Source organism: Sphaerisporangium rhizosphaerae (assembly GCF_042665155.1).
GTDB classification, from domain to species: Bacteria; Actinomycetota; Actinomycetes; order Streptosporangiales; family Streptosporangiaceae; genus Sphaerisporangium; species Sphaerisporangium rhizosphaerae.
Genome location: NZ_JBHTCG010000004.1, coordinates 57672 through 173014, shown reverse-complemented (window position 1 = coordinate 173014; position 115343 = coordinate 57672). Strand labels below are relative to the sequence as shown.

Here is a 115343-nt window from a genome sequence, read left to right as displayed (position 1 = left end):
CGACGCCGATGCCGCGGTCGGACAGGACCTCTTCGGTGCGCAGGGGGCGGATCTCGCTGATCGCCCCGACCAGCGTGGTCTTCCCCACGCCGAAGCCGCCCGCCACCAGTATCTTGAGGGCGACGGGCTCCTCAGAGTGCTCGTAGGCCATTGATCACTTCCTTGAGAATGCGCTCGTTCGGACGCGGTCCCGCGTGGGCGGGCGGCCGAACGCTGATCATGCCGTGATCGTGGAGATCGCCGAGGAGGACCCGGACCACGCCGAGCGGCAGGTCGATCTCGGAGGCGATGTCCGCGACCGACATCGGCCGGTCGGTGAGCTCGAGGATGCGGAGCTCCTCCGGGCCCAGACCGGCCTCGCCAGTGTAGGGAGACCCGGTCGCCGTGACCATAGCGATCAGGTCGAGATCGTCGGCCGATGAGCGGGTGCGGCCGCGGATGAGGGCGTAGGGCCGCACGATGGGCCCCGCCTCCTCGTCGATCCACTGCTCTCCGCGCGTCTTCATGACAATGTCCGCCGGGGGTTGGTCGAGATGTGCTGGCCGACGCGCTTGACGAGCATCGCCATCTCGTAGGCGATGTGGCCCACGTCCGCGTCCGAACTGCTGAGCACCGCCAGGCAGGTCCCGGTGCCGGCGGCGGTCACGAAGAGGAAGGCCGACTCCATCTCGACGATGGTCTGGCGCACCTCGCCGCCGCCGAAGTGACGGCCCGCGCCGCGGGCGAGGCTCTGGAAGCCCGACGCCACGGCCGACAGGTGTTCGGCGTCCTCCCGGCTGAACCCCTTGGACGCGCCGACGACCAGTCCGTCGGTCGAGAGGATGACCGCCTGCCGCACGGCCGCGACCCTGCTGATGAGATCGTCGAGGAGCCAGTTCAGTTCGCCGTTCGACGAGACATTGCCGGTCATTCGTCACCCTTCTCGCCACTCGTCTGCTGTACGTAACCCTCACTATGGTTGCGCAGCTCGTGCGTTTGGTCACCCTCGTCAGGCCGGTCGGTGGCGCTCCGACCGGGCCCCGATGTCCGCCGGGGCAGGGGGTTGTCGACGTCGCCCCTGCTGGAGGGCGCCGCGGGCCGGGGTTCGCCCGTCGCGGAACTCTCCGGCACTTCTCGCTCGGCTTCCAGCCGCCCGCGCCGGCCGCCGTGCTGGAAGGCGGAGAACATCGCGCGCGCCTCGTCCGGCGAGCGCTCGGCGGCTCCCGGGGCTCCGGCCGCCTGTCCCGCCTCGCCGGTCGGGGCGGGCAGAGGGGTCGGCGCGGCCAGCGGGCCGGTGTTCTCGCGAAGCTGCGGGGCCATGTTCGCCTGACGCACCCGCCGCGGCAGGCCCCGGTGCGTGCCGTTCGGCGCGCTGGTGCGCGAGGACGGCGTGCCGTTCGAGGCGCCCGGACGCGGTGGCCGGGTGGACGCCTCGCCCCCGTCGCGTGGGGAGGCCTCCCCGGCGCCCTGGGACGACGCCTCGCGCGCGTCGCGAGGAGAGGCCGATCCGGCGATCCCGGCGGAGGGCGCGCCCGCCTCCGGGACCGGCGGGGCGCCGGCGTCCGCGGCCCTGCCGCCGTTCAGGGCGATCGGGCCGGTGTCGGCGATGCCGGGGATCACGGTCAGCGCGGGCGGGGCCGGGTCACCGGACCGCTCGTGCGAGGGTGTGAAGAACGGAGATCCGCCGGCCGCGGGCTCGGGGACGGCGGGCCCGGTCACGGGCCTGGACGTCCGGCCGTGCCGCGGCTCGCCGGCGTGCCCGGCGCCGGTCTCGGCCGGGGCCGCGGAACCGCCCGCCGACGGGTCGGCCATCAGGTGCTTCGGGACCAGCACGATGGCCGTCGTGCCGCCGTAGGGGGAGCCGCGCAGCACCACGCTCACGCCGTTGCGCGCGGCGAGCTGGCCGACGACGAACAGCCCGAGCCGGTCGCTGTCGGCCAGGTCGAACTCCGGCGGCTCGGCCAGCCGCTCGTTGACCGCCTTGTACTCCTCCGGGGACAGGCCGAGGCCGCGGTCCTCGATCTCGACGACGAAGCCGTTGCCCACCACGTCACCGCGCACCTGCACCGTGGTCTGCGGCGGCGAGAACATCGTCGCGTTCTCGATCAGCTCGGCGATCAGGTGGATGACGTCGGCGACGACGGCCCCGTTGATGTGCGCGTCCGGCAGGGGATACAGGTTGACCCGGGTGTAGTCCTCCACCTCGGCCACGGCGGCGCGCACGATGTCGACCACGGGCACCGGCTTGCGCCAGGCCCGGCCGGGCGCGGCGCCGGACAGGATGATCAGGCTCTCGGCGTGGCGGCGCATGCGGGTGGTGAGGTGGTCGAGCTGGAACAGGCCCTCCAGCGCCTCCGGCTCGTTCGTGCGGCGTTGCATGGTGTCCAGCAGCCTGAGCTGGCGGTGCAGCAGCCCCTGCTTGCGGCGAGCGAGGTTGAGGAACACCTGGCTGACGCCCTGGCGCAGGGCGGCCTGCTGGACGGCGGCCTCCACGGCGGTGCGCTGCACCGAGCTGAACGCCTGCGCCACGTCGCTGACCTCGGAGGAGTCGCCGCCGGTGATGGGCGGCGCCTCGGTCTCGACGTCGACCTCCTCGCCCTGGCGCAGCCGGTCGACGACGCGCGGCAGCCGGACGTCGGCCAGTTCGCGGGCGGAGTTGCGCAGGTCGGCCAGCTCGCGCACCAGGCGGCGGCCGAATCGCACCGAGATGACGATCGAGGCGATGACCGCCACCAGACCGAGGCCGCCGGCCAGGATGATGCGCATCAGGATGCCGGTGGCGATGGTCTTGGCCCGGTCGGCCAGGACGCGGGTCGCCTTGACGGCGACCTGGTCGAGCGTCGTGGAGAGGTTGTCGATGATCGGCTGCCACTTGCCGAGCGTGTCCGGTAGCGGGCCGCCGGTGTGGATCCTGCCGAAGAGGTCCTGCTCCATGGAGGCGAAGCGCTTGTAGGTCGAGGAGGCGACGACCTCCTCGTAGGGCCTGCGCAGCTCGGGGTCGAGGGCGGCCATGCTCTTGGCCTGCTGGAAGCGCCGGTTGGCGGCCCATTCGGCGAAGGCGGAGAACTCGGGGTGGGTCAGGCCCCCGGAGCGCAGGGCCCCGCCGACCAGCGCGTTCTCCCGCGCGATGATCTCGCGTACGTTGCCCATGCCCTGCATCGCCGCGGCCTGCTCGAAGACCGCGAGGTCGGGCACCGAGGTCATGCGGGTGAAGACGGTGAACAGCGCGTCCATGACGCGGTTGTATGCCTGGATGGTCTCCAGGCGGTTGGACTGCGCGGTGTCGACGTTGGCCCGGATGTTCGGCAGGCCCTGCAGCTCGTCGATCAGGGAGTCGATGGAGTTGCTCATCGCGTCGGTGAGCGCGCCGCGGGCGCCGTCCTCCGTCGCGGCGGCGCGGAACTTCTCCAGGGAGACATCGGTGGTGTGGCGCTGGGCGGCCAGCTTGTTCTGGTCGTCGAGCCGTACGCTGAGGGCCTCGGCGGACAGGGCGCGCTCACTCTGAATCTGGAGTCCCAGATCTGTTGAAGTGACGCCCACACTCTGATAGATCGTGTTCGCCCGCATGAGGGCGATGCCATCACCGACGGTCAGATTGAGGACGAACCCCCACAGGGCGCTGAGCGATAGCAACGGCAGAAGCAGCAACGCGAAAATCTTGACTCGGATGGACCGCTTTCGGGAACTCATGGTCACTCCTGCATCGCTTGGAGGCTCTGCCGCATTTGGGGGGAAATGCACCTCCGGAAGATCGCACAGCAGGCTAGCACCGATACAGTTTGCGCGTACTGGAGGATCAGATGATATCTGTCGTTACTGGGGCGAGTGCGGGTATTGGGGCAGCTGCTGCGGAGGCGCTGGCCAGAGCCGGTCACGATGTCGTCATCGTCGGCCGCTCGCGCGCCAAGCTCGATTCCGTCGCCGACCGCGTCGCCGCCGTCTCCGGCCGCCGCCCCGATGTCGCCGTGGCCGACTTCACCTCCTTCGAGGACGTCACCCGCCTGGCCGCCGACCTGCTGGACCGCTACGAGCGCATCGACGTGCTGGCCAACAACGCCGGCGTCATGTCCGCCAAGCGGCGGACGACCCGCGACGGGCACGAGGTGATGGCGCAGGTCAACCACCTGTCGCCGTTCCTGCTGACCAACCTGCTGCTCGACCGGATCACCGCGTCCGGCGGCAGGGTGGTCACCACCTCCTCCGCCGCCGCGCGCACCGGCCGGCTCGACCCCCGCGACATCGACCGCGCGCACCGGCGGTGGTCCGCCTGGCTGCAGTACGGCGACACCAAGCAGGCCAACGTGCTGTTCACCGTCGAGCTCGCCAGACGGGGAGTGAACGCCACCTGCTTCCACCCCGGCGTCGTCAAGACGGGGTTCGCGCCCGACAGCCTCTACATGAAGGCGGTGCTGATGGTCCCCGGCGTCGCCCGCTCGCCCGAGCAGGCCGCGAGCACGCTCGTCCACCTGGCCACCACGCCCGACGGCGTCGAGCACTCCGGCCGCTTCTTCGCCAAGAGCGCCCTCGCCTCGGCGAGCAGGTCCATGACCGACCCCACCCTGGCCGCCGCCCTCTGGGAGACCAGCCGCGCCGCCACCGGCCTGTCCACCCCCGACCGCACCTGACCGCACCTGACGACGGCCCGCGCCGCGCCACCGGCCCGGCCCGGGCGCCGGCCTCCCCCTACGGGGCGGCCAGCGCCAGATCGAGCACGTCGATGCCGACCGGAGTGCGCCCGGTCATGATCCGGCTCACCGACCACGGCGCGGGGAAGCGGTCCAGCAGCGCGCGCACCGCGATCGCGGCCTCGTGCCGGGCCAGGTGCGCGCCGAGACAGAAGTGCGCGCCGTGGCCGAAGGAAAGGTGCTCGTTGGGCGTCCGGCCGGGCCGGAACTCGTGCGGCTCGGCGAACACCCGGGGGTCCCGGTTGGCCGACAGGACCATGGCGACCACGCGCCGGCCGGTGTCGATGGCGTGCCCGGCGATGCCGGCCGGGCCGGTGGTGAACCGGTCGGTGCCGCCGACCGGGGGCAGGAACCGCAGCACCTCCTCGACGGTGCCGGGTACCAGCGCGCGGTCGGCGCGCAGCCGGGCCAGTGCGCCGGGGTGGGCCGCCAGGCACAGCACGGTGTTGACCAGCAGGGTCCTGGTGCTCTCGTGGCCGTTGACGAGAAGGAGCGTGCAGAAGTCGACCAGCTCCTCCTCCGAGAGCCGGCCGCCGTCCGGCTCGGCGGCCAGCAGGGTGTCGATCACGTCGCCTCGGGGCCGGGCGCGGTGCTCGGCGAACACCTCCCGCAGGTACTCGCCCAGTTCGGCGCGTGCGGTGCGGAAGGCGGCCCGGCGCGCCGGGTCCTCGGTGAACGAGCCGGCGAAGGAGGTGATCGCCTCGCTCCAGCGCACGAAGTCGGCCTGCCGGTCCGCCCGGACTCCGAGCAGCGCGGCGATGGTGCGCACCGGCAACGGGTGGCCGAGCCGGCCGATCACGTCGAACTCGCCGTCCACATCGGTCAGCAGCGTCCGCACGGTGCCGGCGATCGAGGGCAGGAGCGCCTGGATCGCGCGGGGCGTGAAGGCCCGGCCGACCAGACGGCGCAGCACGTGGTGCCGGGGCGGGTCCATCGCGGACAGGCCGCCGAGAAGCGGATTGTCCCGGTGCGGCACGGGCCGGGCGCTGTAGCGCAGCTCGTCGGAGGAGAACACCGAGTGGTCGGTGAGAACCTGCCTCACCTCGGCGTGACCGTGGACCACCCAGGCGCCCAGCGGTTCGACGAAACGCACCCCGTCCCCGGCGGTACCGTCCCGTGCGGTCTCCCGGTACCAGTCGAGGATCTCCCCGACAGCGTCATCAGCCATGCGTCGAGTGTCGTGGCCCCCGGCCGGCCGAGGCTTGGAGAAAACGGACGTCCGGCAGCAACGTGGCCGGCGGGGCCCCCACGGCGTGCCGGAACTCGGCGAGCAGGTGTGACTGGTCGTAGCAGCCGCTGCGCACGGCGATGTCCGCCCAGTCGGGGCGCTCCCCCTTGGCCACCGCGGCGCGCGCGGCGGCGAGCGCGTGGTGCAGCCGGACCACCCGCACGTAGGACTTGGGCCGCAGCCCGACCGCCACCCCGAACCGCCGCCGCAGGTGCCGCCCGGACAACCCCGCCCGGGCGGCATGCCGGTCCACCGGCGCACCCGGCTCCGCGTGCATGGCCGCCAGCACGATGAGCACGCGCTCGTCCACCTGGCATCGCCCGGCCCGCGCCCGCGCCCGCACCAACGCCAACGCCCCGCGCAGCCGTTCGCTCACCGACCCGCCCAGCCGCTCGCTCACCGACCTTCGGTCGCCGCCTCGCCGAGCCGTTCGGTCGCCGACCCGTCGAGCCGCCCGACCTCGAGCGGCGTCCCCGTCAGCGGCACCTCGTCGGCCGCCACCCCGAACAGTCCGGTCACCGTCCCTGGTCGCAGCCGCACCCCCACCAGCGGTCCGCCCCCGGGCAGCGCCCCTTGCCGGCCCCGCGTCTCCGGCCCGGCCAGCCGGCACGCCCCGTCGGGCATGACCAGCAGGTCGACGGTGGGGTGCGGCAACCCTCTCGGCACCGTGTCGCCGTCGAGCACCCAGGTCGCGGCCACGAGGTGGGTCAGGTCGGCAGGGACGGGCAATGCGGTCACCCGTGCAGTCAACCCGGTGGCCGCCGCGTTCGCCAGCGACCGACCGGCGCGGGCCCAGCCCGAGGACGGCAGTGGGTGAGGCGGGCGGCGGCTCACCATCCGGCGGACCGCGATGAAAGTTTCACGACATCTCATCGCAACAGCGCCGAACGCGCCACGGGAAGAGGCAGGCGGCGCGCTGACGGCACCCCCGAGGCGTCCGGGAGATCCGATCCGCCTTCTTGACGCCGGGGCCTTCAATGCATTGACTCCGCACTATCCCGTCAACAGCGAATCGGTTCGATCGGGGATGAATGTTAGCGCTAACATTCATCTGAACAGGCTGCTGTGGCGGTGCCGTCCCATGATCCCTGATCGAGAGAAGAAGGCATGATGCTGTTCGGAAGCCTGAGAAGGGCGCTCGCGACCGGGGCGAGCGCGTTGCTCGCCACCGCCTGCCTGGTCGGCGGTGGCACGGCCCGGGCCGCCACCACCGGCCCGTGTGACATCTACGCCGCGGGCGGTACGCCGTGTGTGGCGGCGCACAGCACGACCCGTGCGCTGTACGGCGCCTACAGCGGCCCGCTGTACCAGGTCAGGCGCGCCTCGGACAACACCACCCGCGACATCGGTGTCCAGAGCGCGGGCGGCGTCGTCGACGCCGCCGCCCAGGACTCGTTCTGCTCCGGCACGACCTGCCTCATCACCATCCTCTACGACCAGTCCGGCCGCAACAACCGCCTCACCCAGGCGCCTCCCGGCTACTGGAAGGGTCCGGCCGCGGGCGGATGGGACAACCTCGCGAACGCGACCGCCGCGCCGATCACCATCGGCGGCCAGAAGGCCTACGGCGTCCGCGTGGAGCCCGGCACCGGCTACCGCAACAACAACACCAACGGTGTGGCGACCGGCGACCAGCCGGAGGGCATCTACGCGGTCGTCGACGGCACGCACTACAACCAGTGGTGCTGCTTCGACTACGGCAACGCGCAGACCGACGGCCAGGCCGACGCCCCCGCCATCATGGAGACCGTCTACTTCGGCGCCGACAAGCAGTGGGGCTACGGGGACGGAGCCGGCCCCTGGATCATGGCCGACCTGGAGTGGGGGCTGTTCTCCGGGGTGAACGCGGGCCACAACACCCTCGCGTCGATCAACCACCGTTTCGTCACGGCCATGGTCAAGGGGGAGCCGAACCACTGGGCGATCCGGGGCGGCGACGCGCAGTCGGGCGGCCTGACGAACTACTTCGACGGACGGCGCCCCAACGGCTACAACCCGATGAAGAAGGAAGGCGCCATCCTGCTCGGCATCGGCGGCGACAACAGCGTCTCCGGCCGCGGCACCTTTTTCGAGGGCGTGCTGACCTCCGGCTATCCGACCGCCGCCACCGAGAACGCCGTCCAGGCCAACATCACCGCCGCGGGCTACGCGCCGGCGGGCGGCGGCAACCCGCAGCAGGGCTCCCAGATCGTGGGCGGCCAGTCCGGCCGGTGCGTCGATGTGCCGAACTCCAGCACCACCAACGGCACCCAGGTGCAGATCTGGGACTGCGGGAGCGGCACCAACCAGCGCTTCACCTCCACCTCGGGCAAGCAACTGCAGGTGTACGGCAACAAGTGCCTGGACGCCAACGGGGGCGGTACCGCCAACGGCACCCAGGTGATCATCTGGGACTGCAACGGCCAGGCCAACCAGCAGTGGAACGTCAACTCCAACGGCACCATCACCGGGGTGCAGTCCGGGCTGTGCCTGGACGCCAACGCGGCCGGCACCGCCAACGGCACCAAACTCATCCTGTGGGCCTGCAACGGCCAGGCCAACCAGCGGTGGACGCTGCGCAGCTGAGCTTCGGCCGCGCCATGTCCGCCCTCCCGTGATCGCCGCGGCGAGAGATCGGACCACAACAAAGATCATTTGTGTTGGGGGCTCCGAGCCCGTTCGGTCGTTCCGGCGTACCGGTGCCCGACGCGGGCCCGGCTTCCCTGTCGTCCCCTACCCGCTCCCCGGGTAGGGGACGATCTTCTGCCGCGACGTCCGTCACGGACCGAGCGCCACGGGTGGGCGGTCACACCTGGACCGCCCACCTGCCGGCCGGGCGGGACCGTCCACTCCTGGGATGACGACGGGGCCTGTACGGCCGGGGGGTGTCGCACTGTTCGCCCAAGGGCCATCCGCCGTTCAACGGGTTCCCAGGCCGTCTCGTTAGGGTGCGTGGGCTGTGACCGCCGCCACCCCCGCCGTTCCGGCCCTGCCCGACGCCCCGGCCACCGCCGTCCGCGCGGCCAGGGCCGCCCGGGACCCGTTCCTGGACAACGCCAAGTACCTGGCGATCCTCCTCGTCGTGACGGGGCACCTCATCGAGGACCTGCGGGACGTCCCGGCCGCGCACGCCATCTACTTCTTCGGCTACACCTTCCACATGCCGCTGTTCATCACGCTGAGCGGCTACCTGTCGCGGAACTTCACCTTCTCGCCGGGCAAGGCGCGCAAGCTGATCACCCAGCTCGCGCTGCCGTACGTGATCTTCGAGCTCGCGTACTCGCTGCCGCGCCTGGTCATGTACGGCAAGCTCGACATCAGCCTGCTCGACCCGTACTACCTCACCTGGTTTCTGATGTCGCTGTTCATGTGGCGGCTGTCGACCCCGGTGTGGCAGCAGCTCCGCCGGCCGCTCGCCGTGGCGGTGGGGTTGTCCCTGCTCGGCGGCATGAGCGAGTTGCCCGACGAGCTGTCGATGAACCGCACGCTCGGCCTGCTGCCCTTCTACGTGCTGGGGCTGATGATCCGTCCCGAGCACCTGGAGCTCCTCAAGCGCCCGTGGGTGCGGGTGGCCGGCGCCGTGCTCCTGGTGGCGGGGCTGGCGGTCGCGTTCGCCGTGCACGCCGACGTCGCGACCGAGTGGATCCGCTGGCGGCACAGCAACGCCAAGATCGGCGTGAACGACCTCACGGGCAGTGTGATCCGGCTGGCGATGCTGTCGGCGGGCGCGGTGCTGGTGGCCGCGTTCCTGGCCGTCACGCCCGCGCGCCGCACCTGGTTCTCCGGGCTCGGCGCGGCCACGATGTACGCCTACCTGCTGCACGGCTTCGCGGTGAAGGTGCTGGAGAGATACGACGCGGGGCTGCGCACCCCGTGGGGCGTCGCCCTGGTGGCCGCGTTCGGCGTGGTCCTGGCCACCGTGCTGTGCACGCCGCCGGTGCGCCGCCTGTTCCGCTGGGCCGTGGAGCCTGACCTGTCGTGGGCCTTCACCGCCATCCGCCGCCCCCGGCCCTCACGCTGACCTCGTCCGGTTCGTGCTGGGTCACCTCCGGGTTCATGCCGGGGCCGCGTCCGACAGGTCGCGTACCGCGCGGTGGGCCGCGCTGACGGCCGCGCCGGCGTCCCCGCCGGGCGCCGTGTCCGCGCCGGCCATCGCGATGCGCCCGAAGCGCCGCCGCGCCGTGTCCGCCGGGAGCGGCGCGCCGGGGGCGGAGGCGTCCCACGGCCGGGCGTGCTCGCGGGCGTACCCGTGCCCCCACCGGTTCACCGTGAGTCCCTCCACGTCGCGGGCGGCGTCGAAGCCGAACGGGCCGAGCAGGCGGGCGAGCTGTTCCCTGACGGTGAACTCCAGCGCCGCGTACGGCGTGAGCGCCAGTGCGCGGCGCCCGGCCTCCGCCGCCTGCGCCGGAGCCATGCCGGGCGGGGCCGGGGCGTGCACGAGGTGGACGGTGATCGGCTCGTCCGGGCGGCGCGGGAACCGGTAGGAGCCGGCGCCGATCGGCGGGGCGAGTTCGGCGGCGGCCCAGAACGCCCCGGTGAACCGGACGCGGTGGACGCCGGCCTCGCGGAAGGCGTGCCATGCCCGCAGTTGCGCCGTGGCGCACACCACCGGCATCCGCACCGCCTGCCGCATCGCGTCCCTCTGGGCGGCGGGCAGGTCGCGCACCATGTGTGGGATCGCCGCCGCCCAGCAGGCCATGATCACGGCGCCGGCCCGGACCGTGCGGACCTGGTGGCCGTCGAAGTACCCCACGGTGGCCGAGGCGGCGCTGTGGGGATCCCCGTCGTTGCGCACCAGCACCACCGGGCTGGACAGCCGCACCCGCACGCGGTTGGACGGCCGGTCCAGGGCGCCGTAGTCGAACCACGTGGTGGTGATGTCCTCCAGCGCCGTGGTCCCCGCGAATCCCGGCACCATGCGGCCGACCATCGCGCGCACCAGGGACTGCGGGCCCTCGGGCAGGCAAGGCACCTCGGCGTCGTCGCCCGCCCGTCGTCCGGCCGCCCGCGCCGGGTCGCGGGGCGAGGGCGCCGAGCCGGCCGGCCCGAGTCCGGCGAAACCCGGATAGGCGTGGCGGTCCGCGGCGGCCCAGGCGTCGATGGCGCCCAGCGCGTCCGCGCCATGGGCCCGGGTCGCGGTGGGCATCGTCCGGCAGAACGCGACGGCGTCGGGGTGGACGCGGCAGACCTCCCGCAGGAAGCCCGTGTAGCTCAGCCCGGCGAGCCGCCGCTTCTTGTCCTCGCCGGACAGGCCCGGGAACCAGTCGGGAGGGTCGTCGTAGAGCATGACCAGGTCCCTCCCGGCCTGCGCGGCGATCGGCAACTCGGCGACCCACTCGGCGGTCGACCTGCCCGGGCGCAGGGTCACCAGCCGGTCGGCGCCGGCGCCGTAGGTCTCCCGGTCGCAGAAGACCCCTTCGTGCATGCCGAGACCCGGATACAGGCCCGGTTCGGCGTGCGCGCGTAACCTGCCGGGTTCGGCGCCGAGGTCGGCCAGGAGCTCCCGTGCCTGCGGCGGCCAGGCGGAGGGGGCGTAGAGCGCGCGGGCGCCGCCGTGCGCGACCAGCGGTCCGGCCCGCCCGGCGGGGTGGAACTCGGTGCGGCGTGCGTGCCCGCCGATGTCGTCGTGGCCGTCGAGGATGAGCACCCGCGCCCCGGGGTGGCGCCGCACCCAGGTGTAGGCGGCGGTGACACCGCTGATGCCGGCGCCGACGACGACCAGGTCGTAGCTCTCCCCGGGCGGCCGTGGCGCGTCCACGCGCTCCCAGAACCTGCCGTCGTGCAGGGCGCGCGCCACGCCGGTGGCGTCCGGGGTGTCCCCTCGCAGCCCTTGCAGCGCGGCCGGGTGCGGCCGTGCGCGCCCGTGTCCCGGGCGCGTCCCGTCTCCGGGGGACGGTGAAGGTCCGCCCGGGTCGCCGGCCGGGCCGGGGGGCGTACCGGCGGACGCCGGGCCGGTGGGGGAGGCGAAGGCGGCGCACGCGGCGGCCGTCGTGACGCCGTCCAGGAACGCCCTGCGGCTGATCGCGCGTCCCGTCCACGGTCCGGCGCTCCGGTCGCCTCCGGACGCGCGGTCCGAGGTCGCGGGGGATCGTCCGCCGGGAGGGAAATGAGCCGTCATTCCGCCGATCCTCACCCCGCGCGCAATGGAACAAGGCGCATGTCGCGGGCGGCGAGCCGAGTCTTTTCGGGTTCATTGCGTGGGCCCTACGGGCGCGGCATCCCGCTTTGATGGTGATCGTGCCTCATGTGGGGAACGCCGCGAACACCTGGTTCGTTGGGCCGGACGAAGACGATTCGCGCGAACGAATCGGAGTCGCCGCGAAATGCCAGGGGGCTTCTCGCCAGGCGATGAAGATACGGGGCAAACGGGGTAACGTTCGCGTTCTCGGGTCGATGCATGACGACGGGGTGTGCTGCACGTGGTGGGCAGACAGGGCAGGGTCACCGGCAAGATCGGGCCGGGCCTTGTGGGCGAGGTGCTGGTGCCGATACGCGGGGGCGTTGAGGCCTTCTATGCCCATCCCAGCGTGCCCGAAGAGGAGATCCCGGTGGGAACGATCATCATCGTCGTCGAGTACTCGCCACCACGCACCGTCTACGTGGCGCGCGCGATCGTCTGACTCTCCCACCCCCCTCATCTCGGAGGTCAACACACATGACCGGTACGGAGCTGGCCTTCTGGGCCGGCGGCATCGTCGTCCTGTTCGTCGTCCTGGTCCTGTTGTTCAAGGCCGTGTGGCGGGTCGCCGAGCCGAACGAGGCGCTCATCATCTCCGGCCTCGGCGCCCACACGAGGAACGAACTGGCCGACAGCCTGGGCTTCAAGATCATCACGGGGAAGGGCACGGCGGTCATCCCGGGCTTCCAGACCGCGCGCCGCCTGCGGCTCGACAGCCGCGCCACCAACCTCCAGGTCAACTGCGTGACCCAGCAGGGCATCCCGGTCCAGGTGCGCGGCGTGATCATCTACAAGGTCGGCGACGACTTCGTCTCCATCGCCAACGCCGCCCGCCGCTTCCTGGACCAGCAGGACAGCATGAGCGGGGCGATCCACGAGCTGTTCACCGGCCACCTGCGCTCGATCATCGGCAACCTCACCGTCGAGGACCTCATCCTCAACCGCGAACGGCTCACCGGCGAGACCCGCAGCAGCGCCGCCGACGAGATGAGCAAGCTCGGCCTGGTCGTCGACTCCCTGCAGATCCAGGAGATCGACGACGAGACCGGCTACATCCTCAACCTCGGCAAGCCGCACGCCGCCAAGGTCGCCGCCTCCGCCCGCATCGCCGAGGCCCAGCGCGACCAGGAGGCCACCGAGGCCGAGCAGGTCGCCGCCGCCAAGAAGGCCGCGGCCATCCGCGAGTCCCAGATCCAGCAGGCGGGCTACCAGGCCGAGGTCGACCAGGCGTCGGCCAAGGCCCGGCAGGCCGGCCCGCTGTCGGAGGCCACGGCCCGCCAGGAGGTCGTCGTCCAGGAGACCCGCGCCGCCGAGCTGGAGGCCAACCTGGCCGAGCAGCGGCTCCAGTCGCAGGTCCGCAAGCCCGCCGACGCCAAGGCCTACGAGACGGTCACCCTCTCCCAGGCCGAGCGCGACGCCCGCATCGCCCAGGCCGAGGCCGAGGCCAGGGAGACCGAGCTGCGCGCCGTCGCGCAGGCGTCCCAGGTGAAGCAGGCCGCCGCCGCCGAGGCCGAGTCGGTGCGGCTGCGCGCCGAGGCGGCCGGCGCGGCCTCCCGCGCCACCGGTGAGGGCGAGGCGGCCGCCGCCCAGGCGCGCGGCCTGGCGGAGGCGGAGGCGGCCAAGGCGCGCGGCCTGGCCGAGGCCGAGGCGGCCAAGGCCAAGGGCCTGGCGGAGGCCGAGGCGATCAGGGCCCGCTCGCAGGCTCTCTCGGAGAACCAGGAGGCCGTCATCGCCCAGCAGCTGGCCGAGAACTGGCCGGCGATCGTCGAGGCCGGCTCCAAGGCGTTCGGCAACGTCGACCACATGGTCGTCCTGAACGGCGCCCAGGGCGTCGAGGAGCTGCTGGCCAAGGCGCTGACCCTCGGCGGCACCGGCCTCGGCCTGGCCCGCTCCCTGCTGTCCGGCGCCACCCCGCCCAACCTGAACGGCGCCCCCGCCGCCCCCGAGACGGCCGTCAACGGCACCGTCCCCCTGGAGAAGTAGCTCAAGGACTCCCGGTCACCCGGACGGGGCCGGGCGCGCACGACGGCGCGCCCGGCCCCGCCGCATGCGTGGCGACGGGCGTGGCGGGCCCTGCGGCGAGTGTTCTAGGCTCGGTGCGGTGACGATCCTCCATCTGGCGCTGGCCGCCGACTGGGAGGCCGCCGTGCGTGCCGGTGAGTACCGCGTGTCCACGCTCGGCCGCACCCTCGAGCAGGAGGGGTTCATCCACGCCAGCGCCGACCGGGCGCAGCTGGACGGGGTGGCCCGGAACTTCTACGCGGCGGTGGCCGCCCCCCTCGTCGTGCTGACCATCGACGAGGCGCTGCTGGACGGCGAGGTCCGCCTGGAGGTGCCTCCCGGCGCGCAGGAGGCCTTCCCGCACATCTACGGCCCCGTCCCCGTCCACGCCGTCACCTCCGTGGAGCCCTTCTCCCTCTGACCGGCCTCGGCCCGAGGACCTCGGCCAGGGCGTCCAGGGCAGCGGCGTAGGAATGCTCCGGCGGTGTCCCGTACCCGACGATGACGCCCTGCGGATGGCCGGGGCTCTCCTGGTGCCAGTAGTCGGCCAGGCCGCCCAGGGCCAGGCCGCGTTCCCCCGCCGCCGCGAGGACGGCCCGTTCGTCAGGGCCGCCGGGCGGCAGGTGGATCAGCGCGTTCAGGCCTGCCGCGATGCCGCCTCCGTCGGTGAACGAGGCGCGCGCGGGGCCGAGGCGCGCCAGCAGCAGGTCGCGACGGCGGCGGTAGTGCAGCCGGCAGGCGCGCACGTGCCGGTCGTAGGCGTGCGAGGTGATCAGGTCGGCCAGGACGAGCTGGCCGAGGGTCTCGGTGTGGTGGTCGGCGTGCAGCTTGGCGTCGGTGACCGGCCCGACCAGGCGCGGGGGCAGGACCATCCAGGCCAGGCGCAGCGCCGGCCCGAGGGTCTTGGAGGCGGTGCCGAGGTAGGCGACGTGATCGGCGGCCATGCCCTGCAGAGCGCCGACGGGCTGGCGGTCGTAGCGGAACTCGCCGTCGTAGTCGTCCTCGATGATCAGTCCGCCGGTGCTGCGCGCCCAGTCCGCGAGGGCGTGGCGGCGTTCGGGGTGCAGGGTGGTGCCGGTCGGGAACTGGTGGGCGGGGGTCACCACGACCGCGCCCACCCCGGCGTAGGCCGCCGTGCTCAGCAGGCCGGTGCGCGCCCCGCGCCCGTCGACCGGCAGGGGCAGGACGCCGGCGCCCGCCCGGCGCACGATGTCCCGGTGGAAGGCCAGCGCCGGATCCTCCATCGCGATGGTGGGCCGCCGGCCGGCGGCGACCACCCCGGCCAGCAGCGCGAGGGCCTGCACGTACCCGGTCGTGATGATGATCCGGTCGGGATCGGCGAGCACCCCGCGGGTGCGCCCGAGATAGCCGGCCAGCGCGGTGCGCAGCGCGGCGGTGCCGCCCGGCGCCCCGTAGCCGTGCACGGCGGCCGGCACGGTCGCCAGCACCCGCCGGGTGGCGCGCAGCCACGCCGCCGAGGGGAACGTGGTCACGTCGGGGCTGCCGGGCCGCAGGTCGAACCTGGGCGCCGGGGAGTCCCCGCCGGCGAGCGGCGCGCCCGCGCGCTGCGGGGCGACGTCGGCGACCGAGGTGCCCGAGCCGTGGCGGGCCGTCAGGTAGCCCTCGGCGATGAGCTGGTCGTAGGCGGCGCTCACCGTGCCGCGCGAGAGCCCGGTCTCGGCGGCCAGCGCCCGGCTGGACGGCAGGCGGGTGCCCGGCGCGAGCCGGCCGTCGCGGATCGCGTCGCGCAGCGCGTGCTCGAGGCCGGTGCGCCGACCGGCGACGGCGTCCATCTCGACGAGCAGGTCGACTCCGAAAGTGGCCCAATCTCCTGACACAACACTGGATCTTACCGCCGGTCCACTGGGCTTCTACCATGGATTTCATGACGACGACGAACACCACGAGCGCACCCGCCACCACGCGGCCGCAGGCCCGTGTCAACTTGAAGAAGCACACCGCCGAGATGTACAGGGCCCTCGGCGAGCTGGACGGCGTGGTCGCCGGCAGCGGCCTGGAGGCCCCGCTGCTCGAACTGGTGCGCATCCGCGCCTCCCAGATCAACGGCTGCGCTTTCTGCGTCGACATGCACACCATCGACGCACGGGCCGCGGGTGAGCGGGAGCAGCGCCTCTACGCCCTCACGGTCTGGCACGAGACGCCGTTCTTCACCGACCGCGAGCGCGCCGCGCTGGAGCTGACCGAGGCGATCACCCTGCTGCCGCAGAGCGGGGTGGGCGACGAGGTCTACGCCCGGGCCGCGGAGCAGTTCGGCGAGGAGGAGCTGTCCAAGCTCATCTGGGCGATCATCATGATCAACGCCTGGAACCGCATCGGCGTCACCTCGCGGCTGGTCCCGGGGAACTACCACCCCTCCGCGCACTGATGACCTCTCCCAAGGCGGCGGAGCTGCGGGCGCTGCACGTGCCCGGACGGCCGCTGGTGCTGCCGAACGTCTGGGACGCCGCCTCCGCGCGCGCCGTGGTGGAGGCGGGCTTCCCCGCCGTGGCCACCGGCAGCGCGGCGGTGGCGCCCGTCCTCGGCTACGCGGACGGCGAGCAGGCGCCGGCCGGCGCGATGCTGGACGCGGTCGCCCGCATCGCCCGCGCGGTGCCGGTGCCGGTCACCGCCGACCTGGAACGGGGGTACGGGCTCGCGCCCGCCGAACTGGTCGAGCGGCTGGTCGCGACGGGGGCGGCCGGTCTCAACCTGGAGGACTCCGACCCGGGCACCGGCTCGCTGGTCGATCCCGATGAGCAGGCCGGCTTCCTGGCGGAGGTGCGGGCCGCCGCCGCGGGGGCGGGAGCCGACCTGGTGATCAACGCGCGGGTGGACACGTACCTGCGCGGCGCGGGGACCTCCCACGGTGCGGGGGCCGCGGACCCGCGCGACGAGGGGACCACCGACCGGCGGCTGGCCGACGCCGTGGAGCGCGGGCGCCGTTACCTGCGGGCGGGAGCCGACTGCGTGTACCCGATCGGCGCCGCCGACCCCGAGGTGATCAAGACGCTGGTCGCCGAGGTGGGCGGGCCGGTCAACGTGCTGTTCCGCCCGGGCGCCCCCTCCCTCGCGGAGCTGGCCGCCCTGGGCGTCGCCCGGGTGAGCTTCGGGCACGGCCTGCACGCCGCCACCCAGCGGTACCTGGCCGCGATGCTGTCCGCGATCGCCTCCGGGGAGAGCCCGTACGAGATCGGCGGCCCGTAGGCGCCCTGACCAGCCCGAACGCCGGCGTCCTGCGGGACCGGTGCCACCGCGCCCACCGCGACGGCGGCGGGACGTGTCGCGTCCGCGACGACCCGCGACGCCTGCGGCCGGCCGGTGAGCCCGTACGGGACGCGTGCGATTGGAGCTCTCCGCACAGGGGCAGGTACCGGCAGGAAGCGCACGCGCCCCCCGGCGGCGACATCGAGCGGGGGGCTGTATGGGCATGAGCGGGTTCCTGGGCAGGTGGCCGGTGCTGCGGCAGCTCACCGGCCCCGACCGCGGCGGCCTCGGAGCGGCGGCCCGCTCGCCCCGCACCGACGCGCTGCGCGCCCGCGTCGCCACCGCCGACCGCGTGGTGAAGTCGGTCTGCCCCTACTGCGCGGTGGGCTGCGCCCAGAACGTGTACGTCTCCGGGGGCAAGGTCGTGCAGATCGAGGGAGACCCCGACTCTCCGGTCAGCCGCGGCAGGCTGTGCCCGAAGGGGTCGGCCTCCCTCCAGCTCACGACCGGCCCGGGGCGCGAGCACGCGGTGCTGTACCGCAGGCCCCACGGCACCGAGTGGGAGCAACTCGACCTGGACACGGCCATGACCATGGTGGCCGACCGGGTGGTGCGCACCCGGCGCGAGACCTGGCAGCAGGAGCACGACGGCAAGCGCGTCGCCAGGACCCTCGGCATCGCCACCCTGGGCGGCGCGACCCTGGACAACGAGGAGAACTACCTCATCAAGAAGCTGATGACCGGGCTCGGCGTGATCCAGGTGGAGAACCAGGCGCGGGTCTGTCACAGCTCCACGGTCACCGGGCTCGGCACCTCCTTCGGCCGGGGCGGTTCCACGACCTTCCTGCAGGACCTCCAGTTCTCCGACTGCATCGTCATCGAGGGCTCCAACTTCGCCGAGGCGCACCCGGTGGGCTTCCAGTGGGTGATGGAGGCCAAGCTGCGCGGCGCCACGATCATCCACGTGGACCCGCGCTTCAGCCGGACCAGCGCGATGGCCGACCTGTACGTGCCGATCCGCCCCGGTTCCGACATCGCCTTCCTCGGCGGGATCATCAACCACGTGCTCCAGGAGGGCAAGGACTTCCGCGAGTACGTCCTCAACTACACCAACGCGTCGAGCATCGTCACCGACGACTACGCCGACACCGAGGACCTGGACGGGGTGTTCTCCGGCTGGGACCCCGGCACCCGCACCTACGACGTCGCGACCTGGCAGTACAAGGGGCCCGCGGTGAAGGCCGCGTCGGGGCGGCGGCTGCGCCTTGACGAGTACCACGTTCCCGGCCGCAGCGAGGCGCACGGCTCGGGCGGCGCCCCGGTCAGCGCGCACCCGCAGTGCGACGAGACGCTCACCGACCCGCGCTGCGTGTACCAGATCCTCAAGCGCCACTTCGCCCGCTACACCCCGGAGTTCGTCCACCGGACGTGCGGCATCCCGCCGGAGCTGTTCCACCGGGTCTGCGACGCGCTGACCGCCAACTCCGGGCGCGAGCGCACCAGCGCGTTCGCCTACGCCGTGGGCTGGACCCAGCACACCGTGGGCACGCAGTACATCCGCGCGGCGAGCATCCTGCAGTTGCTGCTCGGCAACATCGGGCGGCCGGGCGGCGGCATCATGGCGCTGCGCGGCCACGCCAGCATCCAGGGGTCCAGCGACATCCCGACCCTGTACAACCTGCTGCCCGGCTACATCCCGATGCCGTACGCGCACAGCGACGAGGACCTGGACACCTTCGTCGAGGTGATCAGCACGCAGAAGGGGTTCTGGGCCGACGCCCGCAACTACGTCGTCAGCCTGCTCAAGGCCTACTACGGGGATGCGGCGAGGCCGGACAACGACTTCTGTTTCGGCCACCTGCCCCGGCTGACCGGCTCGCACAGCACCTACGACACGACGATGGCCCAGCTCGACGGCGTCTGCAAGGGCTACTTGCTGTTCGGGCAGAACCCGGCGGTGGGGTCGGCCAACGCCCGCCTGCAGCGCCTCGGGATGGCGAACCTGGAGTGGCTGGTCGTGCGCGACTTCTCGCTCATCGAGTCGGCGACCTGGTGGAAGGACGGCCGCGAGGTGCAGAGCGGCGAGTTGCGCACCGAGGAGATCGCCACCGAGGTGTTCTTCTTCCCCGCCGCCGCGCACACCGAGAAGAGCGGCACCTTCACCAACACCAACCGCCTGCTCCAGTGGCACGACACGGCCGTCGAACCCGCGGGCGACCGCCGCAGCGACCTGTGGTTCACCTACCACCTGGGCCGGATGGTCAAAGAGCGGCTGGCCGGCTCGGACGAGCCGGGCGACCGCGCGTTCCTCGACCTGGCCTGGGACTACCCGGTCGAGGGCCCGCTCGCCGAGCCGAGCGCCGCCGCCGTCCTCCAGGAGATCAACGGGTACGGCCCCGGCGGGCGGCTCCTGTCGGGCTACACCGAGCTGCGCGACGACGGCTCGACGCGGTGCGGCTGCTGGATCTACTGCGGGGTGTACGCCGACGGCGTCAACCAGGCGGCGCGCCGCAGGCCGCACACCGAGCAGAGCTGGACCTCCCGCGAATGGGGCTGGGCCTGGCCGCTCAACCGGCGCATCCTGTACAACCGCGCGTCGGCCGACCCGGAGGGCGCCCCGTGGAGCCCGCGCAAGGCGTACGTGTGGTGGGACGCCTCACTCGGCCGGTGGACCGGGCACGACGTGCCGGACTTCGTCGAGGACCGGCCCCCTGACCACCGGCCGCCCGAGGACGCCGAGGGCGTGGACGCGCTGTCGGGCATCGACCCGTTCATCATGCAGGGCGACGGGAAGGGCTGGCTGTTCGCGCCCGCCGGGCTGATGGACGGCCCGCTGCCGACCCACTACGAGCCGCAGGACACCCCGTCGGAGAACCTGCTGCACCCCGCGCAGCGCGGCAACCCCGCCCGGCTGACCTACGACCGGCCCGGCAACCGCTACCACCCGCCCGGCAGCGAGGTCTACCCGTACGTGGTCACCACCTACCGGCTGACCGAGCACTTCACCGCCGGGGGCATGAGCCGCTGGGTGCCGTACCTGTCGGAGCTCCAGCCGCAGATGTTCTGCGAGGTGTCGCCGGAGCTGGCCGAGGAGCGCCTGCTGGAGCACGGCGGCTGGGCCACCGTCATCAGCGCGCGCGGCGCCATCGAGGCCAGGGTCATGGTCACCGACCGGATGCCGTCGTTGCACCTGGACGGCCGGGTCGTCCACCAGATCGGCCTGCCCTACCACTGGGGACCGAACGGCCTGGCCGTCGGCGACCCCGCGAACGAGCTGACCTCCATCGTGCTCGACCCGAACGCCGACATCCAGGAGACCAAGGTGCTCACCGCCGACATCCAGCCGGGACGGCGGCCGCGCGGACCCGGCCTGCCGCGCCTGGTGGAGACCTTCCGCCGCCGCGCCGGCATCGACCAGCCCGCACACCAGGGTGGCGTGCGATGACGGCGCCTCCGGCCGCCGGGCTGCCCGCGGTCCAGGAGGAGACCGGCTACCCGGAGCATCCGCCGCGGATGGGCTTCTTCACCGACACCTCGGTGTGCATCGGGTGCAAGGCGTGCGAGGTGGCCTGCAAGGAGTGGAACCGGCTTCCCGCGGACGCGCCTTTCGAGCTCACCGCCATGTCCTTCGACAACACCGGGCAGCTGTCGGGGTCCACCTGGCGGCACGTCGCCTTCATCGAACAGCGCAAGCCGGTGCGCGCGCCGCAGGCCCCCGGCGGACGGCCTTCCGGCGACCAGGGGGCCGGTGACCTGCGCTGGCTGATGGCCTCCGACGTGTGCAAACACTGCACCGACGCGGCCTGCCTGAACGTCTGCCCCACCGGCTCGCTGTTCCGCACCGAGTTCGGCACGGTCGTCGTCCAGGAGGACGTGTGCAACGGCTGCGGCTACTGCGTCTCGGCCTGCCCGTACGGGGTGATCGACAAGCGCGAGGACGACGGCCGGGTGTTCAAGTGCACGCTGTGCTACGACCGCCTCGGCGATGGGCTCGTCCCGGCCTGCGCCAAGGCGTGCCCGACCGAGTCCATCCAGTTCGGGCCGGTGGACGAGCTGCTCGAACGGGCCGAGGCGCGTCTGCGCTCGCTGCACCGCGACGGCGTCCAGGACGCCCGCCTCTACGGCGAGGACCCCGAGGACGGGGTGCGCGGCAACGGCGCGTTCTTCCTGCTGCTGGACGAGCCGGAGGTGTACGGCCTGCCGCCCGCCCCCATGGACCCCACCCGCGACCTGCCGTCGATGTGGCGGCACGCGGCCGCCGCCGCGGCGGCCCTGGTCTGCGGGGTCGCCGCCGCCTTCCTCACGGCACGCCGATGAGGCTCGGCGGCGCCGCGGACATCAGCGCGACGAGAGCGAGGAGCGAGATGACGACGCGTGGACGCGCCGGCGGCGGGGCCACCCTGATGGCCGATTCGATCGCGGAGGAGTTCACCTCCTACTACGACCGGCCCATCCTCAAGCCGCCGGTCTGGCGGGAACTGCACATCGGCGGGTACCTGTACCTGGGCGGACTGGCCGGCGCCTCCTCGGCGCTCGCGGCCGGCGGCGAGCTGACCGGCCGCCCGTCCCTGGCCCGCGCGACGAAACTCGCCGCGCTCGCCGGCATCACGCTGTCGCTGGCCGCGCTGGTCGCCGATCTCGGGCGCCCGGCCCGCTTCGTCAACATGCTGCGCGTCGTCAAGCCGTCCTCGCCGATGAACATGGGCTCCTGGCTGCTGGCCGCGTACGCGCCGCTGGCCGGGGTCAGCGCGCTCACCGACCTCACCGGCAGGTTCCCCCTCGTGGGACGGGTCGCCGGGTACGGCGCGGCGGTCCTCGGACCGGCGGTCAGCACCTACACCGCGGTGCTGATCGGCGACACCGCCGTGCCCGCCTGGCACCAGGGACACCGCGAGATGCCGTTCCTGTTCGCCGGCTCGGCCATGGCCACGGCGGCCGGGGCGGCCCTCATCGCCACGCCGGCGGCCGAGAACGCCCCGGCGCGCCGCGCGGCCGTGCTCGGCGCCGCGCTGGAACTGGCCGCCGGGCGGCTGATGCGCCGCCGCCTCGGCATGGTCGCCGAGGCGTACGAGCGGGGACGGCCCGGCACGCTGACCCGCGCCGGCGAACTCCTGAGCCTGGCCGGCGCCCTGACCGCCCTGGCCGCCGATGGCCGCCCAGGGCGGGGACGGGCCCTCGCGGTCGTCTCGGGCGCCGCGCTGATGGCAGCCTCGGTCTGCGTCCGCTTCGGGGTGTTCTCGGCGGGCGTCGCCTCCAGCCAGGACCCCCGCTACACCGTCGTCCCGCAGCGCGCCCGCCTGTCCACCCCGCCGTCCTAGGAGCGCCGCGCACCCGCCTCACCTCCCGCCGTCCTGGAAGCGCCGCGCACCCGCCTTGACCCGCCGTTCTAGGAGCGCCGCGCCGCGCCTGCGGGTGCCGGCGCCGGACGCGTGGCGGGGCGCCAGGCGGCGCGGGCGGCGGCGGCGGAACAGGCTCCGGCGAGGAGCAGGACGGCGATGGCCGCCGCGGTCCAGCCGAGTCCGGCGCTCAGGTACAGCCCGCCGAGCACGGCGATGGCGCCGACGGAGGAGAGCACGGGGCCGGTCGAGTTCAGCGCCGACAGCGCGGACGCCCGGCCGGGGCCGGCCACCGCCGACACCTGGGCGATCAGCGGGCTGTACCCGGCCGCGTGGCCCGCCCCCGCCGCGAACAGCAGCGGCGTCACCAGCGCCACCGGCCACCCGCCGCCCCACAGCCCGGTCACCGCCGCCACCGCCCCCGCGACTCCGGCGAAGACGACCGGGCCGGCGACCGGGAGGGCCGCCTGCGTCCGTTCCGGCAGCCGGGTCCAGGTCAGGCTCAGCGCGGCGAACCCCGCCGCGTAGGGTGCGAAGGCCAGCCCCGCGCCGAACGGGCCGAACCCCAGCCGCCCCTGCAGGTGGAGGGTCAGCGCGAACAGGAAGGCCGCGTAGCAGGCCATCACCGTGAAGCACGCGACCAGCGCGGGCCGCACACCCCTGGGACGCAGCACCGTCAGGTCGAGCAGCGGCTGCCCGCCGCGCAGGGCCATGCGGCGCTCGAACCGCGCGAATCCCGCGAGCAGCAAGGCCCCGGCGGCCAGCGACGCCCACGTCCAGGGCCGCCAGCCGTGCTCCCTGCCGAAGATCAGCGGCGTGATCAGGGCCGTCATCGCCACGGTCAGCAGGCCGACGCCGGCCAGGTCCAGCCGCGCGGCCGTCGCGCCCGCGCGCGGCAGCGCCCGCACGCCGGCGACCAGCAGGACCGCGCCGGCCGGCACGTTGATGAGGAACGCCGGACGCCAGCCGAGGCCGAACAGGTCGGCCCCCACGACGAGCCCGCCGGCCAGCTGGCCGAGCGCCACCCCGAGGGCCAGCACCATCGAGTACAGCCCGATCGCCCGCTTGCGCGCCGCCCCGTCGAAACGCAGCTGGATGAGGGAGAACACCTGCGGCGTCATCAGCGCCGCGGCGGCGGCCTGCACGATCCGCGCCGCCACCAGCGCGGGGGCCGCCCAGGCCAGCCCGCACAGCAGGGAAGCCAGCGTGAAGCCGGCCAGCCCGCCGAGGAAGGCCCGCCGGTGGCCGAGCACGTCGCCGAGCCGCGCGCCGGTGACGATCAGCAGGCCGAGGGCCAGCATGTACGCGGAGGCGACGAGCTGCACCATCGCCCCGTCGCCGCCGAGGTCGCGCTGGATGGACGGCAGCGCCACCGTGACGATCGAGCCGTCCATCGATGCCATCGTCTGGCCGGCGAGCAGGACCGCGAGGACGGTGCCGCCCCGCCGCCGGGTGAGCGTGGAAACCATTCCGACAGGCTCGCCCGCCGTCCCGCCCCGCGTCTTGCACGTATTTGCGCTTCTTCCTTCGGACGCCCGAAATGTGGCCGGATCGGGCACGGGAAGTGGGGTGGCCGTGCCTAAGGTGGGCGGGTGCGTACGTCCCGACGGGTGGTGGACGGGTCAGACTTCTCCGTCCATGTGGTGTCATGCGGTGAACGGCACGACGGATGGTCGGCGCCGGAGGAGGGCCACGGCAACGGCCTCGTGCTCGTGCGGCGCGGCAGGTTCCGCGTGCGCAGCGACGGCGACGAGGTGAGCGCCGACCCGACGATGGGTTATCTGACGGTCCCCGGCCGCGAGTACGCCTTCGCGCACCCGGCGGGCGGCGATGTGTGCACCTTCATCCACGTGCGGGAGCCGCTGTGGCACGCCGTGGCCGGCGACGAGCCGCCGCGGGCGCCGGTCGCGGTCGACGGCAGGGTCGAGCTCGCCCACCGGCTGCTCCTGCGCGCCACGGCCGACGCCGCCGACCCGGTGGAGCGGCTGGTGGACGCGATCGCCGCCGCGGTGCGCGTCCCCCGGTCCCGGACCCGGGCGGGTCGTGGCCGGGGCGAGCTGGCGGCGCGGGCGCGGGAGGCCATCGTCGCGGGCGCCCCGGAGTCGGCCGACCTGGTGCGGCTGGCGCGGGCCCTCGGCGTGTCGCCCTCGCACCTGAGCCGCACGTTCCGCGCGCACGTCGGCATGACCGTCAGCGGCTACCGCAACCGGGTGCGGGTCAGCCGGGCCCTGGCCCGCATCGAGGAGGGCGAGACCGACCTGGCCGGGCTGGCGCTCGCCCTGGGGTTCGCCGACCAGGCCCACCTGACCCGGACGGTCCGCGCCGTCCTCGGCCACCCGCCCGGCCACGTCCGCGGCCTGTTCTCCGGCTGATCTCCGCACGATGATCCGGGCCCGCGCCCGGCCGGGTGGAATCGTCCGCGAATGGCGGCGCGAATGGCCGGGAATCGTCATCGGATTGGAATGACAAATGGTCTGAATAAGTTTTTTCGCCATGATATGATGGCGAAAGTCGTATATAGGCTCTCCGATCGTGAACGAAAACGGAGAACCGAGCCGCACCGCCCTCATGGCGGCCGCCGCCCGCGCCGCGCATCTGATCGTCGACGACCCGCCGCTGATCTTCGCCGACACGCTGGCCCACGCGCTGCTCGCCGACCGCGCCGAGGAACTCCTCGCCTACCACCGGCTGCACGGCGCCCACCTCATCCTCTCCGGCGTCCGCGCCGCGGCCGTCACCCGCGCCCGCCACACCGAGGACCGGCTCGCCGACGCCGTGCGCCGCGGCGTCGCCCAGTATGTGATCCTCGGCGCGGGTCTCGACTCCTACGCCTACCGGGCCGGCGCCGGCGCGCCGGTCCAGGTCTACGAGGTCGACCATCCGGCGACCCAGGCGTGGAAGAGCGCGGCCCTGGCCGGCGCGGGCATCGCCGTCCCCGACACCGTGACCTTCGTCCCCGCCGACTTCGAGAACGACGCGCTGCTGGACGGGCTGACCCGCGCGGGCTTCGACCCCTCCCGTCCCGCCTTCGTGAGCTGGCTCGGCGTGACGATGTACCTGACCAGGGAGGGCATCGGCCGCACCCTGGAGGTGATCGGCGGGTTCGCGCCCGGGTCGCAGGTCGTCGTCGACCACATGCTGCCGGAGGAACTGCGCGACGAGGCCGGGCAGGCGTACGTCGAGGGCGTCATGCCCATGGCCGCCGAGCAGGGCGAACCGTGGCTGTCGATGCTCGGCCCCGAGGAGATGGCCGCCCTGCTCGCCGAGCACGGGCTGACGGCCGTCGAGCACGCCGGCCAGCGCGAGTCCGTGGACGCCGCCCTGTGGACCCGCACCGACAGCCTGCGCCCGTCGGCCCTGTCCATGCTCACCCGCGCGGTCGTCCAGAGCTGACCTCGGGACGTCCAGGTCCCAGGCGTGCCGGACCGGTTTCTGGGGCTGGGAGGTTCAGGCGTGCCGGGTGCGGAGCCGGACGCCGTTCCAGAGCCAGCGGCGGGCGACGGCGAGGGCGAGGGGCGGCGGCACCGTGCCCGCGCCGAGGCCCACGTCCACGAGCAGGTCGAAGACCTCCTTGCGGCGGGCGGCGGTGGCGATCGCGGCGTCGATGAACCCCGGCGACCGGGCGGCGCGCGAGAGCAGGTCCGTGGTGCGCAGGTGCCGTCCGAGCGCCCTGGCCAGCTTGCGGCGGTAGGCGGGCAGCGGGTCCGCCGCCTCGACGGCGGCCTCCCCGGCCAGCCGGCCGGACAGCAACGCGTAGTAGATGCCCTCGCCTGTCAGCGGGTTGATCAGGCTCGCCGCGTCGCCGGCCAGCAGCACCCGCCCGGCGCCGGGCCTCGGCCGGCCGGGGGACAGCGGCAGGTGGTGGGCGCGCAGGTCGCGAGCGGGCAGGTGGGGCAGCAGCTCGGCGAGCCGGCCGTGCAGGACCTCCCGGCCCGGACGGCCGGTGGCGCGCAGCCGCGGCAGCATCATCCCGAACCCGACGTTCGCCGTGCCGTCCCCGATGGGGAAGGACCACGCGTAGGCGGGCCACCCGTCCCGCTGCATGGCGATGAACTGGACGTCGTCGTCGGCGGGAACCTCGGCGTAGCCGCGCACCGCGATCGCGGTGTGCCCGTCGGGCGACGGCGGCACCCCGATCAGGCGCCGCACGGCCGAGTTGGCCCCGTCGGCGGCGACGACCACGCGCGCGGCCAGCACGTCGTCCAGGACGACCCGGTCGTCGCGCGCGGCGAGCCCGCGGACGCGGTGCCGGCGCACCTCGACCCCCCTCGCGCGGGCGGCCTCGACCAGGCGGGCGTCGAAGACCGCCCGCGGGACCACGTGATTGGGGCGGGCGACGGCGGCGGTCACCCGTGCGCCGCCCGGAGACACCACCGACAGCCCCCGCGTTGGCCGGTAGTCGTCGATCAGATCGGGGACGCCGAGCAGGGCGAGCTCTTCGCGGCCGTGCGCGGCGATGCCGTCCCCGCACGCCTTGTCACGCGGGAAGTCGGCCTTGTCGACCAGGAGCACCCGGGCGTCCGGTCGTAGTTGCCTGGCGCGGATGGCCGCCGCCGCACCCGCCGGCCCGCCCCCGACCACGACGACATCCCAGATCGTGTCCACCCGCCCAGCCTGCCACAGCGCGGATGCGGGGGCGTCCAGGAAGAATGTCGATTTTACAGGACGCGGTCAGCTTGTAAAGAGCGATTGTCCGCGAATATCGGCACCGGTATTGATCAGATTATGTTCCGGCGTTCCGGGTTATTTCGCCTCATTGTTGTGCCGTGGCCGATCGCCGCCCCGCGAGCCATCCCCCGACAAAGCCGGAGCCCCCCATGATGAGACGTGCCCTCGCGACCGTCGCCCTCTCCCTCGTCACGATACTCGGTTTAACAATACCCGCATACGCGGTGACGCTCGAGCAAAAGCTCGCCGCACTTTCCAGTTTCAGCCAGCCCACGTCGGCCAGCTCCTCCGCCTGGCAGGCCGCCTGGCAGAACCAGGGCAACTGGGCGGACTACGCCTTCGACTGGTCGACCGACCTGTGCTCCAGCAGCCCTGACCAGCCGCTCGGCTTCGACTTCAGAATGCCGTGCAGGCGGCACGACTTCGGGTACCGCAACTACAAGGCCGTGAACCAGTTCCCGGCGAACAAGTCGCGCATCGACGACTCCTTCTACTTCGACATGAAGGCGGTCTGCGCCGGATATTCGACCATCCCGCGGGCCACCTGCAACAGCGTCGCCTGGACCTACTACCAGGCGGTCAAGGAATTCGGCTCCCTGAACGTCACCGACGCCCAGCTCGAGCGCATCCGCCAGACCGCCGAGAAGACCGCCCAGAACGCCACCACCTGACCGGCCCTGGTCCTACCGGTCCCACCCCTCTGCTCCAGTCCTGTGCGTACGCCAGGCTGAAGCAGAGGGGCGCAGGCGCGATCCAGGGGCTTGGACGGTCTTAGGAGAGCGCTGTCGAGGTAGTTGCGGCGTCACAGAGCGGAGTTGGAGTTTTGCGCCCGCGCTAGGAGTTCGTCACGGGTCACCTCACTCATAAGGGTTAGGTTGTACAAATGCTCGATCGTGGCATGGCGACCGACTTGCAACCGGGACGCGATCGCTGCCACGACCGCTGGCTCTTCGACGGACTCCGGCTGTTCCGCGATGATCTCCTGTACCAGCACGGTGGGCATCAGGAACATCGCGGCGAAAGCATTCGCGCGGCGCTCGACGCTCCTCGGCGCCCACGGGCCGCTCGCTATGGCGAGCTTTTGTCCTTGTGACCTGTCGAACAGCAGATGACACAACTCGTGAGCCATGCTGAATCGTCTGGCGCGGCCATGATTGAAGGAGAGGGATGACTCGTTGTGCACCACCGTCGGCTGGTGGTGCGGGCCGACGATAGAGCAAGCTCGAATGTCGCGGTCTCGGAGCCGGCGTGAGATGACGGTCACATTCAGCCGTTGAAGCAGTCCTTCAATGTCGACGGAGCCGCCTGAGCTGGTGAGATCGATCCTTTCGTGCACCCATTCCGCAAGCTCGTACCCTTGCTCCCAGTCGGGGATGGCGGGGTCGGGAAGGATCTCGAAGCTGAGATCCTCTAGTTCTGTCGTGTCGACGTCACGGGAATATCGCTCCACCAGCACCGAGGCCAGGGTGCGTACGTCCTCGCTGGTGATCGTAGGCGCGACGGAGCTGAACAGCAGAGCCGCATGACACGAGCCGGAGATCACGAGCGGGGATTCCTCCACGGCGAGGACCTCGGTGACCTGTTCGGAGTCTCCGGTCTCCTGCAATGTGGCGACGATCTCATTCCAGCGGATTTGCATGTCATCGGCTGGCGTGCCGCTGACAAGACGCGAACCGAGAGTGGGAGGCCTCCGCAGGCCGGCGAGCCAGTCGAGCCGGACGTGGTGCTGGTCCGGTAGCCGTAGTTTGTCGATCTGCCCGCGGAGTTCCGTGAGCCGGGTGCTTTCGGGATGCAGGTTGAGCAGATGATCTGTCGCAGATCGCAACAGCTCGTACAGCGGCCGTGCCACCTTTGCCGGAGGAAGGTAGACGACTCCATGGCTCGCACTGTGGCGAAATCCCCGCGGCGAACCAGCCAACGGCTCATCGTCCCAGCTGACCTCGATGGAATCACGGAACCGGCGTATCACTACATTAGGGAACAAACCACCGGCACGGGCCGCTCGCAAAGCATGCCGTGCATGCCACTCGTACCAATCCTCCTCCCACGTAAGGATGTCCGATTCGTCGGCGAGCGCGGGAGCATTGCGCGTGACGATCAAGGCGGTCGCCGCTGCGCCCTCCACGTTTCGATTCGGTAGGCGCTCCTCATGGAACAGAGGATTCCAGTGTTCGGCGATCCATTCCAAGACGGGAAGCAGATACCAATGTGTGCTCTGGAGAGGCTCTCCCTGGCTCACGTGCGCCGAGAGATTGTGTCCGTCCGCCCAGATCTGCAGAGCACCCCACGACGCCGACTCTTCCGTTGTCGCCGCCGAACCCTCGTCAGGATCGGACATGAAGGCGAGACGAGCCGCGAAGCCATCAGTGCTGCCTTCGAATCTCTCCCATGAGATGGTCATCGGTTCCGACGCCTTTTCGCTCGCTGGACCGTTCTTCGGTCGACTCTCTCCGCAGCCACCCACTTGGAGACAAGAAGTGGTGGTACCTCATGCCAGTCGACGGGGTAGCCATGCCACCTGCCTTCGGCATGCTGCTGCGCGCAATAGGCACGGTCTCCATCTGTGGCATAACGCTTCTTGCCTTCGGTGTCGCTCTGCGCGAGCAAGCCGGGACCGTCTGCGTCGCGCGGACATATGGAGCCGTGTCGACCAGGACTGGGGATGGGCTTGTGTTTCGGGTTGGGCTCGTAGGTGAGGGCGAAGGTCTCGACCTCATCGTTAGATTGCCCCAGATCGCTGTCCGTCACCCACGGTCCTCCGTCATGGAATATGTCAAGAGCGACGACCGCACACCTCTGCTGAGGCGTCCGCACAGTCGCCTCGAAGTATCGAAGCACTGGACTGCGGCCCTGGACATCTTCGCATTCGGGGCCTCAACGGTGATGGAATCCTTGGACGTACCGGGCCTGGAACACCCACTTCGTCCAGAGGGCCTGGCAGAGGCCCTCACATGTTCTGCGGCTCAGGCGATGGGGCGCATCAGCGGATCGGTGACGCCGCCGGGGCAGGCCAGGCGGGCGATGTCCCAGCCGGCGAGCCGGGCCCCCGCCCGGTAGGCGCTCTCGTAGAAGGCGAGCACGGCGGCGTGCGGGTCGGTGTCGGTGCGGGCGTCCGCGTGGCGCAGCACCGCGAGATGGCTCCCGCCCTGCTCGGTCCACCGGGCCGCCGGCGGCAGCAGCGGCTCGTTCGCCAGCCCCGCCGGCTCGGGGGCGGTGTAGGAGTAGAAGGCGGGCTCGGGAAAGGCGTCGTCGCCGAACCAGAACCCCGAGCTGATCACTTCCCGTGAGTACGCCTCGCGCGTCACCGGGTCGGCGTCGGGTGACGGCTCGACCTGGCGGTCGGAGAAGCGGGTGCAGGCGATGTCGAAGGTGTGCCAGAAGTGGTGCACCGGGCTGATCTTGCCGGAGAACCCCGCCGCGAACTCCTCCAGCAGCAGGTTCACCTGGTTCAGGACCCGCCAATATCGGGTAACCGCCGCCGGGTCGTAGGCCGCGTGCTCGGTGTCCTCGGCGAACGGCCGGTCGGAGTCGGGCAGGTCGAACGGCCTCGGGATGTCGATGTGCACGTCGATCCCGAGGTCGTCCAGCGCCCTCATGGTCTCCCGGTAGAAGGACGCCACCGAGTGCCCGTACAGGGGGAACGAGATCATCCTGCCGTCGCCCCTGGCCACCTCCAGCCGGTGGCCGACGAAGTCGAAGTCGATGGTGAAGATCGGGTTGCCGTCGGCCTGTCCCATGGGACGCGTGGTGAGCCCGCGCCCGGTCAGGTGGAAGGGCGCGTTCCACCAGTGGTTGCGCCGCACTCCGGCGGCGAGCCGGATCTTGCCCACCACCTGGGCGAAGCGGTGCAACGTCTCCTTGGTGTCCTGCCAGTCGGCCACCGGCACCTGCGGGAACAGCTCCATGACACCACCCTGCCCCATGCGGTCCGCACGCCGCGGCGCGACTCCCCGTCCGACCGGTGCGGGAAAACGGCGGCGGACCAGGGACGGGCGCGCGGGCGCGTCATAAGATCCCTTCCAGACGGAAGGCGAGTAAATGACGTTCGAGGACCCCTTAGTGGCGGGAATCGACCCGTCCATCCCCAGTGTGGCCCGAATGTACGACTACTACCTCGGAGGGAAGGACAACTTCGCGTCCGACCGCGCGGCGGCCGAGAAGATGATCGAGTTGGTGCCCAACATCCGCGAGGTCGCCCGTGCGAACCGCGAGTTCCTCGGCCGGGCGGTGCGGCTGCTGGCGGAGTCGGGGATCCGGCAGTTCCTCGACATCGGGGCCGGGCTGCCCACGCAGCGGAACGTCCACCAGGTCGCCCGCGAGGTGGCCACGGACGCCCGGGTCGTCTACGTCGACAACGATCCCATCGTGCTCACCCACGCCCGCGCGTTGCTCGCCGACAGCACCGGGACGATCGTGGTGCAGGGCGACGTCACCACGCCCGAGCGCATCCTCGGCGACCCCGCCGTCCTCGGCCACTTCGACCTGTCCCGGCCGGTGGCCGTGCTGATGGTCGCCATCCTGCACTTCGTGCCGGACGACGAGAAGGCGGCGATGATCGCCTCGCGGTTCCGCGACAGCATGGCGCCGGGCAGCTACCTGGTGATCTCGCACGGGTACACCGGCCAGATCGGCGGGCGCACCGACCGGCAGGTCCGCGCCCTCTACAACCGGACCGCGACCGGCTCGGTCAAGCCACGCGACCACGCGCAGATCGCCCGCTACTTCGAGGGCATGGACCTGCTCGAACCCGGCCTGGTGCCGGTGTCCGCCTGGCGGCCCGCCTCCGAGCCCGACGTCGAGATCGACCTGAGCCGGCCCACCCTCATCGGCGGCGTCGCCCGCCTACCGGCCTGACCCCGGTCTGCCGCCGGACGGCACTTCGCGGGAAGAGGCGGGCAGCCGGTGACGGACCGCCCGCCGCCCATTACCAGCATGTCTTTTCGGTGATACACCGGCTACACAGAACGATTTCCGTTGTTTCCGCGGAGCAACGCTCGGTGGTCATCCTCATCTCGACGGCGGTACAACGTCGAGGAGGACACCATGGCGTCGATCTACGATCAGGTCGGTGGCGCGGGCGCGGTCGCGGCGGTCGTCGAGGAGTTCTACACCCGCGTCATCACCGACCCCACATTGGCCGGCTACTTCAACGACGTCGACATGGGCAGGCTGAAGGCCCATCAGCGCAGCTTCGTCGCCGCGGCGCTCGGCGGGCCGCAGGAGTACCGGGGCAGGTCCATGGACCAGGCCCACGCGGGCCGCGGCATCACGGCGGGCGCTTTCGATACGGTGGTCGGCCACCTGGCCGGGGCCCTCGCCGCCTGCGGAGTCCCGGCGGACACCATCGCCACCATCGCCTCCGCCCTCACCCCGCTGAAGGACCAGATCGTCCAGGACCAGGCCGCCGCCTGACCGCCCGGCATCCGACGCGGGAGCGGGTTCAGCAGCGGAAGTTGTCGCCCCTGAGACCCTGAAGAAAAGCGGACCACTCCCGAGGGGCGCAGACCACCACCGCCCCCTCGGGATTCTTGCTGTCCCGAACAGCCCACCCCTCGCCCGAAAGCTCCGCCACCTCAACACAGTTGTCGTTGTTCGCTCCGCTCAGAGTGCTCTTACGCCACCTGAGACCTCTGATGCTCCGATCCATCGACGATCATCCTTCGAGTAGCTTCCTGAGCACGGCCATGCAGCGCACCGACTCGTCGGGCGACAGGGCCGATGTCATCACATGACTGAAAATAAAGCTATAGCGCTGATACTCCTCCGGCTTCTCCAGCCAGAGACTGTCCGTGGTGGTGACGGTGTAGACCAGGCTGGGGTCCTCGGGGAAGTCGAGGATGACAAAAGCGCCCTCCAACGCAGGGTGGGCACCTGCCGTGTCTGGGACTATCTGGATCGTGATGTTCGGCCGTGCCGCCATGTCGATGAGCTTGCCGATCTGCTCTCGCATGACGGCCGGACCGCCGATCTGCTTACGCAGCGCGGCCTCATCGATCAGCGCCAGAAGCGAAGGCGGATTCTCCCGCATAAGGATCTGTTGCCGCGTGAGACGGGCCGTCACGTGACGCTCGATTAGTTCCTGATCGAGCACCTGCCCTGCCTGCCATACGGCCTGCGCGTACTGCTCCGTCTGTAGCAGACCAGGAATGAGCACTATCTCCCATGTGCGAATGGCGCTGGCACCTGCCTCGAAATCGGGAAGGCTGCTGCGGAACACGTCCTGATATTTCTCCCACCATCCGCGTTGGCGCGCCTCACGCGCCAGAGCGACGAGTACTTCGCGACGGCTCTCATCGGTGACACGGTATAGGTCGAGCATGAGACGAATGTCATGAACGCTGGGAAGCTTCCACTGTCCCCGCTCCATCCGGGTCACCTTCGAGGCATCCCACTCCAGCAGCCTCGCGGCCTCTGTCACGTTCAATCCCGCGAGGAGCCGGAGCCGGCGCAGTTCTTGAGAGAGACGTCGCCGCTTGACCGTCGGGCTTCCCGACATAGCACTATCCATCCTAAGCGCGCCATTGTGGCTTCTCTGGCAAAGGGAACATTGCTCGCATTGGAATTTGTCTATTGCGGATTTCGAATCCCGCTGCCAGCATGCTACTGGGCAAAGGGCTCACGGATCCGGGCAACGTACCAGGAAGCCTTGTCGGTTCGCGGTCATGACAGGTTCTCCGATCCCGGTGCATTTCGGATAGCCCTGGACGATTGCGAAGCTAGGTGAAAGGGATGCTGTCCGACCATCCATGCGGAGGCGTCATGGTTCACCGATCGGATGACTCCATTAGCCAGAAACGGAGGCTTCATGGAAAACAGGACAAATGGTGGACGGCATCGCAGGACAGACGAGGCCGCTATTCGTCCCATCCCACCTCTTCAGCTTCGACAAGGAGTTCCGATGATGGTTACGCCGGGTGGTCTGCGTGCCGTGTGCTGGGATGTGCCGTGCGATGTGGCCGTCGTCGGGGAGGTGCGGAGCGGGGTGCGGGACACATGCCGCGTGTGGGCGGTGCCGGAGGAGGTCGCCGACGATGTCGTCCTCGTGGTCGGCGAGTTGCTGGGCAACGCCGTCGTGCACGGAAGACCGCCGGTCAGGCTCTCCCTCTGGGAGAACGAGCGGGGACTTTGCGTCCGAGTCACCGACCATGGCCCCGACGGCCCGCGCCGCCTGCACCTCAGCCCGGAGGCCGTCCACGGCAGGGGGTTGGCCATCGTGGAAGCGCTCGCGGACCGGTGGGGCGTCATCCACGCGGCCGACGAGACCGGAACCGGCAAGACCGTCTGGGCCGCCTGGCACCGGGCGCGCACCACCCCAGGCGTACCTTGCACGCAGGACGTCGATCAGGCGAGCACGTCCGGCGGATGAGACTCTGAACCCGCGGGAGGCATGCCGCTTACGCTCCGGCACGGACGCGGCATGCCTTCCGCGGGTCAATCCTCGATGGTGATCCCCAGTGCGCCGGCCAGGCTGTGGAGGAGTCCCTGGGCGTCCCGGCTCCTGACGGTGACGCCCGCGAGGCTCGTCACGCCGCCGATGCCGAGCAGGACGCAGTCGGCGAAACGCGCGCCCGCCATCCTGGCGCCGGAGAACTGCGCGCCGGACAGGTCGCAGCGCTCGAAGCGGGTGCCGGTCAGGTCGGCGTTCTGGAAATTCGCCTCCAGCATGGTGCAGTCACGGAAGACGGTGTTCTTGAACGTCGAGAACCGGAACGCCGCCAGGTCGGCGCGGCAGTCTTCGACCAGCACGTCCCGGAACGCGCACTCCGACCACGTCATGCCGGTGAGGCGGCCCGCGCTGACTGAGGTCCGCAGCATGGTCGAGGAGGTCGCGGCCATGTTGGACAGGTCGCACCGCTGAAGTTCGACATCGGAGAAGCCGCCGCGCCGCATCCTCGTGCCGGAGAACGTCGTCTCGACGAAACGGCAGCCCTCGAACTCCACCGCGCCCGCGTCGCGGAAGGACAGATCGGCGCCCTTGTACTCCAGCGCCCGGTACGACCCGTCGTCCACCACGTCGAGCGCTGACCCTTCGGCGCTCGTCAACGACGCCCCGAGCTTCGGCCGCAGCGGCTCCCTGACTCTCGAGGACCGGCCATCCGGCATCCGCGAAGACATGGGCGGAGCCTAGAGGAAGATCGCGCGTGACACTTGCGCGACCGGGAGTGGGGAGGTGGGCGGCGAAGGTCGGTGCCCGAAGCGAGCATAGGGAGAACCCTCGGTGACGGACGGACGGACGGCCGTGCCGGACTCAGGCACGGACCGGTCAGGAGGAGGTGACGGTAAGGACCTCCATGATGTGGCCGTTGGGGTCGTCGAAGTAGACCGCGCGGCCGCCGCGCCAGGTGTTGATCTCCCCGTGCCGCTTGGGCTCATGGGGCTCGGCGTAGAAGTCGAGGCCCGCGTCCATGATCCTGCCGAAGATCTCGTCGAACTCCGTCTCGCCGACCGCGAAGGCGTAGTGGTGCGGGGAGATCTCGCTGACTCCTCTGGTCGCGAAGTCGACGTCGGCGAAGTCCAGCGTGGTCAGCTCCCCGACCCGCACGGGGATGAAGGGCCCCACCTGCTCGCCGACGGGCAGCCCGAGAATGCCCGCGAGGAAACCGGCCGAGGCCCGCTTGTCACGTGCGGGAACGATCGTGTGGTTGAGAGAGATCGCCATGTCCGTATCCCCTCTGTCAGGGGCGGTGCCGTCCCTCTCATCGTATTCGGGGGCCCTGCCCATCGCGAGACACGACCGGCGGTAACGGTTTCCGGCCCGTGGGCGTGATCGGCGTTGTCGTCTCGCGGTGGGTGACGGCTTGACGACTGAAAGGAATCGGGGGGATACTCAGGTGTCACGCTCTCTGGAACGTGGAAGTGGCGCCGGGAACCCCCCGATGGAATCGGGAGCCCGGCGCTCGCGCTTTCATGATCAAGCCTCTCCCGCATCCAGCAGTGTCACTTGCTGTTCGAGCAGGGGCCACCACTGCTGGTCCCCGTCCAGCCAGCCGGTCACGATCCCTGCGACGACGTCAGCGGTCCATAGCGCGGCGTCCGAACCCGCTCGTTGCCAGTTGACCGACATCTCCGACGAAATCCGTCCTTGTCGGCGAAGAGCCGTCAGGATCGCGCGATCACGCGCATCCTGCTCACGCCGCGATTCCAAGATCACTGCTCCTGCCCGCTGGATAGAGAGTTCAGGCAACAGGCGTTCCAGGCAGCGGCGCCGGGCCCGCTCGGATCGACTCGGCGTGCCGTAGAAGCCGACGGCGACCATTGAAGCGCAGTCGAGTGAAGCCACCGTGTTCGCGATGAGCGACCTGCGCGGAGCGCGCTCCGTCCTCCAGTGCACTGTCGGGGCTTTTCCGTGTCGCAGGGCATCCATGACTGACCTGACCTGGTCAAGGCGTTCGGCCGGGAGTACAACGGCAGCCAACACATAAAGACAGGCGTCATCCTGACGGACGCGGCAGCTTTCATCGACGAAGGCGAACAGCACATGCGTATTTTACGTTACACAGAGTGTCTCATTGACTGCGATGGGTGTTCTGGCGCCGGGCCGGATCACCAGGTCGAGTCTGTGGTTGTGACTGGGAGGGGGCAGGCATCGTGGAGGTGGGGCGATCAGTCGAAGGTCAGTTCTTCGGTTTTGCGGGGCATGAGGAGGAAGGCGCCGACGCTGAGGACGGCGACGACCAGGACCGTGAGGAAGACGTGGTGGCTGGCGTCGTACAGGGCCTTGCGGATGTAGGCGGCCGTGGGCGACTGGGCGGCGGCTCCCTGGGCGCCGAGCACCAGGCTGGTGGCGTCGAGGCTGTTGGGCAGCTTGCCGGCCAGCGCCGCCGGCGGATGCGTGAAGCGGTCGGACAGGGTGGCGTTGGAGATGGCGCCGAGGACGGCGGCGCCGACCGCGCTGCCGATGGAACGGCTGAACATGTTGGTCGCCGTGACGACTCCGCGGCGTTCCCAGCCGACGACCGACTGGATGGCGACCATGGTGGGGCTGGATGACAGGCCGAGCCCGGCGCCGACGACGAAGCACGCCGCGGCGACCTGCCAGACCTGCGCGTGCTCGCCGAGGAAGGCGCACATCACCGAGCCGACCAGCACCACGGCCGCGCCGATGAGCGCGGTGTCGCGGAAGCCGATGCGCATGTACAGGCGGCCGGAGAACGTCGCGGCGAGCGGCCAGCCGATGGTCAGGGCCGCCAGGGCGAAGCCCGCGACCAGGGCCCCGGTGCCGAGGACGCCTTCGGCGAAGGTCGGCACGTACGAGGTGAGGCCGATCATGAGCGCGCCGACGCTCAGCCCGACGAGGTTGCCGCCGATGAGGACGCGGCGGCGGAAGACCCAGAGCGGCAGGATCGGCTCGACGGCCCGGCGCTCCACCAGCACGAAGGCGACGACCATCACGATGCCGGCCGCGAAGATGGCCAGGCTCGGCACCGAGTCCCAGGCCCACGCCACTCCGCCTTCGAGCAGCGCCAGGATGATCAGCGAGGAGCCCGCGGTGAGCAGCGCCGCGCCCAGATAGTCGATCTTGTGGGTGCTCCGGGTGACGTTCTCCTTGAAGCGGCGCGCGAGCATCCAGGCGGCGATCGCGCCCAGCGGGAGGTTGATGAAGAAGATCCAGCGCCAGGAGATGTACTCGGAGAACAGGCCGCCGAGCGTGGGGCCGATCACGGCGGACACGCCCCACACGCTGGCCACGTACCCCTGCACGCGCGCCCGTTCCTCGACGGAGTACAGGTCGCCGACCATGGTGATGCTCATGGGCTGGACGGCTCCGGCTCCGATGCCCTGGAGGGCGCGGAAGATGATGAGCGCCGGCATGCTCCAGGCCACGCCGCACAGCACCGAGCCGAGGAGGAAGACCGCGATGCCGAAGAACATCACCGGCTTGCGGCCGAAGATGTCGGCGAACTTCCCGTACAGCGGGACGGTGACGGCCTGGGTGAGCAGGTAGATCGAGAACAGCCACGGGAACTGGGAGAAGCCTCCCAGGTCGCTGACGACCGAGGGCACCGCCGTCGCGATGATCGTGCTGTCGAGTGCGACCAGGCTGGTGCAGAGCATGATGGCGGCGAGTACCGGACCGCGCTCCGACCTGAGACCGATGCTTTTGGACGTCGTTGCCGTCGTCACGTCGGGGAACTCTCCTTGCGGGTTGGTCCTGAACGTCGAAGCGGACGCCCTGCGCCGGCAGCACGGACGTCCTAAAAGTACGCAACTCTGTCATCACCGTTCAGATTCCCCATAACCGCATAAGTACGGCGAATGCCGCACACGCACAGGAGAAAGACACCGTCAAGCTTCCCCGCACCCCCGACCGTGCGGCGTGGCGCTCCGCCTACGCTCGGCGCTCCCCGGTCGTCGACCCGCGACCTGACGACGCGCCGTCCATCCAAGGTGGCGCGCGCCGCTGGACGGCCCCGCGGAGAATCTCCTCTGAGCGGCGGGCCGCATCCGGCTCGTCATCGACGATGCCCGCGAATGACAGTCGCCGATGGCGACCGGCAGCGGGCGGTTCTCGTCGCCCATGTTCGGCGGACATGTGTCCAGGGTGATCTTGGCGGCCCTGGTGCCGGGCGTCGGTCAGCTACGGCGTAGGAGCTCGGTCAGCTACGGCGTAGGAGCAGGGGGCTGAGCCGGGCGCGGGTCCTGGCCTGGAAGTCGGCGGTGTCGTTGACCCGGGGGAAGGGCTCGTCGGGCACCGGCACCCCGAGGAAGCCGCACAGCGGCTCCCATCCCTGGCGGACCTCGAAGACCAGCAGCCGCTCGGGCGGGATCGCCGCCTTGACCTCCGCCACGTGCTGCTCGAACCGCTCGACCAGGTACTCGGAGTCGTCCGCCCGGCCGCCGAACTCGCGTTCGGTGACGATGCGCCGGGTCATCTCCATGAAGGCGGCCAGGTCGGTGCCCAGCACCTTCGAGAACCACATCGTCATCCGGAAAGGCAGCGTGGTGCCGCGCTCGCGCTGCTTCAGGATGGTGGCCCGCATGCTGTCGAGCCATCGGGCAGGGTCCCGCACGGTCAGGACGATCTTGGCCTCGGGATAGTGCGCGGCCAGTTCGCGCCAGTACGCGGCGGCCGGCCAGTCGACACACGACTGGTAACCCGCGAACACGGAGTCCCAGTCGGGGGTCTCGCCCCGCGACACGGCGAGCCACTGCCGCACCTGCCGCGAATCGCCGATCACCTCGGTCATGTGGTGACACGGCCCGAACCCCAGCCGCTCCAACGCCGTCTTGAGCGTCAACGTCCCCGTACGCCCGAACCCTGCCCCGATGACCCGCATAATCTGCACCATTCCGATCGGAAACTGCCGATTGCGTCTAGAAATAATCTTCCACCACAGGGCCCATCGGGCAAGGGGTGCCCGCGCCGAGGCTCCGATAGGCCGCCCTCTTCCCGGAGCCGCTTCACGTGCTCGCCTCCCGAGAGTCGGCGCCCCCGAGCCTGCGCCACCGTGAGACGCTCCCCAGCCCGGCGCCCGAGAAGGGACGAGTGACGTCGGAATCGGGCTTAATGCATGTTGAAACCACAATTCGCGCGGCTTGCGAATCTATCGGGATTTCGCCGGTCGAATATGAGGCTGCATTGTCATTACCGTGACGTGAGGCCATACAATCTCGCTTCGAGCTGACATTAGGAGAACCCGCGCTTTACGGCTCACAGGCATAGTGCGCGACGAACCGACCGGGGGATCGCCTGATGGTCAGGCACGCATTCGCGGATGAGTCCGCGAGGGGCCGTTACCTCATCTGTGTCGCCGTGCTGTCTCCCGGTGATCTACTGCCGATCCGACAAGGCTTAAGAGAGCTGTGCAAACCCGGACAGCAGCGGATCCACATGAAGAGTGAGGGCGACGGCCGGCGAAAGGAGATCTTGAGCCGGATCTCCGTCCTCGCCGTGGAGGCGCATATCTACCGGTCGGAGATGGGGGGTCGTCCGCAGCGAGGGGTGCGGGACGACTGCCTGCGTCGTATGGTCCCCGATCTGGTCGCCATGGGCGTCGCCCGACTGGTCATCGAGTCGTGCAACCAGGACCGTCAGGATCGTCAGGTGGTCCGCGAGATGGCGGGGAAGGCGCAGGCCGTCGATCGCTTCGAGTATCTTCATGGCCGACCGGCCGTGGAGCCTCTGCTCTGGTTGCCGGACATTGTGGCATGGGCCTACGGCAAAGGCGGGGACTGGAGGCGTCGCACCGGTTCAATCGTGCAGAAGGTCACAGATGTCGGTCTCTAGATGCGCGAAACCCGGCCGACTCACCGTCCGGAGAGCTGCCGGGTTCACTTTCGCGAGCTATTGCTCACGACACCTCCATGGTGCCGCATCGAGGAGGAGCGGTCAACCGCCGATCGTCAGAGCCGCGTTTCCCGGCAACGGCACGTGCTGCATATAAATTCCGATATATCCGAGTTAAACGGCCGTATCTCGCGAAGGTCATCATCGGGTCTGGTGGAAGGCTCCAGAGCGGAGGTCAGATCATGACGTGGGCTTCGGGGTGGCCGACGAAGGAGAATTGGGCGTTGCGGGTGAGTTTGTAGTCCTGGGCCTTCCAGGTGTGGGCGGAGGCGTCCGCGCCGCGCATGTAGACGAAGTTGAAGCGGTCGCCCGAGTAGATGCGCACGCCCTCCTCCTTGCAGCGGCGCACCAGACGGGTGTCCTCGCCCGCGTTGACCGCCTCGAAGGCGAACGTGCGCAGCAGGTCCGCCTTGGCGAGGATCGTCGCGCCCTGCACGAGGTGGGCGTACCGGTGCTCCAGGCCGGGCAGGCGCATCACCGTGGTGTTGGTGGCGGGGAAGTAGGTGTAGTGCGCGCCCTTGCCGACCATCTCGGCGTCGGCGTAGTCGAAGGCGCGCAGCAGGTCCGACAGGTAGTGGTGGCCGTAGAGGTTGTCGTCGTCCATCTTGGCGATGTACTCGCCGTCCGCCTGGGCGATGCCGAGGTTGAGCACCTCGCCGAGCGTCAGCGCGGGGTCGGCGGTGAGCACCTTGACGGCGGGGACGCCGGCGGCCAGCGCCTTGTCGCGCACCACCTCGGGGTCGATCGACAGGCCGTGCAGGACGAGGATCAGCTCCAGGTCGCGGTGACGCTGCCGGGCGACCTGCGCGATGGCGTGTTCGAGCTGGCCCGCGCGGTTGGTGGGCAGGACGATCGAGACGCTCTTCGTGCGGGGGACGACCGGGCGGCCGAGCGCGGTGAGGATCTGGTCGACGCGGTGGGTGAACAGGTGCTTGTCGAAGACCTCGCGCATGGCCAGGTGGGCCTGCCGGGCGCGCAGCTCGGGGCTGTTGATCAGGTAGAGGGCCTGGTTGTAGGCCTCCTCCTGGGTGTGGGCGATCGGGATCAGCGGCCCGAAGGTGCCTTCGATGGCCCGCGACCAGCCCGACAGCACGGTGGTGGAGCACGCCGACAGCTCGAACACGCGCCGGGCGCACATGGTCGGCGAGTCGATCACCGAGTTCACGTTGAGGAAGACCTTGTACATCTTGTACGCGGCCAGCATCTGCTCGTAGGGCAGCTCGCCGACGATGTGCGGCCGGTACTCCTCCGGCCAGGCGTACTTGTCGCCGGCCTTGTCGTTGCGGGCGAAGATGTGCAGGCCGAGCTCCCGGGTGGGGGCGATCACGGTCTCCATCTGCTCGCGCCGCTCGGGGTGCTTGTCGCGGAAGTACATGCCGGCGAACACGACGTCGTAGGGCCGGCCCTGTTTGGTCTGGATGGGGTTGTGCACCCGGGGCTGCGCGGCGAACTGCAGCACGTCCACCCGGTCGTGACCCAATATCTCGCGATATTTCGGCACCATGTCGCCGTCGCAGGTGTACACGAAGTCGAACAGCTTGGCGGTGTCGATGAAGAAGTCGAAGTTGGGCGGGTCTTCCTTGTTCCAGAAGACCGTGGGGATGCCCTGCTCGCGGCACCAGGCCACCAGCTCGCGCAGCTCCTGCTTGGGCGCGTTGGTGCCGGTCATCTGGTAGCGCCAGCGTCCCTGGTTGCCGTGCCAGGCCGACTCGCAGAACAGCACGTCAGGACGCTTCTCGGCGAAGACCTCCTGCCAGTCCTTGAGCCCGAACTCGATCTGGTCCCACTCGTACTTGAACGCCATCCGGGAGAAGTCGTCCAAGATGACCGCGACCTTCAGGTCGGGGCGGTTGACGGGCCCGTCCGGCCAGGCGAGGTTGGGGATCTTGACCTCGGGGGCGTGCGCGAGCACCGCGTCGATGGCGGCGGCGCTCGCGGTGACGGTCGCGGGCGGCTTGGGCGCCTTCTTCGGCTTCATGGCCTGCGACAGGTCGCGGGGGAGCCGGACGAGCCTGGCGGGGCGCTTGGCGCCGGCGAGCGCCGTGCTCACGCGGTACGGACGCTGGGCCTTGGTCGCCGACAGCTGCCACTGGGCGTACTCGGCCTTGGCCTCGGCCGTGGCCAGACGCCGCTCGAGATCGCGGATGCGGTCTTCGTAGCGCTCGACGACCTTGCGCTCCTCGGGCAGCCAGTTGGCCGCGCCGAGACGCTGGAAACGCGGCTCGTCCGGATTCTTGTCGTCATCGGCCATGGTCGGACTCGCTCCCTCGTTGTCCGGGACTTCTCACGCGCGCGTCACCCCCGCATGGCCCGGGAATGTCCGATCGTACGGCGTCCGGTCCGCGAAGTCGGGCAATTCGCCCAAACGCGCAGGTCAGCTGTTCGGCACCGTACCCTGCGCGGCCGGCGAGAGGTTGTCGCCGCGCAGCCACGCCTCGATGACGCGGGCGATGCGCGGCCCCGCCTTGCCGTCCCACAGCGGCGGCAGGTCGCCGCTCGGGGTGGCCGCGCCGTCCGCGAGCGCCTTGGACGCCGCAGCCGGCAGCGTCGCGGGGGTGACCAGCCGGTTGGTGCCGTGCGTGATCGTGACCGGCCGCTCGGTGTTCGGCCGCACGGTCAGGCACGGCACGCCCAGCATGGTGGTCTCCTCCTGCACGCCGCCGGAGTCGGTCACGACGAGCGCCGCGCCGCGCACCAGCGACAGGAACTCGACGTACCCCAGCGGGTCGATGATGGTGAGCCCCTCGCCGGTGACCAGCCCCGCCTGCGCCAGCCGCTCGCGCCCGCGCGGGTGCAGCGGCACCACGACCGGCACCTGCTCGCCGACCGCCAGCACGGCCTCGACCAGCTCGCGGGCCGACTCGGGGTCGTCGACGTTCGCCGGGCGGTGCAGGGTGGCCACGGCGTACCGGTCGGGCAGGCCGAGCCGGGCCTTCAGCGGCGCGGGGTCGAGCTTGGGCAGCGCCGAGAACAGGCTGTCGATCATCGGGTTGCCGACCAGGTGCGCCTTGGCGGGGGAGACGCCCTCGTTCGCCAGGTGGGACAGCCCGTCGGGGCTGGTGACCAGCAGGATGTCGGCGAGCGCGTCGGTGACGACCCGGTTGACCTCCTCGGGCATCTCGCGGTCGAAGGACCGCAGGCCCGCCTCGACGTGCGCGGTCGGGACGTGCAGCTTGGCGCACACCAGGATCGCGGCGAGCGTGGAGTTGACGTCGCCGTACACCACCACCAGGTCGGGCCGGTGGGTGAGGACGACCTCCTCCAGGCCGGTGAGCAGCGCGGCCGTCTGGCGCGCGTGGCTGCCGGAGCCCACGCCGAGATTGGCGACCGGGTCGGGCAGGCCGAGGTCGGCGAAGAAGACGTCGGACATGAGCGCGTCGTAGTGCTGCCCGGTGTGGACGATGCCCTGCCGCACCCCCAGCTCGTCCAGGCCGCGCACGACCGGAGCCGCCTTGACGAAGTTCGGGCGAGCGCCGAGCACGTGCAGGACGAGGGGATTGTCCCTCATTGACCTCGCCTTTCAGCCGGGAGTGGGTCACATGTTGCCCCGATGGACCAAGCGTTGCCTATGGTACGGTCACGGCGTGGTTTCCGAGGCCAGCCGGCCCGAGAAGGTCTCCCCCAAGTCGGCTCGCGCCGGCCTGCGCGGCTTCCTCAAGGGCTTCGTCCAGCATCCGGTCATCGTCTCCAGGGTCTTCGTCACCAGGGTCAAGTCCGACCCGATGCGGGTGGCGCAGGCAGCGGCGGAGGCCATGCCGCCAGGTCTGCGTCCGGCCGTGGGCAAGGTCGCCTGGCCGGTGGCCCGCGTGGTCAAGGTCACGGCGCGCAAGATCGCGCGGCGGATGGCCGACGGCCCGCTCGAGGCGGCCAAGGTCGAGTTCGAGCGCGGGCGCATGACCAAGGCCGTCGAGGTGCTCCAGCCGCACGCGCGCTGGCCGTTCATCCGCCGGCGCATCGCCTACTACGAGGGCGAGAAGGCCGCCATCGGCGCCTCCCCGATCCCGCCGAAGTCCAAGGTGATCGTCGGCGAGCGGGTCGCGGGCCGGGTGCTGCACTGCGTGACCAACGCGCTGCCCTACACCCAGGCCGGCTACACCGTCCGCACCCACCGCATCGTGACCGCGCAGCGCGCCGCCGGGCTCGACCCGCACGTGGTGACGAGCTGGGGCTGGCCGATGCTCCAGGGGCACGCCGACGCCGAGCCGTACGAGGAGATCGACGGCGTCCCCTACCATCGCCTGCTGCCGAGCGGCGAGGTGCCGTTCGAGAGCCGCGGCCGCATGATCCGCGGCGCCGGCGAGGTGACCGAGCTGGTCAGGACGCTGCGGCCGCAGGTCCTGCACGCCGCTACCGACCACCGCAACGGCTCGGTGGGGCTGGCCGTGCGCGAGCGCACCGGCACGCCGCTGGTGTACGAGGTGCGGGGCTTCCTGGAGGAGACCTGGGCCTCGCGCGACGCCGCCCGGGTCGGCAGCGAGCGCCACCTGCTCCAGCGCGAGCGCGAGGCGCACATCATGCGCTCGGCGAACGCCGTGGTCACGCTGGCCGAGACGATGGCGGCCGAGATCGTCGAGCGCGGCGTCCCCCGGGAGAAGATCTTCCTGGCGCCGAACGCCGTGGACGACTCGCTGCTGACCGCCGACTACGACGGCGCGGCCTTCCGCGCCGCGTACGGCATCGCGCCGGGCGAGATCGTGGTCGGCTCGGTGTCGAGCATCGTCGGCTACGAGGGGTTCGCCACGCTGCTGTCGGCCGCCGCGCAGTTGCGCGACGCCAGGACGCCGGTGCGGGTGCTCATCGTCGGCGACGGCGCCGAACGGCCCGCGCTGCTCGCCCAGGCCGAGAAGCTCGGGCTCGGCGACCTCGCCATCCTGCCCGGACGGGTGGGGCCCGAGGAGGCGCTGCAGGCCCAGTCGGCCATCGACATCTTCGTGTGCCCGCGCGAGGACCTGCGCGTGTGCCGCCTGGTCACCCCGCTGAAGCCGGTGGAGGCCATGGCGCTGGGCAAGCCCGTCGTGCTGAGCGACCTGCCCGCGCTGTCGGAGCTGGTCGGGTCGGACGGCGCGGGGCTGCTGGTTCCGCCGGGCGACCCGGCGGCGCTGGCCAAGGCGCTGGCCGGGCTCCGTGAGGACCCCGCGCGCCGCGCCGAGATGGGCGAGGCGGGCCGCGCCGAGGTGGCCGCGAAGCGCACGTGGAGCCGCATCGCCGAGAACTACAAGACGATCTACCAGTCCGTCGCCGGATGACGACCCCGAGATGACCCTTGTGAAACCTTCGCTTGGTTACCCGTTCAATCGCATTAGACGTGATCTGTGCGGACTTGAGATAGCCTTTCCCACCATGCAGTGTTGTTTCGGACTCCCTCAGGTCGTCACGTGAGCGCATACGATCTCGCGGTCATCGGCCTCGGGTACGTGGGCATGCCCCTCGCCAAGGAGGCCTCAGGCGTCGGCCTCCGGGTGGTGGGGCTGGACATCGACCCGCGCAAGGTCGACGCCCTGACCTCAGGCCGCTCGTACATCGACGACCTGAGCGACGCCGACCTGGACACGATGCTGACGAACGGTTTCACCGCCACGCTGGACCAGACGGTCCTGACGGGCAGCGACACCATCGTCATCTGCGTGCCGACCCCGCTCGACGAGGACCACCGCCCGGACCTGTCCGCCGTGCGCGGCGCGGTCGAGACGGTGGGGCGCCACCTTCAGCGGGGCACGCTCGTCGTCCTGGAGTCGACCACCTACCCCGGCACCACCGACGACGTGGTCCGCCCCATCCTGGAGGACGCCTCCGGGCTCACCGCGGGCGTCGACTTCCACCTCGCCTTCTCGCCCGAGCGCATCGACCCGGGCAACCCCAAGTTCGGCCTGCGCAACACGCCCAAGGTCGTCGGCGGCTACACCCAGGCCTGCCGCGACCGCGCGGCGGCGTTCTACGGCCGGCTGGTCGAGCAGGTGGTGACGGTCAGCGGCACCCGTGAGGCCGAGATGGCCAAGCTGCTGGAGAACACCTACAGGCACGTCAACATCGCGCTGGTCAACGAGATGGCCATCTTCTGCGACGAGCTCGGCGTGAACCTGTGGGAGTCGATCGAGGCGGCCGCCACCAAGCCGTTCGGGTTCCAGAAGTTCCTCCCCGGCCCCGGCGTCGGCGGGCACTGCATCCCGGTCGACCCCTCCTACCTCTCCCACGCCGTGCGCAAGCTCGGCTACCCGTTCCGCTTCGTGGAGCTGGCGCAGGAGATCAACGAGCGGATGCCCGCGTACGTCGTCGCCCGCGTGCAGCGCCTGCTGAACCGCGCCAAGAAGCCGGTGAACGGCTCGCGGGTCCTGCTGATGGGCGTCACCTACAAGCCCGACATCGCCGACGAGCGCGAGACTCCCGCGGTGCCGGTCGCCCGCGCGTTCCGCGACCTCGGCGCCGAGCTGCTGTTCGCCGACCCGCACGTCAAGCAGTGGTCGGTCGACGGGGTCGAGGTGCCGCGCGAGGACGACCTGGCGGAGGCGGTGCGCAAGGCGGACGTCACCGTGCTCCTGCAGCAGCACTCCGAGTTCGACCTGGACATGGTGCAGCAACGAGCCCATCTCATTCTCGACACCCGGGGCGTCCTCTCCGAGGGCGATCGCGTCGAGCGGCTCTGACGGGCGGAGGGTCGGCGCGTGCACGTGCTTGTCATGACGGTGGTCCACCACCCTGAGGACGCCCGGATCCTGCACCGGCAGATCCGCGCGCTCGTGGACGCCGGTCATGTGGTCACGTATGCCGCGCCCTACACCGCACGCGGTGTCGTGCCGCGGTCGTGGGTGACCGGAGTGGACCTGCCCAGAGCCGCCGAGCGCAAGCGACTGGCGGCGGTGCGGGCGGCCCGCAGGCTCTTCAAGAGCCTGCGCGGCCAGGTCGACCTGGCGCTCATCCACGACCCCGAGCTGCTGCTCGCGGTCGCGGGGGTGCGCAAGCGGCCGCCGGTGGTCTGGGACGTCCACGAGGACACCCCGGCCACCCTGTCGCTGAAGCCCTGGCTGCCGTCCTTCCTGCGGCCCCCGACGCGCTTCCTCGCCCGGCTGCTGGAGGGCACCGCCGAGCGCCACCTGCACCTGCTGCTGGCCGAGACCGCCTACGCGGGCCGCTTCCGGCAGGCGCACCTGGTCGTGCCGAACGAGACCTGGGTGCCCGACCACGTCAGCGAGCCGTCCGACGACCGCGTGGTGTACCTGGGGTGGCTGTCGGAGGCCCGCGGCGTGCGGGAGGCGGTGGAGGTGGGCCGGCTGCTGCAGCCGCACCGCGTCGCGGTGGAGCTCATCGGCTACGCCGACCCGCAGAGCAGGCCGATGCTCAACCAGGCCGTCGCCGAGGGGGTGCTGGAGTGGCGCGACTTCATGCCCAACGACGAGGCGCTCAAGCGGCTCGACGGGGCGCTGGCCGGGCTCTCCCTGCTGCACGACGAGCCCAACTACCGCCACTCCATGCCCACCAAGATCGTCGAGTACATGGCGCACGGCATCCCCGTGATCACCACTCCGTCGCCCAGGGCGGTGGAGCTGGTGGAGCGTTACCAGAGCGGCGTGGTCGTGCCCTGGCGCGATCCACAGGCCGTGGCGCGGGCCGTCCTGCGGTTGCGGAACGATCCGGAGGCGCGCAAGGGCGCCGGGGCGCGCGGGTACGCCGCCGCCCGGGCGAACCACCACTGGCCGAACTCGGCGCGCAGGTTCGTGACACAGCTCGAGGCCTGGGCCGGTGTGAAGAAATAGGCCACCGGACGCCGCCCGCCGGGCGGTGCACGCCCGTGCGCGGGCGCGCCGGAACGCCGATGCGGCCCTGATCGACTTTTATGAGGGCCACAACTTAAGGACGGTAATCTCCTGAAGGTGCGCGGCCTCACACTGCTGCTGGGTGCGGCCCTTCTGGCCGCTGTCGCGGCGCTCGTCATGGTTCTTCCGCATTCTCCCGGCGACTCGAAGAGCGCGGCGACGACCCCGGCGCAGAAGACGAAGACGGCGAGCCCCACGCCCTCGACCAGCGTGTTCAGCGATCCCTGCGGAACCTTCGACACCACCAGCCCGACCCCGTACGCGATCACCGGCTACTGGCTGGTGCCGACCTCCGACCACTGCACCTGGCGCAGACAGCTCCAGGCCATCCACAGCGTCGGCGGGGACACCGTCGTGCGCCTCGGCTTCGGCCTGCAGCCGCGCGCCGTGGACGGCGACGGGCACGTCCTGGACGCCCAGGGCAAGGAGCCCGACCCGCGCTTCGACAGGTGCCAGGAGAACGGCCTGACGTGCGTGCAGGCCGCGGAGTCGGCCCTGAAGGCCGCCAACCCCGGCAACCGCATCACCTGGACCTACATCTACCGCACCGACGAGGCCTTCGGCCCCGACCTGTTCCGGTGCCCGCAGATGGAGCACACCGTCACCGTCGGGGACGACGTCTTCTACCGCGTGATCACCCCCGACGACGGCTCGGACAACCCGACCTGCGACTTCACCACCAAGGGGCTCGGCTACCACCTGATCCTCGTGGACGGGGCGCCCAAGGACAGCCTGACCGAGATCCTCGACCTGGCCGACCGCTTCGCCATGAAGGTCTTCCCGGCGCTGCCCGTGGCGCCGCGCGACCGCGTCGAGCCCACCAGGGCCGACCCCCGGCACATCGGCACCCTGACCACGCTGACCAGGCGCGTCCTGCAGGACTACGGAGACCGCTTCAAGGACCGCGCCTCGCTCGGCGGCGTCTACCAGCCGTTCGAGCTGCAGATCAGAGACTGGCCCGACCCGTCGGTGGTCCCGACGTTGCAGGTGTACGCCGAACAGCACGACATCGTGCAACAGGAACTGCCCGGCAAGCCCATCATGGTCAGCCCCTACCTGGACGGGCGCAGGGAGAAGAAGTTCACCTCCACTCCGGCGCAGGTCAAGGCCGGGTTCAAGGCGCTCGCGCGCACCGGCGTCGGCATCGTCGCCCCGCAGGACAGCCGCGGCACCGGCAAGGTCGGGCTGTTCTGGCCCAACCTCAAGGGGCAGCAGGTCGACTCCCGGCTCAAGCCCATCGTGGGCGACACCACCTACGGCAAGGCGTACTACGGCGCCACGCGCGACTACTACCGCGCCATGGCCGAGGCCCTCGCGGAGCTGCGCGCCGAAGGGGACGACGTCCAGCTGTGGGCCAACGTCGAGGCGTTCGAGCCCGAGGGCGACGGCGCCTGCGAGGCGGGCGGCAAGCGCGGCGTGACCGACAAGAAGCGCCTGGACTCGGCGGTCACCTTCGTCGGGCCGTACGTCTCGAAGATCATCTCCTACAAGTGGAGCAGCTTCTTCACCTGCGGGACCCCCACGCTCGCCGACCAGGTCGCCGAGGACTGGAGCCGCCCCATCCCCATCCAGGCCATCGTCGCCAAACGCGGCATCCAGGACGGACTGGAGGTGCGCGGCTACAACGTCGCCGGCGCCAAGGTCACGCTGAGCTGGTACGGCGGGTCGGAGCCGCGCGAGGTGGACGCGGCCGACGCCGGATGGTCCGACCCTTCGCCGATCCCCGGCCTGCCCGGGGCCGTGCGGAAGATCTGGGTGCCGGTCGACTGGTCGTCCATCCCCGCCGACGCCTGGGTCCGCGTCGACGTGACCTCGCCCGACGGACGGCAGAGCAACGCCCCGGTCTACCTCAATCGGGGCACATGACGGTCTTCGGCCCTCCGTCACCGGTGTAACGTGCCTGCCATGGTCCCGCGCATTCCCGTCAGCGTGGATCTCGTCGTGCTCACCGTGCGCTGCCAGCAGCTCAGCGCCCTCGTCTGGCGGCGCGACCGCCCGCCGTACCAAGGGTGCTGGGCGCTCTCCGGCGGCTTCATCCAGCTCGAGGAAGATCTGCCCGCCGCCGCGTCCCGCGTCCTCGCCGAGCGCGCGGGGCTGCCGGGCGCCCCGGTGCACCTCGAGCAGCTCCGCACCTACGGCTACCCCGACCGCGACCCGCGCCAGCGCGTGGTCAGCGTGGCCTACCTCGGGCTCGCGCCCGACCTTCCGGCCTCCACCGAGGCCCACATGAGCTGGCAGCCGGTGTCCTCCCTGCAGACCATGGCCTTCGACCACCGGCGCATCATGCTCGACGGCATCGAACGCGCGGGCGCCAAGCTCGAGTACACCTCCCTCGGCGCGGCGTTCTGCCCGGAGGAGTTCACGGTGGCCGATCTGCGGCGGGTGTACGAGATCGTGTGGGGACGCCCGCTCGACCCGCGCAACTTCCACCGCAAGGTCACCAAGGCCGACGGCTTCCTGGTGCCCACGGGCCGCACCACCACCCGCGACGGCGGCCGTCCCGCCATGCTCTACCGCCGCGGCCCCGCCGAACTCCTCCACCCCCCCATGCTCCGCCTAGGTTGAGGCTGTGTTCGCTTTGCCTCGCTCCGCTCGGCGGGCTCGGGGCGCGGCCGGGGGTTCTCGTGGGGTCGGCGCGTCATAAGGTAAGGCCATGCCGCGTTTCCGTCCCATCCTCGACGAGATGGCCGCCTATCGGCCGGGCAAGGCCGTGGTCTCCGCCGACGGCCGGTCCTTCAAGCTGTCGTCCAACGAGTCCCCGTACGAGCCGCTGCCGTCGGTGCTGGAGGCCATCGCCTCCGCCGCCGCGGAGGTCCACCGCTATCCCGACCCCGCCTGCGTGCGGCTCACCGAGGCTCTGGCCGAGCGTTTCGGCGTGCCTCCCGAGCACATCGCGCTGGGCGCGGGCTCGGTGACGGTCGCTCAGCAGCTCTTCGCCACCGTGAGCGACCCCGGCGCCGAGGTGATCTACGCCTGGCGGTCCTTCGAGGCCTACCCGCTGCTCGCCGACCTCGCCGGCGCGGTCTCGGTGCGCGTCCCCCTGGCCGATGAGACCCACGACCTCACGGCGATGGCGGCGGCGATCACCCCCGAGACGCGCATGATCTTCGTGTGCAACCCCAACAACCCGACCGGCACGGTCAACCGCGCCGCCGAGCTGACGGCCTTCCTCGACCAGGTCCCCGGCGACGTGCTGGTCATCCTGGACGAGGCCTACCGTGAGTACGTCCGCGACGCCGGCGTGCCCGACGGGGTGGGCCTGTACGCCGACCGGCCGAACGTCGCCGTCCTGCGCACCTTCTCCAAGGCGTACGGGCTGGCCGGCCTGCGCGTCGGCTATCTCATCGCCCACGAACCCGTGGCCGCCGCCGTGCGCAAGACCATGGTCCCGTTCGCCGTCAACAGCATCGGCCAGGCCGCGGCGATCGCCTCGCTGGCCGCCGAGGACGAGTTGCTCGAACGCGTCGAGACGGTCGTCAAAGAGCGCACACGCGTCCGTGAGGCCCTTCTCGGGCAGGGCTGGCAGGTGCCGCCCACCGAGGCGAACTTCGTCTGGCTGCGCCTCGGTGACCGCACGCTGGAGTTCGCCGACCGCTGCGCCGTCGACGGCGTGGCCGTCCGCCCGTTCGCCGGCGAGGGCGCCCGCGTCTCCATCGGCTCCCCCGAGGCCAACGACACCTTCCTCGCCGCCGCGGAGTCCTTCGGCGCCCACGGCTGACCCTCCGGCTTGTGTCGGACGGAGAATCTCCGGCCGGTCGGGGGGTCCGCCCGTGTGGGGTTGTCGGTCAGGAGTGGGTGAGCTGGGTCTCGCCTGCCTGGTCGGAGGGGCGGGGGCGGCGGGCGTGGCGTTCGGTGGAGACCACCAGGGCGACGCCCAGCACGATCACCAGGCCGCCGGCGATCATCTGGCCGGTCGCCCGCTCGTTGAGCACGACCACGCCGAGGAGCACCGCCACGACAGGGTTGACGTACGCGTAGGTCGAAACCAGTGAGATCGACGCGTTGCCGAGCAGCCAGATGTAGGAGGTGAAGCCGACCAGCGAGCCGACCAGCACCAGGTAGGCCAGCGCCAGCCACGATCCGGCGCTCACCTGGTCCAGGTGCAGGCGTTCCCCGACGGCCGGGCCGACCATGAGCAGCCCGGCGCCTCCGACGATCATCTCGACGGTGCTGGCCACGAACGGGTCCTCCGGCATGGGGATGCGTCCGGACAGGAACGAGCCGAGCGCCCACGACAGCGAGCCGGCGAGCACGACCACGATGCCGGTCGAGTCGGAGGACCCGCCGCCGGTGAGCGACAGGCCGGCCACGCCGCAGAAGCCGATGAGCACCCCGGCCAGCGAGAGCAGGTGCGGCCGGTCGCGCGCGACGGTGCGGAAGATGACCAGCCAGAGCGGCACCGAGGCGACCAGGAGGGCGGCCAGGCCGGAGGAGATGTGCTGTTCGGCGACCGCCACCATGCCGTTGCCGCCGAGGAGCAGCAGCAGCCCGACCAGCCCGCCACCGCACAACTGCCGGCCGTTCATGCGCAGGACCGAAGGGCCCTTGCGCAGCACCAGCACGGTGCCGAGGATGACCGCCGCCGCGACGAAGCGCATCCCGGCGCTCACCAGTGGCGGCATGGTCTCGATCGTGAGCCTGATGCCGAGGTAGGTCGACCCCCACACGACGTACACCGCCGCGAGCGCCGCCCACACCTTGATGTCACGAGTGTTCTCGACCATAGCTCATGACAATATCGATCGGCCCGACGGCGGCACACGCGGGTATCGGACCGTGAGATGTGCCTCCGCGATCCGCCGCCGGTGCTCACCTGCGCCATCACCCGCGCCGCCCGCCGGAGGCCGCTTCGTCCACAGGCTGTGGAAAACCGGCGACCCGGGCCTCGGCTCTTTTCTCCGGCCCCAGATGCGGAAATGTAACAATTCGTGGCTCAAGCGGGCCCAGTTGTCCACAGGCTGTGGACGACGCGTCGCCGCCGCCGCACCTCTCGGAGGCGCGGGTCGCCCGCCCCACACGGGCGACCCGCCCCCGGAGGTCAGCGTGGGCCGAGCTTCTCCACGATCAGGCGGTAGAGCTGGCGCGGGCGCCCCGGCTGGGGGGTGCGGTTCGGCGGGAGCGGCCACGCGAGTCCCTCGTCAACCAGCGTGCGCAACAGCCGCCGAGCCGTGCGGGGAGTGACCCCGAGCATCCGCCCGGCGCTCTCCGCGTCCACGATCGTGTCCCCGCCCTCCAGCTTGGCGGCCAGCCTCGCCAGCACCTCGACGCCCTTCGGCCTGCCCTGCCCCGGCGCCTGAGGAGGCATCCGCGGCGCAGGGACGAGCGTCCGGCCCTCGCGGTCCACCGCGAACCCCTGCGGCTGCTTGCCGGCCTGCGAGCGGGCGAGCGCCGCCCTGGCGTGCGTCTCGGCGTCATGAGTCGTGCGTCCCATGCCGACGCCGACCTCCACGGCCAGCCCGAGCTCGTCGCGGATGCGCGCGGCGAAGGGCAGGACCCGGAACCCGTCGGTGGCCGCCGCCATGGAGCCGCGGGTGGCCGTCACCAGGTAGCTGTGGTCATCGATCGCCCATACGGCGGCGTTCATCCGATTGGCCTCCTGCACCAGCAGCCGGTGCAGTGACAGCCGCAGCTCGTCACGCCAGTACCTCGGAGCCGCCCGCCGTACGGGCTCGCGTAACGTCGGCACCTCGATGAGCACCACCGTCAGCTGCGACTCCTCCAGCCTGTGGTGCGCGCCGAGCAGCGCCGCGGTGTGCAGCGCCGTGCGCACCGCCGCGGAGGTCGGCCGCACCCGCACGGTCGGCACCCCGGCCGCCGCGAGCCGGTCGGCCACCGCGGGCAGGCAGGTCAGCGCGCCCGTCGTGGCGCCCTGCCTGATCAGGCGTTCGTGGTAGGCGGCGACCGTGCCGGTCGCCCCCGGCTCCTCACGCGTCTGCACCCCGCCCGTCGGCATGCCGAGGTCGGCATAAGCCTCCTCGACGTCCGAGCGGCTCAGCAGGTCGACGCTGACCCTGCGCGGGTCGATGCGCTCGTCCAGCGCGGCCCTGGCCAGGGCCGCGGTGAGGGCTGGGCCCCCGAGCTGGACGTACGTCGCGGGGATCGTGAGCACGCCCGAGCGCCTGGCCAGTTCGTACGGCACGGGGCTGGCGAACAGGCAGGCGTCCACCCCCGGGCCGAGCCGTACCACCTTGTCGGCCGCCTCCTGTTCGTCACGGTAAGCCGCGGCGACCAGCCGGCACGGAACCGGGGCCGCCGCGTGGCCCATGAGCATCACGCGTTCGACCAGGTCGTGAGGCCCCACCACCCCGATGGTGAGGTCCGGGCCCGATGCGCCCACACGTGATCCTCGCGGAGTTTCTTCGGCCCTTTCGACCAATGTTCGTCCCATCCCGCCATACCTTCGATGGAGGCGCCGCGCCGCGCGGCACCCCGCGGCCGGCGTGTCCGGCCCGGTGGGCGCCCGGCGTGGCTTCCTCGCGAAATCCACTGGTCGAGTCCGCCTCGCGGGGGCGCCGGTCAGGCCGCCGGAAGGCGGCATGCGGCGTCTCCGGCTCGGGTTCGTCTCCCATCCGGTCTAGTCCTCTTTGGAACGATCGCTCGCCAAGGCACTAATGTCACGCCCGGATTTGCCGGAAAGCGGCTCTCCCATGCCCTGAAGGCATGGCAAGGATGGCTATATGAACAGGTCAGAGGCGGTTTACGGGCTCAGTCAGGTCGTAGGGGAAATCTCTCTTACCACATCTCCACCCAGGGCCTTCATGCGTGCCGCGAGGTCGTGGTGGCCCCGGTCGATGAGGTAGCCGGGCGAGACGACGGTCTCGCCGTCAGCGGCGAGGCCCGCGAGCACGAGCGCGATGCCCGAACGCAGATCGTGCGCCGTGACGTCGGTTCCGGTCAGCGGGGTGGCGCCGTGGACGACCGCGCGGCTGCCCTCGACCTCGATGTTGGCGCCCATCTTGTTCAACTCGCCGGCCAGCGCGAACCGCCCGTCGAAGATGCGCTCGTGGATGTAGCTCGCCCCGTCGGCCAGGCAGGCCACCGTCATGATCGGCGACTGCAGGTCGGTGGCGAATCCGGGGTAGGTGTCGGTGATCACGTTGATCGGGCGCAGCGGCCGGTCGCGGCGGACGTTCAGCACCGCGCCGTCGGTGGCGAACTCGACGCCCATCTGCTCCAGCTTCCAGCGCACGACGCCGAGGTGCGCCAGGGAGGCGCCGACCAGGTTGACCTCGCCGCCCGTGATGGCGGCGGCCATCGCGAACACGCCGGCGTCGAGGCGGTCGGGCATGACCCGGTGCTCCACGGCGGTGAGCTCGTCGACGCCCTCGACGGTGATGAAACCGGTTCCGCCGCCGCTGATGCGGGCGCCCATCTTGGTGAGCATGTCGATGACGTCGAGGACCTCCGGCTCCAGGGCCGCGTTCTCGATGATGGTGGTGCCCTTGGCGAGCGCCGCCGCCATGATGAGGTTCTCGGTGCCCGTGTGCGAGGGGGTGTCCAGGTACAGCGGGGCGCCGGTGAGGCCGGCGGCCTTGACGTGGATGACGCTCTCGCCCTCGTCGACCACCGCGCCGAGCCGCTTGTACCCGAGGTAGTGGAAGTCGAGGTTGCGGCTGCCGAGGTTGCACCCGCCGACGCCCTCGATGACGGCCTCGCCGAGGCGGTGGAGCAGCGCCGGGACGAAGAGCACCGACCCGCGGAAGCGCCGCGCGATCTCGGCGGGCAGCACCGGACTGGTCAGGCGGGATGCGTCGATGACCAGAGTGCGCTCGGCCTCGTGCAGCTCGACCTTCGCCCCCACGGACTCGGCCAGCTCCACCGCCCGGCGGACGTCCTCGATGATCGGTACGTTGCGCAGAACCGTGCGGCCCTCTGCGGCGAGCAGGGCCGCGCCGATCATCGGGAGCACGGCGTTCTTGGCTCCCTGGATGAACGCGGTTCCACGCAGGGCGTTGCCGCCGCGCACGCGGTATCGAACCATATGTAGAGGCTCCTCGAATTCTGGTAAATGACGCGCCAGTTAAGCGGACGGCGGCAGAGTTATCCGCCCACAGTAGCCCTTTCGGGATGGCGGCCCGGCCACTTTGGCGCCACTCCGCTACCCGGTGAAGCGCAGATCATTCAGCGTACGGAGGTGTTGGTTCCGGCACTGGGCGACGCGGCGGTCAGCAGCGTGTTCGCCCGCTGGTCCACGAACCGCGTCACGAGCTGCTGGGCGTACCCGAACACCATCGCCCACACCAGGATCGAGGTCTGCGAGCTGAGCCCGCCGAACCCCGGCACGAAGCCCGAGTTGAGGATCAGCAGGCCGACGATCGCCGTCGCCACGCCCGCCGGGACCTTGAGCAGGTTCTGCGCGACGGCGAGGGAGTAGCGGGTGGACAGCTCCGAGCGGGTCGACAGGCTCGTGGCCGTGGCGAGCGCCGCGCCCAGCATCCCGACGAGCGCGACCAGCGGCACGTCCCCGTGGGTCGGGGCGCCGGCGCCGGCCGGGCACCCCCCGCTGCCCACGCGCGGCCCGATACTCGCCAGCAGGGTCCCGTTGCCGCACATGGGGATGGCCCCGGGCCAGATCGCCCCGACGGCGACCAGGCCGGCGACGATGAGCGTGAGGGTGGCGACGCCGCCGAGCAGCAGGTTGCGGAAGCTGCGCACCCGGCCGCTCTCGATGGAGGCCATGCCGTAGGCCGCCCGGAGCACCGCCTGCAGCAGCGACCGGTCGCTCTCGCCGATGTCGCCCGCGGCGACGCGCGCGGTGAGCCCGACCAGCCGCGCGTCGTCGGCGGGCAGGTAGGCCCGCCCGGTGGCGAGGACCTCGGGGGCGCGGGCGTTGAGCTCGCCGGCCGGCAGCAGCCCGTACAGCAGGATGGTGGCGCCGTAGATGTTGGACCACGCCGCCTCGATGGCCTGCCCTGTCAGCCAGCGCCGCCAGCCCTGCCGCTCGTGCGCGTACCGCGCGGCGGCGGCCAGGTGGCGTTCGATGGCGGTGTGCAGCGGCCGAAGGCCCCGCTCGTCCGGCCGGGCGGCCAGGCAGCGCCCGGCGTCGGCCGCGATCTCCTGGGCGCGGGAGGCGATGTGCACCCGCCACACGCCGGGCCAGCGCAGCACGTCCTGCTCGCTGAGCCCGGCGATGTCGTCCAGCGCGCCAGGCCCGTCGTTCCCGCCGGACTTCGCCGGGCGGGCGGCCTCACCCGACCCGCGGGCGTCGGCGCCGTCCGTCGTGGGGGCGCCGTCCGTCGTGGGGGCGCCGTCCTTCGTGGGGGCGCCGTCCGTAGTTGGGGCGCCGTCCGTCCTGGGGACGGCGCCCGCCCCGTCTTCGGCGGCCTCGTCCGATCGCACGGCCGGATCGGGTGCCATACGTTCCTCCAGGGTTCGCCCGTCCCCCTGGGCTTATCGCGACCGGCCGCCCCAGCGCTACCGGTTTGCGATCATTCGTTCCGTCAGGCGCGGGCGGCGATGTCGGAGCGGTGGTGGGAGCCGCGCAGCCTGACCTGCTCCACCTGCGCGTACGCGGCGGCGCGCGCGGCGGCGATGTCGGAGCCGGTGCCGACGACGTTCAGCACCCGGCCGCCCGCCGACACCACCCGCCCCTCGGCGTCCAGCGCGGTGCCGGCGTGCAGGACGTAGGCGTCCTTCGCGACGGGGTCGAGCCCTTCGACGCGGTCGCCCTTCACCGGGTCGGCGGGGTAACCCTCGGCCGCGACGACCACGGTGACGGCCGCGCCGTCGCGGAAGCGCGGCGCGGGCTGCCGGTCGAGGGCGCCGGTCGCGCAGGCCAGCAGCAGCCCGGCCAGCGGCGTCTCCAGCCGGTCGAGCACCACCTGCGTCTCGGGGTCGCCGAAGCGGGCGTTGAACTCGATGACCTTCGGCCCGGACGCGGTGAGCGCCAGCCCGGCGTACAGGACTCCGGTGTAGGGGGCGCCGCGCCGCGCGAGCTCGCCGATGGACGGCAGGACGACCTCGTTCATGACCCGCTCGGTGAGACCCTCGGGCGCCCACGGCAGCGGCGTGTAGGCGCCCATGCCGCCGGTGTTCGGGCCCTGGTCGCCGTCGTAGGCGCGCTTGAAGTCCTGGGCGGGCTGGAGCGCGACGGCCGTGGCGCCGTCGCACAACGCGAACAGCGAGACCTCCGGGCCGTCGAGGTACTCCTCCACGACCACGCGTCCGCAGGCCGCCGCGTGGGCGAGCGCCTCGGCGCGGTCGGAGGTCACCACGACGCCCTTGCCCGCGGCGAGCCCGTCGTCCTTCACGACGTACGGAGCGCCGAACGCCTCCAGGGCGGCCTCGGTCTCCTCGGGGGTGACGCACACGCGGGCGCCCGCCGTCGGCACGCCGGCGGCCACCATGACGTCCTTGGCGAAGGCCTTGGAGCCCTCGATGAGCGCGGCCTCCTTCGACGGCCCGAAGCAGGGGAGGCCCGCGGCGCGGACGGCGTCGGCGACGCCGGCCACCAGCGGCGCCTCGGGCCCGATGACGACGAGCTCGGCGCCGAGGCGCGTGGCCAGCGCCACGACCTGGCCGGGATCGGTGGGCACGACCGGGTGGAGCGTCGCCACCGCGGCGATGCCGGCGTTGCCGGGGGCACAGTGGAGGTCGGACACCGCGGGGTCCAGGGCGAGGGCGCGGCACAGGGCATGCTCGCGGCCGCCGCTTCCAATCACAAGAACGCGCACGTGGGGAGTCTACGGGGCGGGTCTGGGGTCGCCGGACGCCGCGCGTGTCGCCGCAGGTCGGGGTATGTAGGGGGGCGCCCGCCGGGAAAGAACGGCCGGTCTTCACAGGCCGGGCGGCGGCCTTTTGTGAACTTCCACATGATCGAGCAATCCCGTGGGGATGTAAGCTATGGGCTGAAGCCTGCCTGTGGTAAGTTAGGGCGGCTTTGGGCCGTCTCTCGGGAGATTGGAGGTGGAATCGGGATGACATCTGGTGATCCCAGCAGTACGTGCTCGCGCACGTACGTCGTGCGCAAACCCGACCACTCCAATTCGGTGTCCGACTGAGAGCCACACGCCTGTTCTTTTCTGCGACGTTCGTCGTGCCTTGATGCTTTCCGCGTGTGGGTTCCCGAGGTCGGGCGGGAAGGGACCGCCATGCGCTCGTCCACCCTTTTCCAGCGGATCAACCTGCACCAGCGCACCACTCACGTGCGGCTCGGCGCCTCGGCGCCGGTCACCTCTCTGCGCCGTGAGCCGCTCAACGGCCGCTGCGTTCCGCCGAGTGACTCCCTTGTGCAGTACGGCGCGTACATCGCCGGCAAGCGTGTCCACGTGTCCGGCATCCCGGAGGCCGTGAGTCTGGTCCGCGAGCACAACGCCGCGTCGGAGACCGGGGGCGCCTACGTCTGGGTGGGGCTCCACGAGCCGGAGGCCCCCGAGGTCGAGTGGCTGGCCGAGGTCTTCGGGTTGCACCCCCTGGCCGTGGAGGACGCCATCAAGGCGCACCAGCGGCCGAAGGTCGAGCGTTACGGCGACTCGCTGTTCGTCGTGCTGAAGACCATCGCCTACCTCGACCACGACCAGCTGACCGCCTCCAGTGAGATCATCGCCAGCGGCGAGATCATGGTGTTCGTCGGCCCCGACTTCGTGGTCACCGTGCGCCACGGCGAGCACTGCCCGCTCGCGGACGTGCGCGGCCGCCTGGAGGACAAGCCCAAGCTGCTCTCCCGCGGCCCCTCCGGCGTCCTGCACGCCATCGCCGACCACGTCGTCGACCGCTACCTGTCGGTCGCCGACCAGATGCAGGCCGAGCTGGAGGAGGTCGAGGCCGCCGTCTTCGCCGACGTCAGCTCCCGCGACATCGGCCGCATCTACCAGCTCAAGCGCGAGATGATCGAGATGAAGCGCGCGGTCACGCCGCTCCAGACGCCGCTCGGGGCCCTGCCGCAGCGCCGCATGATCCCCTCCGAGATGCGCGAGTACTTCCGCGACGTCGTCGACCACCTCTCGCGGGTCTGCGAGCAGGTCGAGTCGTCCAACGAGCTGTGCAACTCGATCCTGCAGGCGGCCCTGGCCAGGTCCAACGCCCTGGCGAACGAGGACATGCGCAAGATCTCCGCCTGGGTGGCCATCGTCTCCGTGCCCACGATGATCGCCGGCATCTACGGCATGAACTTCAAGCACATGCCCGAACTGAACGCCGTCTGGGGCTACCCCCTCGTCATCGGCGTCATGCTCGTCATCTGCTCCCTCCTCTACCGCGGCTTCCGCCGCAACAGCTGGCTCTGACCTCCGGGCGGCCCGCCGCGTGCCGGCACGGCAGCCGTGACGGCGGTCGGACCCGCCGGCGACGATTCCGGCGACTCGCGCCGGGGGGATGATCACGGTGGCCCCCGCCCGGCGCCCCGTATGGCCGTACGATCCCCAGATGAGCAGGCGCGCGCCGGCGGCGGTGCTTCTGGCGTTGACCATCGGTCTGCTCCTGGCCGCGTGCGCCTCCACCGCCCGCCCCGGCGCCCGCACGTCCCCGGCGCCGTCGGCCACTCCCGTGCCGTCCGCGAGCGCTGTACCGTCCTCGGCCGGCACATCGGGCCCGAGCGCTTCCGATGTCCCCGACCCCGACCCGACCGGGGCGGCGGGCCCGACCACCCCGCTGTCCGTCGCCCAGGGCGAGGCCGAGTGGGTCGCCACCGGTGTGCACGAGTGGGGCGGCTCCATGAACACCGCCCTGGTGCTCGCCGAGGACGACGCCTGGGCCGCAGGCCACCACGACGAGGGCGCCACGCTGATCAGGCACTGGGACGGCCGGTCCTGGCGCGAGGTCGCGGCCCCGGTGCGCGACATCGGGATCCGCGCCGTCTCGGCCGCACCTGGTGGCCGCCTGCCGTGGATCTTCACCGGGGACGCCCGCGCGTGGCGCCGGCAGGGCGGCGGCTGGGCGAGCATGGGCGGTCCGGCCGGACCAGGCGGGCGCGTCCTGCAGGCGGCGGCGGTGACCGGGGCCCGCGAGGCGTGGATGGCCGGGGTGCTCACCGAGGACGGCGAGACGCCCTTCCTGGCGCACTGGGCGGGCGGGGGCTGGCACGAGACCGCATCACCGGGCGGCATGGAGGTGGCGGATTTCGCCGCGTCGTCGCCGCGCGAGGTGTGGGCGGTCGGCGCGGCGGGCGGGCATCCCGCGATCACGCGCTGGGACGGCGAGCGCTGGGCCGCCGCCCCGCTGCCCGCCGCGCCGGCCGCGCAGCAGGGCCGCCTGACCGGCGTGGCGGTGAGTCCCTCAGGCGAGGCGTGGGCCGTGGGCCGGGCGAACCGGCCGGGCGAGCCCCCGGAGAACGTCCTGTTCACATGGGACGGATCGCGGTGGACCGCGCCCGGCGTTCCCGCTTCCCGTCTCCCCGGCGTCCGGGCCTCCCGTCTGCCCGCCTTCACGGCCGTCGCGGCCGACGGGCGCGGCGGCGTCTGGATCGGCGGTGAACGCGGCGGCGACGTGATCGTGCACTACGCGGGCGGACACTGGACCGTCGAGCGGACCCCGCACCGGTCGAGCCCGGCGGTGTACGACCTGGCGGCCGGGCCCGGCGGCGGCCCGGTGCTCGCCGTCGGCGGCGAACCGGACTACGACGAGGACGGTCACGCCTGGATCTGGACCCGGGGCTGACCCCGCCCTCGCCCGTCCGGACCGCACCCCGTCTCGTTCGGCACGTGTCGCGCCCGGTCAGACGGGCCAGGATTCCTGGCGCCAGGCGGCGTCCCAGAACATCCACTCGTAGCGCGAGGTGGTGACGAAGTGCTCCAGTGCGCGGGCGCGCTGGCCGCCGGTCGCCTCGGCGCCCGCGTGGTCGGCGAGGGAGACCACCCGGCGCACCACGCTTTGAAAGGTCTCGTCCCCGTAGGCGGCGATCCACCGGCGGTACAGGGGGTCGGGTGAGGACTCTTCCAGCAGCGCCTCGCCCACCCGGGCGTAGATCCAGTAACAGGGCAGCACCGCCGCGAGCCCGTCCAGGAACGACCCGCCGTACACGGTCGCCAGCAGGTAGCTGGTGTAGGCGCGCGTGGTCGGCCCGACCGGCTGCCCTGCGGCCTGCTCGGCAGACCCGCCGAGGTCGGCCATGAACGCCGCGTGCATCTCCTGCTCGGCGGCGATGGCCCCCACCGCGTCGCTCGCGAAGGCCCGCACGTCCTCCTCACGGGGCGCCTTGGCCGCGCACAGGGCCAGCGCGCGGGCGTAGTCCCGCAGGTAGTGCGAGTCCTGCACGACGAAGTGCCGGAACGCCGCGCGCGGCAGCGTCCCCTCCACCAGCCCCCTGATGAACGGGTGGTCGAGGATGGCCTTGTACGTCGGCGCGATGGCCTCCCACAGCTCCTCGCTGTACGGCCGCGCCTGCGGAACGACGGATTCGGACGTCGTCATATACACAACTCCCTACGCCGGCATGACCCGGACAGGTTCCAGCGGTCTGCGGCCACCCAGCCGCACTCTCAGCCCGGTCCACCGGACTCCCGCGTCCACTCTCGGCTCGAGCCTAGACCGTCGAGGCCCCCCACCGGGAGTGCTCCTGCCTCCACTCCCTCGCGAGCTCGGCCAGCATCGTGTGGTCGTCCAGATCGCCGCCGCCGCTGATTGCCCCGGAGATCGCGGTGAACCTGCCGGACGCCTGCGGATGCCCGGCATCGGCGGCGCGGCTGAACCAGGTGGCGGCCAGCCATTGATGGCCACGGCCCGCGTGGATCGCCGCGAGCTGGAAAGCGGCCTCCGCGTGGCCGTGGCGCCCGGCGAGTTGGTAGAAGAAGATGGCGAGGCTGATCTTGTTGCCCTCGGTCTCGTAGGCGGTCGCGTAGACGTACGCCAGTTCGGTCGCCGCCTTGCGCGGAGCCGGGTGAGCGCGCAGCCGCACCGCTTCGTCATCTCCGGCCGCCGCGGCCTGGTGGAGCCAGTCGCGGGCCTCGGCGAGCCGGTCGTGGAGCAGGGTGATGACCCACAGGCGCAGGCATGCCTGGGCGTCGCCGGCCTCGGCGTGCCGGACCAGCCGGGCACCGGTGCGACCGAACCACCGTAGATAGCGCCGCATCGGCACCGAGAGCGGCGGATCGGCCTTACGGGGCGCCGGTGGAGGGCCCTCCACATGGGCAACAGGGTCTGGCGGCCATCCGATCGCTGGGGAGGGATCGGTGTGGACGGGTGCCGGTGGGCGGCTCTCCACATGGGCAACAGGGTCTGGCGGCCATCCGGGTACCGGGAAGGGCTCCGCGTGGAGGGGGGCAGGCGGAGGGCTCTCCACATGCCCAGCGGGGTATGGCCACTCGAACACTGGGGCAGGGGCGTGGGCGACGAGGTCAGGTGGCCACCCGGGCACTGCGAAGGGCTCGTTCTGGACGGGTGGGAAGCGGGACGGTCCGAGCGGCGGCTCGATGGCCGGTGCGGCGGGAAACCCCGCTGGGGCGAAGGCGCCCGGAAACTCGGTGAGGGAGGTCGCGGCAGGTGGGCCTGCCGGAGCGGGGGACGGAGACGGCTCGGCGCCGGTGGAGAGGGAAGGGCGTGCGGCGCACCAGCGGGAGTGCCAGTCGGCGAGGCCGCCGAAGGCCGTGACGTCCAGCCCTGTGTCCGCCGCGGCCCGGTGGCAGGCGCTCACGAACGAGGCCACCCACGGCCAGGAGGGCAACCCGTTGCGCTTTCCAGTGAGGATGTCGTGTGTGGTGCTCTCGGCCAGCTCTCTCGACCGCCGGCCATCCTCGGCGGGCGCGTGAGACAGCCTGCGTAGTTCGGCGAGGGACGGCATGCCGGCCAGTTCCCGCAGGTCGTTCAGCCGGCCGATGAAGGCCGCCACGCCGGGGTGATGTCCAGTCATGCCCTCCGCCGAATGAGTGATCGACGATCTACGTCAGGTAATGGAGTCATGGTTGCACCAACCAGGGCAATCTGACGGCGGAACCTGAATTCCACCTTGTCCGGACGTGAGGCCGGACGTTCCATCGAGAGAATCCGCAGGCCACCGAACAAATCCGGATGGATCCGGATAGGTCGGGATGGTCCCGGCGGAAGACATCCCGGCGACGGTGGGCGAGGAGCCGGGAAACGTCGGTCCCGGGCCATAGGCTCCGGAGTCGTCCGGAGATGTTTGGGTCGGTCGTGGCCCCGCGCGGCGTCCTCCATCGTTGGTTCGGCACCCCTTCACCCCGAGAGAGAGAAGTCGATGCTGTCCTACGCCACCGTCACCCGCGCCACCCGTACGGCCCGCGCGGGTGCCGAGCCCCCGCGCCGCGCGACGCCGCAGTCTCGCCAGGCACGGCTGGACGCCGAGCTCCTCGGGTTGTTGGTCACCACCTGGGCCGTCCGCACGGGCCGCACTCCTCCCGCGCGTCCGCCACAGCAGCTCACCGCCGAGGAACTGATCGAGTTCTGGTCCGACGACCACACCGCCGGCGGTAAGGCCTCATGAGCCAGGCCCCGCCGCCCCGACGTCCACGGAGCCCGCACCGATGCCCCCCGACCACCCCCTGACCCCCGCGCCGGGGACCGCCGCGCCAGTGACGGCTGCCGTACCGGTGACCGCCGCCCCGCTGGAGGATCCACCCGCCGCCCTGGCGCGGCTGGTCATCACCGCCCGGCCGTTCCGAGGCGAGTTGCAGGGCGAGTTGCACGCCCGCGTGCCCGCCCCCGCGACCCGCGGCGCGATCACCATGCTCGGATGCGTCGCCGTCGCGGCACTGCTGCTGCTCCTCGCCCCGGCGGTGCTGATGTACCTCGCCCCTCGCGCGGGTCTGTCTCCCGGCTGGGTCACGGCACTGCTGGCGGGCGATCTCATCTGCGCCGCGATGTGGCTGCTGTTGAGTCGTGGTTCAGCCGTTCGCGGTAGAAGTGGAGGCGTTTCTCGCAATCGTCAATGATCTCGCTCCAGGTGCGCGCCCATATGCGGACGCCGCCTTCCCGCTCGGCGATACAGCTGGGCGGGCGGTTGGGCGCTGCGGCGTCCCGTCGCACGACGTCGTCCATCTCCGTGGAGACCACCCAGAAGTCACAGGAGACTTGAGCGTCACGGCACTGCGGGTCACCGGCCACTGCCTGAGCGTAGCTCTTGATCTGCGCTACTTCACGCTGCCCGCTCTTGACCCCAGGAGCCTTGAGCTCGACGACAAGGTGCTCTCACCCCGAACTTCCCCGATGAGCCCTCCCCAGCAGGAAATCCAGGTTCCTGCCGTCCTCCGGCCCACGACCCATCTCCTTGAGATGGCGTGCCAGCACCATGTCCAGGTCCCGATCGCTGACCGTCAACGTGTAGGCGTCGCCGAACATCCATGTCCCGTGCGCGAGGATTCTGTGCAGTTCTCCACGGCGACCGCCTCCGGTGCCGCTCCCGCCTCTTCGAGCAGATGACGCAGCACGGCTCTGGCGCGGCGCCCCGCCGCGCCGGGCGGGAGGACTTCGACGAGCCGGATGCGCGCCGCGCCGTGCTCGCCGCTGGTTGCGTGCGCCGCATACCTCGCGGCGAGGTGCAACTCTGGAACGACATCGTCACCTGGTCGCATAGTGCGCTCCGTTCGTACGTGGTCCGGGAGCAGCAGAAAACCTCGTCGCGAGGGATGGATGAAGGGCGGCCGGTGCGGCGTTCCGCCGGGACACGCTCGCCTCACGCCGATCGGTCGTTCGCAGGTCGTTCCGCCTTCGTCTCATCACCTGTTGTGTTCGTTGCGTCACACTTGGTCATTGGCGTGCGATGACGGGAAGGATCAGGGGGTGAAGCATGGGCGAGGCAGGACTCCAGGCCGGTCGTCCGGAGCTGATCACGGCTCGCACCTCCGCCGGTCAGTGCGGCGCGGTGGTGTCTTGGGAGTCGAACTGCCTGCATCAGTACCGACTTCGTGGTGAGATCGGGGCCATTGAAAATGGCTGTGCCCCGGCTGCGTGCGATGCAGAGGCAGATCCGGGGCTTATGCGGTCGACGTTAGCACATCGACATCTGAAAGGTTCGACGTCAGGTGGATCACGCCGAGGCCCTGCGGTTGCGCGGAGTACTCTCACAGGCGCGTCTCGGTGAGTACGTCGCGGTGTGCGGCGGCGACACCGTGGCGGCGCTGCGATTGTTCTGCTGGAACACCGAGATCGCTAGCGGGCTGTACGGGCCGCTGCAGCATTTGGAGCTCGCGCTGCGGAGCGTCATCGACCAGCAGCTGCGCCGGCTGTTCGGGCAGGCTGACTGGTGGGACGCCCCGGGCGCCGATCTGCACTTCGGTGCTCGGCAAAAAATCGCTGATGCGCGTGGCCAGCTGCGCCGGCAGTCCATCCCAGCCACCCCGCAGGAGATCGTCAATGAGCTGCCGTTCGGGTTCTGGGTCGGCCTGCTGGGCAGTGGCAATCGCTACGACCAGCGTCTTTGGCGCACCGCCCTGCATCGGGCATTCCCCCACCACCGCGGACGGCGCAGGGACCTGCACCAGAAACTGGACTACCTGCGCGTGCTGCGGAACAAGATTGCCCACCACTGTCCGATCCACCACCGCCACCTGCACGCCGACTACGAGACGATCGTGGAGGTCCTTGGATACATTGACCACGGCCTCGCGGGACTGGTCCGCCGCTACAGCGGCGTCCCCGCACTTCTGGCCCGGCGCCCGCCAACGGCTTGACACCGCCTGTGGCTTAAGCCCACCCGCGTCGAGCGCTCGTTGAGCGTTGACAGTTGTGCCGATGCCCTGGGATCTGCTTCTGGCGCTGTGACGATCGCCATTGTCGAAGGTCCACAGTGGCTCGCCCAGTGCCTGCCTGAGGCTGCTGCCGGCATCCGAGCTTCGGAAGGCCAAGCCGCGCTTCGTGCGCTCAAGCCGCACCCCTCAGCCGAGTCAGACGGTGCCGGCCCGGCGACCATGTTGGCGTGCGTGAATTCCGCGAACAAGTACGCGCGCAACTGGCGGCATGAAGGTTCCTGGCGGGAGCTCGAGGGCGGAGCCCTCGATCGGGGGCGGATCCCCCCAAAAGATACTTCCTGAGCCGTAGCGCCCCTTGGGGCGCGGAGGCGAAGACCTCTTAACTGAGCTGGAGCGTCCCCCAGGGCGTGTAAGCGAAGACCTTTGTCCGTACCGCTCAGGGGACGAGGTGGAGGCGGGGGCGGTGGTCGTGGATGCCGAGGAGCTGGCGGACGCGGGGGAGGTGCCAGGCCAGCTGGGCGGCCAGTGCGGGCATGGTGAGGCCGGTCTCGGCGGAGGCCAGGTCGAACGCCTGGCGCAGCAGCACGGGGTGCTCCCCGGGGAAGCCGGTGATGGCCTCGTTGGCGAAGCCGGGCTGGTCGCGCAGGACGGCCAGGCGCTGGTAGGCGCGGCCGGTCGAGGAGTCCGACAGCAGGCCGACCTCGCGGCAGCGGTACAGCAGCGAGTCGACCGAGACCCCCCAGGTGTTCTTGAGCTCGGCCAGTTTGCGCAGGTCGAGGCGCCGGGGAAGCTCGGGGAGGATGCTGTCGCGGGGGGTGAGGAACTCGGCGGCGAAGGCGTCGGCCTCGCGTTCCTGCTGCAGGTCGCCTGCGGCCGTGTCGCCGTGCAGCACGAGGTGGCCGAGTTCGTGGGCGGCGGTGAAGCGGTAGCGGTGGATGTCGTCGAACCGGTTGGCGGTCAGCACGACGATCGGGCGCGGCAGGTGGGAGGTGGAGAAGGCGTCCACCGTGGTGGCGTCCTCGTCGGGCGGCGGCAGTACCACGACGATGCCGTGGGCCTCCATGTGGCGGACGAGGTGGGCGATCGGCCCGGTGCCGAGCGCCCAGTGGCCGCGCAGGGCCCGGGCGGTGGCGGCCGGGTCGCGGGGTGGCTCGGCGCCCGCGTGGACCTCGCCGCCGGAGAAGCCGGGCAGGTCGACGGGGGGGAGCTGGACGCGCTTCTCCAGCGCGTGGGTGAGCTCCCACACCTGCTCGACGAACGCGACGGCCTTGGCCCGCTGGTGCACGCGGGTGGAGCGCAGGCTGCGGAAGTGCGCCATGGAGCCGTCGAGCTTGCCGTGCGGCCGTCCTGACAGGAAGAAGGCCGGCGGGACGTCGAGGGCGTCGGCGAGGCGGGGGATGAGGTCGGGCCGCGGGTGGGTCGTGCCGGTCTCGTACTGGCCGATCGCCGCGGGGGTCACGCCGACGCGCTCGGCGAGGTCCTTCTTGGTCATCGCGGCGAGCCGGCGCGCCTGGGTGAGCCGGGCCTGGTCGAAGGCGTCGGCCACGGCCTGCGGGCTCGGTTCGCCGCCGGGGGCGCCGAGCCGTCTGGCGGGGCGCCTGCCCCGGCCGCCTTCACGGTCGTTGATCGTCGTTCTCACGGTCGTCGGTTCGCCGGTTCGTCGTCGTGGTCGGGCGTTCGGTGTGGTCGGGCGTGCGGTGGTCGCGGTCGGGTCCGCGTCGTGGTCGTGGCCGGGCGTGCTGTGTGGTCGCCGGGCAGGTCTGCGGTCTGGTCGCGGGTCGGGTCCGCGTGGTCAGGGTCGCCCTGTGGTGCCCGTGGGCGGGGGCTCGACGCCGAGCTCGCCGTCCGCCGGGAACGGGGCGCCGTCGGCCCCGGGCCGGCTGGTGAGGGGGAGGCCGGGCTCGGCGCCCTGGTCGAAGCGCGGCGCCGCGCCGGGCTCGGCGGCCGGGACGCCCTGGACGACCCACGGCAGCGCGGTGAGCAGCGGGATCTGCTCGCAGTGGACCCAGTGGACGCGGCCCATGTCGTCGATCAGCTCGGCCTCGCCCCAGTAGAGCTTCAGCAGGCTGGCCTGCGCGTTCGCCGCGTACGCGACCGGGATCAGCCGGGTGTCGGCGGGGAGCTGGGCGAGCAGGGGACGCGCGGCGGCCAGTTCGCGCAGCCCGGCCGCCTCGCCGTCGTCGTCCATGCCGAGGTCGAGGACCTCCTGCTCGAAGCGGGTCTTCGGGCCGAACCGGGTGAACAGCTCACGCACCAGCGCGGACACCCGGCCGTCGCCGACCCGTGCCTCGCTGATCGGCGTGGTGTCGTCGTCGGCGTAGCGGAACGGCAGCAGCAGGTTGCCGTCGAGCACGACCAGGTGGTGCGGCGAGCCGTGCGGCCGGACGACCTGGAACCCCGGCTCGTGCCGGAAGGCGTCGACGAGCGCCTCGTAGCGGCGGGCCATCAGCGTGGACCCATAGGCGTACCGTTTGTCGCTTCTGGAGGACTTCTGGGCGTCCTGGGCGTTGGTAGCCGCCTCGAGAAGGGACGCGGCCAGCCGTCCGCGCACCGAGGCGGCGCGCTCGCCGAACCGCTCGACGGCCCACGCCGACATCTCCGCCTGCATCGCTGACCTCCCGTGGGTCCGGCCGTGCGGCCGCCGGGGGCGTGCCCTCGGCCTCCGGCGCCCTGTCGCTTCAGTTTCTCGCACCCTACTCCCGCGAGCACTGCAGTTGATGTTGGGACGCGCGGAAAAGCCCGCCCGGATCTCCGCCGAACCCGGACGAATGGCGCCGGCGCGGTCAGGCGGGGGTGGGACGCAGGGCGGCGGCGGGGGCGGGGAGAGGCAGGCCGCGCGAGCTCCACAGCTCGCGCATCCGGTCGGGGTAGTCGGTGACGATCCCCGCCACGCCGAGGTCGATCATGCGCCCGGCCTCCTCGGGGTCGTTGACCGTCCAGACGGCGACGGGCAGCCCGGCCGCCGCGGCCCGGGCCATCAGCCGCTCGTCGACCAGCACGCGGTCGGGGGACAGGGTGGTGGCGCCGATGGAGCGGGCCGCCGCCGCGATGTCCCCGCCGAAGTCGGCGACGTGGTCGAGCCCGAGCCACGCGGGCGTCAGCGTCGCCTTCTCGACCAGGGCGTAGCGTTCGGCGATCAGGCTCTCGGCCGCGCGCAGCACGCGCCAGTCGAAGCTGAGGATCGCCGCGCCGCCCAGCCGGCCGTGCCGGTCGAGCTCGGCGACGACCAGCTCGGTCAGCTCGGCCGGGTCGCCGGACAGGTCGGGCCGGGTGGGGTCGGACTTCAGCTCGACGTTCAGCCGCACGCCGTCGCCGCCGTAGGCGTCCACCAGGGCGAGGACGGCCCCGAGGGTGGGCATGCGGGTGCCCGGGACCGGGACCTGCGTGCGCGCGAACCGGTCGGAGGGGGACTTCGGGTGCCGCACCCCCACGTCCAGCGTGCGCAGCTGCTGCTGGGACAGCGAGCGGATCGGCTTGCCGACGTAGGGGAAGGCGGGGTCCCCGGGGATGGCCGGGCCGGTGTCCGTGCTGGTCACCGGCGACACGGTCAGATCATGGGTGAGGACGAGCCGGCGGTCGGCGCTCAGCGCGACGTCGAACTCGATGGCGTGGACGCCCACCCCCAGCGTGAAGGCCATGCCGGGGAGGGTGTTCTCCGGGCGCAGGCCCCGTGCCCCCCGGTGGCCGTGTATTTCAACCTGCACAATGGCGCACCCTATCGTCCACCCTCTCCGGCCTTCCTCAGGCGGGGCCGTGCGCGGCCCCGGCGAGCCTCAGACCAGGGGACGGATCGAGAGGGTCTGCGTGCGGCCCGGGCCGACGCCGATGGCGGAGATGGGCGCGCCGCTCAGCTCCTCCAGGGTCCTGACGTAGTTCTGCGCGTTCTTCGGCAGGTCCTCGAAGGTCTTGGCCTCGGTGATGTCCTCCTGCCAGCCGGGCAGCTCCTCGTAGACCGGCGTGGCGTGGTGGAAGTCGGTCTGGGTCATCGGGATCTCGTCGTGGCGCACGCCGTCCACCTCGTAGGCGACGCACACCGGGATGCGCTCGAGGCCGGACAGCACGTCCAGCTTGGTGAGGAAGAAGTCGGTGACGCCGTTGATGCGGGTGGCGTACCGGGCGATGATCGCGTCGAACCAGCCGCAGCGGCGGTCGCGGCCGGTGGTGACGCCGTACTCGCCGCCGGTCGTGCGCAGCCAGTCGCCCATGTCGTCGGTCAGCTCGGTCGGGAACGGGCCGGAGCCGACGCGCGTGGTGTAGGCCTTGAGGATGCCGATCACGCGGGTCAGCCGGGTCGGCGGGATGCCCGAGCCGATGCACGCGCCGCCGGAGGTCGGCGAGGAGGAGGTGACGAACGGGTAGGTGCCGTGGTCGATGTCGAGCAGGTTGCCCTGGCCGCCTTCGAGCAGGACGACCTTGTCCTCGTCGAGCGCCTTGTTGAGGATCAGCGAGGTGTCGGCGATGTGCGGCTTGAGCCGTTCGGCGTAGCCGAGGTACTCCTCCAGCACCCGCGCCGGCTCGATGCCCCTGCGGTTGTAGACCTTGGTCAGCACCTGGTTCTTCTCGTTCAGGGCGACCTCGATCTTCTTGCCGAGGATGCCCGGGTCGAGCAGGTCCTGCACGCGCACGCCCATCCGCGCGATCTTGTCGCCGTAGGCCGGGCCGATGCCGCGGCCGGTGGTGCCGATGCGGGCCTTGCCGAGGTAGCGCTCGGTGACCTTGTCCAGCGCCTTGTGGTGGGGCATGATCAGGTGCGCGCTGGCCGAGATGAGCAGCCGGTCGCAGGAGATGCCGCGTTCCTTCAGCCCGTCGATCTCCGCCAGCAGCACGCCGGGGTCGATCACGACGCCGTTGCCGATCACCGGGACCACCTCCGGAGACAGCACTCCGGTGGGCAGCAGGTGCAGCGCGTACTTCTGGTCGCCGATGACCACGGTGTGGCCGGCGTTGTTCCCGCCCTGGTAGCGGACGACGTAGTCCACCTCCCCGCCCAGCAGGTCGGTGGCCTTACCTTTGCCCTCATCGCCCCACTGGGCGCCCACGAGAACGACAGCCGGCATGGTTAACTCCCGCGCACAAAAACGAAACCCCTGGCGCAAGCGCGACAGGGGCTCTTGCGTTGAGAGACTACCCGAGCATGCTGATGCCGCCCAAGCGCGACTTACGGGTGGTTCAACGCTTCCACCGCCGCCGGACTGCTGTCGCGGAGGAACTGGGCGCACCGCTCGGCTTCGTCCTTCTCGCCGATCGCCTGGGCGGCGCGGGCGAGCGCGTGCAGGCAGCGCAGGAACCCCTGGTTGGGTTCGTGGTCCCAGGGGATGGGGCCGTGCCCCTTCCATCCCGCCCTGCGCAGTTGGTCCAGGCCGCGGTGGTAGCCGGTGCGGGCGAAGGCGTAGGAGGTCACCGCGTGCCCGGCGGCGAAGGACTCGTCGGCCAGCGCCGCCCATGCCGCCGAGTAGGCGGGGAAGCGCGCGGCGATGTCACTGGCCTTGGCGCCGGCTTCCAGCGCCTGCCTGGCTTCCGGGGTGTCCGGAAGGTGGGTCGGCGGCGGCCCGGCGATGAGGTTCTCGTGCGTTTCCATGAGCACAGTCTTATACCTGCGCCGGGCCTGTGCGGTCATGCTCGGTCCGCCCGCACGTCGGGTCAGTGGTGCGCCCGCACGTCAGGTCACGTGGTGCGCCCGCACATCCGGGGACGTCATCCGCGGGCCGCCGCCCTTCGCGGCCAGACCGTCAACCGCCTGCCCTCGCGGGAGACGGCGTCGCCGGCGTCGGCGTCGGCCGGGGCGCCGTCCCTGGTGGCGGCCGCGAGCCGGTCGGAGAGGCGGGCGTTCTCGGCGCGCAGTCGCGCGATCTCCCGGGTCAGCGCGGGGTCCTCGGCCTTGCCGCGCTTGGGCGGCTCGGCCTCGGCCGCCGGCAGGAAGCCCAGCGTCCTGCCGTCCACCCACCGCGTGCCGTACACCTCGTGCACCGCGGCGTCCAGCGGCTCGCCCTCGCCGCGCACCAGGGCGGCCCTGGCGAACGCGCCGGTGTGCTCCAGCCGGGCGGTGATCACCTCGTCCTCCTCGTCGAGGGCCACGCTGACCAGCCCGTCCCCGCGTTCGGCGGCCTGCGCCACGAGCCGCCGGAGCGTCTCGGGGCCGGGGACCCACCCGGCGGGGCAGAACATGCGGTACGGCACGGGAGCGGCCGTGGCCGGCACCTGCCCGGCGAACCGCACGCGCGGCTCGCCGCGGTACAGCCCGCGCACCATCACCAGGTCCAGCGCCGGGCTGTCCAGCGGGTTGCGGCGGTCCTCCCGCACCGAGTCCCACGGCCCGATCAGGGTGATCCGGATGTCGTTCAGCGTGCTCGCGAGGAAGCCGTCCACGGTGGCCCGCAGCTCGTCGTAGGTCGCGCCCTCGGTCTGGACGACGACGTCGACGTAGGGCACCAGCCACTGGCGGCGGGGGTGGGTGCGCAGCCACCGCATGAGGGGGATGTGGTCGGGCACGAAGACCTGGTTGTACCGCCTGACCTGCTCCCCGTCGCGCATCATCATCGACTTGCCGAGGTGGCGGCTGCGGGCCTCGGGCGCCAGGACGAACGCGGCGCCGGCCTGGGCGAGCCGGTAGCCGAGCTCGGTGTCCTCGCCGAGGACCAGCCCGGTGTCCAGCGGACCGGCCTCGCGCAGCAGCCGGGCGTTGACCGAGGCCGCGTTGGTCACGTGGACGCGGTAGGCGGTGTCGCCCGCGGTGCGCAGCCCGTCGGTCCGCTCGGCCAGGTCCACGATCCAGGAGTGCGCCTCGCTCGCGGACTCGTCGAAGAGCAGCTCGGTGGCTCCGGCCTCCACCGCCGCGCGCACCTCGGCGGGGGCCGGGCCGCCCGGCCGGTGGTCGACGTACCGCACGTATCCCATGACCACGAGGTAGTCGGCGAGGTGGTGCCAGCGCATGTGCGCCTCCACCTCGTCGGGGAAGGTGACCATGTCGGCGTCCAGCCAGTGGACGACGTCACCGTCGGCGACGGCCAGCCCGGCGTTGCGGGCGTCGGAGCGCCCGCGGGCCCCCGGCCGCGTGGTGATCAGCCGGGTGTTCTCGGGCGTGATCTCGGGCAGGCGCAGCGCGGGCGTCGTCCCGTCGTCGACGACCACGACCTCCAGCAGGTGCCGGGGGTAGCTCTGCGCCGCGAGGGCGGCGAGGGTGAGGTCGAGCTTGTCCTGGTGGCCGTAGGCGGCGATCACCACGCTGACCGACAGCCGGGGCGTCCAGGCTCCGGGCTCGGGCGGCGTGAGCACCCCGTAGTCGTTGTGCCGGATCCGCGGCTGGGTCGTTCGCTCGGGCCCGGTCGGCTGCTGCGTCACTGCTCCCACTCCATCAGTCGGCTCGGCCTGAATCCCCGCCACTGGTCCTTGGCCCTGGCCAGGAAGTAGCCGATCGGCTCCTGCCAGGTGTGCCTGCCGCGCGCCGCCCTGCGGGCGACGAACCCCAGGCCGTGCGTCCGGTAGATGGCCCCGCCGGCGCGCAGCAGGTCCTGGAAGAACTGGACGTCCACCGAGCGCGGCACCGGGCGGAAGCCGCCGAGCGCCTCGAAGGCCGAGCGGGCGATGACGAAGGTGCCGCCCGCCACGTGGTTGGACATCGTCTCGCTGGTCCAGTCGCGCCGGATGGTGACGTCGATCTGCTGCAGGTAGAAGAACTCCGAGGCGGCCCCCACCAGCTCGGCGCCCGAGTAGGACTGGGCGAGCATCATGTCGGCCAGGTGGTCCGGCCCGTACCAGTCGTCGTCGTCCCACTTGCTGAGGAACGAGCCGCTCGCGTGGCCGGCGGCCTGGTTGAGCACGGCGCCGAACGGGACGGCTGCGTCCGCCTCGACGACCGTGATCGGCCGGTCGAACGCCGCGACGGCCCGCGCGACCTCCGGGGTGGCGGCGGGCACGCCGTGCAGGGTGAGGATGACCTCCAGGTCCACTCCGCGCTGCCGCCTGACCTGGTCCAGGGCGAACGGCACCAGGCCGGCCCGCCGGGTGCACATGACGACCGAGATGGTCGCGGGGGCGGGCACGGCGATGCCCGCGCGGGCGGCGAGCTCGCGCCACCGCGCCATGGTCCCGTGCCGGGTGAGGGCCGTGCGGCGCAGCCGGACGCTGTGCTCCTCGCGGCGCAGGTCGTCGTCCAGGTCCCGCTCGGTCGCGGCGGTCAGGTCGGCGGCCAGGTCGTGGCCGAGGGCCAGTGCGGCCCACTCCGGAAGCGGGCCGGACAGCAGGGGGACGCCGGCGGCGGCGAGCCCGGCCACGGCGCGGGCCGCGGCGATCGGGCCGGTGTGGGCGGGCCGCCAGGCGACGCGGACGCCGCGCAGGCGGCGCAGCCGGCCGACGTCGGCGTCGGTCACGCCGCCGGAGGCGGGCAGGCGGGCGAGCGTCCGGTCCGCGAGCCGGACCTCCCAGGCCCCGTCGTGCTGGAGGAGGTCGGCGACGCCGAGCGCGGGCCGCTTGAGGAAGCCCTGCGGGTTGACCGAGCGCTCGTCCACGGGCGGCACGGCCTCGGGGGCGAACCGCTCGCCGGACAGGACCTGGTACCCGCCGGGCGAGCCGAGGCGTTCCCAGGTGAGGGCGGGCGGGCGGTCGACGGCGGGCACCCGCTCGTCGATCCACTCCGGCGCGGGCGGGACGGCCCGGATGGCCAGGTCGGCGGTGGACACGCCCGATCGCTCGGGCGCCGGCCCCCGCTCGTCGGCGACGGTCACGTTCGGGTCGCCCGGCCGCCAGTCGGCCAGGCCCGGACCGGCCAGCCCGGCCATGGGCAGCGGGTACCCGCTCAGGTGGTGGCCGCCGAAGCTCCTGGCCACGGCGGCGGCGACCTCTCCGGCCGGTCGCGGCTCGGAGAAGCGCGCCTTCACCCGCCAGCCGGTGCTGCCGTACCGGGAGACGCCGACGTCCCGCAGGAAGCGGCGCCCGAGCCCGGGCGACAGCGGCACGCCGGGGGCGTCGCACCAGGGCGGCGACTCCACGACGATCACGCCGATCATGGGCGCCGCGGGCAGTTCCCCGCTCAGGGTCACCGCCCGGCGCAGGTCGGTGGGGGTGCGCGCGACGACCAGCACGGCGGAGGGCTCGGCGGTGGCCCACGGCTCCGGTCCCATGCTGTCCACGTCCGCCGCCTCGAAGGCCACGCCCGGGAGCAGGCCATCCAGGTCGGAGGTCTCCACCCCGGCGACGGCCACGGCGACCTTGCCGCCTCCCCGGGTCAGGTCGGCGGACATCCCGGACGGTGTGAGCTCGGTGGTCATGCCGGGCCTCCAGGGCGACCGGGACGGCGCGGGAGGCTTGTCAGGCGGTCCGCGTGATGATCACGGCGGCCGCGACGGCGGGGGAGGTTCATGGGACGGTCCGTCTGAGGATCACGGCGGCCGCGAGGGCGGGAGAGGTTCATGGGATGGTCCGCATGGGGATCACGGCGGCCGCGACGGTGCGGGGGGTTCATCGGGGGGTCCGCCTGAGGATCATGGCGCCCTTCTCGGCCGGGTAGGCGGAGCCGGTCAGCTCCGGGTGCTCTCTGAGCCAGCGGTCGGCGACCTCGCGCTCGTCGGGGCGGACGGTGTCGTCCACCACGAACCAGGCGTCCGCCGCGCAGCGCGGCAGCAGCACCGGCAGCGCGGGGTAGCGCGCCAGCGGGGCGGTGGCCCCCGGAGGGCCGTCCACGAACACCAGGCCGACGCCGTGCAGGTCCTCCACGGCGCCGGTGTCGTACCAGGGCCAGCTCTCGCCGCCGGAGGCGCCGGCCTCGCCTGAGTCGGTCCGCGGGGCGGTCCAGGTGGTGAGCGGGGCGTGGCGCACCTCTACGACGTCCTGCAGGCCGTGGGCGGCGACCAGATCCCTGGACGCCTCGGCGAAGCGCTCGTCGTGCTCCAGGGCGACGACGCGTCCCGCGCCGAACCGCTGGACGGCGTATCCGAGCCAGACGCTGGAGGCACCGCTGCCGCACTCCACGATGAGCTTGGTGTGGTCCGCCGCGACGCGCTCCACGAGCAGGCGCAGGACGTCGGGCGAGGCCGCCCAGCCGCGCAGCCGGGGGAGCGGCGCGCGCGGCTCCAGCAGCGCCCGCACGTCGATGAGCGCTTCGAGCTGCGCGTAGTCGTGGCGGGCCGAGCGGGCCAGGTGCGCGTGCCCCTCCCGCACCGCTCCGGCGAGCGCCTCCAGCCGGTCGCCGAGATCGCGGACGGCGGTGCTGGTGAGCGCGGTGAGCTGTTCGTGGTCGTGCCGGAGCTTGCGCAGGTCCTCAAGGTCGCCGGCGCCCTGGCGCAGCGTGGTCTCGATGCGGGACGCCGTGCCGGCGAGCCGGTCGAGCCGTCCGGTCTGCGCGGTGAGCTCCACGCGGTCCTCGCCGAGGGCCGCCAGCACGGTGCGGGACTGCTCCCGGGCGGCGTCCTCCAGGCGGCCGGCGAGCCCGTCGAGCGCGGTCGTCAGGCGCGTGACGCTCTGCTCTGTACGGGCGAGGGCGGCCTCCTGGCGCTTGGTCCGCGCGTCGATGCGCAGCGCCTTGCCGTCGGTCCTGCGCGCGCCGAGGACGATCACGGCGGCCGCGGCCAGGGTCAGGACGGACAGGGCCAGTTCCACCGCGGTGATCGGGGGAACGGCCCCCGTAGCGGACAGCAGCACCAGCGTGATCACGACGGCGGCCGCGAGGGCGCCGCTGATGATCAGCAGGAGGCGTGGGGATAATGTCCGCATATGTTCCCTTTCTGGATGTTTCAGGCAGGGGATCCCAGAGTATGCAGTGTCAGGTAAAGGGCTCCCAGGAGACGCGGGAGCCGTACTCACCGCGCCAGCGAGCGAGCATGCTCGCCCACTGAAGGACGTAGAGCGGTCCCGACCAGCGCGCCTGTCGCGCGCGTGCCTCGGGGTCGTGCAGGGTCGCGAGTAATCGCGGGCCGAGGAGCGTGCGCGCCTCCTCGCTCGCCGCGATGTCCGCGGCGAGCGCGGCGAGCGCGGCGGGGGTGGTCGCGCGCCGGGGTCCGGGCGCGGGCCGGTCGCCGGGGTCGTTGGTGGAGGGGAGCGCGGCCACATCCGGTGCCCCGTACCCGAGCATCGCCCGGTAATACGCGTGGTCCTCGCGCGCGGACATCGGGACGCCGAGGGCCGCGGTGACCACGTCCGGCCCGGCGAACGGCAGCCACACCTCCGCCTCCGGCCCGAGCAGCCGGGTCGGCGAGGAGTAGATCCCCCGGTAGCGGGTCAGCAGCCGGGCCAGCACCGGCATGGCGTGATGCCCCTCCACCGGGCGCGTCACCCGGTGGAACGCCGTCAGGCTCAGGTCGGCCAGGGCGTCGCCCACCCCCGGCGCCCAGAGCTCCGGGTGCCGGGGGAAGTGCCCGGACAGGGACCGCCAGATCGCGGCGCGCGCCCGCTCGCCCGCGCCGGCGCCCGCGGCGCCCGCGGCGTCCTCGCCGGGCGCGGGGCCGCCCCTTCTCAGCAGGCCGTCGCCGAGGCAGCCGTCGATCAGCGGCGCCCGCAGCCCGTGCACGGCCCGCGCGTACGGCATCGCCCAGCCGTGGTGCATGGTCTGGTACTCCGTGCGCCGCCACACCACCCGGTGCTCCTCCAGCCACGCCTCCGGCCCCGGGACCACCACGTGGTGCGGCAGGCCGAGCGCCGCGGCCACGGCGCGGGCGTGGGAGATGTCCAGATCCAGGCCGTCGTCGGTGCTGGTCGTCCACGCCTCGAGCCGCGCGCCGGGCCGGCGGGCGGCGAGCGAGGCCAGCAGCCGCGAGTCCCAGCCGCCGCTCAGCCCGATCGCCACCGGGCCCGCGCGGTGCGGGATGCGCGCCGCGATCAGGTCCACCATGTCCTCGGGCGCCGGCGGCTTGCCCGGGCCGGCCGACAGCCACGCCGGCTCGAAGCTCTCGGCGCGCGGCCCGCCCGCTGCGAGGCCGGCCCGCCAGGCGGTCGCCGGGGCCAGGCGCCTGATCTCGCGGAACGGCGTCTCCTCCGCGAGCGGCGTCAACATCACCAGCAGGTTCGCCCAGGCCGACCAGTCCATGTGGAGCGGGGCGTCGTCCAGCCGGACGAGCGGGTCGAGGCGGGCGGAGAAGTAGAGGGCGTCCCCGAGGGGACGGACGAGCAGCTCGTTGAGGCCGAGGGCGTCGGTGTGCAGGACGGCGTCCCGCCGGTCGACGACCAGCCCGGCGGCCATGCGGCGCTCGGCGGCGTCCTGCCAGGAGTGCGGCTGCGGCAGCCCGCCGGCCCGGGACCACCACAGGAATCCCGAACGGGGACCGGACGACCAGTTCTCGGGCTCGCCGGTCGACCACAGGACGGCGAGCGGGGAACGGTGCACTTCGTCGAGCCCTCGCGGTGAGGCCGACAGCAGCCGGTCCACCACGCGTGCATCCCACTTTCCGATGGCACCGCACACATATGGGTGCGCTCGGGAGGAGATGAACATTTAGCTCATGCTAACCACTTAATCGTTACATCAGCCGCATAGTCATCTCTTTTTACGCTTTCTCTCAGGAAATTCACATGGAACGGGCAGGTCATGCGACCTGCCCGTTCCCTGCGTGTCAGGGCGGTCTTCTACTGGAAGATCGCCACTGGGTCAGGACAGGCGCGTGCCGGCGGAGAGCAGGTGCTCGCACGCCTCCCTCACGCGCGCCGCCATGCCGCCCTCGGCCGACTTGCCCCAGGAACGGGGGTCGTACTCCTTCTTGCTGCCCACGTCGCCGTCGACCTTCAGCACGCCGTCGTACTTCCGGAACATGTGGTCGGCGACCGGGCGGGTGAAGGCGTACTGGGTGTCGGTGTCGATGTTCATCTTCACCACGCCGTAGGAGATCGCCTCGCGGATCTCCTCCAGCGAGGAGCCGGAGCCGCCGTGGAAGACCAGGTGGAACGGCTTCTCGACGCCGTACTTGGCGCCGACGGCGTCCTGGATGTCCTTCAGCACGCTCGGGCGCAGCTTGACGTGGCCCGGCTTGTAGACGCCGTGCACGTTGCCGAACGTGGCGGCCAGCATGTAGCGGCCGCGGTCGCCCAGGCCGAGCGCCTCGGCGGTGGCCAGGGCGTCCTCGGGCGTGCTGTAGAGCTTCTCGTTCATCTCGCCGACGACGCCGTCCTCCTCGCCGCCGACGACACCGATCTCGGCCTCCAGGACGATGTTCGCCGCGCTGGCCTTCTCGAGCAGTTCACGGGCGATCTGGAGGTTCTCGTCCAGCGGGCAGGCCGAGCCGTCCCACATGTGCGACTGGAACAGCGGGTCCTTGCCCTGGGCGATGCGCTCGAGCGAGATCTCGATGAGCGGCCGGACGAAGTTGTCGAGCTTCTCCTTCTGGCAGTGGTCGGTGTGCAGGGCCACGGTCACCGGGTACTTCTCGGCCACCACGCGGGCGTACTCGGCCAGCGCGACCGACCCGGTCACCATGTCCTTCACCGTCGAGCCCGAAAGGTACTCGGCGCCGCCGGTCGACACCTGGATGATGCCGTCGCTCTCGGCCTCGGCGAAACCGCGCAGCGCGGCGTTCAACGTCTGCGAGGAGGTCACGTTGATCGCCGGATATGCGAAACCATTGGCCTTGGCCCGGTCGAGCATCTCGGCGTAGACCTCTGGGGTCGCGATAGGCATCGGAAGTCATCTCCCTAGGAGGAACGAACAGGCTGGTGGAGGGCTCAACGCACCCTTGGGCAAGTATTCCGAAGCGGCGGCGTTCCAGGAAGGAGGAGCCCGGCTCCTGTTTGGGCCCGGCGTTCCCTTCCGTTCACCTGCCGGTCGGGTGTACCGGCCCGGTGCGGGCCGCCCCGACATCGTGGTCTTCGCCCTCAGGTACTACCCTCTCGCACCCCGGAGCCGCCTGCCAGCGGTACCCTCGTCGGTGATGGACCTCACAAATCTTCTCGACGCCCAGTGGTGGATCGTCACCTTCGGGCTCATCGGCATCCTGGCGATCATCTTCGCCGAGACGGGCCTGCTCATCGGGTTCTTCCTGCCCGGTGACTCGCTGCTCGTGGTCGCCGGCATGGGGGCGTCCGCGGCGGTCGCCTCCTCGGTCGGCCTTGCCGCGCCGTTCCCGCTGCCGGTCCTGCTGGTCTGCGCGCCGCTGTGCGCGGTCGCGGGGGCGCAGCTCGGCCACTACATCGGCGGCAAGACCGGCCCGCGGCTGTTCTCCCGGCCCGACTCACGCCTGTTCAAACGCGAGTACGTCGAGAAGGCCGAGCACTACTTCCAGAAGTTCGGCCCGTCGAAGGCCGTGGTGCTGGCCAGGTTCATCCCGATCGTCCGCACGTTCCTCAACCCGGTGGCCGGCATGCTCGGCATGCCCGCTCCCCGGTTCTTCCTGTGGAACGTCGTGGGCGGCGTCCTGTGGACCGAGTCGATGCTGCTCATCGGCTACTTCGCGGGCAATGCCATCCCGAACGTCGATCACTACATCCTGCCCGGCGCCGCGGTGATCATCCTCCTGTCGGTGATCCCGATCATTCGCGAGATCATCAAGAGCCGCAGAGAGCCAAAGACGGTGACCGACCCGATCGCCGGCCCGGTCACCGAGCCCCGCGGACGCCACCACCGCGACGCTGCTCCGCCGTTCTAGACGCACTTGGTCACCGGGCCGGTGACCAAGGACGTCCGGCCGCGGCGCCGCCGCGCGCGGTCACCGGCGGCCATGCCGGTGCGCGAAGAACTCCTGGTTAGCGGCCATCGGGGGCCGCACAAGCGCTAACCTGCGATATGTGGGACGCCACAGGTCCGACCCTTTGGGCTTCGCCCGCCTGCTGCTCGTGGGCCTGGCGATCCTGGTGCTGCTCGGGCTCATCGTGCTGGGCGTCCTGTCCCTCGTCGGCTCGCTGAGCTCCGACGCCGAACCGGCGCCGACGGGCGCCGCCGCCACGACCGCGGCCCCCGCCGCCGACCTGCTTCCGTCCACGGCGACGTCCCCGTCCGCGTCCACATCCGCGTCCACTTCCGGGTCCACTTCCGTGTCCCCCGTCGCGACCGCCGCGCGGACCGCCTCGGGCGCCGAGGTGCCCACCGTGTTCGTCGAGTGCCACGCCGACAGCTGCCCGCTGTTCGTCCGGGTCACCGGGGGCGACGTGGTCGAAGACCGCGACCTGTCCAGCGGCCAGCGGGCGGCGTACTTCCAGCCCGCCCTGGACGTGGTGCTCGGCGACGCCTCCACCGTGTACGTCGAGGTCAACGGCGAGCCGCGCTCCCCAGGCAAGCCCGGGGAGCGCCAGACCCTCACCGTCAAGCGCCGCCCGGCGCCCTGACCTGTTAGTCCAGACCGAGATCGGTCAGCGTGTAGGCCGTGCGGTAGGCCAGCCCGGCCGCCTCGATCGCCGCCGCCGCGCCGCGGTCGACGATGGTCGCCACCCCGGCGATCTCGGCCCCGGCCTCGCGCAGCGCCTCCACCGCGGTGAGCACCGAGGAGCCGGTGGTCGAGGTGTCCTCCACGGCCAGGACGCGCCGGCCCGCCACGTCGGGGCCTTCGACGCGGCGCTGCAAGCCGTGCGCCTTGCCCGCCTTGCGGACGACGAAGGCGTCCAGAGCGCGCCCGCGCGCGGCCGCCGCGTGCAGCATGGCCACCGCCACCGGGTCGGCGCCGAGCGTCAGCCCGCCGACGGCGTCGTACTCCAGATCGTCGGTGAGGTCGAGCATCACCCGGCCAGCGAGCGGGGCGGCGACCCCGTCCAGCGTGATACGCCGAAGATCCACATACCAGTCGGCCTCGCGCCCGGAGGAGAGCACGACCCGGCCGTGCACCACGCCCTTTTTCTTGATCTCGTCCAGCAGATTCTCACGGTCGCTCATGGGGCAAGCCTAGAGAGTCCCGAATGGACTCGACCGGCGGGCCACTCGTTTATCACCCCAGGTCGGTAATAGGAGGCAAACTGATACGGTCTGGCGTGAACGTTCCTCGATATGGTCAGGCGCGGGCCGAATCGCCGGGATTCACCCTCGCACGATCAGTGGCTTCATTACCCTGAGATAGGGCCGGGCTTCGGCTGCCACCGGACCTGGGCCATGTAGAAAGGGCGGTGTCGCGTGGATCGCTGCGCGCTGTTCGTGGACGCTGGCTATCTGCTGGCGGACGGCGCGATGGCCGTGCATGGGACCCGCCATCGCGAAGCCGTCGCCTGGGACTATCCCGGCCTGCTGGATCTGCTGTCAACGCTCGCGCGCGAGCGCACCGACCTGCCGCTGCTGCGCTGTTACTGGTACGAGGCGACGGTCGAGGGCCGGCGCACCCCTGAGCACGACGCGCTCGCCGACCTCCCCGGGCTCAAGCTGCGCCTCGCCCGCATCAGGCCCGGCCGCAGGGAGGGCGTGGACGCCCAGGTCCACCGCGACCTGATGACCCTCGCCCGCAACAACGCCATCTGCGACGCCGTCGTGGTCAGCGGCGACGAGGACCTGGCCCAGGTGGTCAGCGACGCCCAGGACCTCGGCATCCGCGTCACGGTGATCCACATCGCGGCCGAGGGCGGCTGGGCGGTGTCGCGCACGCTCCAGCAAGAGTGCGACGACCTCATCGAGATCGGCGGCGGCCACCTGCGGCCCTACGTCAACCTGGTCACCGGCAACGTCGCCGGGCCCGCCGACGGCGGCGCCACCTCCGGCAACGGCCACCGCCTGCCGCAGCCGGTGAGCAACGGCCGCTCGCGCGCCCACCACCAGAGCCGGCCGCCGTCCGAGGCCCGGGCGCCCCACGCGCTCGGCGCGGGCTCGCACGCCCCTCCCGCCGGTTCGCACGCCCCTCCGGCGGCCGATCCGTCCCCGGCCCCGCCCCCTCCCTACGATCAGTCCCCCTCGGGCCGCGCCTCGCTGGCCTCGCTGGTGGGGCCGGACACGCGCGGCTCCGGCAGCGGGCATGGCTCCCGCGACTACCCTCCCCCGCCCGGGCAGGCCGCCCGCGAGGCCGACTACCCGCCCTCGTCGTCCGTGCCGGGTTCCGGCGCCGAGGTGCCTGCGTCCCGTGGCGACTACCAGGCCTCCTCGCCGGTGCCGGGGGCCCGCGAAGACTACCGCCTGGCTTCGGACGGGCAGGGTTCCGGCGACGACTACCACGGCTCGCCGGCCGGGCAGGGTTCCGGCGGCGACTACCGGGCCCTGTCGCCCGGGCAGGGGTCCGGCGGTGACTACCAGGGTCTGTCGTCCGGGCAGGGGTCCGGCGGTGACTACCAGGGTCTGTCGTCCGGGCAGGGTTCCGGTGGCGACCATCCGCGCTCGTCGGTGGGGCCGGCGTCCCGTGGCGGCGACTACCAGGGCTCCTCGCCGGTGTCCGGAGCGCGCGGTGACTACCACCTGGCTTCGGGCGGGCACGGTTCCGGCGACGACTACCCGAGCGCCGCCGGCGGGCAGGGCCCGTCCGGCCATCATCGCGGCTCCGCCGGGCACGGCTCCCTCGCTCCGGACTACCAGAGCACGCAGGGGTCCGGCGGCGACTATTCGTCCTCACCGGCCGGGCAGGGGCGGCTCGGCTCCGACCACCACGCCTCCACCACCGAGCAGGGCCCGCGCGCCGCCGAACCCCAGGGGCCGCCCGCCGGTGCGGGCACGCTCGGCCCGAGCTCCGCGAGCTCCGCCGGGTCCGGCTCGCTCGGCCGGGAGGGCGCCACGGCGGGCCAGGCGGGTGACTCCCACGGCCAGGGCTCGCGCCTGTCCGGTGGCCTGTCGTCCGGCGGCCTGACCTCGAGCGGTCCGGCGTCCGGCACGATGCCCTCCAGTCCCGCGTCCGGCGACCTGTCGGCGGGCGGCGGGCTCACCATGGGCTTTCCGGCGATCACCGACCTGACACCCGCCCCCTCCGCCGGTTCCGGCGGCCCGGCCTCCGGTGGTGCGTCGCAGGGGCGGGCCGGCGTCGACTCCGGCCCGTCGTCCGGCTCAGGGCGTCCCGGGGAGCTCTCGTCCGGCGGGGGCGGCCTCGCCTCCGGCGGCTCCCGGTCCGGCGGTGCGGTCCAGGGGGGCCCGTCCGGCGCCGGCCTGGGCGGGACCACCTCCAGCGGTCTCCCGGTGCGCTCACCGGGCGCCGGTCCCCGCGCCGGCGGCGCTCACTCGACCGGTGCGCACGGCGGCGGCTCCCACGCCTCGGGCTCGCAGGGGCCGGCCTCGGCGCAGGCCGGCGCACAGCGCTCCTCCCAGCCCGCGCTCCCCGCCGCCTACTCCGGGTACGCCTCCGAGTCGCGCCCGTCATCCCACTCCGCGCCGTCCTCGGGCCCGCCGACCGGGCCGATGGCCGCGCCCGTCCCGCCGCAGCCCCCGGCCGTGCCGGGCCAGTACAGCATCGGCGGCTCCGGCGGCCCGGCCTACCCGGGGCCCCAGCTCGGCCCCTACACCGGCCCCCAGCCCGCTCCGGTGCCCGTCCAGAGCACGCCCGGCACCACCACGCTGGCCGACGCGGTGAAGGCCGCGCACAAGGAGGGCCACGACTTCGGCGAGTCCGTCGCCCGCGACGCCCCCGCCCTGTGGCTGGAGGCCGTGCTGGCCCGCAAGCCGCGCATGCCTTCCGACCTTGAGGCGCGGCTGCTCCAGGGCTCCTCGCTGCCCATCGACTTCCTGCTCCACGACGAGGTGCGCCACGCCCTGCGCCGGGGGTTCTGGGACGCGCTCGAACGCGCCCGCCGCTGACCCGGGCACGCTCCCAGCGAACAGAAGGGCCGCGCGGGCTCCTGGCCGGCGCGGCGGGCCGTGCCGGGGTCCCGATGCGGCGCCGTGGCTCCGCGGCCATGGCTCCGCGGCCTGCGACCGGCTCCGCGGCCGCGGCTCCGCGGCCTATGACAGGGCGTCGAAGCCCGCCCGCAGGTGCAGGATGCGCTCAGAGAGGTCCTTGACCGGGCCGGCCAGCGAGGTACTGCCGTTGGCCTGCGACACCTGCTCCTCGACCCGCGCCAGCTCGTCCTCCACGGCCGACAGCCGCCGCGACAGCTCGGGCAGCACCTCGGCGCCCACCCCGTCGGGCAGCTCGACGGTCAGCCGCTCGCGCAGCAGGGCCGCCTGCTCGGTGAGCCGGCGGTTCATGTTGTACAGCTCGACGAACACCGACACCTTGGCCCGCAGCACCCACGGGTCGAAGGGCTTGGTGAGGTAGTCGACGGCGCCCGCGGCGTACCCGCGGAAGGCGTAGTCGGGGGCGCTGTCGACCACGGTCAGGAAGATGATCGGGATGTTGCGGGTGCGCTCGCGCCGTTTGATGTGCGCGGCCGTCTCGAAGCCGTCCATGCCGGGCATGCGCACGTCGAGCAGGATGAGCGCGAACTCGATGCTGAGCAGGGCCTTCAGCGCCTCCTCACCCGAGCGTGCGCGCACGGCGACCACGTCCAGGGAGCTGAGGATGGCCTCGAGCGCGATGAGGTTCTCCTCGCGGTCGTCGACCAGCAGGATCTTGGCTCTGTCCGGCATCAACCGCGACCTTCCCTGTTGTCACCCGAGGGCACCCGGCCGCCGCGCGTCAGCCAGCCCCGCAGGCGCTCGAGCAGCCGGTCGACGTCCACCGGCTTGGGCACGTAGTCGGACGCGCCCGAGGAGATGCTCTTCTCCCGGTCACCCTGCATCACCTTGGCGGTGAGCGCGATGATCGGCAGGTCGGAGAACTGCGGCATGCGGCGGATGGCGGAGGTGGTCGCCCAGCCGTCCATCTCGGGCATCATGATGTCCATCAGCACCAGGGCGACGTCCTCGTTGCGTTCGAGCTGCTCGATGCCCTCGCGGCCGTTCTCGGCGTACACGACGGTGGAGCCGTGCCGTTCGAGCACGCTCGTCAGTGCGAAGACGTTCCTGATGTCGTCGTCCACGATGAGGATCTTGGCGCCGTTCAGCGGGTCGTCGCCCTGCCAGACGCGGGCCTCGACGCTCTCGTTGAGCTGCGGGAGCCGCGTGTCCTCCTCGATCTCGGGCATGCGCGGCAGCTCCGAGGCCATGTCGATGCCGGAGCGGTCCTGCTGCTGGTGCTGGGACGGCGAGATCGCCGCGCCTCCGTTGCTGCCGTCGAGCGGACCGGCGTACCGGATGGGAAGGTGCAGCGTGAAGGTGCTGCCGTGCCCCGCCTCGCTCCTGGCGTGGATCTCGCCGCCGAGCAGGCGGGCGATCTCGCGGCAGATGGACAGGCCGAGGCCGGTGCCGCCGTACTTGCGGCTGGTGGTGCCGTCGGCCTGGCGGAACGCCTCGAAGATCATTTCGAGCTTCTCCGGCGCGATGCCGATGCCGGTGTCCACCACCGAGAACGACAGGATCTCGTCGTTGTCGCGCAGAGTGCGGTCGATGTACGGCACGCCGTCGTCCGCGCGGCTGATGTTCAGCCGCACCTCGCCCTTCGGGGTGAACTTGACGGCGTTGGACAGCAGGTTGCGCAGCACCTGCTGCAGGCGCTGCTCGTCGGTGTGCAGGTTCTCGGGCACCGCGGGGTCGACCTCGACGGTGAACGACAGGCCCTTGTCCTGCGCGAGCGGCGCGAACGTCGCCTCGACGTACTCCACCAGCTTGGGCAGCGAGAGCTGCTGCGGGTGGATGTCCATGCGGCCCGCCTCGACCTTGGACAGGTCCAGGATGTCGTTGATGAGCTGGAGCAGCGCCGAACCGGCGCCGTGGATGGTGCGGGCGAACTCCACCTGCTTGGCGGTGAGGTTGCCCTCGGCGTTCTCCGACAGCAGCTTGGCCAGCACCAGCAGGCTGTTCAGCGGGGTGCGCAGCTCGTGGGACATGTTCGCGAGGAACTCGGTCTTGTAGCGGGAGGACACCGCGAGCTGCTCGGCGCGCTCCTCCAGGGTGCGGCGGGCCTGCTCGATCTGGAAGTTCTGGATCTCGATGGCGCGGTTCTGCTTGGCCAGCAGCGCCGCCTTGTCCTCCAGCTCGGCGTTGGACCGGCGCAGCTCCTCCTGCTGGCGCTGCAGCTCGTCGGAGCGCTCGCGCAGCTCGGTGGTGAGCCGCTGGGACTCGGTGAGCAGGCCCTCGGTGCGGGAGTTGGCGATGATGGTGTTCATCGTCACGCCGATGGTCTCGACGAGCTGGTTGAGGAAGGCCAGGTGGGCCTCCCCGAACTGGCTGAAGGAGGCCAGCTCGAGCACGCCGAGCACCTGCTTCTCGAACAGGACCGGCAGCACGACGATCTGCGCGGGCGTCGACCGGCTCAGCCCGGACTCGATGGTGAGGTAGGCGGCGGGCACGTCGTCCAGCACGATCGGCCGGCCCTCGGAGGCCGCCTGGCCCACGATGCCCTGCCCGAACTTGAAGCTCTGCCGGGCGCTGCGCCCCGGTCGCACGCCGTACCCGGCGATCAGCGTGAGCTCGTCGTCGGCCGGGCTCTCGACCATGTAGAAGGCGCCGTAGCGGGCCGAGACCAGCGGGGTGAGCTCGGTCATGATGAGCTTGGCGACCTCCATGAGATCGCGGTGACCCTGCATCAGGCGCGAGACGCGGGCCAGGTTGCTCTTGAGCCAGTCTTGCTCCTGGTTGGCCTTGGTGGTGGCGACCAGGTTGGACACCATCGTGTTGATGTTGTCCTTCAGGTCGGCCAGCTCGCCCTGCGCCTCGACGGTGATCGAGCGGGTCAGGTCGCCGCGGGCGACCGCGCTGGTGACCTCGGCGATGGCCCGCACCTGCGTGCTGAGGCTGCTGGCCAGCTCGTTCACGCTCTCGGTGAGCTGCTTCCAGGTGCCCTGGACGCCCTCGACGCGGGCCTGGCCGCCGAGCTGGCCCTCCGAGGCCACCTCGCGGGCCACGCGGGTGACCTCGGAGGCGAACGACGAGAGCTGGTCGACCATGCGGTTGATGGTCGTCTTCAGGACGAGGATCTCGCCCTGGGCGTCCACGTCGATCTTCCTGGACAGGTCGCCCCTGGCGACCGCCGTGGTGACCTCGCCGATGTTGCGCACCTGGTAGGTCAGGTTGGTGGCCATGGAGTTGACGTTGTCGGTGAGGTCCTTCCAGACGCCCGACACCCCGCGCACGCGGGCCTGGCCGCCGAGCTGGCCCATGGTGCCGACCTCGCGGGCCACCCGGGTCACCTCGTCGGCGAACAGCGAAAGCTGGTCCACCATCGTGTTGACGGTGTCCTTGAGCTGCAGGATCTCGCCCTGCGCGTCCACGGTGATCTTCTTGGACAGGTTGCCCTGGACCACGGCGGTGGAGACGGCGGCGATCTGCCGCACCTGGGAGGTCAGGTTGTTGGCCATGAAGTTGACGTTGTCGGTGAGGTCCTTCCAGACCCCGGACACGCCGTGCACCTGCGCCTGGCCGCCGAGCTGGCCCTCCGAGCCCACCTCGCGGGCCACGCGGCTCACCTCGGAGGCGACCGAGGAGAGCTGGTCGACCATGGTGTTGATCGTGGACTTGAGCTCCAGGATCTCGCCCTGGGCGTCCACGTCGATCTTCTTGGACAGGTCGCCGCCGGCCACGGCCTTGGTGACCTGGGCGATGTTGCGCACCTGGTAGGTGAGGTTGTTGGCCATGGAGTTGACGTTGTCGGTGAGGTCCTTCCAGACCCCCGAGACGCCCTTGACCTCGGCGCGCCCGCCGAGCTGGCCCTCGGTGCCGACCGCACGGGCAACCCGGGTGACTTCATCGGCGAACAGCGAAAGCTGGTCGACCATCGTGTTCAGGGTCGTCTTCAGCTCGAGGATCTCGCCGCGCGCGTCGGCGGTGATCTTCTTGGACAGGTCGCCCTGGGCGACCGCCGTGGCCACGGTGGCGATGCCGCGCACCTGGCTGGTCAGGTTGCTCGCCATGACGTTGACGTTGTCGGTGAGGTCCTTCCAGACGCCCGACACGCCGCGCACGCGCGCCTGGCCGCCCAGCTCGCCTTCGGTGCCGACCTCGCGGGCGACCCGGGTGACCTCCTCGGCGAAGGCCGAGAGCTGGTCGACCATGGTGTTGACGGTGTTCTTGAGCTCCAGCATCTCGCCGACGGCGTCGACGGTGACCTTGCGGCTCAGGTCGCCCCGGGCGACGGCGGTGGTCACCACGGCGATGTCGCGCACCTGGGCGGAGACCCTGCTGGACATGGTGTTGACGGCCTCGGTGAGGTCGCGCCAGCTTCCGGACATGCCGCGGAGGTTCGCCCGGCCGCCGAGCTGGCCTTCCGAGCCGACCTCGCGCGCGACGCGGGTCACCTCGGAGCTGAACAGGGAGAGCTGGTCGACCATGCCGTTGATCGCCTTGCCGAGGCGCCGCACCTCGCCCTTGGCCGTGCGCCCGATCTCCAGGCGCTGGGACAGGTCACCCTGGGCGACGGCGTCCAGCACGTCGGCGGCGCTGCTCACCGGGCCCACGAGCGCGTCGATCAGGTCGTTGACCGAATGGACGCTCTCGGCCCACAGTCCGACGCCGGGGCCGGGGACCAGGCGGACGGTGGAACGCCCTTCCTTGACGACCTCGCGGCTCACGCGGATCAGCTCGTTGGCCAGATGCTCGCGGCGATCGGCCACCTCGTTCAGCAACAGCCTGGTCTCGCTGAGGATGCCGGGGGCTGCGAAGGGGACCCGTTTCCTGAAGTCGCCGTCGCGCCAGGACATCAGCGTTTCCAGGAACGGCCGGAGATCGGACTCGGTGTACGACCGCTCCGAACCGGCTCCCACGGTCGGGGTACCCTTCATGAAGCCTCCTTCACGCTGTTCGGGCGGGATGCGGAGTAGTGCCAGTCTGGCATGAAGGACGCTGTGCGGTCGCCCTGTCGATCGACCGCGTGTGACAGCCGACTGTGGTAAGCACGGTGTAATGACAAGTTCTTCCCGGGGTGTGCTGGCCGCGTCTTTCGCGCCCGGCAGGACGGCCCTACCCTCAGCCGCGCGGTTCACCCGCGAGGTCATGACCGCCTGGGCGGCCGCGCCCATCAGCATGGAGGCCGAGCGGCTGACCGGAGAGCTCGTCTCCGAAATCGGCGATGTCCCTTTTGAGATTGTATGGGTCCATCAGGGAGATTCACTCCAGATAGAGGTGCGAGAGAAGGAGGCCGGAGAGGTTCCGGTGGTCCCTCCGTCCAGCTCCGTCGCGGTCTGGGGGGTCAGCTTCTCCGGCGCGCACCGCACCCGCTGGGCCCGCATAGCCCTGCCCGGCGCCGGCGACGCCTCCCGCCCGGTGGCCGACTGGACCGGCAAGCGCACCTCGCAGGGGCCCGGCTGGCTGGGGTTCCTCGCCGACGCCAGCGACCTGCTCGCCGGGACGCTCGACCCCGACATGGTCCCCGCCCTGATCGCCCAGATCGTGGTGCCGCGGCTGGCCACCTGGTGCGCCGTCTACACCACCGGCACCGACGGGGGGCCGCTCGACCTGGCCTACCTGTGGCACGCCGACGAGGCCCGCATCGACGGCCTGCGCGAGGAGCTCGACGAGGTCACCGTCCCCTCGGTGGACAACCTCACCCCGGTGCCGATCCAGCTCGGTGACTGGCAGTCACTGGCCTTCCCGCTGGTCGCGCGCGGGCGCAGCCTCGGCATGATGTGCCTGGGCCGCGCGGGCCGCTTCCCCGACGACGTCGCCCAGCTCGCCGAGGACCTCGGCCGGCGCGCCGCGCTCGCGATGGACAACGCGCGCCTTTACGCCCAGCAGGCCGACGCCAACCGGGCCCTCCAGCGCAGCCTCCTGCCGCCCGGCACCCCCGCCGAGACCCCCGGCCTGGACTACTCGGTGGTGTACGAGCCGGCGGGCGAGAACAACGAGGTCGGCGGCGACTTCTACGACCTGTACGCCGTCGGCGAGGGCACCTGGCGGTTCGCCATCGGCGACGTCTGCGGCACCGGCCCGCAGGCCGCGGCCGTCACCGGGTTGGCCCGGCACACGCTGCGCCTGCTGGCCCGCGAGGGGTACGACGTGGCCTCGGTGGTCTCGCGGCTCAACCGGGCCATCCTGGAGGAGGGCGAGCGGGCCAGGTTCCTGACCCTGCTGCACGGCGAGATCCGCCGCACCCCCGACGGCCTGGACCTCTCGCTCATCTCCGCCGGGCACCCCGAGGCGCTGCGGCTGCGGCCGAGCGGCGTCGTGGAGAGCGTGGTCACCTCCCAGTCGCTGCTCGGCGTCTTCCCCGAGGCCGAGTTCGTCGCCGACCAGGTGCACCTCGGGCCCGGCGACGTCCTGCTCGGCGTCACCGACGGCGTCACCGAACGCCGCTCGGGCGGCCGGCTGCTGGACGACGACGGCGGGCTGTCCAAGCTGCTGGCCGAATGCGCCGAGCTGTCCGCCCGCGCCGTCGCCGAGCGCATCCGCCGCGCCGTCCAGGATTTCGCCATCGAACCCAGCGCCGACGACCTCGCCATCCTGGTTCTCAGAGCCGTGTGATCCGGCCTCGCCGCGCCCGGCGGGCTCGGGGAGCCTTCGAGGCGGCGCCCTTCGTCGTCGTCCGGGCGGTCAGGAGGAGGCGGCGGGGTCGGGCTGGGGGATGCCGAGGTGTTTGCAGGCGAAGTCGATCTGGGCGGCCATCTGGCGGATGCGCTCCTCGATGACCAGGCTGGCGTGGCCGGCCGGGTAGCGGTAGACCTCGTGCTCGTGGCCCCGCTCATCCAGCTTGTCCAGGTACTTCTCGATCTGCCCGATCGGTGAGCGCGGGTCGTTCTCGCCCGCCAGCACCAGCAGCGGCGCCTGGAGCGCGTCCAGGTAGGTGATCGGGGACGACGCCGCGTACAGCTCGGGCACCTCCTGCGGTGAGCCGCCGAACAGCGCCCGGTGGTAGGCGCGCAGGCCCTCGGTCTCGTCGCTGTAGGCCGCCGCGTGGTCGGTGATCGGCACGGCGGCGATGCCGGCCGCCCACCACTTGGGCTGGGTGGCCAGGCCGAGCAGCGTGAGGTAGCCGCCCCAGGAGGCGCCGGCGAGCACCATGCGGTCCGGGTCGGCCACGCCGTGGCTCACGGCCCACTCGCGGACGGCCGCCACGTCGGCCAGTTCGATGTGTCCCACGTCGCCGCGCAGCGCGTCCCGCCACGCCGAGCCGTAGCCGGTGGAGCCGCGGTAGTTGACCCGCACGACGGCGAAGCCGACGTCGACCCAGGCGGCGACGTTCGGCATGAAGGAGTCGTCGTCCTGCGCCGCCGGGCCGCCGTGCAGCAGGAACACCGTGGGGTAGGGCGGGTTGCCGATGGTCGGGCGCGAGACCAGGGCGTGGATGCGCCCGCCCGGCCCGTCCACGTGGACGTCCTCCAGCGGCACGGACGGCGGGGCCGAGGGCCCCGACTGGTTCATGACGACGTGGCCGTCGCTGGCCCTGATGATCGGGGGCCGCGCCGCGCTCGACCAGGAGTACTCGACCGTGCCGTCGGGCCGGGGCATCGCGTCGTGGATCACGCCGTGCGGCGTCTTGATCTCCGTCAGGTGGCCGCCGCCGAGGTCGTAGCGGTACAGCTCGGTGCGGGCGCGGTCGTTGTGGCCGATCAGCACCGCCCGCCCGTCGTGGTACCAGTCGGCGGTGATCTCGCCGGGCACGCGCAGCCAGATCTCGCGCTGCTCGCCGGTCACCGGGTCCCACACCAGCGGCTCGCGGCGTCCGCGCCGCTCGTGCAGGGCGAGGATGCGCCGGTCGGCCATGGTGGGGGCGAACCGCACGCCGGAGAAGCCCTTGCCCGGCCCGTCGTGCAGGTCGCCGGCGAGGTGCCCGTTCGGCCGCAGCACGCGCAGGGCGGGGTGGCGGGAGTCACCGTGCTCGCTGTGGCTCACGGCGATGAGCGAGCCGTCGAGCGAGATCCCGGCGACCTGCGCGAACTCGCGGGACTCGTAGATCATCCTCGGCTTCTCGTCGCTGCCGACCCGGACGTGGAACACCTGGAAGCCGTGGCGGCTGCTGCGGCCGACGGCGGCGGTGCCGACGGCCGACAGGGCGAGGCCGGTCGGGTGCCCCGGGGCGAGGTCGGGGTGCGCGGGCAGCTCGGGGCCGCCGGTGAACGGCTGGCGCATCCAGATGCCGAACTCGTCGCCGTAGGTGTCGGAGAACCACCAGATCCACTGGCCGGTCGGGTCGATGGCGGCGTGCGAGGTGCCGCGCGGGCGGCTGGTGACCTGGCGTGTGGCCCCGTTCGAGCGGTCCCAGGCGTGGATCTCCCACACGCCGGAGATGTTGCAGCGGTACACGGCGCGGGCCGGGGCCAGCCGTGCCCAGGTGGGCAGGGTCATACGTGCCGCGCGGAACCTGGCCTGCCAGCGTTCCTCGGCCTTCATGGGCGTGCCCCTCCCTCACGCTCTCCCGGACCGGGATCGGCGGGTTGCCGTTAAGTATGTCGCTTCTGTACGGAAGATGGCCTACAAAGTTAGGGAAATTCGTAATTCGAATGTGCCTAGGCGATCTTACGGAACAGAGAGATCCGGCACGACATCTGCACGGTCACCGGGTCCGGCAGGCGAAGGATTTCCCGTCGGAGCGCCTGCGCGTCGGTGTGCCAGGCGCTCGGGCCCATGCCGGCCACGGTCTCGACGGCCTGGTGGTCCAGCCGCATCGCGGCCTCCTCGACGAACGTCCCCGCCTCGGCGAAGCGGCCCGCGAGCGCCTCCCCGACGCGCCGCTCCTTGTCGTCGTCCACCGACAGCAGGCCGAGTTCCTCCACCAGCGGCGCCAGGTGCCGCGAGGTCGGGGTGACCACGGCCAGCGTGCCGCCGGGGCGCAGCACGCGGGCGAACTCCGGGCCGTTGCGCGGCGCGAACACGTTCAGCAGCACGTCCGCGCAGGCGTCCCTGACCGGCAGGGGGCGCCACACGTCCGCCACCACCGCGCCGATGCGGGGGTGGGCCCGGGCGGCGCGCTTCAGCGCGTGCTTGGAGACGTCCAGCGCGATGCCCGTGTCCGCGGGGCTCATCACCTCGGCCAGGTAGTGGCCGGTGCCCGCCCCGGCGTCCAGGATCACCGCGGGCCCGCCGCCCGGGACGGGGCGCACGAGCTCGCGCAGGCGGCGGGCCAGCGGGGCGAAGTGACCCGCGCCGAGGAACGCCGCCCGCGCCGCGACCATGGGCGGCGTGTCGGCCGTACCCGGCGCCGCCGAGCCGGTGAGCAGGCTCACATACCCCTGCTTGGCGACGTCGTAGGCGTGCCCCTGCCCGCACCGCACCACACCGCCGGCCAGGGCGAGATCGCCCCGGCAGACCGGGCACAGCAGGTACGGGATGACGTCGGCGAGCATTCCCCCATCATCCCCGAATGCCGGAACCGCCCCGTTCGCTCATTCCCGAATGCCCGAACCGGCCCGTCCGCTCATCCCGAGTGCCCGAACCGGCCCGTCCGCCCGGCTCGTCCTTCACCGATGGCCCGAGAACGCGGCCCGCCTCCCACCGGCCGCCGGTGAGGCCCGGCTCGCCCGTCACCGGCGGCCGGTCCGCCCGCGGGCCGCCCGTACGCGCACCGCGATGCCGTCGAGCAGGCTGAGCAGCCCGAACTCGAAGAGGCTGTCCAGGTCCAGCTCGACCCCCGGGGACCGCAGAATCCGCGAGAAGGCCGGGAACTCCCCGGAGGAGAGGAGCCCGGCGAAGGCGGGGGCCTGCGCCGCCATCCACTCGTCGTCGGTGACCCCGCTCTCCTGCCGCGCCTGCGCCTCCCCTTCGAGGTTGACGGCCACGCCGTGCACGTAGCTGTACACGGTGACCACCAGGTGCAGGAGCTCGTTCGGCCGCAACCCCAGACCGGTGAGGCCCTGCACCACCCACTCGGTGCCCGCGAGCGCGTTGTGCGACATCAGGGGACGGGTGAACGACTGCACCTGGGCGAGCCAGCAATGCCGGCGGTACATCGCCCAGTGCTGCCGGGCGACCAGCTCCAGCCGCTCGCGCCAGGTGCGGGCGGAGGGAACGGGCGTGAACTCCGCGCCGAACACGGTGTCGGCCATCAGCAGGACGAGCTCGTCCTTGCCCTGGACGTGCCGGTACAGCGACATGGTGGGCACGCCGAGGGCGGCGGCGGCCCTGCGCATCGACAGGGCGGCGATGCCCTCGGCGTCGGCGATCTCGATGGCGGTGCGGACCAGGCGCGCGCGGGCCGGGTCCCGCCCGTCGTCCGCCGCCGCGGGCTCGCGGTGGCGCACGGGAACAGGCTCGGGGACGCGCACCACGGTGCCGATGCCCGGCATCGGCTGCACGAGCCCCTCCTGGCGGAGCGTCGCGAGGACCTTGGTGGCGGTCGCCATGGCCACGCCCCACTCGCCGGTGATCTGCCGGGTCGAGGGCACCCGGTCTCCGGCGCGCAGCTCGCCGGAGGTGATGCGGCGCCGGATCTCGCGGACGATCCGGGCGTACGGCGGCTCCGGTCGTGTCCCGGGACGGTCCACGGGGGCTCCTTCCGCTGGGCGCGGCGCGCGGGGGGCGTCGCCGAGCGTACTAGTGCACCAGGAACGCCCGCTGTCCGCCGACCGGCGGGCGCCGCCGGTGGTGGACAGGCGATTCCCGGTGTGTCCGAGGTGTGCCGGTCTCCTGACGCACTAGTGCTCATGAGGACATCGTCGCAGTTCATTGCGTCAGTACACCGTACAAACTACCTTGCTCGCATCGGCCCGTACACCGTACATACATCCCCCGACATGGCCGAGGAGGCTGTGATGAACCGAAGTGTCCTGATCAACGGTGCGAGCATCGCCGGGCCGGCGCTGGCCTTCTGGCTGCGCCGCCACGGGTTCGAGCCGGTCGTCGTGGAACGGGCTCCGGCGTTCAGGGAGGGCGGTCACGCGATCGACCTGCGCGGGGTCGCCCACGAGGTGGTCAGGCGGATGGACCTGTCGGCCGAGGTCCGGCGGGCGAGCATCGGCACGCGCGGCATGTCGTTCGTCGACGCCTCGGGCAGGCCGCGGGCGAGCATGCCCGTGGAGCTCCTCGGCGGCGAAGGCGCGGTCGGCGAGATCGAGATCCTGCGCGGCGACCTGTCGCGGGTGCTGTACGACGCCACCCGCGGCGACACCGAGTACATCTTCGGTGACCACGTCACCGCGCTCGCCGACGACGGAGACGGAGTCGAGGTGAGGTTCGCCGGCGGCGGCAGGCGCCGGTTCGGCCTGGTGGTCGGCGCGGACGGCATCCACTCGGCGATCCGTGCGCTCGTCTTCGGGCAGGAGGCCGGGTTCGCCCGCCATCTCGGCTCCTACACCTCCTACTTCACCATCCCCTACCCCGTGGCCCACGATCGGTGGGACCGCTACCACACCCCGCTCGGCGGCCGCGCGGTGGCCATCCGGCCCACTGCCCGTCCGGACGAGGCCAAGGCGCTGTTCGGCTTCACCTCGCCGCCGCTGTCCTACGACCGGTACGACGCCGACCGGCAGAAGAAGATCATCGCCGACCGGTTCGCGGACGTCGGCTGGGAGGTCCCCCGGCTGCTGGAGGCCATGTGGGAGGCCCAGGACTTCTACTTCGACACCATCGGCCAGATCCACATGGACCGCTGGTCCAGCGGCCGGACCGTCCTGCTGGGCGACGCGGCGTACTGCCCCTCGGCCCTCAGCGGCCTCGGCACCAGCCTGGCCCTGGTGGGCGCGTACGTGCTCGCGGGCGAGCTGGCCGCCGCCGGCGGCGACCACCGCGCCGGGTTCGCCGGGTACGAGCGCGAGATGCGCGGGTATGTCACGGCGTCCCAGGCGCGGGCCAATGGCGGCGAGACGGGCTTTCTGTTCCCCAAGACGAAGGCGCACGTTCTGATGCGCGACATGATGCTCAGATCGCTGCCCTACCTGCCGTGGCGGGGCCTGATCGTCAAGCGCCTCCAGCAGGCCGACGCCATCACGCTCAAGGACTACCCGAGCTGACGGCGCCGGCCGTGGCAGGGGCTCAGGCGGGGACGGAGGCCACGCCGGGGGCGAGGAACGGGCGGCCGTTGACCGCGGCGGATACGCCGGTCCTGTCCAGGTACGGCGTGATGCCGCCGGTGTGGAACGGCCACCCGGCCCCGAGGATCATGCACAGGTCGATGTCCTCGGCCGCCGCGACGATCCCCTCGTCCAGCATCAGGCGGATCTCCTCGGCCAGCGCCCGCAGCGCGCGGTCGCGCACCTGCTCCGCGTCCGGTCCGGACGCCCCCGACGCCTCGAAGATCTGCCGCGCCTCCGGGTCGATGGAGAAGTCCGGGGCGTAGACGCCCGGCTTGCCGGCCTTGACGAGCGTCGCCAGGTTGGCCGAGACCCCGTACCGGCCGGGGAACGCCTCGTGCAGCGTCTCGGCGACGTGCAGGGCGACCGCCGGGCCCACGAGCTGGAGCAGCGTGAACGGCGTCATCGGCAGCCCGAGCTCGTCCAGCGCGTGGTCGGCGACCTCGATCGGGGTGCCCTCGTCCACGGCGCCGATGACCTCGCCCATGAAGCGGGTCAGCAGCCGGTTCACCACGAACGCCGGGGCGTCCTTGACCAGGACGCTGGACTTGCGCAGCGCCTTGCCGACCGCGAAGGCCGTGGCCAGCGAGGCGTCGTCGGTCCTGTCCGCCCGGACGATCTCCAGCAGCGGCAGTACGGCGACGGGGTTGAAGAAGTGGAAGCCGACCACCCGCTCGGGGTGGCGCAACCCGGCCGCCATCGCCGAGATCGACAGCGAGGAGGTGTTGGTGGCCAGCACGCATTCAGGGGAGACCACGGCCTCCACCTCGGCGAAGACCTGCTTCTTCACCGCCAGGTCCTCGAAGACGGCCTCGATGACGAAGTCGGCGTCGGCGAAGGCGTCCTTGGTCAGCGAGCCGGTGACCAGCCCCTTCAGCCGGTTGGCCTGGTCGCCGGTGATCCTCCGCTTGCCGAGCAGCTTGTCCACCTCGGCGTGGACGTAGCCGACGCCCTTGTCCAGGCGGGCCTGGTCGAGGTCGGTGAGGACGACCGGCACCTCGAGGCGGCGGGCGAACAGCAGGGCGAGCTGCGAGGCCATCAGGCCCGCGCCGACCACGCCCACCTTGGTGACCTTGCGGGCCAGCGCCTTGTCCGGGGCGCCCGCGGGCCGTTTGGCCCGCCGCTGTACCAGGTCGAAGGAGTACAGCCCGGCGCGCAGCTCGTCGCCCATCAGCAGGTCGGCCAGCGCGTCGGTCTCGGCCTGGAAGCCGGCGTCGCGGCCGGCCGTGCGTGCCTGCTCCACCAGGTCCAGCGCCCGGTACGGGGCGGGCGAGGCGCCGCGCAGCTTGAGGTCCACGAGCGTCCTGGCGCCTGCGACCGCGGCCTTCCACCCCTCGGCGTCCTCGGTGAACGGGTGGCGGGCGACGGCGGTCTCGCCGGTGAGCACGCGCGCGGCCCAGCGCAGCGACTCCTCCAGGAAGTCGGCCGGCTCGAAGACCGCGTCGGCGACGCCCAGCTTGAACGCCTCGGTCCCCTTGACCATCCGGTTCTGGGACAGCGGGTTCTCGATGATCAGCTTGAGCGCGTTCGCCGGGCCGATGAGGCGGGGGAGCAGCTGCGTGCCGCCCCAGCCCGGCACCAGGCCGAGGAAGCACTCGGGCAGCGCGACCGCGGGGACGCCGGAGGAGATCGTCCGGTAGGTGCAGTGCAGCGCCACCTCCAGGCCGCCGCCCATGGCCGCCCCGTTCACGAACGCGAACGAGGGCACCTCCATCTCGCCGAGCCGGCGGAACACCTCGTGCCCGAGCCGGCCGAGCGCCTCGGCCTGCTCCCGGCCGCGTACCAGGGCCGCGCCCTTGAGGTCGGCGCCGACGGCGAAGATGAACGGCTTGCCGGTGAGGCCGACCGCCGCGATGTCGGTGCGGTCGCAGATGGCGTCCAGGGCCTTGTCCAGCTCGGCCAGGCCGCGCGGGCCGAAGGTGTTCGGCTTGGTGTGGTCGAAGCCGTTGTCCAGGGTGATCAGGGCCATGGTGCCCGCGCCGCCCGGGAGCCGCACGTCGCGGACCAGGGCGTGGGTGACGACCTCGTCGTCGAAGATGCCGGTGATATCGGTGACGCCGCTCACTTGCCGCCCTCCCAGGCGAGGTTCTCCCAGACGACCGTTCCGCCCATGCCCATGCCGACGCACATCGTCGTCAGGCCGTAGCGCACCCCCGGGTTCTCGCCGAACTCGCGGGCGAGCTGCGTCATGAGTCGCACGCCGGAGGAGGCGAGGGGGTGGCCGAAGGCGATCGCGCCGCCGTAGGGGTTGACGCGCGGATCGTCGTCGGCGATGCCGAAGTGCGACAGGAAGGCCAGCACCTGCACGGCGAAGGCCTCGTTGATCTCGATGAGGCCGATGTCGCCGATGGACAGCCCGGCCAGGCGCAGCGCGCGCTCGGTGGAGGGGATGGGCCCGACGCCCATCACCTCGGGGTCGACCCCGGCGAAGGCGTAGGAGACCAGCCGCATCTTCGGGGTGAGACCGAGCTCGGCGGCGGTGTCCGCGGCGGCGATGATGCCGCCGGTGGCGCCGTCGTTCAGGCCCGCCGAGTTGCCGGCGGTCACGTGGCCGTGCGCGCGGAAGGGCGTCTTCAGCGCCGCCAGGCCCTGCATGGTGGTTCCGGGCCGCGGCGGCTCGTCCTCGGTGGCCAGGCCCCAGCCTTCCGCGGCCTTGCGGGTCGCCATCGGCACCAGGTCGGGCTGGATCTTGCCATTGGCGTACGCCTTGGCCACCTTCTCCTGGGAGGCGACCGCGTAGGCGTCGGCGCGCCCCTTGTCGATCTCGGGGTAGCGGTCGTGCAGATTCTCGGCGGTCATGCCCATGATCAGGGCGGAGCCGTCGACGAGCTTCTCGGCCATGAAGCGCGGGTTGGGGTCGACGCCCTCGCCCATCGGGTGGCGGCCCATGTGCTCGACGCCGCCGGCGATGGCGACGTCGTAGGCGCCGAAGGCGATGCCGCCCGCGACGGTGGTGACGGCGGTCATCGCGCCGGCGCACATGCGGTCGATGGCGTATCCGGGCACCGACTTGGGCAGCCCGGCCAGGACGGCGGCCGAGCGGCCGATGGTCAGGCCCTGGTCGCCGATCTGGGTGGTGGCCGCGATGGCGACCTCGTCGACGCGCTCGGGCGGCAGTTGCGGGTTGCGCCGCATCAGTTCGCGGATGACGCGGACGATCAGGTCGTCCGCCCGGGTCTCGGCGTACAGGCCCTTGGGGCCCGACCGGCCGAAAGGTGTGCGCACGCCGTCGACGAACACGACGTCACGGGACGAAGGCACGGCTGCTCCTCGCTGCTGGATGGCTTCCGCCTACATGCTACTCGCGAGTAACATGATGCCACGGCTCTTCATTCCCCTTACCCCGGGGTCAGGCGATGCCCGCGAGAATGGTGCGCACCAGCCCCGCGGTGAAGTCCTCCACGCTCTTCGGCGAGCCCTCCTCGCCCATGAACAGTCGCAGGAAGGCCCGCTGGTAACAGGCGCCGAGCAACAGCGCCGCCGCCGAGCCGGTGTCGGCGTCGGCGCGCAGGCGGCCGTTCTCCCGAAGGACGCCCAGATACCCGGCCACCGCGGTCAGCGGCTTGTGCGGACCGGCGTTCAGCTTGCGCAGCTCCTCCCGGTGCCGCTCCAGCAGGGCCGGCTCGGCGAACAGCGAGGAGCCGATCGGCATGCTCGCCTCGTAGAACAGCGTCGCCGCCCGGGCGATCTCGACGAGGCACTCCTCGGTCGTGCGCCCGCCGGGGTCGGCGGACAGCCGCTCGATCAGCGACCCGAGCGCGGGCAGCCGCTCGCTCAGGACGGCGATGAACATCTCCTCCTTGCCGGTGAAGTGCCGGTAGAGAGCCGCCTCGGAGATCCCGGCCTCGCGGGCGATCTCCTTGGTGGTGACGCGGGCCAGACCCACCGTGCGCATGAGGTGCTCGGCGGAGTCGAGGATGCGCTCACGGGTGCGGGCGCCGGCGGCCGTGCGCGGCTGGGGCATCGGGTGGCGGGCCTCTCGGTCGGTGCGGCTTTTGGCTGCCTATGGAAGGGGTACTCATCCTATGATGTGAGTGAGTACTCACCAACCTTTGGGGGACGTCTCATGAAGCTCACCGTTTTCGGCGCCACCGGGCGCACCGGCCGGGAGGTCGTCAGGCAGGCGCTGGACGCCGGGCACCAGGTCACCGCCGTCGTCCGCGACCCCGCCCGCCTTCCCATCAGCCACGGCGCGCTCGAGGTGATCACGGCGGAGGTGACCTCGCCGGACGCGCTGCGCCCCGTGCTGGCGGGCCGCGACGCCGCGATCTCCGCGCTCGGCCCGAACGGCAGGAAGGACGTGGGCATCGCCTCCAGGGCGCTGACCTCCATCGTCCGCGCCATGGAAGGCGGCGACGCCCGCAGGCTCGTCACCCTCAGCGCCGTCCCGGTCGGCCCGATCCCCGACGGCGAGCCGCTCATCTACCGCGCCGTGGTCCTGCCCCTCATCCAGCGCGTCTTCCGCGACGGGTACGCCGACCTGCGCGCGATGGAGGACGAGGTACGGCGCAGCTCGCTCGAATGGACGGTCGTCAGGCCGCCGAGGCTGACCGACAGACCGCCGACCGGCAAGTACCGTCGCGTCGTCGGCGGCAACGTGGCACGCGGCCACACCATCTCCCGGGCCGACCTCGCCCACGCGCTGCTCGACTGCCTGGACGACCCGGCCACCGTCAAACAGGCCGTCGGCGTCGCCAACTGAGGTCAGGTCCGCCGACCCGCTCTGTCGCGTCAGGTCGAGCTCACCTGGCGCAGGAAGGCGGCGTTGGAGGGCGTCTCGCGCAGGCGGCCGAGCAGCGCGCCCAGGGCCTGCTCGCGATCGAGGCCCGACAGCGCGCGCCGCAGCTTCCACACGACCTCGCGCTCCTCGGCCGTCAGGAGCAGCTCCTCGCGCCGAGTGCCGGAGGCGGCCACGTCGACGGCGGGGAACAGGCGCTGCTCGGCGAGCGCTCGGCTCAGCCGCAGCTCCAGGTTGCCCGTTCCCTTGAACTCCTCGTAGAAGAAGTCGTCCATCCGCGAGCCGGTCTCGGCCAGCGCGGTGGCGAGGATGGTCAGCGAACCGCCCTCGCGGGTGGCCCGGGCGGCGCCGAACAGGCGTTTGGGCAGGTGGACGGCCTGCGCGTCCACCCCGCCCGTGAGCGTCTTGCCGCCGCTCGGCGCGATGACGTTGTAGGCGCGGCCGAGGCGGGTCAGCGAGTCGAGCAGGACCACGACGTCGGTCCCGCGCTCGACCAGCCGCTTGGCCCGCTCGACCGCCAGTTCGGCGATCAGTGTGTGGTCGCGCTCCGGCCGGTCGAACGTCGAGGCGACCACCTCGCCGCGCACCGACTCGCGGAAGTCGGTGACCTCCTCGGGCCGCTCGCCGACCAGGACGACCATGAGGTGGGCGCCGGGATGGTTACGGGTGACGGCGTCCGCGATGGCCTTGAGCACCATCGTCTTGCCGGCCTTGGGCGGCGCGACGATCAGGCCGCGCTGCCCCTTGCCGACGGGCGTCAGCAGGTCGACCAGCCGGGTGACCGGCGAGCCGGTCTCCAGGGCCAGGCGCTCGTGCGGGTGGACGGGGGTCATGGCGGCGAAGTGCGGCCGGGCACGTCCGGGCTCCTCGCCGTCCACGGAGACGATCCGCACGTCCCGGTCACGCGGGCCGCGGGCGAGGGCCGTCACCAGGTCGCCGGGGCGCAGGCCGAGCTCCCTGACCCGGGCCGGGGGCAGGTGGACGTCCTGGTCGCCGGGGAGGTGGCCGCCGACGCGGATGTACGCCGCCTTGTCGCGGACGTCGAGCAGGCCGCGGACCTCGGTGAGGGGCCCGGTCTCGTCCTGCGGGGCCGCGGCGGGGCCGGCGGGGTCGGCCTGGCGCCGGCGGGTCCTTCTGGGAGGCGCCTTCGCGGGCGCCGGGGCTTCGATGGTCGCTGTCATGGTGGTTCCTTGCTGGTGGGCCGGAATCCCGGCCGGCTGATGGGAGAGGCGCGGAGAAGATCGCGGAAGGCGGCGGCCGTGCGCCCGGACGTGCCCGGACGTGCCCGGACGTGCGGCGGCACGCCGCGCCGGGTACGGCGACGGCCATGACGGCGGTGTCGGGCCGTCCCCGGCGGTGTCCGCCGCGACGGCGGCGTCGGCCGTGACCGGCGGTTTCCGCCGCAACGGTGGTTCGGCTGTGACCGCGGGTGACCGGGGTGTCGACCGGCGACCAGGTTGGAGGCCGAGCCGGGCCGGAAACGGTGGTGCCCGGCCCTCGTCGTGACTTGTCAGTACTTGTCAGTACTTGCCGGATTACCGCGACCTGTCGGCTGTATCGGCCGAGCGGACGACCGCACGGTGACGCACGTGCCCACAGCGGTCGCGGTGGTGGTGGCGAGATCCGCATGAGTTCGGCCGCGTGAGGCGACCGGCTGCGAGATGCCTGCCTCGAACGGGGCGGCGAGAAGGTGAACGGCTCATACCGGCGGGGAAGGAAGACATCCCACCTGGAGAGCCACGTTCACCATAACATCACCGCACCGCCTCCGCGCAAGCCCCGCCGTCCCGTTCCGTGTGGGCACCGCCGTCCCCTCCGCGCAAGCCCTGCTGTCCCGTTCCGTGGGGGCGCCGCCGTCCTTGCGCCGGGATCACGCGATCGCCATCCCATGGGTCCCGAGACCGTGCCAAGCTGGGGCCCGCGGCCGATCTGTCTCTGGCGGCCGAACGTGTCGAGGCGTCCAGTTCAGGAGAGCGCGCGATGGCGTACGAGCCGATGATGGTCTCCGGGGTGGAGGTCGTGCCGCTGCGGGACGCCGTGGGCCCCATGGGCGGTGACCTGCGCCATGCGCCCGGCGCGAACTTCGTCGGCGGCTCGCCCGAGCACCGCGCCGCGCTCACCGCGGGCGAGTGGATATTGCACTTCCGCTGCTACCTGCTGCGCCCGCGCGGCGGCCGCACGATCCTGGTGGACGCGGGGCTGGGCGGGCGTGACTCGCCCGCGTCCGCTTGGGCGCCGGTGCCGGGGCGGCTGGTGGACGAGCTCGCCGCCGTGGGCGTGGCCCCGGCGGAGGTGGACACCGTCGTGCTCACCCACCTGCACAGCGACCACGCCTCAGGGGCGGTGACCGACGGCGTCGCGACCTTCCCCAACGCCCGGCACGTCGTCCAGCGCGCCGAGATCGACTGGATCGAGGGCGCGGGGCCGAACGCCATTCTTGAACGCGTGCTGCGCCCGCTGACCGGGCTGGTCGACGCGGTCGAAGGCGAGGCCGAGGTGGCCCCGGGCGTGCGGGTGCTCCTGGCCCCCGGCCACACGCCCGGCCACCAGGTGGTCGAGATCGGGCCGCTCACGCTGACGGGCGACGTGTTCCTGCATCCGACGCAGCTCGCCGACCCCGCGATCGTCTACCGGCACGACGACGACCCGGCGAAGGCCGTCGCGACGCGGCGGCAGGTGCTGAGCAGGGCCCGCGCCCGCGGCGGCCTCATCGGCACCGCCCACTTCCCCGAGTCGTTCAGCCCTCTCCCCGACCCCCCGGCCGCCGCCGGCCCGCAGGCCCAGACGGATACCGCCGCCCAGGCCAGGCGTCACGTCGATCAGTGAGATGGTCGCGGTGACGACCACCGTCCGCGACCGGTGACAGGGGAGGCCACGCGGCCGTCCCCCCTTCTGCTCGGGCGGGGTCCACGGGCAGCCGGTAGATCAGCGGAGATACGGTCGAGGTCATGGTCGCGCTTCCGCCCGAGGAGTTCTACGCCGGGCTCAACAAGACCCTGGCCGGCGCCGGGGCGTTCATCACCGACGCGCAGGACAGGGTGCTGCTGGTCAAGCCCAACTACCGCGACCACTGGCTCTGGCCCGGGGGGCACGTGGACGAGGGCGAGACCCCCGACCAGGCGTGCGCCCGCGAGCTGGCCGAGGAGCTCGGCCTCACCGTCCCGGTCGGCCGCCTGCTCGGCGTGCACTGGGTGCCCCCGTTCGGCGACCGGCCCCTCCCGCTGGTGCACTTCCTGTTCGACTGCGGCCACCTGCCGGACGCCGACCGCCTCGTCCTGCAGGAGGAGGAACTGGACGCCTGCGGCTTCTTCGACCCCACGGAGGCGCGGGCCCTCATGCCCGCCTACCTCATCCGCCGCCTCCACGCCGCCCTGGAAGCCCGACACCGGTCCACCTCCTTCTACCTCACCGGCGGCTCCCCCGCCTTCACCCCCTGACCCGCGTTAGTGGTGCCAGGCTCAGAGAACCTGAACGACCTTGGCACGCAGCGCGGGCGTGCAGGTGGGAGTCTCGATGGTTTCCTGGGCCGGCCTGCTCATCTCGTCGCCGGTGACGTCGATGGCTCCCGTCGCGGGGTCCTGCCCACCGAAGATTCTGTAGGACACGGTGAAGGTCTTGTCTTCCGGCAACGGGCTCCCCGTGTATGCGAGCTGGGCACGGTAGGTGACTATGGCGCCGGCCGTACCGAAGCACTCACTTTTGATCACCTTGATCGTGACCCTGAACTCGCTCGGCTTGGGTGTGTGGTCCGCCGTAGGCTCCGCGCTCGTCTGCTCGGAAGCGGGCTTGTTGTCGGAGGCAGGCGCGTCCGCTGCCACGGTGCTGGGCTTGCCGGAGGAACCGGCCGCGCCGATACCGACGCCACCGATGCAGCCGACCGCAAGCCCCCCGACCAGGGCAAGAGCGACGATCAAGCCACTGAATCCCTTCTTCGGCGGCCATTGCGGCTGTTGGAACTGTGGAGCCTGCTGGGTGTGGTACGGGTGGGTCATCGTCTGACTCCAGGGATGGCTGGCTGTGTCGTCTCCGTGGACGGGTGCCGTCCCCTGGCGGGTTACTGCGGCTGTGGGGTGGATACCAGATCGTGACCGATCGTGAGGGCTTGGATACAAATTGTCGCGAATTGTCCGCTGGCTGCTGAACCGGGCAGAGCAGCAAGCTGTGTGCGAGGGCTGCCGCCGCGACGCGGCGATCAGTGGTGCTGCGCCGGCACGTTCTTTGCCGTCACACGATTGGAGGGCGGCCTGCCTTGGTCAATCGGACCACGGTTACCCAAGACATCGGCTTGCGTTCTCCGTGTCCTCCGGTGAAGCCCTCGCGTAGTCCGGCGAACCATACGGCGAGGCTCTTGCGGCATCGGATGCGAACGACGCTGACGAGCGTCCAGGTGGCGAGGTAAACGGGGATCAGCGGGGCGGGCAGGCGCCGGTAGGCGAGCCAGACGCGGTTACGGGCGACCAGTCGGTGGTACTCGGCGTGCCGGGTTGGCGAGGTGGCCGGGTGATGGATGACGATGCCGGGCGCGTACCAGCCGGTGCGGCCCAGGTCCCACAAGCGCCATGCCAGGTCAACGCCTTCGTGAAATAGAAAGAAGTGGCCGGGCCAGCCGCCGGCGGCCTCGTAGTCGGCGCGGCGGATGAGGACGACGCCCTCGGCCATGACGGTGATGGTTCCGGGGCGGGCGACGGCACTGGCACGCAGACGCGGCACCCAGCGGCGCATGGTGACTCCGTTGCCGGGGTCGGCGATGCGCGGCTGGATGTACGCGGCCTCGGGGTGACGGCGAGCCTGGGCAACGAGCCGTGCGAGGGTATCAGGGGAAGGGAGTACGGCGTCGTTGTCGAGGAAGAACAGGTACTCGCCGGCGTCGGGTCCGGCGAGCGCGTCAGCACCGACGTTGCGGCCCTGGGGGATGCCGACGTTGAGGGGCAGGGTGACTGCCTGCGCGCACTCGGGCACGTAGTCGGGTTCGACGCCGTTGCCCACGATGACCACTCGTAGCTGTATGCCGTCCTGGGCGAGCAGGGACGCCATCGCCGCGCGGAACGCGGCGGGCCGATCGTTCATGGTGAGGACCACCACGTCTACGGTCGGTTTCATCATGTCTCCGAGTGGTCACGCAGTGTTCTCTTGGCCGTAACCGACTCACCCTAGCGCCGTGCACGGATGGTGTCCTCGAAATCGACGCCGAGGGTCGCATACTTGTTGACCTGCGGGTTTATCGGTCGCGACGAGGTGTGGGGTGCCGAGCCTGTGTGACAGCCGACGCGGACCAGCACCCGAGGTCAGTGATCCCAGGGGTCCCGGATAGCGGTGATGACGCGCTTGAAGGACCATCACGACGATGAGGGGACGTCACGAACCGTCGACGGCTGTTTCAATTGGCCGCGAGCGCGGGAGTCGGGGCTCTCGGACTCCCCGATTCGGTCCGCCGGTTGCCGCACTTGTCGCTGGACGCACACCGCAGCATCGGGGACTGGGATGTCACCGTCGCCGATCATCTGCACGCGTTGCGAACACGTCCACCGGCAGAGGTCGTCGAGCACCTCAGATGGCGCACGGCCCCTGGACCGCCGAACCGGCCCTATTCGTGCCGAACGTCTGACCGGCGGAACAGCACGTCGGGGGTGCGCTGCGACGGCCCCCTGAGTGAGATCACGGCCCAGGGAGCCGTCGAGTGAGCGTGCGGGTCAGCGCAGGTAGAGGGCGGGTTGGGGTGGGGTGGACATGCCGTTGCCGATGAAGAAACTCGGGTGGGGGGGCTGGTTGTAGGCGGTGTTCTGCCAGGCGACGGCTTCGCGGTACTGGATGTCGTGCATCAGGGTGAAGATGCGCCGGTCGGTCACCGTGGTGGTCGCGTAGATGCGCAGGGCGCGGTCGTCGCTGGTCGGCCAGACGATCTCCTCGCGCCAGTCGCCGAACAGGTCCGCCGACAGCGAGGGCGTCGCCTTGGTGCCGTTGTTGGAGTGCACGCCGGAGGCCGTGAGCAGCCGCGTCGAGCCGCTGGTGCCGTACTTGTCCACCTGGGTCTGGTCGAGCAGCTCGCGGATCGGGTCGGCGTCCCACCAGGCCAGGAAGTTCATCGAGGACGGTTTGGCGCCGATGTTGGCGCCCTTGGTGTTGCGCAGCCCGTCGGCCTTGGCCGACCAGGACTCCGCTCCGGCGCTGCCGGACCAGATGTCGTCGGACACGCCGCGCCCGTTGTCGCCGTTCGCCGGAGTCGTCCACAGCACCTGGCCGGTGCGCGCGTCGGCCATCCACGAGCTCGGCTTGCTGGAATCCTCATCCACCTTGAAGACCTCAAGGCCGGAACGCGAGGGGTCCAGGTCTCCGACGTGCAAGGCGTCGCCGTGGCCGTTGCCGGTGTTCCACAACGGGGAGCCGTTGTCGTTGATCGCCATCGCGCCGAACACGATCTCGTCCCTGCCGTCGCCGTCCACGTCGGCGATGGAGAGGTTGTGGTTGCCCTGGCCGGTGTACTGCGAACCCGCGGAGTTGGAGTCGAAGGTCCACCGCTTGGTCAGCGCGCCGCTGCGGAAGTCCCACGCCGCGATCACCGTGCGCGTGTAGTAGCCGCGCGACATGATCAGGCTGGGCCGGGTGCCGTCCAGGTAGGCCGTGGCGGCGAGGAACCGGTCGACCCGGTTGCCGTAGCTGTCGCCCCAGGAGGACACGGTGCCGCGCGGCGGGTCGTAGTTCACCGTCGACATGGCCTTGCCGGTCTGCCCGTTGAACATCGTCAGGTATTCCGGCCCCGACAGCACGTAACCCGAGGAGTTGCGGTAGTCGGCGCCGGAGTTGCCGATGACGACGCCGGTGCCGTCCTTGGTCGCGTCGGCGGTCTTCATGGCCACCTCGGCCTTGCCGTCGCCGTCGTAGTCGTACACCTGGAACTGCGTGTAGTGCGCCCCGGCGCGGATGTTGCGGCCCAGGTCGATGCGCCACAGACGGGTGCCGTTGAGCTTGTAGGCATCGACGAACACGTTGCCGGTGTAGCCGGACTGGGAGTTGTCCTTGGCGTTGGAGGGGTCCCACTTCAGGACGAACTCGTACTGGCCGTCGCCGTCCAGGTCGCCCACGCTGGCGTCGTTGGCGCTGTAGGTGTAGGCGACCCCGTCAGGGGTGGTGCCCCCGGACGGCGGCGAGATCGGCACGTCGAGGTAGGCGCCGCCGGTGAAGCGCAGGGAGCTCTCCGAGGCGGCCTGCTCGGCGCCGTCGACCACCGGCCGCACGGTGTAGCTCGCGTCGGCCGCCGCGCCGTTGTCCAGGTAGTTCGTGGACCCGGTGATCGGCGAGGAGTTCAGCTTGGTCGAGCCGCGGTAGAGGTTGAAGGCGACGCCTGAGGGGTCGGTGCCGAGCATCCGCCAGGAGACCAGGTTGCCGCTGCCGGACCGCACGCTGACCAGGCCCCGGTTCAGCCGCTCCGCCTGGCGCGCGTTCGCGGGCGTCGGGGTCGGCGTCGGGGTGGGGGAGGGCGTGGGGGTCGGGGTGACGGTCGGAGTCGGCGTCGGTGTGGGCGTCACGGTCGGGGTCGGGGTGGGGGTCGGCGTCGGGCCGGTCGTTCCGGTGCAGGTCACCCCGTTGAGGGTGAACGACGCCGGAGCAGGGTTGCTGGAGTTGTTCCACGAGGCGTTGAAGCCGAAGGAGGCGCTCGCGCCGGTCGCCAGCGCGGCGTTGTAGCCGGCGTCCGCGGCGGTCACCTGCGCGCCGCTCTGGGTCACGGTGGCGTTCCACGCCTGGCTGACCTGCTGGCCGGCGGTGAATCCCCACACCAGCCGCCAGCCGTCGATCGCGTCGCCGAGGTTGGTCACGGTGACGTTGCCGGTGAAGCCGCCCGTCCACTGTGAGGCCACCGCGTAGTCGACCCGGCAGCCGGCGGCGGCCTGGGCCGCGACGGTCGTCGCCGTCCCGGTCGCCGCGACCGTGGCGGTCGCCGCCGCCAGGATCACCAGCCGGCGGACCGGCGATCTCGCGAAGTAGCGCATGACTCTCCTCTTCGTGCGGAGCGCCGGGCACCGAACCGTGCGTTGAAACGATTCGATGGCCGGCGCGTCGACATACCCGCGAGGCCTGACCTTCCGTCGCGACTGATTCGCTCGAAACTAAGCCGAGCCGGACGCGCCGCGCCATCGCCGCTCGCCGGTCCCCGCCACGGTGCCGAGAGGGCCTGGCGCGGACGGCCGCGCTCACCTGAGCCGATCCGCTCCGGCGACATCGCCGCCCGGGCGGGGCGGGCTGAAACTTCCACGAGACGGCGGCGCCCGCCCTACGAGGGTCGTCGGCCACCCCACCGGTTGCCGGCTCGTCGTTCAGGACGCGGGCGCCAGGTCCGCGTTCAGGACGCCGGTCGGCTGGTGGCTTGCAACAGTTCGCGCTCGAACCAGGCGATGGTGCGGCGCAGGCCGGTGATCGCGTCCACCGTCGGGCGCCAGCCGAGCCTGGAGACGGCGAGGGAGGTGTCCGGGCGGCGCACGGCAGGGTCGTCCACGGGCCGGTCGACGAACGTGATCGGCGAGGACGAGCCGGTCAGGTCCCTGATCGTCGTGGCGAGCCGGAGCATGGACATCTCGGAGGGGTTGCCGATGTTGACCGGTCCGGCGAAGTCGCTGTCGGCCAGGGTGAGGACGCCGTCCACGGTGTCGTCCACGTAGCAGATCGACCGCGTCTGGCTCCCGTCCCCGGTGACCGTGATCGGCTCGCCGTGGAGGGCCTGGCGGACAAAAGTGGGGATGGCGCGGCCGTCGTGGGGCCGCATGCGGGGGCCGTAGGTGTTGAAGATGCGCACGATGGCGGTGTCCACGCCGTGGGACTGGCGGTAGGCCGTGGTGAGCGACTCGGCGAAGCGTTTGGCCTCGTCGTACACGCTGCGCGGGCCGACCGGGTTGACGTTGCCCCAGTACGTCTCGCGTTGCGGGTGTTCCAGAGGGTCGCCGTACACCTCGCTGGTGGAGGCCAGCACGAACCGGGCGCCCTTCTCCCGGGCGAGGCCGAGGGCGTGCAGGGTGCCGAGGCTGCCCACCTTCAGCGTGGCGATCGGGTGGCGCAGGTAGTCGGTCGGGGACGCCGCCGAGGCGAAGTGCAGCACCAGGTCCACCTCGCCCGGCACGTGGACGTAGCCGGTCAGGTCGCACTCGACCAGGCGGAACCTCGGCCGGCCGATCAGGTGGTCCACGTTGGCGGGAGACCCGGTGAGGAAGTTGTCCATGCAGATGACCGTTGCGCCCTCGGCCACCAGCCGCTCGCACAGGTGGGAGCCGAGGAACCCCGCGCCCCCGGTCACGACGACCCGGTGTGCTCTCATCGCACGCTCACCTCCAGCAGGTCCGCGACGGCGTCGAGCACGGCACCGACGCCGATCTCCGCCAGGCCGGGATCGGGCCGGCTCCCGTGCGGGTCCCCGTGCCGTCCCGCCCACAGCGCGACATGACGGCCGGTGGGCGGCGGGCCCCACTGCGCGGGCGCCACCGGGCCGAACAGCACCACCGACGGCGTCGCGAAGGCCGTCGCCAGATGCGCGACGCCGGTGTCCCCGCACACGACCATCCGCGCTCCGGCGACCAGCCGCGCGAGGCCGCGCAGGTCCGTGTGGCCGGCCAGGACGCGTCCGGCGGGAAGGCCGGCCAGCGTGCCGACGCGGACGGCGAGGGGGTGTTCGGCGGCGGTCCCGGTGACGACCACGTGGTGCCCGGCGCGTTCGAGCGCCGCGGCGACCTCGGCGAACCGCTCCGCCGGCCAGCGCCGCGCCCCCGACGCCGCGCCCGGATGCACCACCACCCCGCCCCACGCCCCGGCCTCCGAGGCATCCGCCCCGAGTTCGTCGAGGTCCGCCCCTAGGCCATCGAAACCCGCCCCAAGCCCGTCGGGGTTCTCTCCGGACCCATCCAGGTCGGCTACGGGCCCGTCGAGGTCCTCAGCGGGGCGGTCCGGCCGGCCCTGGAGGGCGTCCGGGTCGAGCAGGAGGTCGGCCGGGTCGGCGGCGATGCCGTACCAGCGCAGCAGCGCGCACCACCGGTCCACCTCGTGCATGCTCTGCCGCCACGGCGGGCCCTCCAAACAGGGAAACTCCAGGTGAGCGTGGGTGAGCAGCCGTCCGGGACGGGTGCGGAACAGCGCGGCGGTGCTCTCGGGCCCGCGCCCGTGCAGGTTCACCGCGACGTCCGGACGGCACAGCGGCACCGGCGCCGGTCCCGGGACGTCCAGCAGCTCGTCCACGGCGCCGATCAGCGGCACCAGGCCGGCCAGCGCGGCGGGCGCCGCCAGGACGAGGCGGTGCCCGGGGTAGGCCCGCCGCAGCCCGCGCAGCGCGGGAACCGCGGTGAGCAGGTCGCCGAGTCCCAGCGCGCGCAGGACCAGCAGTACGGGCCACTCGCCGGACGCGGGGTGCCCACCGGGCGCCGACGGGGCGGGGCGTTCGCCGGACACCCCGCAAGGGGGCCGCTCGCTGGACGTCGTGCGGGCGGGACGCTCATCGGAGGCCGGGCGGGGCGTGCGGTTCACGGCCATGACGGCTCGGTCGACGGGCAGACCACCAGCTCGCGCAGCTCGCATCCGGGAGGCTGGCCGAGCGCGAACACCACGGCGGCGGCCACGTCCTCGGGCTGGTTGAGCCGGGCGTCCGGGCCGGGACGGTACCGCTCTTCCCTGCCGTCGAAGAAGCGCGTGCGCATGCCACCCGGCACCAGCAGCGTGACGCCGACCCGGCCGGCCAGCTCGGCGGCCAGCGCCCGGGTGAAGCCGACGACGCCGAACTTGGCGGCGCAGTACGCCGTCGCGTCCCCCACCGCCCGCAGGCCGAGCGTCGAGGCGCAGGTGACGACGCGGCCCGCCGAGCGCTCCAGGTACGGCAGGGCGGCGCGCACCACCGAGGCGGTGCCGAGCAGGTTGACGCCGATCACCCGCTCCCACTCGGCGGGGGGGACCTGCGCCAGCGGGCCGCACCGGTCGATGCCGGCGGCCGTCACCACTCCGTCCAGGCCGCCCGCCCGCTCGGCCAGCTCGGTCACGGCGGCATGGACCCGGTCGCGGTCGGCGACGTCGGCCAGGACGTGGTCGACGCCGTTCTCGGGCACGCCGACGTCGATCACCAGCGGCCGCCCGCCCGCCTTGGCGACCGCGTCGGCCGTGGCCTTCCCCAGGCCGGACGCTCCGCCGGTGATCAGGATGTTCCCCACCATGTTCGCTTCTCCTCGCTGCAGAACGGGGGGCCGGTCGTGCGCCGGGGACGTCGGTGTGCCAGGTGCCAGGTGCCAGGTGCCAGGTGCCAGGTGCCAGGTGCCTGATGCCAAGTGCCTGGTGCTGAGTGCCTGGTGCTGAGTGCCCGGCGCCGGGTGCCGCTGGTGTGCGGGTGCCGGATGTCGGTATGTCGGTATGTCGGTACCGGTACCGGGGTACCGCTTACACCACCTCCTGGGCGGCGGCGATGAGCCCGGTGGTGGAGTGGCCGGGCACCGTGGGCAGGACGACGACCTCGCCTCCGGCCTGCCGCACCGCTTGGGCCTCGGGGAGCTCCTGCCCGGTGTAGTCGCCGCCCTTGACCCACACCTCCGGCCGCAGCCGGTCGATGAGCAGGCACGGGGTTTCCTGCTCGAACACCACCACCGCGTCGACGCAGCCGAGGGCACGCAGGATCTCCACCCGGTCGCGCTCGGCGACGACCGGCCGGCCCGCCCCCTTGAGGCGGCGGACGGACTCGTCGGAGTTGACGCACACGATCAGCGCGTCGCCGAGCGCCCTGGCCTGCCGTAGCAGGCTGACGTGGCCCGCGTGCAGCAGGTCGAAACAGCCGCCCGTGGCGATCAGCCGCCCGCCCGTCGCGCGCACCATGGCCGCCAGCTCGAACGCCGTGCGGGGCCGGTCGTCCAGCGCCGCGCGCGTCCGGTCGGCCCGCGCCGGCGCCGGCAGGCGGATGGCCGCGGCGCCGCCGGCGGCGACGAACCGGGTCGCCTCTGTGACCGCCATCGTCACCGCCTCCTGCACCGACGCGCCGTCGCGCAGCGCCAGCGCCGCCGAGGCGGCGAAGCGGTCGCCGGCGCCGCACGTGTCGCCGCCCGTGATCGGCATGGGCGGCGGCACCCGCAGCGTCCGGCCGGCGCGGGTGCACAGGACGGCTCCCTCCGCGCCGCGCGTGACGGCGACCGCCTCGGCGTGCAGCTCGCGGACCAGGTGGCGGGCGGCCTGCTCGACACCGGTGCACGGCCGCCCGTACAGCACCGCGGCCTCGGGCTCGCTCGGCGTGACCAGCGCGCAGCCGGGCACCGGCGGGAAGCCCGCGGGGTGCGGGTCCCAGACGAGCGGCGCGGTGCGGCGGTTGAGCAGATCGCGCACGGTGTCGGCGGCGCCGCGCCCGTAGTCGGACACCAGCACCGCGCCCGCGCCGCGCAGCGCCCGGGCCGCCCGGTCGCCCTCGGGGCCGCGCCAGGCCCGGCCGTCCCCGGTGTCGACCCGCAGCAGCGTCTGGCCGCGGGCGCGGATCCGCGTCTTGCGGGACGTCGTCCCGCGCAGCGGCAGGCGCACGACCTCGGCGAATCCGGCGAGCAGGGCGCTCAGGCGCTCCCCGGAGGCGTCCTCGCCGAGCGCGGTGACCAGCACCACCTCCGCGCCCTCGCGGGCGGCGAGCAGCGCGGCGAGTCCGGCGCCTCCGGGACGGCGGTGCTCGGTGCGCCCGCGGACCACCGGGACCGGCGCGTCGGGGCAGAGCCGTTCGGCGTCGCCCTCGATGTCCACGTCGAGCAGCGAGTCGCCGACGACGACGATCGGGCCTCCCCTCATCCGCGTCCCCTCTCACCCGTTCCGCGAACCGTCCGTCCCCGACCGTCCCGCTGGTCCCGCTGGTCCCGCCGGCCCTGCACGTTCCGCCGGTTCCGCTCGTCCGGCGGGACCTTCCTGTCTTGCCCGTTCTGTCTGTTGAGCGGTGTGGAGGAAGCCCGGTCGGCGGAGGTGTGCTCGTCCCGCAGCGAGGCGTCGAACGC

Annotated in this window: 94 protein-coding genes and 1 riboswitch (2 of these 95 cut by a window edge); of the genes, 37 read left to right on the top strand and 57 right to left on the bottom strand. The window is 71.9% G+C overall.

Features of this window, described 5'->3' with window-relative positions; genetic code table 11:
- The 4 genes in view from ACFQSB_RS07890 to ACFQSB_RS07875 are tightly spaced (at most 44 nt apart) and all read right to left on the bottom strand, a layout consistent with a single transcriptional unit that may run on beyond the window.
- On the bottom strand, positions 1-151 hold the 5' end (the start) of the coding sequence (locus tag ACFQSB_RS07890) for a GTP-binding protein (RefSeq protein WP_354842661.1). Its footprint begins 425 nt before the window's first position; the window shows 151 of its 576 coding nt (coding positions 1-151); its start codon is at positions 149-151; its stop codon lies beyond the left edge, outside the window.
- Positions 132-458, bottom strand: coding sequence for a DUF742 domain-containing protein (locus ACFQSB_RS07885; protein ID WP_354842658.1), 327 nt, complete (start codon positions 456-458; stop codon positions 132-134). The genes ACFQSB_RS07890 and ACFQSB_RS07885 overlap by 20 nt, the downstream gene beginning before the upstream one ends.
- A 44-nt stretch (positions 459-502) precedes the next feature.
- The gene (locus ACFQSB_RS07880; protein WP_248963046.1) at positions 503-910 is read right to left on the bottom strand and encodes a roadblock/LC7 domain-containing protein; all 408 of its coding nucleotides are present in this window, start codon (positions 908-910) and stop codon (positions 503-505) included.
- Positions 907-3669 carry a sensor histidine kinase gene (locus ACFQSB_RS07875; RefSeq protein ID WP_380825261.1) on the bottom strand — a complete coding sequence of 921 codons (2763 nt, stop codon included), beginning with the start codon at positions 3667-3669 and terminating at the stop codon, positions 907-909. The genes ACFQSB_RS07880 and ACFQSB_RS07875 overlap by 4 nt, the downstream gene beginning before the upstream one ends.
- Positions 3670-3779: 110 nt before the next feature.
- On the opposite strand from ACFQSB_RS07875, the gene ACFQSB_RS07870 reads away from it, so the two are divergent.
- Complete coding sequence (locus ACFQSB_RS07870) at positions 3780-4604, top strand: SDR family NAD(P)-dependent oxidoreductase (protein ID WP_354842652.1); 825 nt, start codon at positions 3780-3782, stop codon at positions 4602-4604.
- Between the two features lie 58 nt (positions 4605-4662).
- Here the strand turns inward: ACFQSB_RS07870 and ACFQSB_RS07865 are convergent, their stop codons facing one another.
- Genes ACFQSB_RS07865 through ACFQSB_RS07855 form a run of 3 tightly spaced genes read right to left on the bottom strand, consistent with a single transcriptional unit; the run spans position 4663 to position 6630 of the window.
- On the bottom strand, positions 4663-5832 hold the full coding sequence (locus ACFQSB_RS07865) for a cytochrome P450 (RefSeq protein ID WP_380825258.1): 1170 nt from the start codon (positions 5830-5832) through the stop codon (positions 4663-4665).
- The gene (locus tag ACFQSB_RS07860) at positions 5825-6292 is read right to left on the bottom strand and encodes a helix-turn-helix domain-containing protein (RefSeq protein ID WP_380825256.1); all 468 of its coding nucleotides are present in this window, start codon (positions 6290-6292) and stop codon (positions 5825-5827) included. The genes ACFQSB_RS07865 and ACFQSB_RS07860 overlap by 8 nt, the downstream gene beginning before the upstream one ends.
- The gene (locus ACFQSB_RS07855; protein ID WP_380825255.1) at positions 6289-6630 is read right to left on the bottom strand and encodes a DUF6597 domain-containing transcriptional factor; all 342 of its coding nucleotides are present in this window, start codon (positions 6628-6630) and stop codon (positions 6289-6291) included. The genes ACFQSB_RS07860 and ACFQSB_RS07855 overlap by 4 nt, the downstream gene beginning before the upstream one ends.
- 369 nt (positions 6631-6999) lie before the next feature.
- Between ACFQSB_RS07855 and ACFQSB_RS07850 the strand changes: the two genes are divergently transcribed.
- Positions 7000-8457 (top strand): arabinofuranosidase catalytic domain-containing protein, encoded by a 1458-nt coding sequence (locus ACFQSB_RS07850; protein ID WP_380825254.1) that lies wholly within the window; start codon positions 7000-7002, stop codon positions 8455-8457.
- A 373-nt stretch (positions 8458-8830) separates the two neighbouring features.
- Positions 8831-9892 (top strand): acyltransferase family protein, encoded by a 1062-nt coding sequence (locus ACFQSB_RS07845; protein WP_380825252.1) that lies wholly within the window; start codon positions 8831-8833, stop codon positions 9890-9892.
- 33 nt (positions 9893-9925) lie between these two features.
- On the opposite strand, the gene ACFQSB_RS07840 is transcribed toward ACFQSB_RS07845, so the two are convergent.
- Positions 9926-11989: an NAD(P)-binding protein gene (locus tag ACFQSB_RS07840; protein ID WP_380825249.1), complete on the bottom strand. Its 2064-nt coding sequence runs from the start codon at positions 11987-11989 to the stop codon at positions 9926-9928.
- A 292-nt stretch (positions 11990-12281) separates the two neighbouring features.
- Between ACFQSB_RS07840 and ACFQSB_RS07835 the strand changes: the two genes are divergently transcribed.
- The 3 genes from ACFQSB_RS07835 (at position 12282) to ACFQSB_RS07825 (ending at position 14471) form a co-directional block, all read left to right on the top strand.
- A complete protein-coding gene (locus ACFQSB_RS07835; RefSeq protein ID WP_354842634.1) occupies positions 12282-12491 on the top strand; it encodes a hypothetical protein in 210 nt (69 codons plus the stop codon).
- 35 nt (positions 12492-12526) lie between these two features.
- Positions 12527-14032 (top strand): SPFH domain-containing protein, encoded by a 1506-nt coding sequence (locus ACFQSB_RS07830; protein WP_380825246.1) that lies wholly within the window; start codon positions 12527-12529, stop codon positions 14030-14032.
- 118 nt (positions 14033-14150) lie between these two features.
- The gene (locus ACFQSB_RS07825) at positions 14151-14471 is read left to right on the top strand and encodes a DUF952 domain-containing protein (protein ID WP_354918376.1); all 321 of its coding nucleotides are present in this window, start codon (positions 14151-14153) and stop codon (positions 14469-14471) included.
- On the opposite strand, the gene pdxR is transcribed toward ACFQSB_RS07825, so the two are convergent.
- The gene (gene pdxR / locus ACFQSB_RS07820; RefSeq protein ID WP_380825244.1) at positions 14443-15888 is read right to left on the bottom strand and encodes a MocR-like pyridoxine biosynthesis transcription factor PdxR; all 1446 of its coding nucleotides are present in this window, start codon (positions 15886-15888) and stop codon (positions 14443-14445) included. The genes ACFQSB_RS07825 and pdxR overlap by 29 nt on opposite strands.
- Positions 15889-15935: 47 nt before the next feature.
- Here pdxR and ACFQSB_RS07815 point away from each other — a divergent pair, with 47 nt between their 5' ends.
- The 5 genes from ACFQSB_RS07815 (at position 15936) to nrfD (ending at position 22572) form a co-directional block, all read left to right on the top strand.
- Positions 15936-16436: a carboxymuconolactone decarboxylase family protein gene (locus ACFQSB_RS07815; RefSeq protein WP_380825243.1), complete on the top strand. Its 501-nt coding sequence runs from the start codon at positions 15936-15938 to the stop codon at positions 16434-16436.
- Complete coding sequence (locus tag ACFQSB_RS07810) at positions 16436-17254, top strand: isocitrate lyase/PEP mutase family protein (RefSeq protein WP_380825242.1); 819 nt, start codon at positions 16436-16438, stop codon at positions 17252-17254. The genes ACFQSB_RS07815 and ACFQSB_RS07810 overlap by 1 nt, the downstream gene beginning before the upstream one ends.
- Positions 17255-17471: 217 nt before the next feature.
- Complete coding sequence (gene fdh, locus ACFQSB_RS07805) at positions 17472-20699, top strand: formate dehydrogenase (protein ID WP_380825241.1); 3228 nt, start codon at positions 17472-17474, stop codon at positions 20697-20699.
- Positions 20696-21571 (top strand): 4Fe-4S dicluster domain-containing protein, encoded by an 876-nt coding sequence (locus ACFQSB_RS07800; protein ID WP_380825239.1) that lies wholly within the window; start codon positions 20696-20698, stop codon positions 21569-21571. The genes fdh and ACFQSB_RS07800 overlap by 4 nt, the downstream gene beginning before the upstream one ends.
- Before the next feature lie 47 nt (positions 21572-21618).
- Positions 21619-22572, top strand: coding sequence for an NrfD/PsrC family molybdoenzyme membrane anchor subunit (gene nrfD, locus ACFQSB_RS07795; RefSeq protein ID WP_380825237.1), 954 nt, complete (start codon positions 21619-21621; stop codon positions 22570-22572).
- 68 nt (positions 22573-22640) lie between these two features.
- Here the strand turns inward: nrfD and ACFQSB_RS07790 are convergent, their stop codons facing one another.
- Positions 22641-24059, bottom strand: coding sequence for an MFS transporter (locus ACFQSB_RS07790; RefSeq protein ID WP_380825236.1), 1419 nt, complete (start codon positions 24057-24059; stop codon positions 22641-22643).
- 123 nt (positions 24060-24182) lie between these two features.
- Between ACFQSB_RS07790 and ACFQSB_RS07785 the strand changes: the two genes are divergently transcribed.
- Complete coding sequence (locus ACFQSB_RS07785) at positions 24183-24962, top strand: helix-turn-helix domain-containing protein (RefSeq protein WP_380825235.1); 780 nt, start codon at positions 24183-24185, stop codon at positions 24960-24962.
- Between the two features lie 160 nt (positions 24963-25122).
- Complete coding sequence (locus ACFQSB_RS07780; RefSeq protein ID WP_380825233.1) at positions 25123-25983, top strand: class I SAM-dependent methyltransferase; 861 nt, start codon at positions 25123-25125, stop codon at positions 25981-25983.
- A 54-nt stretch (positions 25984-26037) separates the two neighbouring features.
- On the opposite strand, the gene ACFQSB_RS07775 is transcribed toward ACFQSB_RS07780, so the two are convergent.
- Positions 26038-27195 (bottom strand): NAD(P)/FAD-dependent oxidoreductase, encoded by a 1158-nt coding sequence (locus ACFQSB_RS07775; RefSeq protein WP_380825231.1) that lies wholly within the window; start codon positions 27193-27195, stop codon positions 26038-26040.
- Positions 27196-27482: 287 nt separating this feature from the next.
- Here ACFQSB_RS07775 and ACFQSB_RS07770 point away from each other — a divergent pair, with 287 nt between their 5' ends.
- Positions 27483-27929, top strand: a complete 447-nt coding sequence (locus ACFQSB_RS07770; RefSeq protein ID WP_380825229.1) for a phospholipase — start codon at positions 27483-27485, stop codon at positions 27927-27929.
- Positions 27930-28060: 131 nt separating this feature from the next.
- Here ACFQSB_RS07770 and ACFQSB_RS07765 read toward each other — a convergent pair whose 3' ends face one another.
- On the bottom strand, positions 28061-29659 hold the full coding sequence (locus tag ACFQSB_RS07765) for an ImmA/IrrE family metallo-endopeptidase (RefSeq protein WP_380825227.1): 1599 nt from the start codon (positions 29657-29659) through the stop codon (positions 28061-28063).
- A 562-nt stretch (positions 29660-30221) separates the two neighbouring features.
- Complete coding sequence (locus ACFQSB_RS07760; protein ID WP_380825226.1) at positions 30222-31163, bottom strand: DUF5996 family protein; 942 nt, start codon at positions 31161-31163, stop codon at positions 30222-30224.
- Between the two features lie 133 nt (positions 31164-31296).
- On the opposite strand from ACFQSB_RS07760, the gene ACFQSB_RS07755 reads away from it, so the two are divergent.
- Complete coding sequence (locus ACFQSB_RS07755; RefSeq protein WP_380825223.1) at positions 31297-32112, top strand: SAM-dependent methyltransferase; 816 nt, start codon at positions 31297-31299, stop codon at positions 32110-32112.
- Positions 32113-32301: 189 nt separating this feature from the next.
- Complete coding sequence (locus ACFQSB_RS07750) at positions 32302-32670, top strand: group I truncated hemoglobin (protein ID WP_380825222.1); 369 nt, start codon at positions 32302-32304, stop codon at positions 32668-32670.
- Between the two features lie 28 nt (positions 32671-32698).
- Here ACFQSB_RS07750 and ACFQSB_RS07745 read toward each other — a convergent pair whose 3' ends face one another.
- Both ACFQSB_RS07745 and ACFQSB_RS07740 read right to left on the bottom strand, forming a co-directional pair.
- Positions 32699-32905 (bottom strand): DUF397 domain-containing protein, encoded by a 207-nt coding sequence (locus ACFQSB_RS07745; RefSeq protein ID WP_380825220.1) that lies wholly within the window; start codon positions 32903-32905, stop codon positions 32699-32701.
- A gap of 6 nt (positions 32906-32911) precedes the next feature.
- Complete coding sequence (locus tag ACFQSB_RS07740) at positions 32912-33754, bottom strand: helix-turn-helix domain-containing protein (protein WP_380825218.1); 843 nt, start codon at positions 33752-33754, stop codon at positions 32912-32914.
- Between the two features lie 402 nt (positions 33755-34156).
- On the opposite strand from ACFQSB_RS07740, the gene ACFQSB_RS07735 reads away from it, so the two are divergent.
- The gene (locus ACFQSB_RS07735) at positions 34157-34624 is read left to right on the top strand and encodes an ATP-binding protein (protein ID WP_380825216.1); all 468 of its coding nucleotides are present in this window, start codon (positions 34157-34159) and stop codon (positions 34622-34624) included.
- A 65-nt stretch (positions 34625-34689) separates the two neighbouring features.
- Here the strand turns inward: ACFQSB_RS07735 and ACFQSB_RS07730 are convergent, their stop codons facing one another.
- The 5 genes from ACFQSB_RS07730 to ACFQSB_RS07710 form a co-directional block, all read right to left on the bottom strand.
- The gene (locus tag ACFQSB_RS07730) at positions 34690-35373 is read right to left on the bottom strand and encodes a pentapeptide repeat-containing protein (RefSeq protein WP_380825214.1); all 684 of its coding nucleotides are present in this window, start codon (positions 35371-35373) and stop codon (positions 34690-34692) included.
- Between the two features lie 148 nt (positions 35374-35521).
- On the bottom strand, positions 35522-35917 hold the full coding sequence (locus ACFQSB_RS07725; protein WP_380825213.1) for a VOC family protein: 396 nt from the start codon (positions 35915-35917) through the stop codon (positions 35522-35524).
- A 252-nt stretch (positions 35918-36169) separates the two neighbouring features.
- A complete protein-coding gene (locus ACFQSB_RS07720) occupies positions 36170-36736 on the bottom strand; it encodes a hypothetical protein (protein WP_380825211.1) in 567 nt (188 codons plus the stop codon).
- Positions 36737-36861: 125 nt separating this feature from the next.
- A complete protein-coding gene (locus tag ACFQSB_RS07715; RefSeq protein ID WP_380825209.1) occupies positions 36862-38382 on the bottom strand; it encodes an MDR family MFS transporter in 1521 nt (506 codons plus the stop codon).
- Positions 38383-38855: 473 nt separating this feature from the next.
- A complete protein-coding gene (locus tag ACFQSB_RS07710; RefSeq protein WP_380825207.1) occupies positions 38856-39536 on the bottom strand; it encodes a sulfotransferase family protein in 681 nt (226 codons plus the stop codon).
- Positions 39537-40126: 590 nt separating this feature from the next.
- On the opposite strand from ACFQSB_RS07710, the gene ACFQSB_RS07705 reads away from it, so the two are divergent.
- On the top strand, positions 40127-40486 hold the full coding sequence (locus tag ACFQSB_RS07705) for a hypothetical protein (RefSeq protein ID WP_380825205.1): 360 nt from the start codon (positions 40127-40129) through the stop codon (positions 40484-40486).
- Positions 40487-40721: 235 nt separating this feature from the next.
- Here ACFQSB_RS07705 and ACFQSB_RS07700 read toward each other — a convergent pair whose 3' ends face one another.
- Positions 40722-42797 (bottom strand): glycosyltransferase family protein, encoded by a 2076-nt coding sequence (locus ACFQSB_RS07700; protein WP_380825203.1) that lies wholly within the window; start codon positions 42795-42797, stop codon positions 40722-40724.
- Positions 42798-42920: 123 nt separating this feature from the next.
- Positions 42921-44054 carry a non-hydrolyzing UDP-N-acetylglucosamine 2-epimerase gene (wecB, locus tag ACFQSB_RS07695; RefSeq protein WP_354842567.1) on the bottom strand — a complete coding sequence of 378 codons (1134 nt, stop codon included), beginning with the start codon at positions 44052-44054 and terminating at the stop codon, positions 42921-42923.
- 76 nt (positions 44055-44130) lie between these two features.
- Here wecB and ACFQSB_RS07690 point away from each other — a divergent pair, with 76 nt between their 5' ends.
- The 6 genes from ACFQSB_RS07690 to hisC all read left to right on the top strand — a co-directional run bounded on the left by ACFQSB_RS07690 (position 44131) and on the right by hisC (position 52072).
- Positions 44131-45792 carry a glycosyltransferase family 4 protein gene (locus ACFQSB_RS07690; protein WP_380825202.1) on the top strand — a complete coding sequence of 554 codons (1662 nt, stop codon included), beginning with the start codon at positions 44131-44133 and terminating at the stop codon, positions 45790-45792.
- A gap of 129 nt (positions 45793-45921) precedes the next feature.
- Positions 45922-47187 carry a nucleotide sugar dehydrogenase gene (locus tag ACFQSB_RS07685; RefSeq protein ID WP_354918442.1) on the top strand — a complete coding sequence of 422 codons (1266 nt, stop codon included), beginning with the start codon at positions 45922-45924 and terminating at the stop codon, positions 47185-47187.
- An 18-nt stretch (positions 47188-47205) separates the two neighbouring features.
- Complete coding sequence (locus tag ACFQSB_RS07680) at positions 47206-48294, top strand: glycosyltransferase (RefSeq protein WP_380825200.1); 1089 nt, start codon at positions 47206-47208, stop codon at positions 48292-48294.
- Between the two features lie 117 nt (positions 48295-48411).
- Positions 48412-50220 (top strand): DUF4434 domain-containing protein, encoded by a 1809-nt coding sequence (locus tag ACFQSB_RS07675; protein ID WP_380825199.1) that lies wholly within the window; start codon positions 48412-48414, stop codon positions 50218-50220.
- A 39-nt stretch (positions 50221-50259) separates the two neighbouring features.
- Positions 50260-50919: an NUDIX hydrolase gene (locus tag ACFQSB_RS07670; RefSeq protein ID WP_354842552.1), complete on the top strand. Its 660-nt coding sequence runs from the start codon at positions 50260-50262 to the stop codon at positions 50917-50919.
- 88 nt (positions 50920-51007) lie between these two features.
- Positions 51008-52072: a histidinol-phosphate transaminase gene (gene hisC, locus ACFQSB_RS07665; protein ID WP_380825197.1), complete on the top strand. Its 1065-nt coding sequence runs from the start codon at positions 51008-51010 to the stop codon at positions 52070-52072.
- 67 nt (positions 52073-52139) lie between these two features.
- On the opposite strand, the gene ACFQSB_RS07660 is transcribed toward hisC, so the two are convergent.
- The 5 genes from ACFQSB_RS07660 to purD form a co-directional block, all read right to left on the bottom strand.
- A complete protein-coding gene (locus ACFQSB_RS07660; protein ID WP_380825196.1) occupies positions 52140-53078 on the bottom strand; it encodes an EamA family transporter in 939 nt (312 codons plus the stop codon).
- 314 nt (positions 53079-53392) lie between these two features.
- Positions 53393-54640 carry a transcriptional regulator gene (locus ACFQSB_RS07655; protein WP_380825570.1) on the bottom strand — a complete coding sequence of 416 codons (1248 nt, stop codon included), beginning with the start codon at positions 54638-54640 and terminating at the stop codon, positions 53393-53395.
- A 423-nt stretch (positions 54641-55063) separates the two neighbouring features.
- Complete coding sequence (gene murA, locus ACFQSB_RS07650) at positions 55064-56335, bottom strand: UDP-N-acetylglucosamine 1-carboxyvinyltransferase (RefSeq protein WP_354842541.1); 1272 nt, start codon at positions 56333-56335, stop codon at positions 55064-55066.
- A gap of 140 nt (positions 56336-56475) precedes the next feature.
- Positions 56476-57711, bottom strand: coding sequence for a hypothetical protein (locus tag ACFQSB_RS07645; protein WP_380825195.1), 1236 nt, complete (start codon positions 57709-57711; stop codon positions 56476-56478).
- Positions 57712-57794: 83 nt separating this feature from the next.
- Positions 57795-59027, bottom strand: coding sequence for a phosphoribosylamine--glycine ligase (gene purD, locus ACFQSB_RS07640; protein WP_380825193.1), 1233 nt, complete (start codon positions 59025-59027; stop codon positions 57795-57797).
- 417 nt (positions 59028-59444) lie between these two features.
- Between purD and corA the strand changes: the two genes are divergently transcribed.
- The gene (corA, locus tag ACFQSB_RS07635) at positions 59445-60578 is read left to right on the top strand and encodes a magnesium/cobalt transporter CorA (protein ID WP_380825191.1); all 1134 of its coding nucleotides are present in this window, start codon (positions 59445-59447) and stop codon (positions 60576-60578) included.
- Positions 60579-60717: 139 nt separating this feature from the next.
- Positions 60718-61947 carry a hypothetical protein gene (locus ACFQSB_RS07630; protein WP_380825190.1) on the top strand — a complete coding sequence of 410 codons (1230 nt, stop codon included), beginning with the start codon at positions 60718-60720 and terminating at the stop codon, positions 61945-61947.
- A 57-nt stretch (positions 61948-62004) separates the two neighbouring features.
- Here ACFQSB_RS07630 and tenA read toward each other — a convergent pair whose 3' ends face one another.
- Together tenA and ACFQSB_RS07620 are read right to left on the bottom strand one after the other, a co-directional pair.
- The gene (gene tenA, locus ACFQSB_RS07625) at positions 62005-62700 is read right to left on the bottom strand and encodes a thiaminase II (protein ID WP_380825188.1); all 696 of its coding nucleotides are present in this window, start codon (positions 62698-62700) and stop codon (positions 62005-62007) included.
- Positions 62693-62803, bottom strand: a riboswitch (TPP riboswitch). It overlaps the preceding gene by 8 nt.
- A gap of 9 nt (positions 62804-62812) precedes the next feature.
- Positions 62813-63358 (bottom strand): SEL1-like repeat protein, encoded by a 546-nt coding sequence (locus tag ACFQSB_RS07620; RefSeq protein ID WP_380825186.1) that lies wholly within the window; start codon positions 63356-63358, stop codon positions 62813-62815.
- A gap of 1122 nt (positions 63359-64480) precedes the next feature.
- On the opposite strand from ACFQSB_RS07620, the gene ACFQSB_RS07615 reads away from it, so the two are divergent.
- The 3 genes from ACFQSB_RS07615 (at position 64481) to ACFQSB_RS07605 (ending at position 66911) form a co-directional block, all read left to right on the top strand.
- Entirely contained in the window at positions 64481-64726 is a 246-nt protein-coding gene (locus tag ACFQSB_RS07615; RefSeq protein ID WP_380825183.1) for a hypothetical protein, read from the top strand.
- An 88-nt stretch (positions 64727-64814) separates the two neighbouring features.
- Complete coding sequence (locus ACFQSB_RS07610; RefSeq protein WP_380825182.1) at positions 64815-65174, top strand: hypothetical protein; 360 nt, start codon at positions 64815-64817, stop codon at positions 65172-65174.
- Between the two features lie 1089 nt (positions 65175-66263).
- Positions 66264-66911 carry a hypothetical protein gene (locus tag ACFQSB_RS07605; RefSeq protein WP_380825179.1) on the top strand — a complete coding sequence of 216 codons (648 nt, stop codon included), beginning with the start codon at positions 66264-66266 and terminating at the stop codon, positions 66909-66911.
- 454 nt (positions 66912-67365) lie between these two features.
- Here ACFQSB_RS07605 and ACFQSB_RS07600 read toward each other — a convergent pair whose 3' ends face one another.
- From ACFQSB_RS07600 to fbaA, 10 genes are all read right to left on the bottom strand, one after another.
- On the bottom strand, positions 67366-68568 hold the full coding sequence (locus tag ACFQSB_RS07600) for a helix-turn-helix domain-containing protein (protein ID WP_380825177.1): 1203 nt from the start codon (positions 68566-68568) through the stop codon (positions 67366-67368).
- Between the two features lie 153 nt (positions 68569-68721).
- Entirely contained in the window at positions 68722-69537 is an 816-nt protein-coding gene (locus ACFQSB_RS07595) for a hypothetical protein (protein WP_380825175.1), read from the bottom strand.
- 175 nt (positions 69538-69712) lie between these two features.
- Positions 69713-70633, bottom strand: a complete 921-nt coding sequence (locus ACFQSB_RS07590; protein ID WP_354842513.1) for a glycerophosphodiester phosphodiesterase family protein — start codon at positions 70631-70633, stop codon at positions 69713-69715.
- A gap of 69 nt (positions 70634-70702) precedes the next feature.
- On the bottom strand, positions 70703-71986 hold the full coding sequence (locus ACFQSB_RS07585; protein WP_354842511.1) for an adenylosuccinate synthase: 1284 nt from the start codon (positions 71984-71986) through the stop codon (positions 70703-70705).
- 101 nt (positions 71987-72087) lie between these two features.
- The gene (locus ACFQSB_RS07580; protein ID WP_354918502.1) at positions 72088-72507 is read right to left on the bottom strand and encodes a DUF3151 domain-containing protein; all 420 of its coding nucleotides are present in this window, start codon (positions 72505-72507) and stop codon (positions 72088-72090) included.
- A gap of 116 nt (positions 72508-72623) precedes the next feature.
- A complete protein-coding gene (locus tag ACFQSB_RS07575) occupies positions 72624-74267 on the bottom strand; it encodes a glycosyltransferase family 2 protein (RefSeq protein ID WP_380825173.1) in 1644 nt (547 codons plus the stop codon).
- Positions 74264-76192, bottom strand: a complete 1929-nt coding sequence (locus tag ACFQSB_RS07570) for a glycosyltransferase family 2 protein (protein ID WP_380825172.1) — start codon at positions 76190-76192, stop codon at positions 74264-74266. Before ACFQSB_RS07570 ends, ACFQSB_RS07575 begins: the two co-directional genes overlap by 4 nt.
- A gap of 190 nt (positions 76193-76382) precedes the next feature.
- Entirely contained in the window at positions 76383-77633 is a 1251-nt protein-coding gene (locus ACFQSB_RS07565; protein ID WP_380825171.1) for a class I SAM-dependent methyltransferase, read from the bottom strand.
- A gap of 49 nt (positions 77634-77682) precedes the next feature.
- Complete coding sequence (locus ACFQSB_RS07560; protein WP_380825169.1) at positions 77683-79284, bottom strand: asparagine synthase-related protein; 1602 nt, start codon at positions 79282-79284, stop codon at positions 77683-77685.
- Positions 79285-79500: 216 nt separating this feature from the next.
- Positions 79501-80523: a class II fructose-bisphosphate aldolase gene (gene fbaA, locus ACFQSB_RS07555; protein ID WP_380825167.1), complete on the bottom strand. Its 1023-nt coding sequence runs from the start codon at positions 80521-80523 to the stop codon at positions 79501-79503.
- Positions 80524-80773: 250 nt separating this feature from the next.
- Between fbaA and ACFQSB_RS07550 the strand changes: the two genes are divergently transcribed.
- Both ACFQSB_RS07550 and ACFQSB_RS07545 read left to right on the top strand, forming a co-directional pair.
- Positions 80774-81487 (top strand): DedA family protein, encoded by a 714-nt coding sequence (locus tag ACFQSB_RS07550; protein ID WP_380825166.1) that lies wholly within the window; start codon positions 80774-80776, stop codon positions 81485-81487.
- Positions 81488-81626: 139 nt separating this feature from the next.
- Positions 81627-82163, top strand: a complete 537-nt coding sequence (locus tag ACFQSB_RS07545) for a hypothetical protein (RefSeq protein ID WP_380825164.1) — start codon at positions 81627-81629, stop codon at positions 82161-82163.
- A 4-nt stretch (positions 82164-82167) separates the two neighbouring features.
- Here ACFQSB_RS07545 and pyrE read toward each other — a convergent pair whose 3' ends face one another.
- Positions 82168-82704: an orotate phosphoribosyltransferase gene (pyrE, locus tag ACFQSB_RS07540; protein ID WP_380825161.1), complete on the bottom strand. Its 537-nt coding sequence runs from the start codon at positions 82702-82704 to the stop codon at positions 82168-82170.
- Between the two features lie 234 nt (positions 82705-82938).
- Here pyrE and ACFQSB_RS07535 point away from each other — a divergent pair, with 234 nt between their 5' ends.
- Positions 82939-85521, top strand: coding sequence for an NYN domain-containing protein (locus ACFQSB_RS07535; RefSeq protein ID WP_380825159.1), 2583 nt, complete (start codon positions 82939-82941; stop codon positions 85519-85521).
- Positions 85522-85665: 144 nt separating this feature from the next.
- Here the strand turns inward: ACFQSB_RS07535 and ACFQSB_RS07530 are convergent, their stop codons facing one another.
- On the bottom strand, positions 85666-86292 hold the full coding sequence (locus tag ACFQSB_RS07530) for a response regulator (protein WP_354842478.1): 627 nt from the start codon (positions 86290-86292) through the stop codon (positions 85666-85668).
- Positions 86292-90479, bottom strand: coding sequence for a HAMP domain-containing protein (locus ACFQSB_RS07525; RefSeq protein WP_380825156.1), 4188 nt, complete (start codon positions 90477-90479; stop codon positions 86292-86294). The genes ACFQSB_RS07530 and ACFQSB_RS07525 overlap by 1 nt, the downstream gene beginning before the upstream one ends.
- 370 nt (positions 90480-90849) lie before the next feature.
- Between ACFQSB_RS07525 and ACFQSB_RS07520 the strand changes: the two genes are divergently transcribed.
- Positions 90850-92157, top strand: a complete 1308-nt coding sequence (locus ACFQSB_RS07520; protein WP_380825155.1) for a PP2C family protein-serine/threonine phosphatase — start codon at positions 90850-90852, stop codon at positions 92155-92157.
- Positions 92158-92226: 69 nt separating this feature from the next.
- Here the strand turns inward: ACFQSB_RS07520 and ACFQSB_RS07515 are convergent, their stop codons facing one another.
- The 3 genes from ACFQSB_RS07515 to ACFQSB_RS07505 all read right to left on the bottom strand — a co-directional run bounded on the left by ACFQSB_RS07515 (position 92227) and on the right by ACFQSB_RS07505 (position 96113).
- Positions 92227-94023 carry a S9 family peptidase gene (locus ACFQSB_RS07515; protein WP_380825154.1) on the bottom strand — a complete coding sequence of 599 codons (1797 nt, stop codon included), beginning with the start codon at positions 94021-94023 and terminating at the stop codon, positions 92227-92229.
- 116 nt (positions 94024-94139) lie between these two features.
- Positions 94140-94976 (bottom strand): putative RNA methyltransferase, encoded by an 837-nt coding sequence (locus ACFQSB_RS07510; protein ID WP_380825152.1) that lies wholly within the window; start codon positions 94974-94976, stop codon positions 94140-94142.
- A gap of 177 nt (positions 94977-95153) precedes the next feature.
- Positions 95154-96113, bottom strand: a complete 960-nt coding sequence (locus ACFQSB_RS07505) for a TetR/AcrR family transcriptional regulator C-terminal domain-containing protein (protein WP_380825151.1) — start codon at positions 96111-96113, stop codon at positions 95154-95156.
- Between the two features lie 267 nt (positions 96114-96380).
- Here ACFQSB_RS07505 and ACFQSB_RS07500 point away from each other — a divergent pair, with 267 nt between their 5' ends.
- The gene (locus ACFQSB_RS07500; RefSeq protein ID WP_380825150.1) at positions 96381-97577 is read left to right on the top strand and encodes an FAD-dependent monooxygenase; all 1197 of its coding nucleotides are present in this window, start codon (positions 96381-96383) and stop codon (positions 97575-97577) included.
- Positions 97578-97599: 22 nt separating this feature from the next.
- Here ACFQSB_RS07500 and ACFQSB_RS07495 read toward each other — a convergent pair whose 3' ends face one another.
- From ACFQSB_RS07495 to ACFQSB_RS07485, 3 genes are all read right to left on the bottom strand, one after another.
- The gene (locus tag ACFQSB_RS07495; RefSeq protein ID WP_380825149.1) at positions 97600-99702 is read right to left on the bottom strand and encodes a 3-hydroxyacyl-CoA dehydrogenase NAD-binding domain-containing protein; all 2103 of its coding nucleotides are present in this window, start codon (positions 99700-99702) and stop codon (positions 97600-97602) included.
- Positions 99699-100898, bottom strand: a complete 1200-nt coding sequence (locus ACFQSB_RS07490; RefSeq protein WP_380825148.1) for a thiolase family protein — start codon at positions 100896-100898, stop codon at positions 99699-99701. Before ACFQSB_RS07490 ends, ACFQSB_RS07495 begins: the two co-directional genes overlap by 4 nt.
- A gap of 88 nt (positions 100899-100986) precedes the next feature.
- Positions 100987-101601, bottom strand: a complete 615-nt coding sequence (locus ACFQSB_RS07485) for a TetR/AcrR family transcriptional regulator (protein WP_380825147.1) — start codon at positions 101599-101601, stop codon at positions 100987-100989.
- A 102-nt stretch (positions 101602-101703) separates the two neighbouring features.
- Between ACFQSB_RS07485 and ACFQSB_RS07480 the strand changes: the two genes are divergently transcribed.
- Positions 101704-102339, top strand: a complete 636-nt coding sequence (locus ACFQSB_RS07480; RefSeq protein WP_380825140.1) for an NAD(P)-dependent oxidoreductase — start codon at positions 101704-101706, stop codon at positions 102337-102339.
- A gap of 29 nt (positions 102340-102368) precedes the next feature.
- Here the strand turns inward: ACFQSB_RS07480 and rho are convergent, their stop codons facing one another.
- Positions 102369-103556, bottom strand: coding sequence for a transcription termination factor Rho (gene rho, locus ACFQSB_RS07475; RefSeq protein ID WP_380825139.1), 1188 nt, complete (start codon positions 103554-103556; stop codon positions 102369-102371).
- Between the two features lie 799 nt (positions 103557-104355).
- On the opposite strand from rho, the gene ACFQSB_RS07470 reads away from it, so the two are divergent.
- Both ACFQSB_RS07470 and ACFQSB_RS07465 read left to right on the top strand, forming a co-directional pair.
- Entirely contained in the window at positions 104356-105201 is an 846-nt protein-coding gene (locus ACFQSB_RS07470) for an MBL fold metallo-hydrolase (RefSeq protein WP_380825138.1), read from the top strand.
- A gap of 122 nt (positions 105202-105323) precedes the next feature.
- Complete coding sequence (locus tag ACFQSB_RS07465; protein ID WP_380825137.1) at positions 105324-105812, top strand: NUDIX domain-containing protein; 489 nt, start codon at positions 105324-105326, stop codon at positions 105810-105812.
- Between the two features lie 21 nt (positions 105813-105833).
- On the opposite strand, the gene ACFQSB_RS07460 is transcribed toward ACFQSB_RS07465, so the two are convergent.
- The 8 genes from ACFQSB_RS07460 to ACFQSB_RS07425 all read right to left on the bottom strand — a co-directional run.
- Positions 105834-106367: a hypothetical protein gene (locus ACFQSB_RS07460; protein ID WP_380825136.1), complete on the bottom strand. Its 534-nt coding sequence runs from the start codon at positions 106365-106367 to the stop codon at positions 105834-105836.
- 232 nt (positions 106368-106599) lie between these two features.
- Positions 106600-107475: a glycosyltransferase family 2 protein gene (locus ACFQSB_RS07455; protein ID WP_380825135.1), complete on the bottom strand. Its 876-nt coding sequence runs from the start codon at positions 107473-107475 to the stop codon at positions 106600-106602.
- A 590-nt stretch (positions 107476-108065) separates the two neighbouring features.
- Positions 108066-110360, bottom strand: a complete 2295-nt coding sequence (locus ACFQSB_RS07450) for a rhamnogalacturonan lyase family protein (protein ID WP_380825134.1) — start codon at positions 110358-110360, stop codon at positions 108066-108068.
- Between the two features lie 350 nt (positions 110361-110710).
- Positions 110711-111676 (bottom strand): UDP-glucuronic acid decarboxylase family protein, encoded by a 966-nt coding sequence (locus ACFQSB_RS07445; RefSeq protein ID WP_380825133.1) that lies wholly within the window; start codon positions 111674-111676, stop codon positions 110711-110713.
- On the bottom strand, positions 111673-112878 hold the full coding sequence (locus tag ACFQSB_RS07440; protein WP_380825132.1) for a glycosyltransferase family 9 protein: 1206 nt from the start codon (positions 112876-112878) through the stop codon (positions 111673-111675). Before ACFQSB_RS07440 ends, ACFQSB_RS07445 begins: the two co-directional genes overlap by 4 nt.
- On the bottom strand, positions 112869-113549 hold the full coding sequence (locus ACFQSB_RS07435) for an SDR family oxidoreductase (protein WP_380825131.1): 681 nt from the start codon (positions 113547-113549) through the stop codon (positions 112869-112871). The genes ACFQSB_RS07440 and ACFQSB_RS07435 overlap by 10 nt, the downstream gene beginning before the upstream one ends.
- Before the next feature lie 220 nt (positions 113550-113769).
- Complete coding sequence (rfaE2, locus tag ACFQSB_RS07430) at positions 113770-115143, bottom strand: D-glycero-beta-D-manno-heptose 1-phosphate adenylyltransferase (protein WP_380825129.1); 1374 nt, start codon at positions 115141-115143, stop codon at positions 113770-113772.
- On the bottom strand, positions 115140-115343 hold the 3' portion of the coding sequence (locus tag ACFQSB_RS07425) for a D-sedoheptulose-7-phosphate isomerase (protein ID WP_459117327.1). 528 nt of this gene lie beyond the right edge of the window; the window shows 204 of its 732 coding nt (coding positions 529-732); the start codon falls outside the window, past its right edge; it ends in the stop codon at positions 115140-115142. The genes rfaE2 and ACFQSB_RS07425 overlap by 4 nt, the downstream gene beginning before the upstream one ends.

What these genes read in the sequence shown, in the direction of transcription:
- ACFQSB_RS07880 (WP_248963046.1), bottom strand. Translation starts at nt 910, where the DNA reads ATGACCGGCAATGTCTCGTCGAACGGCGAACTGAACTGGCTCCTCGAC.
- ACFQSB_RS07875 (WP_380825261.1), bottom strand. Translation starts at nt 3,669, where the DNA reads ATGAGTTCCCGAAAGCGGTCCATCCGAGTCAAGATTTTCGCGTTGCTG.
- ACFQSB_RS07870 (WP_354842652.1), top strand. Translation starts at nt 3,780, where the DNA reads ATGATATCTGTCGTTACTGGGGCGAGTGCGGGTATTGGGGCAGCTGCT.
- ACFQSB_RS07865 (WP_380825258.1), bottom strand. Translation starts at nt 5,832, where the DNA reads ATGGCTGATGACGCTGTCGGGGAGATCCTCGACTGGTACCGGGAGACC.
- ACFQSB_RS07850 (WP_380825254.1), top strand. Translation starts at nt 7,000, where the DNA reads ATGATGCTGTTCGGAAGCCTGAGAAGGGCGCTCGCGACCGGGGCGAGC.
- ACFQSB_RS07840 (WP_380825249.1), bottom strand. Translation starts at nt 11,989, where the DNA reads ATGACGGCTCATTTCCCTCCCGGCGGACGATCCCCCGCGACCTCGGAC.
- ACFQSB_RS07830 (WP_380825246.1), top strand. Translation starts at nt 12,527, where the DNA reads ATGACCGGTACGGAGCTGGCCTTCTGGGCCGGCGGCATCGTCGTCCTG.
- ACFQSB_RS07815 (WP_380825243.1), top strand. Translation starts at nt 15,936, where the DNA reads ATGACGACGACGAACACCACGAGCGCACCCGCCACCACGCGGCCGCAG.
- ACFQSB_RS07810 (WP_380825242.1), top strand. Translation starts at nt 16,436, where the DNA reads ATGACCTCTCCCAAGGCGGCGGAGCTGCGGGCGCTGCACGTGCCCGGA.
- fdh (WP_380825241.1), top strand. Translation starts at nt 17,472, where the DNA reads ATGGGCATGAGCGGGTTCCTGGGCAGGTGGCCGGTGCTGCGGCAGCTC.
- ACFQSB_RS07800 (WP_380825239.1), top strand. Translation starts at nt 20,696, where the DNA reads ATGACGGCGCCTCCGGCCGCCGGGCTGCCCGCGGTCCAGGAGGAGACC.
- nrfD (WP_380825237.1), top strand. Translation starts at nt 21,619, where the DNA reads ATGACGACGCGTGGACGCGCCGGCGGCGGGGCCACCCTGATGGCCGAT.
- ACFQSB_RS07790 (WP_380825236.1), bottom strand. Translation starts at nt 24,059, where the DNA reads ATGGTTTCCACGCTCACCCGGCGGCGGGGCGGCACCGTCCTCGCGGTC.
- ACFQSB_RS07765 (WP_380825227.1), bottom strand. Translation starts at nt 29,659, where the DNA reads ATGACCATCTCATGGGAGAGATTCGAAGGCAGCACTGATGGCTTCGCG.
- ACFQSB_RS07760 (WP_380825226.1), bottom strand. Translation starts at nt 31,163, where the DNA reads ATGGAGCTGTTCCCGCAGGTGCCGGTGGCCGACTGGCAGGACACCAAG.
- ACFQSB_RS07755 (WP_380825223.1), top strand. Translation starts at nt 31,297, where the DNA reads ATGACGTTCGAGGACCCCTTAGTGGCGGGAATCGACCCGTCCATCCCC.
- ACFQSB_RS07750 (WP_380825222.1), top strand. Translation starts at nt 32,302, where the DNA reads ATGGCGTCGATCTACGATCAGGTCGGTGGCGCGGGCGCGGTCGCGGCG.
- ACFQSB_RS07745 (WP_380825220.1), bottom strand. Translation starts at nt 32,905, where the DNA reads ATGGATCGGAGCATCAGAGGTCTCAGGTGGCGTAAGAGCACTCTGAGC.
- ACFQSB_RS07740 (WP_380825218.1), bottom strand. Translation starts at nt 33,754, where the DNA reads ATGTCGGGAAGCCCGACGGTCAAGCGGCGACGTCTCTCTCAAGAACTG.
- ACFQSB_RS07735 (WP_380825216.1), top strand. Translation starts at nt 34,157, where the DNA reads ATGATGGTTACGCCGGGTGGTCTGCGTGCCGTGTGCTGGGATGTGCCG.
- ACFQSB_RS07730 (WP_380825214.1), bottom strand. Translation starts at nt 35,373, where the DNA reads ATGTCTTCGCGGATGCCGGATGGCCGGTCCTCGAGAGTCAGGGAGCCG.
- ACFQSB_RS07725 (WP_380825213.1), bottom strand. Translation starts at nt 35,917, where the DNA reads ATGGCGATCTCTCTCAACCACACGATCGTTCCCGCACGTGACAAGCGG.
- ACFQSB_RS07710 (WP_380825207.1), bottom strand. Translation starts at nt 39,536, where the DNA reads ATGCGGGTCATCGGGGCAGGGTTCGGGCGTACGGGGACGTTGACGCTC.
- ACFQSB_RS07700 (WP_380825203.1), bottom strand. Translation starts at nt 42,797, where the DNA reads ATGGCCGATGACGACAAGAATCCGGACGAGCCGCGTTTCCAGCGTCTC.
- wecB (WP_354842567.1), bottom strand. Translation starts at nt 44,054, where the DNA reads ATGAGGGACAATCCCCTCGTCCTGCACGTGCTCGGCGCTCGCCCGAAC.
- ACFQSB_RS07670 (WP_354842552.1), top strand. Translation starts at nt 50,260, where the DNA reads ATGGTCCCGCGCATTCCCGTCAGCGTGGATCTCGTCGTGCTCACCGTG.
- hisC (WP_380825197.1), top strand. Translation starts at nt 51,008, where the DNA reads ATGCCGCGTTTCCGTCCCATCCTCGACGAGATGGCCGCCTATCGGCCG.
- ACFQSB_RS07660 (WP_380825196.1), bottom strand. Translation starts at nt 53,078, where the DNA reads ATGGTCGAGAACACTCGTGACATCAAGGTGTGGGCGGCGCTCGCGGCG.
- murA (WP_354842541.1), bottom strand. Translation starts at nt 56,335, where the DNA reads ATGGTTCGATACCGCGTGCGCGGCGGCAACGCCCTGCGTGGAACCGCG.
- ACFQSB_RS07645 (WP_380825195.1), bottom strand. Translation starts at nt 57,711, where the DNA reads ATGGCACCCGATCCGGCCGTGCGATCGGACGAGGCCGCCGAAGACGGG.
- corA (WP_380825191.1), top strand. Translation starts at nt 59,445, where the DNA reads ATGCGCTCGTCCACCCTTTTCCAGCGGATCAACCTGCACCAGCGCACC.
- ACFQSB_RS07630 (WP_380825190.1), top strand. Translation starts at nt 60,718, where the DNA reads ATGAGCAGGCGCGCGCCGGCGGCGGTGCTTCTGGCGTTGACCATCGGT.
- tenA (WP_380825188.1), bottom strand. Translation starts at nt 62,700, where the DNA reads ATGACGACGTCCGAATCCGTCGTTCCGCAGGCGCGGCCGTACAGCGAG.
- ACFQSB_RS07620 (WP_380825186.1), bottom strand. Translation starts at nt 63,358, where the DNA reads ATGCGGCGCTATCTACGGTGGTTCGGTCGCACCGGTGCCCGGCTGGTC.
- ACFQSB_RS07615 (WP_380825183.1), top strand. Translation starts at nt 64,481, where the DNA reads ATGCTGTCCTACGCCACCGTCACCCGCGCCACCCGTACGGCCCGCGCG.
- ACFQSB_RS07595 (WP_380825175.1), bottom strand. Translation starts at nt 69,537, where the DNA reads ATGCAGGCGGAGATGTCGGCGTGGGCCGTCGAGCGGTTCGGCGAGCGC.
- ACFQSB_RS07585 (WP_354842511.1), bottom strand. Translation starts at nt 71,986, where the DNA reads ATGCCGGCTGTCGTTCTCGTGGGCGCCCAGTGGGGCGATGAGGGCAAA.
- ACFQSB_RS07580 (WP_354918502.1), bottom strand. Translation starts at nt 72,507, where the DNA reads ATGGAAACGCACGAGAACCTCATCGCCGGGCCGCCGCCGACCCACCTT.
- ACFQSB_RS07570 (WP_380825172.1), bottom strand. Translation starts at nt 76,192, where the DNA reads ATGACCACCGAGCTCACACCGTCCGGGATGTCCGCCGACCTGACCCGG.
- ACFQSB_RS07565 (WP_380825171.1), bottom strand. Translation starts at nt 77,633, where the DNA reads ATGCGGACATTATCCCCACGCCTCCTGCTGATCATCAGCGGCGCCCTC.
- fbaA (WP_380825167.1), bottom strand. Translation starts at nt 80,523, where the DNA reads ATGCCTATCGCGACCCCAGAGGTCTACGCCGAGATGCTCGACCGGGCC.
- ACFQSB_RS07550 (WP_380825166.1), top strand. Translation starts at nt 80,774, where the DNA reads ATGGACCTCACAAATCTTCTCGACGCCCAGTGGTGGATCGTCACCTTC.
- pyrE (WP_380825161.1), bottom strand. Translation starts at nt 82,704, where the DNA reads ATGAGCGACCGTGAGAATCTGCTGGACGAGATCAAGAAAAAGGGCGTG.
- ACFQSB_RS07530 (WP_354842478.1), bottom strand. Translation starts at nt 86,292, where the DNA reads ATGCCGGACAGAGCCAAGATCCTGCTGGTCGACGACCGCGAGGAGAAC.
- ACFQSB_RS07525 (WP_380825156.1), bottom strand. Translation starts at nt 90,479, where the DNA reads ATGAAGGGTACCCCGACCGTGGGAGCCGGTTCGGAGCGGTCGTACACC.
- ACFQSB_RS07515 (WP_380825154.1), bottom strand. Translation starts at nt 94,023, where the DNA reads ATGAAGGCCGAGGAACGCTGGCAGGCCAGGTTCCGCGCGGCACGTATG.
- ACFQSB_RS07510 (WP_380825152.1), bottom strand. Translation starts at nt 94,976, where the DNA reads ATGCTCGCCGACGTCATCCCGTACCTGCTGTGCCCGGTCTGCCGGGGC.
- ACFQSB_RS07500 (WP_380825150.1), top strand. Translation starts at nt 96,381, where the DNA reads ATGAACCGAAGTGTCCTGATCAACGGTGCGAGCATCGCCGGGCCGGCG.
- ACFQSB_RS07485 (WP_380825147.1), bottom strand. Translation starts at nt 101,601, where the DNA reads ATGCCCCAGCCGCGCACGGCCGCCGGCGCCCGCACCCGTGAGCGCATC.
- ACFQSB_RS07480 (WP_380825140.1), top strand. Translation starts at nt 101,704, where the DNA reads ATGAAGCTCACCGTTTTCGGCGCCACCGGGCGCACCGGCCGGGAGGTC.
- rho (WP_380825139.1), bottom strand. Translation starts at nt 103,556, where the DNA reads ATGACAGCGACCATCGAAGCCCCGGCGCCCGCGAAGGCGCCTCCCAGA.
- ACFQSB_RS07470 (WP_380825138.1), top strand. Translation starts at nt 104,356, where the DNA reads ATGGCGTACGAGCCGATGATGGTCTCCGGGGTGGAGGTCGTGCCGCTG.
- ACFQSB_RS07465 (WP_380825137.1), top strand. Translation starts at nt 105,324, where the DNA reads ATGGTCGCGCTTCCGCCCGAGGAGTTCTACGCCGGGCTCAACAAGACC.
- ACFQSB_RS07460 (WP_380825136.1), bottom strand. Translation starts at nt 106,367, where the DNA reads ATGACCCACCCGTACCACACCCAGCAGGCTCCACAGTTCCAACAGCCG.
- ACFQSB_RS07455 (WP_380825135.1), bottom strand. Translation starts at nt 107,475, where the DNA reads ATGAAACCGACCGTAGACGTGGTGGTCCTCACCATGAACGATCGGCCC.
- ACFQSB_RS07450 (WP_380825134.1), bottom strand. Translation starts at nt 110,360, where the DNA reads ATGCGCTACTTCGCGAGATCGCCGGTCCGCCGGCTGGTGATCCTGGCG.
- ACFQSB_RS07445 (WP_380825133.1), bottom strand. Translation starts at nt 111,676, where the DNA reads ATGAGAGCACACCGGGTCGTCGTGACCGGGGGCGCGGGGTTCCTCGGC.
- ACFQSB_RS07440 (WP_380825132.1), bottom strand. Translation starts at nt 112,878, where the DNA reads ATGGCCGTGAACCGCACGCCCCGCCCGGCCTCCGATGAGCGTCCCGCC.
- ACFQSB_RS07435 (WP_380825131.1), bottom strand. Translation starts at nt 113,549, where the DNA reads ATGGTGGGGAACATCCTGATCACCGGCGGAGCGTCCGGCCTGGGGAAG.
- rfaE2 (WP_380825129.1), bottom strand. Translation starts at nt 115,143, where the DNA reads ATGAGGGGAGGCCCGATCGTCGTCGTCGGCGACTCGCTGCTCGACGTG.